Source organism: Staphylococcus sp. TCBT05, assembly GCF_055179755.1.
The window spans coordinates 1-93382 of sequence record NZ_JBUQDQ010000040.1; the positions used below are offsets into that span (position 1 = coordinate 1).

97 protein-coding genes, 8 tRNA genes and 1 riboswitch are annotated in these 93382 nt (G+C 33.4%); of the genes, 90 read left to right on the forward strand and 15 right to left on the reverse strand.

Annotated features, from left to right (window positions below; genetic code table 11):
• Nucleotide 1: 1 nt before the first annotated feature.
• The 10 genes from ACY191_RS13695 to glmM all read left to right on the forward strand — a co-directional run bounded on the left by ACY191_RS13695 (nucleotide 2) and on the right by glmM (nucleotide 4907).
• A tRNA-Asn gene (locus ACY191_RS13695) sits at nucleotides 2-76 on the forward strand.
• 3 nt (nucleotides 77-79) lie between these two features.
• A tRNA-Glu gene (locus ACY191_RS13700) sits at nucleotides 80-151 on the forward strand.
• A gap of 8 nt (nucleotides 152-159) precedes the next feature.
• A tRNA-Val gene (locus ACY191_RS13705) sits at nucleotides 160-235 on the forward strand.
• A 15-nt stretch (nucleotides 236-250) separates the two neighbouring features.
• Nucleotides 251-334: transfer RNA gene (locus ACY191_RS13710), tRNA-Tyr, on the forward strand.
• 4 nt (nucleotides 335-338) lie between these two features.
• A tRNA-Gln gene (locus tag ACY191_RS13715) sits at nucleotides 339-413 on the forward strand.
• 3 nt (nucleotides 414-416) lie between these two features.
• Nucleotides 417-489 (forward strand) — tRNA-Lys (locus ACY191_RS13720).
• 259 nt (nucleotides 490-748) lie between these two features.
• A complete protein-coding gene (rocF, locus tag ACY191_RS13725) occupies nucleotides 749-1657 on the forward strand; it encodes an arginase (RefSeq protein ID WP_229366908.1) in 909 nt (302 codons plus the stop codon).
• Nucleotides 1658-1788: 131 nt separating this feature from the next.
• On the forward strand, nucleotides 1789-2595 hold the full coding sequence (cdaA, locus tag ACY191_RS13730) for a diadenylate cyclase CdaA (RefSeq protein ID WP_042739451.1): 807 nt from the start codon (nucleotides 1789-1791) through the stop codon (nucleotides 2593-2595).
• Nucleotides 2596-3528, forward strand: coding sequence for a CdaR family protein (locus ACY191_RS13735; RefSeq protein WP_042739452.1), 933 nt, complete (start codon nucleotides 2596-2598; stop codon nucleotides 3526-3528).
• A gap of 26 nt (nucleotides 3529-3554) precedes the next feature.
• Nucleotides 3555-4907, forward strand: a complete 1353-nt coding sequence (gene glmM / locus ACY191_RS13740; protein ID WP_229366907.1) for a phosphoglucosamine mutase — start codon at nucleotides 3555-3557, stop codon at nucleotides 4905-4907.
• 104 nt (nucleotides 4908-5011) lie between these two features.
• On the opposite strand, the gene ACY191_RS13745 is transcribed toward glmM, so the two are convergent.
• The 4 genes from ACY191_RS13745 to ACY191_RS13760 are packed head-to-tail and all read right to left on the reverse strand — an operon-like array spanning nucleotide 5012 to nucleotide 10171.
• Nucleotides 5012-6115 (reverse strand): mannitol-1-phosphate 5-dehydrogenase, encoded by a 1104-nt coding sequence (locus ACY191_RS13745; RefSeq protein WP_229366906.1) that lies wholly within the window; start codon nucleotides 6113-6115, stop codon nucleotides 5012-5014.
• Nucleotides 6115-6549, reverse strand: a complete 435-nt coding sequence (locus ACY191_RS13750) for a PTS sugar transporter subunit IIA (RefSeq protein WP_042739455.1) — start codon at nucleotides 6547-6549, stop codon at nucleotides 6115-6117. The genes ACY191_RS13745 and ACY191_RS13750 overlap by 1 nt, the downstream gene beginning before the upstream one ends.
• A 12-nt stretch (nucleotides 6550-6561) precedes the next feature.
• Nucleotides 6562-8589, reverse strand: coding sequence for a BglG family transcription antiterminator (locus ACY191_RS13755; protein WP_042739456.1), 2028 nt, complete (start codon nucleotides 8587-8589; stop codon nucleotides 6562-6564).
• Nucleotides 8590-8629: 40 nt separating this feature from the next.
• Entirely contained in the window at nucleotides 8630-10171 is a 1542-nt protein-coding gene (locus tag ACY191_RS13760; RefSeq protein WP_229366905.1) for a PTS mannitol transporter subunit IICB, read from the reverse strand.
• A 654-nt stretch (nucleotides 10172-10825) separates the two neighbouring features.
• Between ACY191_RS13760 and glmS the strand changes: the two genes are divergently transcribed.
• From glmS to ACY191_RS13780, 4 genes are all read left to right on the forward strand, one after another.
• Nucleotides 10826-12631 carry a glutamine--fructose-6-phosphate transaminase (isomerizing) gene (gene glmS, locus ACY191_RS13765; protein WP_229366904.1) on the forward strand — a complete coding sequence of 602 codons (1806 nt, stop codon included), beginning with the start codon at nucleotides 10826-10828 and terminating at the stop codon, nucleotides 12629-12631.
• A 160-nt stretch (nucleotides 12632-12791) separates the two neighbouring features.
• Nucleotides 12792-13148 carry a DUF2200 domain-containing protein gene (locus tag ACY191_RS13770; protein ID WP_107512925.1) on the forward strand — a complete coding sequence of 119 codons (357 nt, stop codon included), beginning with the start codon at nucleotides 12792-12794 and terminating at the stop codon, nucleotides 13146-13148.
• Between the two features lie 58 nt (nucleotides 13149-13206).
• Nucleotides 13207-14016: an ABC transporter ATP-binding protein gene (locus ACY191_RS13775; protein ID WP_232165302.1), complete on the forward strand. Its 810-nt coding sequence runs from the start codon at nucleotides 13207-13209 to the stop codon at nucleotides 14014-14016.
• A 41-nt stretch (nucleotides 14017-14057) separates the two neighbouring features.
• A complete protein-coding gene (locus ACY191_RS13780) occupies nucleotides 14058-14912 on the forward strand; it encodes an HAD family hydrolase (RefSeq protein ID WP_229366902.1) in 855 nt (284 codons plus the stop codon).
• A gap of 726 nt (nucleotides 14913-15638) precedes the next feature.
• Here ACY191_RS13780 and ACY191_RS13785 read toward each other — a convergent pair.
• Nucleotides 15639-16742 (reverse strand): hypothetical protein, encoded by a 1104-nt coding sequence (locus ACY191_RS13785; protein WP_229366901.1) that lies wholly within the window; start codon nucleotides 16740-16742, stop codon nucleotides 15639-15641.
• Between the two features lie 130 nt (nucleotides 16743-16872).
• Between ACY191_RS13785 and ACY191_RS13790 the strand changes: the two genes are divergently transcribed.
• Nucleotides 16873-17604, forward strand: a complete 732-nt coding sequence (locus tag ACY191_RS13790; protein WP_042739463.1) for a metallophosphoesterase family protein — start codon at nucleotides 16873-16875, stop codon at nucleotides 17602-17604.
• A gap of 237 nt (nucleotides 17605-17841) precedes the next feature.
• On the opposite strand, the gene czrB is transcribed toward ACY191_RS13790, so the two are convergent.
• Both czrB and ACY191_RS13800 read right to left on the reverse strand, forming a co-directional pair.
• A complete protein-coding gene (gene czrB / locus ACY191_RS13795) occupies nucleotides 17842-18810 on the reverse strand; it encodes a CDF family zinc efflux transporter CzrB (protein WP_042739464.1) in 969 nt (322 codons plus the stop codon).
• A gap of 19 nt (nucleotides 18811-18829) precedes the next feature.
• The gene (locus tag ACY191_RS13800) at nucleotides 18830-19129 is read right to left on the reverse strand and encodes an ArsR/SmtB family transcription factor (RefSeq protein ID WP_042739465.1); all 300 of its coding nucleotides are present in this window, start codon (nucleotides 19127-19129) and stop codon (nucleotides 18830-18832) included.
• Between the two features lie 154 nt (nucleotides 19130-19283).
• On the opposite strand from ACY191_RS13800, the gene ACY191_RS13805 reads away from it, so the two are divergent.
• The 9 genes from ACY191_RS13805 (at nucleotide 19284) to ACY191_RS13845 (ending at nucleotide 27479) form a co-directional block, all read left to right on the forward strand.
• Nucleotides 19284-19940 carry an SDR family oxidoreductase gene (locus ACY191_RS13805; RefSeq protein ID WP_042739466.1) on the forward strand — a complete coding sequence of 219 codons (657 nt, stop codon included), beginning with the start codon at nucleotides 19284-19286 and terminating at the stop codon, nucleotides 19938-19940.
• 217 nt (nucleotides 19941-20157) lie between these two features.
• Nucleotides 20158-20856, forward strand: coding sequence for a FadR/GntR family transcriptional regulator (locus tag ACY191_RS13810; RefSeq protein ID WP_042739467.1), 699 nt, complete (start codon nucleotides 20158-20160; stop codon nucleotides 20854-20856).
• A 647-nt stretch (nucleotides 20857-21503) separates the two neighbouring features.
• The gene (locus tag ACY191_RS13815) at nucleotides 21504-22439 is read left to right on the forward strand and encodes a type I phosphomannose isomerase catalytic subunit (RefSeq protein ID WP_042739468.1); all 936 of its coding nucleotides are present in this window, start codon (nucleotides 21504-21506) and stop codon (nucleotides 22437-22439) included.
• Between the two features lie 28 nt (nucleotides 22440-22467).
• A complete protein-coding gene (locus ACY191_RS13820) occupies nucleotides 22468-22698 on the forward strand; it encodes a hypothetical protein (protein ID WP_042739469.1) in 231 nt (76 codons plus the stop codon).
• Between the two features lie 208 nt (nucleotides 22699-22906).
• Nucleotides 22907-23887 carry a YeiH family protein gene (locus ACY191_RS13825; protein WP_229366900.1) on the forward strand — a complete coding sequence of 327 codons (981 nt, stop codon included), beginning with the start codon at nucleotides 22907-22909 and terminating at the stop codon, nucleotides 23885-23887.
• A gap of 73 nt (nucleotides 23888-23960) precedes the next feature.
• Nucleotides 23961-25331 carry an EVE domain-containing protein gene (locus tag ACY191_RS13830; protein WP_042739471.1) on the forward strand — a complete coding sequence of 457 codons (1371 nt, stop codon included), beginning with the start codon at nucleotides 23961-23963 and terminating at the stop codon, nucleotides 25329-25331.
• Between the two features lie 243 nt (nucleotides 25332-25574).
• The gene (locus ACY191_RS13835) at nucleotides 25575-25958 is read left to right on the forward strand and encodes a thiol-disulfide oxidoreductase DCC family protein (RefSeq protein ID WP_042739472.1); all 384 of its coding nucleotides are present in this window, start codon (nucleotides 25575-25577) and stop codon (nucleotides 25956-25958) included.
• Nucleotides 25959-25985: 27 nt separating this feature from the next.
• Nucleotides 25986-26849 (forward strand): ribokinase, encoded by an 864-nt coding sequence (rbsK, locus tag ACY191_RS13840; protein ID WP_042739473.1) that lies wholly within the window; start codon nucleotides 25986-25988, stop codon nucleotides 26847-26849.
• Nucleotides 26850-27032: 183 nt separating this feature from the next.
• Entirely contained in the window at nucleotides 27033-27479 is a 447-nt protein-coding gene (locus ACY191_RS13845; RefSeq protein WP_107512398.1) for a Dps family protein, read from the forward strand.
• A 188-nt stretch (nucleotides 27480-27667) separates the two neighbouring features.
• On the opposite strand, the gene deoD is transcribed toward ACY191_RS13845, so the two are convergent.
• Complete coding sequence (gene deoD / locus ACY191_RS13850; protein ID WP_042739475.1) at nucleotides 27668-28378, reverse strand: purine-nucleoside phosphorylase; 711 nt, start codon at nucleotides 28376-28378, stop codon at nucleotides 27668-27670.
• Between the two features lie 174 nt (nucleotides 28379-28552).
• Here deoD and deoC point away from each other — a divergent pair, with 174 nt between their 5' ends.
• The 4 genes from deoC to ACY191_RS13870 are packed head-to-tail and all read left to right on the forward strand — an operon-like array spanning nucleotide 28553 to nucleotide 32110.
• Nucleotides 28553-29215: a deoxyribose-phosphate aldolase gene (deoC, locus tag ACY191_RS13855; RefSeq protein ID WP_107512397.1), complete on the forward strand. Its 663-nt coding sequence runs from the start codon at nucleotides 28553-28555 to the stop codon at nucleotides 29213-29215.
• A gap of 43 nt (nucleotides 29216-29258) precedes the next feature.
• Nucleotides 29259-30560, forward strand: a complete 1302-nt coding sequence (locus tag ACY191_RS13860; RefSeq protein WP_107512396.1) for a pyrimidine-nucleoside phosphorylase — start codon at nucleotides 29259-29261, stop codon at nucleotides 30558-30560.
• Nucleotides 30561-30572: 12 nt separating this feature from the next.
• A complete protein-coding gene (gene deoB / locus ACY191_RS13865) occupies nucleotides 30573-31760 on the forward strand; it encodes a phosphopentomutase (RefSeq protein WP_042739478.1) in 1188 nt (395 codons plus the stop codon).
• Nucleotides 31757-32110 (forward strand): DoxX family protein, encoded by a 354-nt coding sequence (locus ACY191_RS13870; protein ID WP_042739479.1) that lies wholly within the window; start codon nucleotides 31757-31759, stop codon nucleotides 32108-32110. Before deoB ends, ACY191_RS13870 begins: the two co-directional genes overlap by 4 nt.
• 501 nt (nucleotides 32111-32611) lie before the next feature.
• Here the strand turns inward: ACY191_RS13870 and ACY191_RS13875 are convergent.
• Nucleotides 32612-33082, reverse strand: a complete 471-nt coding sequence (locus ACY191_RS13875) for an S-ribosylhomocysteine lyase (protein WP_042739480.1) — start codon at nucleotides 33080-33082, stop codon at nucleotides 32612-32614.
• Nucleotides 33083-33355: 273 nt separating this feature from the next.
• Here ACY191_RS13875 and ACY191_RS13880 point away from each other — a divergent pair, with 273 nt between their 5' ends.
• The 3 genes from ACY191_RS13880 (at nucleotide 33356) to ACY191_RS13890 (ending at nucleotide 36541) form a co-directional block, all read left to right on the forward strand.
• On the forward strand, nucleotides 33356-34540 hold the full coding sequence (locus ACY191_RS13880) for a M20 family metallopeptidase (RefSeq protein ID WP_042739481.1): 1185 nt from the start codon (nucleotides 33356-33358) through the stop codon (nucleotides 34538-34540).
• Complete coding sequence (ldmS, locus tag ACY191_RS13885) at nucleotides 34537-35733, forward strand: L-aspartate--L-methionine ligase LdmS (protein ID WP_229366898.1); 1197 nt, start codon at nucleotides 34537-34539, stop codon at nucleotides 35731-35733. The genes ACY191_RS13880 and ldmS overlap by 4 nt, the downstream gene beginning before the upstream one ends.
• A 142-nt stretch (nucleotides 35734-35875) precedes the next feature.
• Nucleotides 35876-36541: a DUF2750 domain-containing protein gene (locus ACY191_RS13890; protein ID WP_463270061.1), complete on the forward strand. Its 666-nt coding sequence runs from the start codon at nucleotides 35876-35878 to the stop codon at nucleotides 36539-36541.
• Nucleotides 36542-36665: 124 nt separating this feature from the next.
• Here ACY191_RS13890 and coaW read toward each other — a convergent pair whose 3' ends face one another.
• Nucleotides 36666-37463, reverse strand: coding sequence for a type II pantothenate kinase (gene coaW / locus ACY191_RS13895; protein ID WP_229366897.1), 798 nt, complete (start codon nucleotides 37461-37463; stop codon nucleotides 36666-36668).
• Between the two features lie 90 nt (nucleotides 37464-37553).
• Here coaW and ACY191_RS13900 point away from each other — a divergent pair, with 90 nt between their 5' ends.
• The 4 genes from ACY191_RS13900 to ACY191_RS13915 all read left to right on the forward strand — a co-directional run bounded on the left by ACY191_RS13900 (nucleotide 37554) and on the right by ACY191_RS13915 (nucleotide 41452).
• Nucleotides 37554-37925 (forward strand): VOC family protein, encoded by a 372-nt coding sequence (locus ACY191_RS13900; protein ID WP_229366896.1) that lies wholly within the window; start codon nucleotides 37554-37556, stop codon nucleotides 37923-37925.
• Between the two features lie 73 nt (nucleotides 37926-37998).
• A complete protein-coding gene (locus tag ACY191_RS13905; protein ID WP_042739486.1) occupies nucleotides 37999-38859 on the forward strand; it encodes a GNAT family N-acetyltransferase in 861 nt (286 codons plus the stop codon).
• 110 nt (nucleotides 38860-38969) lie between these two features.
• Nucleotides 38970-39515, forward strand: a complete 546-nt coding sequence (rpoE, locus tag ACY191_RS13910; RefSeq protein WP_042739487.1) for a DNA-directed RNA polymerase subunit delta — start codon at nucleotides 38970-38972, stop codon at nucleotides 39513-39515.
• A gap of 326 nt (nucleotides 39516-39841) precedes the next feature.
• Nucleotides 39842-41452 carry a CTP synthase gene (locus ACY191_RS13915; RefSeq protein WP_042739488.1) on the forward strand — a complete coding sequence of 537 codons (1611 nt, stop codon included), beginning with the start codon at nucleotides 39842-39844 and terminating at the stop codon, nucleotides 41450-41452.
• Between the two features lie 161 nt (nucleotides 41453-41613).
• Here ACY191_RS13915 and ACY191_RS13920 read toward each other — a convergent pair whose 3' ends face one another.
• Nucleotides 41614-42135, reverse strand: coding sequence for a DUF2529 family protein (locus ACY191_RS13920; RefSeq protein WP_042739489.1), 522 nt, complete (start codon nucleotides 42133-42135; stop codon nucleotides 41614-41616).
• A gap of 218 nt (nucleotides 42136-42353) precedes the next feature.
• Here ACY191_RS13920 and fdaB point away from each other — a divergent pair, with 218 nt between their 5' ends.
• From fdaB to fabZ, 27 genes are all read left to right on the forward strand, one after another.
• Nucleotides 42354-43214 (forward strand): class IIb fructose-bisphosphate aldolase FdaB, encoded by an 861-nt coding sequence (gene fdaB, locus ACY191_RS13925; RefSeq protein WP_042739490.1) that lies wholly within the window; start codon nucleotides 42354-42356, stop codon nucleotides 43212-43214.
• A gap of 328 nt (nucleotides 43215-43542) precedes the next feature.
• Entirely contained in the window at nucleotides 43543-44802 is a 1260-nt protein-coding gene (locus ACY191_RS13930) for a UDP-N-acetylglucosamine 1-carboxyvinyltransferase (protein WP_042739491.1), read from the forward strand.
• A gap of 93 nt (nucleotides 44803-44895) precedes the next feature.
• A complete protein-coding gene (locus ACY191_RS13935; protein WP_042739492.1) occupies nucleotides 44896-45216 on the forward strand; it encodes a winged helix-turn-helix transcriptional regulator in 321 nt (106 codons plus the stop codon).
• A gap of 313 nt (nucleotides 45217-45529) precedes the next feature.
• A complete protein-coding gene (locus tag ACY191_RS13940; RefSeq protein ID WP_229366895.1) occupies nucleotides 45530-46957 on the forward strand; it encodes an aldehyde dehydrogenase family protein in 1428 nt (475 codons plus the stop codon).
• Nucleotides 46958-47246: 289 nt separating this feature from the next.
• The gene (gene rho, locus ACY191_RS13945) at nucleotides 47247-48563 is read left to right on the forward strand and encodes a transcription termination factor Rho (protein WP_042739494.1); all 1317 of its coding nucleotides are present in this window, start codon (nucleotides 47247-47249) and stop codon (nucleotides 48561-48563) included.
• Nucleotides 48564-48706: 143 nt separating this feature from the next.
• Nucleotides 48707-48964, forward strand: coding sequence for a type B 50S ribosomal protein L31 (locus ACY191_RS13950; RefSeq protein ID WP_042739495.1), 258 nt, complete (start codon nucleotides 48707-48709; stop codon nucleotides 48962-48964).
• Between the two features lie 194 nt (nucleotides 48965-49158).
• Complete coding sequence (locus tag ACY191_RS13955; RefSeq protein ID WP_042739496.1) at nucleotides 49159-49758, forward strand: thymidine kinase; 600 nt, start codon at nucleotides 49159-49161, stop codon at nucleotides 49756-49758.
• Entirely contained in the window at nucleotides 49758-50834 is a 1077-nt protein-coding gene (prfA, locus tag ACY191_RS13960; RefSeq protein WP_107512794.1) for a peptide chain release factor 1, read from the forward strand. The genes ACY191_RS13955 and prfA overlap by 1 nt, the downstream gene beginning before the upstream one ends.
• Nucleotides 50821-51663, forward strand: a complete 843-nt coding sequence (gene prmC, locus ACY191_RS13965) for a peptide chain release factor N(5)-glutamine methyltransferase (protein ID WP_042739498.1) — start codon at nucleotides 50821-50823, stop codon at nucleotides 51661-51663. The genes prfA and prmC overlap by 14 nt, the downstream gene beginning before the upstream one ends.
• A gap of 88 nt (nucleotides 51664-51751) precedes the next feature.
• The gene (locus ACY191_RS13970) at nucleotides 51752-52798 is read left to right on the forward strand and encodes an L-threonylcarbamoyladenylate synthase (protein ID WP_229366894.1); all 1047 of its coding nucleotides are present in this window, start codon (nucleotides 51752-51754) and stop codon (nucleotides 52796-52798) included.
• Complete coding sequence (locus ACY191_RS13975; RefSeq protein ID WP_042739500.1) at nucleotides 52795-53220, forward strand: low molecular weight protein arginine phosphatase; 426 nt, start codon at nucleotides 52795-52797, stop codon at nucleotides 53218-53220. Before ACY191_RS13970 ends, ACY191_RS13975 begins: the two co-directional genes overlap by 4 nt.
• Nucleotides 53221-53360: 140 nt before the next feature.
• Nucleotides 53361-53885, forward strand: coding sequence for a TIGR01440 family protein (locus ACY191_RS13980; RefSeq protein ID WP_107512790.1), 525 nt, complete (start codon nucleotides 53361-53363; stop codon nucleotides 53883-53885).
• A 22-nt stretch (nucleotides 53886-53907) separates the two neighbouring features.
• Nucleotides 53908-55146 carry a serine hydroxymethyltransferase gene (glyA, locus tag ACY191_RS13985; RefSeq protein ID WP_107512789.1) on the forward strand — a complete coding sequence of 413 codons (1239 nt, stop codon included), beginning with the start codon at nucleotides 53908-53910 and terminating at the stop codon, nucleotides 55144-55146.
• 18 nt (nucleotides 55147-55164) lie between these two features.
• Complete coding sequence (gene upp / locus ACY191_RS13990) at nucleotides 55165-55794, forward strand: uracil phosphoribosyltransferase (RefSeq protein ID WP_042739544.1); 630 nt, start codon at nucleotides 55165-55167, stop codon at nucleotides 55792-55794.
• A 22-nt stretch (nucleotides 55795-55816) separates the two neighbouring features.
• A complete protein-coding gene (wecB, locus tag ACY191_RS13995) occupies nucleotides 55817-56947 on the forward strand; it encodes a non-hydrolyzing UDP-N-acetylglucosamine 2-epimerase (RefSeq protein WP_042739543.1) in 1131 nt (376 codons plus the stop codon).
• Between the two features lie 156 nt (nucleotides 56948-57103).
• Nucleotides 57104-57454 carry an ATP synthase subunit I gene (locus ACY191_RS14000; protein ID WP_042739542.1) on the forward strand — a complete coding sequence of 117 codons (351 nt, stop codon included), beginning with the start codon at nucleotides 57104-57106 and terminating at the stop codon, nucleotides 57452-57454.
• 28 nt (nucleotides 57455-57482) lie between these two features.
• Nucleotides 57483-58205 carry a F0F1 ATP synthase subunit A gene (gene atpB, locus ACY191_RS14005; protein ID WP_042739541.1) on the forward strand — a complete coding sequence of 241 codons (723 nt, stop codon included), beginning with the start codon at nucleotides 57483-57485 and terminating at the stop codon, nucleotides 58203-58205.
• 50 nt (nucleotides 58206-58255) lie between these two features.
• Nucleotides 58256-58468: a F0F1 ATP synthase subunit C gene (gene atpE, locus ACY191_RS14010; protein WP_002510315.1), complete on the forward strand. Its 213-nt coding sequence runs from the start codon at nucleotides 58256-58258 to the stop codon at nucleotides 58466-58468.
• Between the two features lie 98 nt (nucleotides 58469-58566).
• The gene (locus ACY191_RS14015; protein WP_042739540.1) at nucleotides 58567-59094 is read left to right on the forward strand and encodes a F0F1 ATP synthase subunit B; all 528 of its coding nucleotides are present in this window, start codon (nucleotides 58567-58569) and stop codon (nucleotides 59092-59094) included.
• Complete coding sequence (locus ACY191_RS14020; RefSeq protein WP_042739539.1) at nucleotides 59094-59633, forward strand: F0F1 ATP synthase subunit delta; 540 nt, start codon at nucleotides 59094-59096, stop codon at nucleotides 59631-59633. The genes ACY191_RS14015 and ACY191_RS14020 overlap by 1 nt, the downstream gene beginning before the upstream one ends.
• Before the next feature lie 21 nt (nucleotides 59634-59654).
• A complete protein-coding gene (gene atpA / locus ACY191_RS14025) occupies nucleotides 59655-61166 on the forward strand; it encodes a F0F1 ATP synthase subunit alpha (RefSeq protein WP_042739538.1) in 1512 nt (503 codons plus the stop codon).
• A gap of 31 nt (nucleotides 61167-61197) precedes the next feature.
• A complete protein-coding gene (gene atpG, locus ACY191_RS14030; RefSeq protein WP_042739537.1) occupies nucleotides 61198-62064 on the forward strand; it encodes an ATP synthase F1 subunit gamma in 867 nt (288 codons plus the stop codon).
• A gap of 21 nt (nucleotides 62065-62085) precedes the next feature.
• On the forward strand, nucleotides 62086-63498 hold the full coding sequence (atpD, locus tag ACY191_RS14035; protein ID WP_042739536.1) for a F0F1 ATP synthase subunit beta: 1413 nt from the start codon (nucleotides 62086-62088) through the stop codon (nucleotides 63496-63498).
• Nucleotides 63499-63517: 19 nt separating this feature from the next.
• Nucleotides 63518-63925: a F0F1 ATP synthase subunit epsilon gene (locus tag ACY191_RS14040; RefSeq protein WP_042739535.1), complete on the forward strand. Its 408-nt coding sequence runs from the start codon at nucleotides 63518-63520 to the stop codon at nucleotides 63923-63925.
• Nucleotides 63926-64142: 217 nt separating this feature from the next.
• The gene (locus ACY191_RS14045; RefSeq protein WP_042739534.1) at nucleotides 64143-64376 is read left to right on the forward strand and encodes a DUF1146 family protein; all 234 of its coding nucleotides are present in this window, start codon (nucleotides 64143-64145) and stop codon (nucleotides 64374-64376) included.
• A 111-nt stretch (nucleotides 64377-64487) separates the two neighbouring features.
• Nucleotides 64488-65753 (forward strand): UDP-N-acetylglucosamine 1-carboxyvinyltransferase, encoded by a 1266-nt coding sequence (gene murA, locus ACY191_RS14050; RefSeq protein ID WP_042739533.1) that lies wholly within the window; start codon nucleotides 64488-64490, stop codon nucleotides 65751-65753.
• A gap of 51 nt (nucleotides 65754-65804) precedes the next feature.
• Nucleotides 65805-66245: a 3-hydroxyacyl-ACP dehydratase FabZ gene (gene fabZ / locus ACY191_RS14055; protein ID WP_042739532.1), complete on the forward strand. Its 441-nt coding sequence runs from the start codon at nucleotides 65805-65807 to the stop codon at nucleotides 66243-66245.
• Nucleotides 66246-66306: 61 nt separating this feature from the next.
• Here fabZ and ACY191_RS14060 read toward each other — a convergent pair whose 3' ends face one another.
• Nucleotides 66307-66756, reverse strand: a complete 450-nt coding sequence (locus ACY191_RS14060; protein WP_042739531.1) for a YwpF-like family protein — start codon at nucleotides 66754-66756, stop codon at nucleotides 66307-66309.
• A 190-nt stretch (nucleotides 66757-66946) separates the two neighbouring features.
• Between ACY191_RS14060 and ACY191_RS14065 the strand changes: the two genes are divergently transcribed.
• The 7 genes from ACY191_RS14065 to yidC all read left to right on the forward strand — a co-directional run bounded on the left by ACY191_RS14065 (nucleotide 66947) and on the right by yidC (nucleotide 72693).
• The gene (locus ACY191_RS14065) at nucleotides 66947-67366 is read left to right on the forward strand and encodes a single-stranded DNA-binding protein (RefSeq protein ID WP_229366893.1); all 420 of its coding nucleotides are present in this window, start codon (nucleotides 66947-66949) and stop codon (nucleotides 67364-67366) included.
• Between the two features lie 454 nt (nucleotides 67367-67820).
• Complete coding sequence (locus ACY191_RS14070; protein ID WP_229366892.1) at nucleotides 67821-68504, forward strand: transglycosylase family protein; 684 nt, start codon at nucleotides 67821-67823, stop codon at nucleotides 68502-68504.
• Between the two features lie 120 nt (nucleotides 68505-68624).
• Nucleotides 68625-68723, forward strand: a riboswitch (TPP riboswitch).
• 87 nt (nucleotides 68724-68810) lie between these two features.
• Nucleotides 68811-69500 carry a thiaminase II gene (gene tenA, locus ACY191_RS14075; protein ID WP_229366891.1) on the forward strand — a complete coding sequence of 230 codons (690 nt, stop codon included), beginning with the start codon at nucleotides 68811-68813 and terminating at the stop codon, nucleotides 69498-69500.
• Nucleotides 69493-70314, forward strand: coding sequence for a bifunctional hydroxymethylpyrimidine kinase/phosphomethylpyrimidine kinase (gene thiD, locus ACY191_RS14080; RefSeq protein WP_042739527.1), 822 nt, complete (start codon nucleotides 69493-69495; stop codon nucleotides 70312-70314). The genes tenA and thiD overlap by 8 nt, the downstream gene beginning before the upstream one ends.
• Nucleotides 70307-71095, forward strand: coding sequence for a hydroxyethylthiazole kinase (gene thiM, locus ACY191_RS14085; RefSeq protein ID WP_229366890.1), 789 nt, complete (start codon nucleotides 70307-70309; stop codon nucleotides 71093-71095). Before thiD ends, thiM begins: the two co-directional genes overlap by 8 nt.
• Nucleotides 71096-71097: 2 nt before the next feature.
• Nucleotides 71098-71736 (forward strand): thiamine phosphate synthase, encoded by a 639-nt coding sequence (gene thiE, locus ACY191_RS14090; RefSeq protein WP_107641701.1) that lies wholly within the window; start codon nucleotides 71098-71100, stop codon nucleotides 71734-71736.
• Between the two features lie 87 nt (nucleotides 71737-71823).
• A complete protein-coding gene (gene yidC / locus ACY191_RS14095; protein WP_042739524.1) occupies nucleotides 71824-72693 on the forward strand; it encodes a membrane protein insertase YidC in 870 nt (289 codons plus the stop codon).
• A 222-nt stretch (nucleotides 72694-72915) separates the two neighbouring features.
• Here yidC and ACY191_RS14100 read toward each other — a convergent pair whose 3' ends face one another.
• Entirely contained in the window at nucleotides 72916-73578 is a 663-nt protein-coding gene (locus tag ACY191_RS14100) for an HD domain-containing protein (RefSeq protein WP_042739523.1), read from the reverse strand.
• Nucleotides 73579-73646: 68 nt separating this feature from the next.
• On the reverse strand, nucleotides 73647-75131 hold the full coding sequence (gene cls / locus ACY191_RS14105; protein ID WP_042739522.1) for a cardiolipin synthase: 1485 nt from the start codon (nucleotides 75129-75131) through the stop codon (nucleotides 73647-73649).
• Nucleotides 75132-75274: 143 nt separating this feature from the next.
• Here cls and csoR point away from each other — a divergent pair, with 143 nt between their 5' ends.
• The 3 genes from csoR (at nucleotide 75275) to ACY191_RS14120 (ending at nucleotide 76140) form a co-directional block, all read left to right on the forward strand.
• Nucleotides 75275-75568: a copper-sensing transcriptional repressor CsoR gene (csoR, locus tag ACY191_RS14110; protein WP_229366889.1), complete on the forward strand. Its 294-nt coding sequence runs from the start codon at nucleotides 75275-75277 to the stop codon at nucleotides 75566-75568.
• 13 nt (nucleotides 75569-75581) lie between these two features.
• Nucleotides 75582-75785, forward strand: a complete 204-nt coding sequence (gene csoZ / locus ACY191_RS14115; RefSeq protein WP_229366888.1) for a putative copper chaperone CsoZ — start codon at nucleotides 75582-75584, stop codon at nucleotides 75783-75785.
• Nucleotides 75786-75999: 214 nt separating this feature from the next.
• Nucleotides 76000-76140, forward strand: coding sequence for an Lmo0850 family protein (locus ACY191_RS14120; protein WP_107512514.1), 141 nt, complete (start codon nucleotides 76000-76002; stop codon nucleotides 76138-76140).
• 100 nt (nucleotides 76141-76240) lie between these two features.
• Here ACY191_RS14120 and ACY191_RS14125 read toward each other — a convergent pair whose 3' ends face one another.
• Nucleotides 76241-77458, reverse strand: a complete 1218-nt coding sequence (locus ACY191_RS14125; protein ID WP_229366887.1) for an FtsW/RodA/SpoVE family cell cycle protein — start codon at nucleotides 77456-77458, stop codon at nucleotides 76241-76243.
• Nucleotides 77459-77730: 272 nt separating this feature from the next.
• Between ACY191_RS14125 and ACY191_RS14130 the strand changes: the two genes are divergently transcribed.
• From ACY191_RS14130 to ACY191_RS14215, 18 genes are all read left to right on the forward strand, one after another.
• Nucleotides 77731-78801 (forward strand): D-alanine--D-alanine ligase, encoded by a 1071-nt coding sequence (locus tag ACY191_RS14130; protein ID WP_042739518.1) that lies wholly within the window; start codon nucleotides 77731-77733, stop codon nucleotides 78799-78801.
• Between the two features lie 12 nt (nucleotides 78802-78813).
• Nucleotides 78814-80172: a UDP-N-acetylmuramoyl-tripeptide--D-alanyl-D-alanine ligase gene (locus ACY191_RS14135; RefSeq protein ID WP_229366886.1), complete on the forward strand. Its 1359-nt coding sequence runs from the start codon at nucleotides 78814-78816 to the stop codon at nucleotides 80170-80172.
• A 429-nt stretch (nucleotides 80173-80601) separates the two neighbouring features.
• Entirely contained in the window at nucleotides 80602-82101 is a 1500-nt protein-coding gene (gene cshA / locus ACY191_RS14140) for a degradosome RNA helicase CshA (protein WP_042739516.1), read from the forward strand.
• A 214-nt stretch (nucleotides 82102-82315) separates the two neighbouring features.
• Complete coding sequence (locus ACY191_RS14145; protein ID WP_042739515.1) at nucleotides 82316-82795, forward strand: PH domain-containing protein; 480 nt, start codon at nucleotides 82316-82318, stop codon at nucleotides 82793-82795.
• A complete protein-coding gene (locus tag ACY191_RS14150; RefSeq protein WP_042739514.1) occupies nucleotides 82788-84293 on the forward strand; it encodes a PH domain-containing protein in 1506 nt (501 codons plus the stop codon). Before ACY191_RS14145 ends, ACY191_RS14150 begins: the two co-directional genes overlap by 8 nt.
• A complete protein-coding gene (locus ACY191_RS14155) occupies nucleotides 84280-84771 on the forward strand; it encodes a PH domain-containing protein (protein ID WP_042739513.1) in 492 nt (163 codons plus the stop codon). The genes ACY191_RS14150 and ACY191_RS14155 overlap by 14 nt, the downstream gene beginning before the upstream one ends.
• Nucleotides 84772-84792: 21 nt before the next feature.
• Entirely contained in the window at nucleotides 84793-85146 is a 354-nt protein-coding gene (gene acpS / locus ACY191_RS14160) for a holo-ACP synthase (protein WP_042739512.1), read from the forward strand.
• 102 nt (nucleotides 85147-85248) lie between these two features.
• Nucleotides 85249-86397, forward strand: a complete 1149-nt coding sequence (gene alr / locus ACY191_RS14165; protein WP_229366884.1) for an alanine racemase — start codon at nucleotides 85249-85251, stop codon at nucleotides 86395-86397.
• 88 nt (nucleotides 86398-86485) lie between these two features.
• The gene (mazE, locus tag ACY191_RS14170) at nucleotides 86486-86659 is read left to right on the forward strand and encodes a type II toxin-antitoxin system antitoxin MazE (RefSeq protein WP_042739510.1); all 174 of its coding nucleotides are present in this window, start codon (nucleotides 86486-86488) and stop codon (nucleotides 86657-86659) included.
• Nucleotides 86656-87018 (forward strand): type II toxin-antitoxin system PemK/MazF family toxin, encoded by a 363-nt coding sequence (locus tag ACY191_RS14175; RefSeq protein WP_042739509.1) that lies wholly within the window; start codon nucleotides 86656-86658, stop codon nucleotides 87016-87018. The genes mazE and ACY191_RS14175 overlap by 4 nt, the downstream gene beginning before the upstream one ends.
• Nucleotides 87019-87392: 374 nt before the next feature.
• The gene (locus ACY191_RS14180; protein WP_042739508.1) at nucleotides 87393-88394 is read left to right on the forward strand and encodes a SpoIIE family protein phosphatase; all 1002 of its coding nucleotides are present in this window, start codon (nucleotides 87393-87395) and stop codon (nucleotides 88392-88394) included.
• 78 nt (nucleotides 88395-88472) lie between these two features.
• Nucleotides 88473-88799 (forward strand): anti-sigma factor antagonist, encoded by a 327-nt coding sequence (locus tag ACY191_RS14185; protein WP_042739507.1) that lies wholly within the window; start codon nucleotides 88473-88475, stop codon nucleotides 88797-88799.
• A gap of 1 nt (nucleotide 88800) precedes the next feature.
• On the forward strand, nucleotides 88801-89283 hold the full coding sequence (gene rsbW / locus ACY191_RS14190; protein ID WP_042739506.1) for an anti-sigma B factor RsbW: 483 nt from the start codon (nucleotides 88801-88803) through the stop codon (nucleotides 89281-89283).
• Nucleotides 89258-90028, forward strand: coding sequence for an RNA polymerase sigma factor SigB (gene sigB / locus ACY191_RS14195; RefSeq protein WP_042739505.1), 771 nt, complete (start codon nucleotides 89258-89260; stop codon nucleotides 90026-90028). Before rsbW ends, sigB begins: the two co-directional genes overlap by 26 nt.
• A 157-nt stretch (nucleotides 90029-90185) precedes the next feature.
• Nucleotides 90186-92336 carry a Tex family protein gene (locus ACY191_RS14200; protein ID WP_229366883.1) on the forward strand — a complete coding sequence of 717 codons (2151 nt, stop codon included), beginning with the start codon at nucleotides 90186-90188 and terminating at the stop codon, nucleotides 92334-92336.
• Entirely contained in the window at nucleotides 92329-92775 is a 447-nt protein-coding gene (locus ACY191_RS14205; RefSeq protein ID WP_042739503.1) for a SprT family protein, read from the forward strand. The genes ACY191_RS14200 and ACY191_RS14205 overlap by 8 nt, the downstream gene beginning before the upstream one ends.
• 318 nt (nucleotides 92776-93093) lie before the next feature.
• Nucleotides 93094-93176 (forward strand) — tRNA-Leu (locus ACY191_RS14210).
• Between the two features lie 39 nt (nucleotides 93177-93215).
• Nucleotides 93216-93289, forward strand: a tRNA-Gly gene (locus ACY191_RS14215).
• Nucleotides 93290-93382 lie beyond the last annotated feature (93 nt).

Genomic DNA, 93382 nt, shown 5'->3' on the forward strand with positions numbered 1-93382 from the left:
TTCCACAGTAGCTCAGTGGTAGAGCTATCGGCTGTTAACCGATCGGTCGTAGGTTCGAGTCCTACCTGTGGAGCCATATGGCCCCGTGGTCAAGCGGTTAAGACACCGCCCTTTCACGGCGGTAACACGGGTTCGAGTCCCGTCGGGGTCATTACATACGGAGGATTAGCTCAGTTGGGAGAGCATCTGCCTTACAAGCAGAGGGTCGGCGGTTCGAACCCGTCATCCTCCACCATTTAATTGAATATGCGGAGGGGTAGCGAAGTGGCTAAACGCGGCGGACTGTAAATCCGCTCCTTCGGGTTCGGCAGTTCGAATCTGCCCCCCTCCACCATTAATGGGCTATAGCCAAGCGGTAAGGCAACGGACTTTGACTCCGTCACGCGCTGGTTCGAATCCAGCTAGCCCAGCCATTAGAGCCATTAGCTCAGTTGGTAGAGCATCTGACTTTTAATCAGAGGGTCAGAGGTTCGAATCCTCTATGGCTCACTTAGATAAGCATTTCTCTTCGGAGAAGTGCTTTTTTATTTGTTCTAATAAATTTATTTTTAAAAAACTAATATTTATAATTATGATTTTTAATCCTTAAAGTGGCTGTTTTATTACTATAAAATGTATGATAAACCATTTTTTTGATTGTATATGTAAAATGCTTAATTTATATAAAAAAACCTTTATTATATTGACTTGAAAGTTAATTCTCTTTACCTTATTCTAGTATCACACGATGACAAAGGGGTTTTTATTAATGACAAATCAAGTTATAGATATTATTGGAGCACCATCTACATTTGGACAAAGAAAGTTAGGTGTCGATTTTGGACCTGATGCAATACGTTATGCTGGTTTAGTTGAAAGAATAAAAGCGATAGGTCTAACGGTAAATGACAGAGGTAATATAACTGTTCCAGCTTTGAATTTGGAAAAATTCAATTCTGAACAGAATGGATTGCGTAATTTAGAAGAAATTGAAATTGTTTCACAAAATTTATGTAATGCTGTTTCTAATAGTATTAGTGAAAACCATTTCCCACTTATATTGGGAGGAGACCATTCAATTGCAATTGGCTCAATTTCTGGTGTAAGTCAGCATTATGATAATCTAGGTGTTATTTGGTATGATGCACATGGTGATTTGAATGTACCTGATGAATCACCGTCTGGTAATGTACACGGTATGCCATTACGTATTTTAGCGGGTGATGGTGATAAGTCGTTAGTTGAAGTTGGAGGAAATAAACCTAAAGTTAAACCAGAAAATATTGTGCTAATTGGTATGAGGGATTTAGATATTGGTGAAAGACAATATATTAAAGACAACAATATCCAAACCTATACAATGGCTGATATTGATCGTATTGGTATTAAGCAAGTAATTGACGAATCTATTGCTTATTTAAAAGATAAAACGGATGGTATTCATTTATCTTTAGATGTTGATGGCCTAGATCCAATTGAAACACCGGGTACTGGAACAAGAGTATTAGGTGGTTTAACTTATAGAGAGAGTCATTTTGCATTAGAATTATTACATAATTCCAAATTAATTACATCAATGGATGTTGTAGAAGTTAATCCACTGATAGATCAGAATAATCATACAGCTGAACAAGCAGTGAGTTTACTTGGTAGCTTCTTTGGTGAAACGTTATTATAAATATATTTTAAGCTGATAAAGTGTAAAGCTATATCAGCTTTTTTAATTGTAAAAAATATATACTTCATATGACAGGTTAGCTATAGATTGGTATAATAATACCATGGGAACAGAATACCGGAGGAGATGTTATGGATTTTTCCAATTTTTTTGATAACTGGAGTACAGTAAAAATTATAGCCGGCGTACTCGACTTACTCATCGTTTGGTATGTACTTTATCTTCTCATTACAGTTTTTAAAGGTACTAAAGCCATTCAATTATTGAAAGGTATTGTGGTCATTGTAATTGGCCAACAGTTGAGTAAGATGTTGAATTTAACAGCGACATCTCGTTTGTTTGACTTAGTAATTCAATGGGGTGTTTTAGCGCTAATTGTTATATTCCAACCAGAGATTAGACGTGCATTAGAACAATTAGGACGCGGAAGCTTGTTCAAACGTTATTCTTCAAACTTGAATAATGATGAAGGTAAATTAATTTCCTCTGTATCTAAAGCTGTCCAATATATGGCTAAACGTCGTATTGGGGCGTTAATTGTTTTTGAAAAGGAAACAGGTTTACAAGATTATATTGAAACAGGTATTGCTATGAATTCTGAGATATCACAGGAATTACTCACAAATGTGTTTATTCCTAATACGCCATTACATGATGGAGCTATGATTATACAAGCAAATAAAATAGCAAGTGCAGCAAGTTATTTACCACTTTCTGATAGCGCAAAGATAGCGAAAAGTTTAGGAACCAGACATAGAGCAGCTGTAGGAATATCTGAGGTTTCAGATGCTTTTACTGTTGTTGTATCTGAAGAAACAGGTTCGATATCTGTTACTTTCGACGGTAAATTGCGTAAAGATATTTCGACTGAAGCATTCGAAGAACTATTGGCTGAACATTGGTTTGGCACACACTTTCAACAGAAAGGTGTGAAGTAGATGTTAGAAAGTAAATGGGGGCTTAGATTAATTGCATTAGTTTTAGCGGTTGTTTTTTTCTTATCTGCGAATAACATGTTCGGTAATATTTTTGATGCGGATCATTTTGGACAAAAATCAAATGATACGCTACAAGAGGTACCTGTACAGGTTAAGTATGATAATAAATCATTGTATGCAAGTGATGTACCTGACAAGGTTGATGTTGAAATTTCAGGACCTCAATCACAAGTGCTCAAGGCTGAGAATGCTGAGAATGTTCGTGCAGTCCTAGATTTCACTGGTGAAAAGGCAGGGAAGCATACTGCACAATTTAAAGTGAATGGTTTAAGCGAGGATATCGATTATACTGTTAAACCTAAGGAAGCAACTGTAAGTCTTGAGAAAAAGGTAAGCAAGAACCTAAAGGTTGAGCCAGATGTGAGTAATAGTGATTTAGATTCAGATTATAAGGTGAGCTCGCAAAAGGTATCTCCTGATACTGTCAAGGTTACAGGTGGTCAAGAACAGATCGATAAGATAGCATATTTAAAAGCAACATATAAAAACAAAAGTAAAATTTCAAAAAATTTAACAGATGCAGCGACAATAACTGCATTTGATAGAAATTTAAATAAAGTAAAGGTATCGATTGAACCGAAAGAGGTAAATCTAACGGTAAAGGTAACAGATTATAGCAAGAAGGTTAAAGTAAGACCGCAAACAACTGGTGAGTTACCAGATAATCTAAAGTTAGATGACATCGATTTAGAAGATAAAGAAATAGAAATATATGGTAATAGAGAGGACTTAGATGATATCAATTCTGTAAAGGCAGAAATTAATTTAGATAATATTACTGAGTCTACAAAGAAAAATATTAAATTAAAAATACCGGACAGTGTGACTAAAGCTAGTTCGCAAGAAACAACTGCTGATATTACTGTAAAATAGATTTCTAATATAAAGGAGATATAATGATGGCAAAATATTTTGGTACAGACGGCGTAAGGGGCGTTGCAAATAAAGAATTAACTCCAGAACTTGCGTTTAAATTAGGGCGTTATGGTGGCTATGTATTAGCACATAACAAAGGAGAGAAACACCCTAAAGTACTAGTTGGTAGAGATACTCGAGTTTCAGGTGAAATGTTAGAGTCAGCGCTTATTGCTGGTTTGATTTCAATTGGTGCAGAGGTAATGCGTTTAGGAGTTATCTCAACACCTGGAGTAGCTTATTTAACACGTGAAATGGAAGCAGCATTAGGTGTTATGATATCAGCTTCTCATAATCCTGTAGCAGATAATGGTATTAAATTCTTCGGTTCAGACGGTTTTAAATTATCTGATGATCAAGAACAAGAAATTGAAGTATTATTAGATCAAGAAAATCCGGATTTACCTCGCCCAGTTGGTGAAGATATTGTTCATTATTCAGATTACTTTGAAGGTGCACAAAAGTATATTAGCTATATCAAATCAACAGTAGATGTAGACTTTGATGGAATGAAGATTGCACTTGATGGTGCGAATGGTTCGACATCTTCTTTAGCGCCATATTTATTTGGAGATTTAGAAGCAGATACTGTAACAGTAGGTTGTAACCCTAACGGTTATAATATTAATGACGGTGTAGGTTCTACACACCCTGAAGTCTTGGCTAAGAAAGTAGTAGAAGATGAGTGTGACTTTGGATTAGCTTTTGATGGAGATGGTGACAGATTAATTGCTGTTGATGAAAATGGCGAAATCGTTGATGGCGATCAAATCATGTTTATTATCGGTCAAGAAATGGCGAAAAACCAAGAACTAAATGATAATATGATTGTCTCAACTGTTATGAGTAATCTAGGTTTTTACAAGGCATTAGAGAACGAAGGTATCCAATCAAATAAAACTAAAGTTGGAGACCGTTATGTAGTAGAAGAAATGCGAAGAGGCAATTATAATTTAGGCGGAGAACAATCAGGACATATCGTCATGATGGATTATAATACGACGGGTGATGGCTTGTTAACTGGTGTCCAATTAGCAAGTGTCATTAAACTAACTGGTAAGAGCTTAAGTCAATTAGCTAAGCAAATGAAAAAGTACCCACAATCTTTAGTTAACGTACGTGTAACAGATAAATATCGTGTTGAAGAGAATGTTGATGTACAAGAAGCAATGACTAAGGTAGAAGTAGAAATGAATGGCGATGGCCGAATTTTAGTTAGACCTTCTGGTACAGAGCCATTAGTACGTGTAATGGTTGAAGCGGCCACTGATGAAGATGCACAACGCTATGCACAAACAATTGCAGACGTTGTACAAGAGAAAATGGGTTTAGATTAAATTAATAAACTTTAAATTATAAAAAAGTACTATTAACGATGAGTATAGATTACTCAGGTTAGTAGTACTTTTTTGGTTAAGAGATGGTATAAGTACGCTGCTTATTAAAGTAATTCGTATGCTTTAACAATTTCTTCAGTTAATTGAGCGTCTGTTTTAGCATACTCTTTTAAAAATGCTTCAACACCATATGATTTAATATAGTTATTTTTTTCTACGGTTTCTTTATCGTTACTATCATCATATTTCAATAAGAACGCAGCAGTTTTTACTAAATGATCATGCTTTAATTGATTTTTATATAAATAGTTTAACGGTTTAATTATACGATCTTGTGGTCCTATTTTTCTTAAAGTACCGCGACCTACACGTGTTACTTCATCTGATAGGTGTGGGTTTTCAAATCGTTTAATAATTTTTTCAACATACTGTGCCTGAGCTTCAGGTGTGAAATCAAATTGATGTGTGATATATTGGCTTGTTTCTTCAAGTGTTCCATATAAATCATGTTTGATACCTTGGTCTTTAACTGCATCTAAAACTGTAGGTTTGTTGTGATATTTACCAGCATAAGCTAAGAAGGCATGACCCGTATTAACAGTCAATAATTTTCTTTCAATATATGGTGTTAGTTTATCAACATATTTGATGTGTTCTAATTCTGGACCAAACCAAGTATCCTTTTCTACAACCCATTCGTAAAATGGTTCAACCATAACATCTAAAATGTTGTCATTGCTTTGTAGTGGTACGATTCGATCAACGGCTGAATTTGAGAAATGAATGTGGTCACCTAATGGGCCAGTGATATCAAGGATTGCTTCTTTTAAAGTGTCTGTTGCCATAATTGCATTTTCACATGCAACAATATTTACTGGTGTTTCCTTTTCCTTTAAAAATGAAGCAAATGATTTAGCGATAATTGGTAAAATATTTACACCAACTGCTGTAGTAATAATATCTGCTTCTAATACAGCTTGTTTTAATTTATCACTAGGGGATGCTGAATTAATTGCATCCACATTGTGTACGCGTGTTGTTGTTCGTGCTTCATCTGCTAAGATAACATCATAAGCATGTGCTTTATCTAAGGCGTCTATAATTTCTGTATTTACATCTGCGAAAGTGACTTTGATATTATTATCCGCTAAAATATATCCGATAAATCCTCTGCCTATATTGCCAGCGCCAAAGTGTAATGCTTTCATTATGCGTCAGCCTCCTCGAATACTTGTTTAATTTCTTCAGCTGACTTAGCGTTCACGATACGTTCTACATTTTCTTCTTCACTAAATGTAATTGCAATTTTAGAAAGTAAGTCTAAATGCTCACCGTCTTTTCCAGCGATACCTACAACTACTTTAACTTCTTCTCCGTCCCAATCAATACCTTCAGGAATTTGTAATAGCGTTAGTCCTGATTGTAAAACGCTTGCCTTTGCTTCGTCAGTACCATGTGGTATCGCTAAACCATTACCCATAAATGTTGAAACAACTTGTTCACGGTCTTTCATAGCTTGGATATATGCATCAGTTACAGCACCGCTTGATACTAACGCTTGTCCTGCTTTTTCAATTGCTTCATTTTGGTTGCTTACTGTTGCGTTAATAAAGATATTTTCATTACTAAATAATTCTGTCATAGTTAATCTCTCCTAGTTAAGTAAATTTTTTATTTTTGAAAGGTAGCTTTGCTTTATAATTTCAGTTATTTGTTCAGGTTCTTGCATAAATTCGTCTAAACTGTCTAAATGTTCGACTAACTTACTAGATAAATCACTAATAATTTCAGATAATACTGTGTCATCCGCAGGTAAAAACATATTAATTAAATAGCGAATTTCTATTACAGTATGATTATCTTTTTTAAATAATAGTGGTTTTTCTAATATTGAAATTAAAATAAATGGCTTTTGAATTAAATCACTCTTTAAATGTGGTATTGCAATTGGATAAGGATCTAACGCAAAACTTTGTTCTTCATTACGTTGTTGTAATAACTTAACGAATGCTGATGAATCATTAATTATTTGATGTTTTAAAGTTTGCTCTCTTAAATAGCTTATCCAGTTGTTAATGTTACTATTATCAATATAAACTGAATCTATGAGTTCTAAACCTTTTCTTATAAAGGACAATGTTGAGGTAGAATCGGTAATTTCATTGACTAAACTGGGCTCTGTAGTCATTGGTTTAGTGTTGGCATTTGATTTTAAAAATGCAGCAACGTGATTAATGTCAGCATCCGGTAATAATGGATTAACTGTAATATAAGGTACAGTAATATCTAAATCTACAGTTGAGATAATAGCATCAAAATCACTGGTATTTAAGTGTCTTAAATCACCGACGGATGCCTGTTTTGTTTGGGTGATTTCACTAAATGTTTGTTGTAGTCTCGTCGCTAATAAACGACTCGTACCAATGCCACTACTGCAAACGACTAATATAGATAGTGTATTTGTTTGTTGGCTGTATATCGCACCACCAAAATGTAATACAATAAATGCAATTTCACTGTCTGGAAATTGTAATTCAGGCCAGGTTTGTTGTAATGCTGTGCTAACCCCTTTAAATAGCACAGGATATTTCTGTTTAATCATTTCAGTTAACGGATTATATGTTTCAATATTTGCTTTAAGGCGATTTATTGCAGGTATAATATGCAATTTCAAACCTTCTGTCAAAGTTGTAGCATCTTTAAATGTTACTTTTGATGCTAGTGCAACTCTGTCTACAAAATTGGATATAACCGTTTCATCTTTGACATCATTGAGGTCTTCAGTAGATGCCTTTCGTTTAGCGCCACGTAAATGTATCGTGATAAATGTAATTTCTGCTTGGGTAAACTGAACACCATATATGTGTTCAAGGTGTAATGCCAATGCTTGAGCAACTTCATGTTCAAAGGTATCTTTAACATTGTTGTAAATATCATCACTTAAACCAACATATTCTCCATTTAACATACGATCAATACTTAAGACAACGTGTACAGTAAGTGTTAAGTAACTTGATTCAGTTAATGCGTAGGGAAGTTGCCCCAAGTGGTCCATAAGAATACGTTCAACTTGGAAAATTTTGTCCATATCAACCATAGAAAGTTGTGAAGCATTGAGTGATTGATAAACAAAGTGATTTTCAATTACAGAATAGACACTTGTACTGTTTAAGTTATTAACCATTAATTGGCTTAATAACTCTCTTTTTTTAGATTCAGGACCTTCTAAACGAATACCTTCTCCACGTTTTTTAATTAACTGTAACTGGTATTGTGTTAATTCATGTTCTAATTCATCTAACAGTTTAGCTAATGTTTGAGTAGATACACCAATTTCGTGGGCCAGACTATATTGTTTAATAGGTTCCTTTGCCTGAATAAGCCCATATAAAATAATTACTTTCTGTTCTTCTTGAGATAAGTCAATAGTGTCTTGTTTTAAAATAGTGTTTTTAAGGCGAGTCATTAATTCCTGATTTGCAACTAATTGAATACCTTTTTTATTAACACGCTCAAGTTTAATATCGAATGTGTCGAGAAATATTTCTATAGATTTTAATTCCCGATGAATAGTACGAGAGGATACAGCTAGATGTTGAGCAATGTCATAAATTTTGACATATTGACCGTGATATTTAATTAACATTTCGATAATTTCTTTTTCACGAGTACTTAAAAACATAACTATATCCTCCATTGAATGCCTTTAACAATTAAGGTATTTATTTTTCTTCTTCTTTTAAATTTTCTAATAATTCATCATATCTTGGTGAATTCAAGAAGTTGTCTACAGAAATATGAATTGCACTTGGAACTTGTTTGATTGCTCTATCTGTAAGTTTCTTTTGTGTAATTACAAGTTGTGCATCGCCTGGTAATTGATTTATTGCAGTATTGGTTACGTCAACGTTTTGAATGCCTGCTTTTTTAAATTTATTTCTTAACATACTTGCACCCATAGCACTTGAACCCATACCAGCATCACAAGCAAAGATGACATGGTTTACTTTGCTATAATCATGAGCATCAACATTTTCGGTATCATAATTATCTAGTAAATCCTCTTCCGATTCTTCACGTTCATTGTCACTTGCAGTAGCAGAAGTTGTAGCAGTTTCAGTTGTATTATTATCTTCTTTCCCTGATAATTTAGATGCTACACTTGATTTTTTACCTTTACTTGCTTCCATCTTAGCAGTAGCAGCTTCTAAATCTTGTTCTGGTTCTTTAGTGAATTTCAATATTAATGAAGCAACGATAAATGAAACAAGTGCTGCTAATAATACACCAAGTACCATTTGTAAGAATTCACCTTTAGGTGCATTTAACATATAAACAATAAATGAACCTGGTGAAGCAGGGCTCTTGAATCCGAAATCAACCATAGAATATGTTGCAACACCAGTCATACCGCCTAATATAACTGCGATAAATAATAATGGTCTCATCAATACGTAAGGGAAGTAAATTTCATGAATACCACCTAAGAAATGTATAATTCCAGCTCCGTATGATGTAGCTTTAGCAGTTCCTTTACCAAAAATCATATAAGCAACTAGGATACCTATACCTGGCCCTGGATTTGATTCGATTGTGTATAGAATAGATTGACCTGCTGATGCAGCTTGATCAGCACCAAGTGGTGTAAACACACCATGATTTATTGCATTATTTAAAAATACAATTTTAGCCGGTTCGACAATAATACTTACTAAAGGTAATAAGTGGGCATGTACTAAACTTTCAACAGCTAATGAAAGAATATGCATTATGAATTGCATAATTGGTGCTAATACTTTAAAGCCAATTATTGTCATAATGAAGCCTAAAATACCTGCAGAAAAGTTGTTAAATAACATTTCGAAACCTTGTGGTGTTCTCGGCTGAATGAATTCGTCTGTCTTCTTCATTAACCAACCAACTAAAGGTCCCATTATCATAGCGCCTAATAACATTGGCGTATCTGGTAGTGCAACGATTACTCCCATCGTTGCTACAGCAGCGATAATGCCGCCACGCATTTCGTGAATCAAGCGTCCACCACTATAAGCAATAAGTAATGGAATTAAATAAGTAATCATTGGTCCTGCTAGTTGGCTTAAATCTTTGTTAGGCCACCAGCCTCCATCAATGAATATTGCAGCAATAAACCCCCATGCGATAAAGGCGCCGATATTCGGCATAATCATACTACTTAAAAATGATCCAAATGCTTGAACCTTACGACCGATTCCTTTATTCTCCTCAGTTTGAGCTTGTGCCATATTTTTGCACCCCTTTTTATCTATTTGGTATAGCTTCATTGTAGGGGGAGGAGGTCATATAAACAACTGAAAGTAATTTAAACTTTGTCACAGCTCATGTGACAAATGTATGTGTACAAAGAAAATGATTATTTATTACGGGTTATTTATTTAAAATAATAAAAATTTGATATTTAAATCCAATCTATTTATAAAGTTTATTTAATGTTTGCATTGCATGAGTTAAACATTGTACAATAGGTTGTATTGAAGGAAGGAGGATAGGAAAGTAAGTTGATCAATTTAAAGCGCCTGTGCAAGTGATGAGGTATTGTATCGAAGATTTAAGATTTATATCAGAAATCTTAATAGATAAGGATATCGAAACTTGTAGACGAGGAGGATAGTTATCGAACCATCGGCGGATGCTATCCCGGATGTGGCTCATTCGTGAACTTATTAAGGAAAACATTAGGGTAACCTAGTGCACAAAGTTAATAAGTTAGCCAAATTAAATAAAAACTATAAAAAGGTCATTGGGATAAGTATGTACTTTTTTAGAGTGATTTATAACCATTTAATGAAAATTAGTCTATAGAATTGTATTTATTTATTACGCACCATACTTATATTTAGCGTTTATACCAATGCCTTAATCATTGGAGGAATTATTAAATGTGCGGAATCGTAGGTTATATCGGGCATGATAATGCTAAAGAATTATTATTAAAAGGATTAGAAAAATTAGAATATAGAGGTTATGATTCAGCTGGTGTTGCTGTTGCAAATGACGAAGGTACTTCAGTATTTAAATCAAAAGGTAGAATAGCAGACCTAAGAGAAGTAGCTGACAGTGAATCCACAGATGGAAACGTAGGTATTGGACATACACGTTGGGCAACACACGGTGTACCTAACTATGAAAATTCACATCCACACCGTTCAAGTTCTAACCGTTTTACATTGGTTCATAATGGTGTAATCGAGAACTATGAAGAATTAAAGAACGAATATTTAGCAGATGTATCATTTATATCTGAAACTGATACAGAAGTGATTGTGCAATTGGTTGAACATTTTTCAAATGAAGGCTTAACAACAGAAGCTGCTTTCTCTAAAGTAATCTCATTATTAGAAGGTTCATATGCTTTAGGTTTAATTGACAATGAAGATAAAGAGACTATCTTTGTTGCGAAAAACAAATCTCCATTATTAGTTGGAATAGGTGAAGATTTTAACGTTATTGCATCTGATGCCATTGCTATGTTACAAGTTACAAATCAATATAAAGAGATTCACGATCATGAAATTGTAATTGTTAAACGAGATGAAGTCGTTATCAAAGATCAACAAGGTAATGTCCAAGATAGAGAAGCATATACAGCACAAATTGACGCATCTGACGCTGAAAAGGGTGTATATGATCACTATATGCTTAAGGAAATTCACGAACAACCTGCAGTTATGCGTCGTATTATTCAAGAATATCAAGATGAAGATGGAAACTTGAAAATGGATGCAGAAATTATTAAAGACGTTGCAGAAGCAGACCGTATTTATATTATTGCTGCGGGTACAAGTTACCATGCTGGTTTAGTTGGTAAAGAATTTATCGAAAAATGGGCAGGCGTACCTACTGAAGTGCATGTAGCATCAGAGTTTGTTTACAACATGCCATTATTATCAGAAAAACCATTATTTATCTATATCTCTCAATCAGGTGAAACTGCGGATAGTAGAGCAGTACTTGTTGAAACTAACAAATTAGGACATAAATCATTAACAATCACTAACGTTGTTGGCTCAACACTATCACGTGAAGCTAACCACACATTATTGTTACATGCTGGTCCTGAAATTGCAGTAGCATCAACTAAAGCATACACAGCTCAAATTGCTGTATTATCTATCTTGTCACAAATTGTAGCTAAAGAACATGGACGAGAAGCGGAGATTGATTTATTACGTGAACTTGCTAAAGTTACAACTTCAATTGAAGCAATCGTTGATGACGCAGATATTATGGAACAAATTTCAAAAGATTTCTTAGCGACAACTAGAAATGCATTCTTTATTGGTCGTACAATTGATTATAATGTAAGTCTTGAAGGCGCATTGAAATTGAAAGAAATTTCGTATATTCAAGCTGAAGGCTTTGCAGGTGGAGAGTTAAAACATGGTACTATTGCATTGATCGAAGAGGGAACACCAGTCATTGCATTAGCTACACAAGACAATGTAAACCTTTCAATCCGTGGTAATGTTAAGGAAGTTGTAGCACGTGGTGCACATCCTTGTATCATTTCAATGGACGGTTTAGATAAAGAAGGCGATACTTATGTTATCCCACATGTACATGAATTATTGACACCACTTGTATCAGTAGTTGCATTACAATTAATTTCTTATTATGCAGCACTACACAGAGATTTAGATGTTGATAAACCACGTAACTTAGCAAAATCAGTTACAGTTGAATAATGATAGTAAATAGAAACTGTCGGTAGAGTCTACACTTTATCGACAGTTTTTTTATATGCTTTTATTTCAACTTTTGAAATCAATTCGTTGTTAAAAAGTTGTGCATTTATTATGCTTAGTGTATTGAAATAAATAATTGATTAGTGAAAGGAATTTGATGATGTCTAAACCTAAAGTTTATACAATGGAATTTGGTTTTGTGTATCCTCATTTAATCAATAAAGTTGAAAAAAAGGGCCGAACAAAAGGTGAAGCAGATCAACTTATAAAATGGATGACAGGTTATAGTCAACAAGATCTAGACAACCTTATTGAGGACGGTACAGATTATGAAAATTTTATTTTAAAAGCACCGGAGTTAAATCCTGATAGACGTAACATAACTGGGCGTATTTGTGGAGTGAAAGTCGAGGATATGGAAGAATCTGTAATGAAAGAAATTCGATACTTAGATAAATTGATTGATGAACTTGCAAAAGGGAAATCAATAGAACAAATTACAGAGCGATTAAAGTAAGATGAATAGTTAATTTGTTTGTTATAGCAATGTACTTTAAAAAAAGGGGTTAATCAACGTGCTAATAGACTTAAATGGAATCTCAAGAAGAAAGCAAGGTAAAGAAATAATTCAAGATGTAACTTGGCAAATTCAAAAAGGTGAAAAATGGATGCTCTATGGCTTGAATGGCGCGGGTAAAACAACGCTATTAAATATTTTAAATGCCTACGAACCTATCACATCAGGTGAGATTAGTTTATTTAATATGAAACCTGGTAAACAAGGCTATTCTGCAGATGCTGTTCGTGAAAATATTGGATTTGTATCAAATAGTCTTATGGATCGTTTCCAGGATGGCGAAATAGTATTAGACGTTGTGATTAGTGGTATTTTCAAATCTATAGGCGTCTATCAATCAGTGACAAGTGAACATATTGAAAGAGCTAAACGCAGCTTACAACAACTTGGCATGACTGAATTTGAACATCAGTATTATGGTTATCTTTCTACAGGTGAAAGACAAAAGGTATTAATCGCAAGAGCATTGATGGGAGAACCACAATTGTTAATTCTAGATGAGCCAGCTTCTGGATTAGACTTTATAGCTAGAGAAGATTTGTTATCAACATTAGATGAACTTTATGAACAACATCCAGAATTGGCAGTGATTTATGTCACACATTTCGTTGAAGAAATAACTGAACGGATTCAAAAAGGTTTCTTGTTAAAGAATGGTCAACGCTTTATGCAAGGGGACATAGAAAGTGTGTTAAACAGTGACACATTATCGAACTATTTTAATAGAAATGTAAGTATTATAAAACAAAATCGTCGTTATTCTTTATTTTTAAATGAGGATAAGATTGCGGAAAATCAGAGAAAGTGACATAATTTAGGACGATATTAAATGTTGGAGGCAAACAAATAATGGATAATGTAAAAGCAATATTTTTAGATATGGATGGAACTATTTTACATAAAAATAATAGAGTAGATTCTGAAACAGCAGATGTAATTGCACAATTGAGAAGTAAAGGGTTTAAGGTGTTTTTAGCAACTGGTAGAGCGCATAATGAAATTCATTATTTAGTCCCAGAAACATTTGAAGTTGATGGTATTATAAGTTCAAATGGTACGCTTGGCATGGTAAATGACGAAATTATCTTTAAACACAGTTTGTCGTTTAATGCAGTAAATGAAATTGTTAGCCGTGCACAACAGCAATCAATTTATTATGAGGTATTTCCGTTTGAAGGTAACAGAATTGTGCTTGCAGAAGATGAGGCTTGGGCTAAATCATTATTTGATGCTGAAACGCCACCTGGTAAGGTTGGAGAAAGTGAATGGACATCACGTAAAGAATCTATAGTTGAAAAGGTAGATTGGTCATCTGAATTACCAAGTACTACTTATTCTAAAATATATTTATTCTCAACTGATTTTGATAAAATTACTGCTTATAGAGAGCAATTAAAGAAAGATGCTGTGTCATTGCAAATTAGTGTATCAAATTCTTCTCGCTTTAATGCTGAAACGATGGCTTATCAGACTGATAAAGGTACAGGTATCAAAGAAATGATAGAACATTTTGGGATTGAGCAATCTGAAACGCTAGTCATTGGTGACAGTGATAATGATAGAGCGATGTTTGAGTTTGGTCATTATACTGTAGCAATGAAAAATGCGCGACCTGAAATACAGTCTCTAACAAAAGATGTAACTTCATATACCAATGAGGAAAATGGTGCAGCGCGCTATTTAGCAGAACACTTTTTAAAATAAAGATGTGTAATGATTTATTAATAAGTAAGTTAATGCTATAGTGCATCACAAAAATATTTTTTATTGAGGGATGCTGAAAATATTATATATGACACTTCGTGGATTAACTTTAATAATGTCTATTAAATTGTGCGAAGTGTCTTATTTTTTGTGTTTTGATGCGTAAATACCATAGGGTTAGAATGTTTGATTGTTTGGTATTTGAGTATGTGTAATGCCAATTGAGTTATATTCCTATACAAACGATACATTTAATACGGGCAACCTAAAGTATTTCAATGTAAAAATCATACGTTTTTGTAAAGTATGTTGGCGAGACTCCTGTGGAAACAGGACAAGCTGAAGACTACAGGCTGAAGCTGTCCCCCAGGAAAGCGAGCTAATATTACGAATATATTGTAAATCAAATCGTCAGTAAATGTAAGATTAGACATTTAATGATTAGCATTTAAGTTTATATATTCTGACACAAATTTAAAATGAAGTTCGTAATGTAATTTATTATTAATATGTAAAACAATATTTACTGAAAAGTATTATGGCGAGACTCCTGAGGGAGCAGGACAAGCTGAAGACTACAGGCTGAAGCTGTCCCCTAGGAAAGCGAGCCAATAATACAAAATATAAAAAAAGTAGCACTCAGATAAATTGAATTCAATTATCTGAGTGCTACTTTTCTAGGATTAAAAATCCAGATTTGTTTTAAATTGTTATAAAAACATGTTGTTATTTCTCTGACTGATTAAAATTGTCTTTTAGTTTAGAGCCTTCTGATTTAGCTTTATCTTGTACAGACTCTGTTTGTTCTGAAACATTAGATTTAGCTTTATCTTGTGCTGAATCTGTTTTATCAGAGGCACTTGATTTAGCTTTTTCTGTAGCATTTGTAACGCTCTTATTCGCTTTAGCTTTCTTTTTAGCGTCAGGATCAATATTTTTGCCGTCAAGGTTATAATATTGAATTGTTGCTAAAATATTAATGTAATAGATAAACAATCTTACTAAAATAACAACGATTGTTACGATATAAACAATTACTGTAGCTATATTTTGTGAAATACCGCCTGTACCAATAGAAATTAATTGACTAACCGGATTTGCTAAGATAATTACAATTAGGTTTAATAGTAAGATGCCAAGGAAGAATTTGAACCAAGTTTTTTGGCCGTTTTTAACACCTTTAAAGCCACGTTTAACTGCCTTCCATGCACCATCTTCTGGTGACTTGATAAATGCAACTGTAAAATTGATAATAACAATAGCCATAAACCAAATGATAAATGATTGGATAAATAAAACGATTGTGGCTGCAATAATTTGGAAAGTAAGTGAAATTGCTAATGCATGGTCTGCACCACTAATAGGTCCTTGTAATGCAGTGTATAGACTTACAATTCCTAAATTTAGTAATTTAGCTAGTAATAAATTAATAGCCATAAATACTACCACAGTTAATAAAGTAAATAGAGATAATTTAACTGATTTTAAGTATTTACCCTTTTTAAACATGGCAAAGATATCTTTAAATTTAGCTTGATCTTTATTAATTGCTTTATCGATTGTGTAGATAGTTCCAGCAATAATAGGGTAACCTACAAAGATAACGACAATTAATGGAATTAAAATAGTTAATATGAGCAAGAACAACGGTTTAGCAATTGGTTGTTGCATTGCCATTGACATTACAAAGCTATATATTGATGTTTGCATTGGAATCAAAGTTAAATAAGTCAATGCAAATAGAATTACAAAACTCACTAATGTAAACAATAAAATTTTAGCATTTTGTGGTTTAGCATTTTGTAAAGCTAGTTTATGAAATTTAAACAAAATTTAAGCACTCCTTTTTGATGATAAGAATACGATATCAAAAATTTGAAGATTTTAAAATTAATAGGTAGCAAAATTGAAATAAAATGTTAAAATATCCAATTGAGTATGAAGGAAAGGTGGCAAAATCATGAAATTTGCAATTATAACTGATGTTCATGGAAATTTTGATGCATTAGAAGCAGTTTTAGATGATATTGATCGACGAGGAGATATCACTAAAATTTATAATTTAGGAGACAATATAGGTGTAGGGCATGAAACCAATAAAGTTTTAGATGCTATTTTTGAAAGAGATGACATGGAAATTATTGCTGGTAATCATGATGAAGCGGTCATGTCTTTAGTGAATGATACGCCATATCCAAGTGATTTAAAAGATAAGTTTTATGAACATCATCAATGGATTGAGAATCATCTAGATGAAGATTATTATGATGCATTGAATAACTTGCCGCGTGTTTTAGAGAAAAAAATTAATCATAAGGATGTTTTATTTATCCATTATGAAATTGAGAATGATAAATTACAAACACCAATCGATGGTCAACCGTTTAGTCCAATTGTTGAACCGACTGAGGATAATATCACCCAGTTATTTGAAGATAAAGATGCAGATCTTATTACATTTGGTCATAATCATACAGTTCATTTATTTGATGATAAGTCGACAATTTATTTTAACCCTGGTTCGGTAGGTCTAAATAATGGGGCATATGCAGTTTATGGTATTGTCACAATAGATGATAATGAAATAGCTTGTGATAGAATAAAGGTCCCATATGATAACGAAGAGTTTCTAAAAGGATTTGATGAAAAGCAAGTACCTGGTAAAGCTTTAATTTTTGATAAATTTATTTAATAAGGAATTGTTAAAAAAGTAAAGAATGAAAAGACATAAATGAGATATGACACTGTCATCAAATCGGTAAAAGTTATAAAGTTGATTGACTAAGTAAGTGTCCTAAGCTAAATAAGTTGATAATAAACTAAAAAAGCTGTTCCATTTGAAGTGACTTGATATACACTCCAAATGTTGGATCAGCTTTTTTATATAATATTAATTTATTGCAAGATATGGGGTTACATTAATATATCGTTAATGCGCATGTGAATGATGACTGTGATGGTGTGTATTTAGTACTGCGGAACATAATGTTTTATCATCATGTTTATGTGCACTTGTTTCTAATTGAATCGTCATATGCTGAATATTTAAATGTTCGAGTGTCTGCTCAATACGATGTAATAACTGCTCACCTTCGGCAATGGACATTTCATTATCAACAACGGCATGGCAACTTAATGCATTCATTTCATTGGAAATAGTCCAAATGTGGCAATCATGTACGGCATGTATAGCAGGCTCGCTTTTTATAGATGCAATCACTTGATTGATATCTACATTTGATGGCGTACCTTCCATCAAGATATTGAGTGAAGATTTAGTAATACCCCAACTACTTTTAATTATGAGTAGTGAGACAATAATACTCGCTATTGGGTCAGCTACGTACCAACCAAATGACCATATTAATATAGCTGCAATAATTGCTCCAACTGATCCTAATAAATCTCCTAGCACATGTAAGAAAGCACCACGCATATTTATATTCTCGTGGGTATCTCCACCTTTAAACATAAATGAGGCAACGATGATATTTACAATTAAACCAATGACGCTAATGATAAACATTTCAGTGGATTGGACATTTTCTGGTACAAAGAATCTACGAATGGCCTCAATAATAATGACTACCCCTATAACAAATAATGTCACACCATTAAATAGGGCAGCTAGAATTTCAAACCGTTTGTAGCCAAAGGTTTTGGACTTGGTAGCATTTTTTTCAGCATATATAAAGGCTAATAATGCGACGCCTAGTGAAACTGAATCACTTAACATGTGTAGTCCGTCTGATAAGAGTGCTAAACTATTAGCGAAAAAGCCACCTATAATTTCGATAATCATAAATAAACCGATTATAATAAAACTAATTAATAAGACCTTTTTATTGTTTGTGTGTACATGACCGTGTGCATGATTATGTCCATGATGATCTGACATTTGGATTTCCACCTTTCATCTATGCTTTATGTGTTGCGTGATGTATTGCTTGATCTAGTAATGTAGTGACATGTGTATCGTCTAAGGCATAAATCATAGATTGACCCGAACGATTTGATTTAACGAGATGTGCTTGCTTTAATGTGCGTAATTGGTGTGAAACATTAGATTGACTTAAATTCAAAGTGTGTGCGATATGGCCAACACTACAATCACCTTGAGATAATAAGTGCATAATCCTAATTCGGTTTGCATCACTTAAAGCTTTAAATATTTCTGTTACATGTTCTAAAGTTGATTCATCAAATGATTCTGTCATACTTTCACCTCACCATATTAATATATGAACATTTATTCATATATTAATATATATTTGTCTTTTTGTCAAAATGATGGGATGAGTCGTTTTAGTTTTAAATTCTTATAAAAGTGGTAGACTTTTATTATGAAATCAATAAGGAGGTAACGAATATATGAGTATTTTACTTATTGGAGCAAATGGTGGCGTAGGTAAACACTTAGTAAATCAATTTAAAGATAGTGATGAAGCATTTACAGCTGGTGTAAGAAAAGAAGACCAGGTAGAATCATTAAAAGCAGAAGGCGTAGATAGTTTATTAATCGATGTAGAAGCAGATGATATTGATACGCTCAAAGAAAAAATTAAAGGATTTGATAAAGTTATTTTTTCTGTTGGTTCTGGTGGAAGCACTGGTGCAGATAAAACAATAAGTGTTGATTTAGACGGTGCAATTAAATCAATCAAAGCAAGTGAAGCTAATAATGTAAAACAATATGTAATGGTATCAACATATGATTCTCGTCGTGAGGCATTTGATGCAAGTGGTAGCTTGAAACCATATACGATTGCAAAGCATTATGCTGATGAATATTTAAAGCAAGCCTCAGTGCCATATACAATCGTACATCCTGGTGGTTTATTGGACGAAGCAGGTAATAACAAAATAGAAGTAGGCGCATTCTTTGAAGGACGTGGATCAATACCACGTGAGGATGTTGCAACAGTATTAAAAGAAGTTGTGTCATCTGATGATTATATTAATACTGAATTCCAAATCATTAGTGGTGAAAAAGATATTAAATCAGCTTTAGCTGAATTTGTTAAATAAACAAATGGTTGAACGCATAAAGTGCTAAGTCAAATGTGATTATATTGGTGTATATCATAATAAATCATATGTTAGTAGGAGTTTAGCATTATGAGCTGTTCTTCTTGAGAGTTAATCCGTTTATGGATTAACTCTTTTTTTATTGAGAAAGTTATTCAATTTTGAGCTCACAAGTATTAAAATTTGATACAATAATACATATCGTGTGGAGGTTATTATGAAGATTTCAAACACAAAAATATACGAACAAGTTGCAGATATCATATTAGAAAGCATTAAATCAGGTGAATATAAAGTTGGAGATCGTTTACCCTCAATACAACAGTTGGCTCAAATATACGGTGTTAGTGTTGCGTCTATACGAGAAGCTTTAAATGCTTTACGAACAATTGGTGTAATCGAATTAAAACAAGGTTATGGGACATTTATTAAGCAAGTAAAGCCTACATTTTTTGAATTAGGTGACAAGTTTACATCGATCGAGCAAATTAAAGAACTATTAGAATTGAGAGAAATAGTTGAGAGTGCTACAGTGGAAAAGGCTGCTTTAAATCGTAATGACAGTGACTTGGCTCAGTTAAAGCAATCACTAGATGACATGGGAAAGGCAGTTACAGATGGAACTTCAGGAGAAAAAGCGGATCTTCAATTTCATTTGGCGATTGCTAAAGCTGCGAAAAATACTTTGCTAGTAGAGTTACTTAATAATATTTCAGGTTTAATTCAAGATTCCATGGAAGAAACACGTAAAATATTTATATATAGTGCTCAAAAAACAATGCATCGTTTACATGAAGAACATGTACGCATATACAATGCTATCAAATCACAAGATTCCAGTGAAGCAGTCATGGCGATGGAGGCACACCTGACAGAAGTAAGGGATACAATATTAACAAACTTTAAGCAATATTAATTAGTTATATCTATGAGTATCGAAGTTAGACGTTGCTCATAGATTTTTAAGATTGTGATGACAATATGTGACTCAAAGCTAGTTTTTAGACTGGCTGCATTTATGTGATTAACCATTATTAATAGGATATAAACTGAAAATTTTACATAAAAAAGAAGCCCAAACTTTCCATGTTTGGACTCCCTAGCAAATTTTATATTGTTGAAGGGGTTAAAACCCATTCAAGTGCATAATTAATCTTTAACTACCTTATACGCAGAATGCGCATGGGATACATTTTGTAACCCGAAGATTATTATACTATCACTAAGTTTGAGAAAGCAAGTGTAAAATTAATTTAATTTTAACAAATTTAATATATTATATAATCGGTGGTGTGAAACCGTTTGAATAAATAGCAATTCTTCTGTTGTTACGTCACAACAAAGCTTGGGTTATGATTTAACTTGATAATTCAAATTTAAAAGATTAATGACTACAAACATAGAAGTAAAAATTAAACGTTTTTAATAACTTGAGCAAAATTATGATACAATAATAATCGTGTAAGCAATATAATGAAAGCTTTATTAATCCATAGATAGATAAATAATTTTAAAAATTTCGATAGATAAATAAACAAATTGAACAATTTGGAGGTGTAAGTCATGGCATTATTTCTCAAGCCTATTTTCCATGAAAAAATATGGGGAGGCACAAAATTAAGAGACTTAGGATATGATATTCCAAGTGATAAGACAGGAGAAGCCTGGGGCATAGCTGCACATCCCAACGGTAACTGTGAAATTTTAAATGGACCATACAAGGGCCAAACATTAGCAAATCTGTGGAATGAACATAGAGAATTATTTGGAGACTTTCCAAGTAAAGACTTTCCATTAATGACCAAGATTGTTGATGCTACAGAATCGTTATCGGTTCATGTACATCCAGATGATGCTTATGCATTTGAGATGGAAGCAGGCCAATACGGTAAATCAGAATGTTGGTATATTATTGCTGCAGAAGAAGGCGCAGAAATTGTATATGGATTAAATGTTGATCATAAAGAAGAAGCGATTGATGTGATTGATGACGCTGCATTTGATTCAGCATTTAACAAAGTTAAGGTTAAACCTGGCGAATTTTATTTTATTCCAGCTGGGACAGTGCATTCCATTGGTGCAGGTGTATTAGTATATGAAACAATGCAATCTTCGGATGTTACATATAGAATATATGATTATGATAGAACAGAAAATGACACAAAACGCACATTAGACCATGACAAAGCAAAAGATGTGATTGAGATATCGACTGAAAATATCAATATTGCGACAGATACAGAAATAATAGAGAATCATAGACGTACACAGTTGGTTTCTAATGATTTCTTTACTATGGTTAAGTGGGAAATTTCTGGAACTTTAAATTATATGAAACCAAGAGAATTTGTCTTAGTATCGGTTATTGGTGGCGAAGGACAAGTGATAGTAGATGGAACTGTTTTTGATGTGACACAAGGTCAGAATTTCATTTTAACTTCAGATGACTTAGATACAATATTTGAAGGAGACTTTGAATTAATCATAAGTTACTTATAGTACTTTATTGTGAAAGGAGAGATGTGTGATGTATAAATATCTATATATTTCGTTAATATGTGGCATTATTTCTGGTGCAGGTATTTTCTTAAAAATACCACAATATCCTAGTCTCTTCATTCCTATGGCTATCAGTTTAATTGGTATGATTGCTGCAATAGTGACAATTCGAGATAAACAGGTTAGTAGCATGTTGCGTTTAGGTGGTATTTTAATTAATTTAATGCCATTGTTAGGTGCGTTTACAGTGACACAATAGTTTAATAGATAAGTATCTTTGCATTTATTAATGTAGGAGATACTTTTTTTGTGAAACTGTATAATATTTATTCAATATATTAAAAATCTAAAGCATTAATTACTTTTTGCGTTGAAATTTATTTAATTGAAATAATAGAAGTAGACATGATGATTAATTTTGATGCTGTGATAATCGCTTTGAAAAGTTTTTAGAAGGAATGGTGACAGTGGAAAAGGTTAGAGGTATTATTATGACCTTAGTGATTGCGATGGTAGCAACGATATTAGGTAGTAAGTTTCCTGTTATAGGAAGTGCAATTTTTGCAATTATTATTGGTATAATAATTAACAATATATTTTGGATTGCTCCAAAATATCGAGCAGGGATACAATTTAGTAGTAAAAAAATACTGCATTATAGCATTATAGTATTAGGGTTTAGTCTTAGTTTTCAGTCAATAGGTAGCGTTGGTTGGAAATCATTACCAATTATAGTTGTCACATTATTTGCAGCTTTTTTCACTGTATTTCTATTTATGAAATTATTCAAAATCAATGAAAACTTAGGTATATTAATAGGTGTTGGCACATCTATTTGTGGTGGTTCGGCAATTGCAGCAACAAGTCCTGTTATCAAAGCGAAAGAGAGTGAAGTAGCATTTGCGATAACGACAATTTTTCTATTTAATATCATTGCTGTCTTTATATTTCCTCCATTAGGCCACATATTCCAGATGAATCAAGTTACGTTTGGTTATTTTGGAGGTACAGCAATTAATGATACATCTAGCGTTATAGCGGCAACTTCGAGTTATGGTGATCAAGCACTAGCAACAGGTGCTATAGTAAAACTTACACGAACGTTAATGATAATTCCGGTCGTTTTATACTTTACCTATCGCACGATTAAAAAAGAAAAAGAGCAACATACAAACGTTGCCATAAAAAATATATTTCCATGGTTTATCCTTTGGTTTGTTATCGCATCAATCATTAGTACTGTATGTCATTTTCCATCACAATTGATTCAAATATTCCAACAGTTGTCAGTATTTTTAATAACAATGGCTATGGCTGGAATCGGCTTAACAGTTAACTTAAAACAATTTAAATCAGCAGGTATTAAACCGATTTTGTTAGGCTTAATTACATGGCTCATTGTCATAGTAACTAGTATCATTACAATGAAGCTAATTAACTTAATGTAATGTTTGTTCAATAAGCAGTTTTTGCATATAATAGGTAAGATAGAATTTATAAATTAAGATAAGGAGCATCTAAATGGCAGAGGAAACGAGTTATTTTTGGTTGAATTGCGGATACAATCGCTGGAATCATAACGAACCATTAGTAGGGCAAACCACATTATTTGAATCAGGTGCACAATTTAGTCCTTCACAAGGTTTCCGATCATTCAAACAAGCAAAAATAGGTGACTATGTTATATTTTATCAAGTTCAGATGGATACTGGTTTATTAGGCTTTGGTCAAATTACTAGTGTGCAGACTGGCGCGCAAAACAAAATTAGAGTGCATTTTCAATTACAAGAGCAACTTAAACCATTGACTGCAGACTATTTAAAGCGTAGTGAGCAATTGGAATTTAGAATGAGCAATATGAAAGAAACATTGTTTAATCAAATTACTAAAGATGAATTTGATTTGATTGTTAGTCTTGGAAAAGGTGAAACAAAAGTGCCTAGATACTTTTTTGTTTCCGAAGAAGAAGAATACGAACCTGAGTCTACACACACAATTTTCACTCATACATATAATGGCATTAAACGTAATGGCTATCATTTTTACACACAATTAGAAATTGGAGATCAGTTAGTTTTTTATAATAGAAAAAAAGATCAATCTGTAATAGGCGTTGGTGAAGTAAGTCGACATATTCATGAAAAACCGCCAATTCCGGGTAGAACGAATAGCACGGCAATTGAAATTTATTTCGACAAGGCAATTGAACCTGTTTCATTGGGCACGTTAAATAAACATCCAAAATTAAAAAATCTATATTTCTTACAAGAAAATGCCAAACAAGCTATTGCCAGTATGTCAAAAACACAATTTGAAGCAATCATAGAAATGAGTGAGAATGACGGCTTAAAATCACAATTTGAAATGGTTAAAAATGAACAGGTTATTGATACACAAAGTGAGGATTTGAAACCATTTATACTATTGGTTGCCGATAAAGGGGAAGGTTTACAAGCAGCGGAAGATTTATTACAAAAGACAAATGCTAATCCGGTATTGGTTGCTGGACATCCGGACTTTTCAGAGGATATGTTGTATGGTAAATATTTACCTAATGAATCGGGTGCACTATATTATCGTGAGGGCTTTATTACTAATTTAATGCCGAGAAAAGATAAAAGTTATTTAGTGATTGATAACTTTAATCGTGTGGATCCAGATATTTTTCAGACATACATTAATGTGTTAGAAGGTTATGAAATGACAATGCCTAGATATAATAAAGAAGGTAATATGATTAAATGGTCGAGACAGAAAGACTCATATTATCACTTTAATCCGAATTGGCATATTGTAGGTATCACATATGATGACTTAAACGAAATTAAACATAAGTATACTGAGCAATTCTTGAAATATACAAGGATTGTAAAAGTTAAGCAAGACGATTAAATTAAATAGAATGATTTAAATTGAACTTACCACTGTCCTAATTTGGCTTGTTTTAAATAGAGCTAATCACATTATGGCGACGTGGTAAGTTTTTTTATTGTGTCGGAGCTAATCAAAATGAAAGATTAACACTTAGAAAATCATATTATGATTTATTATTATAGTTTTAGGATATAATAGAGGTATGAAGAAATAATATTCAAGTGGTATTGAAATTTCAAATTTCAAATAGGGGTGAAATAGATGCCAATAATTTATTATGATGGAACGTGTGTATATTGTTATAATTATGCGATTTGGTTAATACAAAACGGTCTGTCGAAACGCTATGAATTTGCGCAATTACAAGGAGAAACGGCGCAACATTTATTTGAGAATTATCCAGAAGCTGATGTGAAAAATAGTGTGATTTTGCAAAATGGTGATCAATTTGAATTTAAATCAGATGCGATTGCAACATTAATTACTTCACTGACAGGATATAAATGGTTGGGCATATTACTCAGATTAACACCCAAATTTTTAAGAGAGTTCGGTTATAATACGTTTGCAAACAATAGAAATCGTATGTGGAAGACACATTGGCATAAACCAAATAAATATGAACAATCATTTTTTATTGACTAATGAGTAATGACAACGGAGGAAAGACAAATGGGAAATATAATTGTAATAGGAAGTGCATCGATTGATTTAGTTGTAAAGACAGATATTATTCCAGAAGCTGGAGAGACAGTTATGGGGTCATCATTTTTTACAACGCCAGGAGGGAAAGGTGCGAACCAAGCGGTGGCAGCAGCTCGTCTAAGCGATCAAGTTTATATGATTGGTGCAGTAGGCGATGATGACTATGGACAACAAATACTAAGCAACTTAAAAGAAAATAATGTAGATACACAATTTATGGACGTCATAGATAATGAAAGTTCTGGTACTGCACATATCACATTATACGATAATGATAATAGAATTATTGTCGTACCTGCGGCGAATCAATATGTTACTGCAGAGCGAGTGTTACCAAAATTAGCACAATTCCAAGCAGGTGATATTATACTCATGCAACATGAGATACCTGAGGAAACAATCGAAGCGGTCGTAGATTACGCAGTACAGCATCAAATAAAGGTGATGCTTAATCCAGCACCATATCGTAAATTGCAGCAAGACATTTTAGATAAGGTGACTTGGTTAACCCCGAACGAAACAGAGAGTGAATTACTGTTTGATAATCAAGTAGACAGTGCTTTGCAATCATATCCAAGGAAGTTGATAGTTACAAAGGGTGCTGACGGTGCCGTCTTTTTTGATGGATCTTTACAAAAAGTACCAGGATTCAAAAAAGAAGTAATTGATACAACTGGTGCAGGCGATACATTTAATGGTGCATTAGCAGTTGCGCTAAATGATAATAAGACATTAGAAAAAGCCGTAGATTTTGCGAATTTAGCAGGCAGTTTTTCAGTGACTGGTTTGGGTGCTCAAGGTGCAATGCCATACAGAAAAGACTTAGATTAACAACTCAATTTTAGGGTAAATGACTATTGTGTGACAACCACACATTCAGATTATAATAATTCTAATTTAAGTAGGTCAAACACTTTACAGATTATAATTATTATAATATAATAGTTAATGTAATCAATAGAGAGATAAGCCTATTAGAAAGGCAAAGTAATAATATTAAGGAGAGGTTATATAATGGCAAATAATCAAGAAGTAGTAACAGTATTAAATCAACAAGTGGCAAACTGGACTGTAGCATTTACTAAATTACACAACTTCCATTGGTATGTTAAAGGACCAAACTTCTTTTCATTACACACTAAATTTGAAGAGTTATATGATGAAGCAAGTGGATATGTAGATGATTTAGCTGAACGTATTTTAGCTGTTGGAGGAAATCCAGTTGCAACATTAAAAGAAAGTTTAGAACTTTCAATTATTGATGAAGCAGGTAAAGGCTATAAAGCAGAAGAAATGGTAGAAGAATTATCTAAAGACTTTACTAATGTATCAAAACAATTAGAAGAAGCAATTGAAGTTGCGTCTAAAGCAGAAGATGATGTGACTGAAGATATGTTTATCGGTATGCAAACAAACATTGAAAAACATAACTGGATGTTAAAATCATACCTAGGTCAATAATAGATAGAATATTATATAATGTATTGCAAAAGCCTTATGAATGGTGCTATTTAGCCTATTCATAAGGCTTTTTTCTACAAATAAAAAACTATGAAGAAATCTAACGGTATAGATTTCTTCATAGTTTAACTGTTTATTAAATATGGTTAGGTATTAATATCCTAAGCACATAATGATTGGAATGCGAATTATTCAGCTATCTCTAAAGCAATTTCCATCATTTGAGTAAATGAATTTTGACGTTCTTCGGCAGTTGTCGCTTCATCTCTTAATATATGATCACTTACTGTAAAGACGCCTAGTGCTTTTTTGTTAGCGTAAGTAGCATTTAGATACAATGCAGCTGATTCCATTTCAATTCCTAAGATACCCATACGTTGCCATCTTTCATTAAATGTTGAATCTGCATTGTAGAATGTATCAGAAGATAAGATATTACCTACATGTGACTTTGCACCAATTTCATCTGCTTTTTGTTTTGCTTTTAAAATTAAATCAAAGTCTGCTAATGGCGCATAATGTCCAGGAATATTGTATTGATCTACATAGCTTGAGTTTGTTGAAGCACCTTGAGCTATAATGATGTCATAAAGATTGACATTTTCTTGTAATGCGCCACAAGAACCAATTCGAATAATCGTGTCTACATCAAAGAAATTATATAATTCATAAGAATAGATACCGATACTAGGAATACCCATTCCAGATCCCATAACTGATACTTCTTTACCCTTATATGTACCTGTGTATCCAAACATATTTCTTACTTCGTTGAATTGCTCTACATTTTCTAAATAATTGTCGGCAATGTATTTTGCACGTAATGGATCCCCTGGCATTAATACTGTTTTAGCTATTTTAGTCCCATTAGGTTGAATATGAGGTGTACCTTTTGTCATAATCATCTTCTCCTTTAAATTCTTTATCAAAATAAAGATAACATTTGTTTATTATTTTTGCGAATTTTTGTAGTATAGAGGTAAAGGGAAAGGCAATAAATCAAGTGAAAATTTACTTTTAACAATTTAAGTGAAGATAAATATTACTTTAAACAAAATTTAGGAGGATTCTAAATGAATTACGCAAAATATATAGACCACACATTATTAAAACCTGAGGCGACAAAGGATCAAATTGATAAATTAATTTCAGAAGCAAAAGAATATAATTTCAAATCAATTTGTATCAATCCAACACATGTGCAATATGCTGCAGAACAATTAACTGACAGTGATGTCTTAGTTTGTACTGTAATTGGTTTCCCATTAGGAGCAACAACAACAGAAACTAAAATCTTTGAAACTGAAGATGTCATCAAAAAAGGTGCTTCTGAAGTAGATATGGTAATTAATATTGGCGCATTAAAAGATGGGAATTATGATTTAGTTCAAAAGGATATTGAAGGCGTAGTAGGCGCTGCTAACGGAAAAACTGTCAAAGTGATTATTGAAACTTGTTTATTAACTGATGAAGAAAAAGTAAAAGCATCTGAATTAAGTAAAGCAGCTGGTGCTGATTTTGTTAAGACATCTACTGGTTTTGCAGGAGGAGGCGCTACACCTGAAGATGTTAAATTAATGAAAGATACTGTTGGAGATGCACTCGAAGTTAAAGCATCAGGAGGCGTTAGAAATCTTGAAGACTTTAATAAAATGATTGAAGCTGGAGCGACACGCATTGGTGCAAGCGCAGGTATCCAAATCATCCAAGGTCTAGAAAGTGATTCTGATTACTAATTATATTTTCAATTTATTGTTGAAATAAGGGAGGTCTACACATATGAGAATGGTAGATTTAATTGAAAAGAAACGTGATGGCCAAGCGCTAACAGAAGAAGAAATTAATTTCTTTATTGAAGGTTATACTAAAGGGGATATACCAGATTATCAAGCTTCTAGTTTAGCCATGGCAGTGTATTTTCAAGATATGAATGAAGCAGAAAGAGCAGCGTTAACAATGGCGATGGTTAATTCAGGAGATGTTATTGATTTATCCAATATTAATGGTGTGAAAGTGGATAAACATTCTACTGGTGGTGTCGGTGATACGACTACGCTTGTACTTGCACCATTGGTTGCTGCAGTAGGTGTACCAGTTGCAAAAATGAGTGGTAGAGGATTAGGGCATACAGGCGGTACCATTGATAAATTAGAGTCAATTGAGGGCTTTCATGTTGAAATTTCGGAAGAGAAATTTGTAAAGTTAGTAAATGAAGATAAAGTGGCAGTAATTGGTCAAACTGGGAACTTAACACCCGCTGATAAAAAATTGTATGGCTTACGTGATGTAACAGGTACAGTGAATTCTATACCATTAATTGCATCATCTATCATGAGTAAAAAAATAGCAGCCGGTGCTGACGCGATTGTCCTCGATGTCAAAACAGGTAACGGTGCATTTATGAAGACATTAGAAGATGCAGAATCTTTAGCACGTGCGATGGTGAATATTGGCAATAATGTAGGTAGAAATACGATGGCCATTATATCAGACATGGGTCAACCCCTAGGTAATGCGATTGGCAATGCATTAGAAGTCAAAGAAGCAATTGAAACATTACAAGGTCAAGGACCAAAAGACCTAACTGATTTAGTATTAACGTTAGGTTCGCAAATGGTAGTTGTTGGAGGAAAAGCACAAGACTTAGCAGAAGCGCGTACTTTACTTGAAAATGCAATTGCTGACGGATCGGCACTAGCACGCTTTAAAACATTTATTGAAAATCAAGACGGTGATGGATCAGTAGTAGATGATGTATCAAAATTACCGCAAGCACAATATCAAATTGACTACCCAGCTACAAAGTCAGGGGTCGTAACGGAAATTGTAGCAAACGAAGTAGGTGTGGCATCAATGATGCTCGGAGCAGGTCGTCAAACGAAAGAGGACGATATTGATTTGAGTGTAGGCATTGTCTTGAATAAAAAAGTTGGAGATAAGGTAAAAGCTGGTGAATCATTATTAACAATACACAGTAATCGCGAACAAGTAGATGATGTTATTGAGAAGTTAAACGCGAGCATTACCATAAGTGATAGCGGTAAAGCACCAACATTAATTCACAAAGTAATTACTGAATAGGAGTGAAACACAATGACGACACCTTTTAACAGAGTACATTTAATAGTTATGGATTCGGTTGGTATAGGCGAAGGTCCGGATGCTAAAGCATTTAATGATGAGGGAAGCCATACTTTAAAGCATACACTTGAAGGATTTGATCAAACATTACCTAATTTACAACAATTAGGATTAGGAAATATCGAAGCTTTGCCAGTCGTTGACAAAGTTGATAAACCACTAGCTTTTTACACAAAAATGAGTGAAGCATCAGTAGGTAAGGATACAATGACAGGCCATTGGGAAATAATGGGCTTAAATATTATGCAACCATTTAAAGTTTATCCAGAAGGCTTTCCAGAGGAACTCGTTTCAGAAATTGAACGGTTAACTGGACGTAAAGTCGTTGCGAATAAACCAGCTTCAGGTACTCAAATCATTGATGAGTGGGGAGAACATCAAATGAAGACAGGCGATTTAATCGTTTATACTTCAGCTGACCCTGTATTGCAAATCGCTGCTCATGAAGAAGTTATTCCATTAGAAGAACTTTATGACATATGTGAAAAAGTGCGTGAATTAACTAAAGATCCTAAATATTTGATTGGTAGAATTATTGCTCGTCCATATGTCGGAGAGCCAGGCGCGTTTAAACGTACATCAAACCGACATGATTATGCTTTAAAACCATTCGGTCGTACAGTGATGAATGAATTAAGTGATAGTGGTTATGATGTTATTGCACTGGGTAAAATCAATGATATTTATGACGGCGAAGGTGTGACCGAAGCGGTTCGTACTAAAGATAATATGGATGGTATGGATAAATTAATTGAAACAGTTCAAAAAGACTTTACAGGATTGAGTTTCTTAAACTTAGTAGACTTTGATGCACTGTATGGCCACAGACGCGATAAGCCAGGCTATGCACAAGCGATTAAAGACTTCGATGAGCGTTTACCTGAACTAATGAAATATTTACGAGAAGATGATTTAGTGATTATTACAGCAGATCATGGTAATGATCCGACTGCGGATGGTACGGATCATACAAGGGAATATATTCCAGTCTTGATGTATAGTCCTAAATTCCAACAAGGTCATGAATTGTCTGTAGACGATACATTTAGTTCAATAGGCGCGACAATCGCTGATAACTTTGGGGTAGCACTTCCTAAGTTTGGTAAAAGCTATTTAAAAGAAATGGGCGTTGAAAAATGAAGCGACTTTTAAGTATCGTGTTCGGTTTAGCTTTTTCATTTGTAGGCGTATTACATTTTAAAAATGAGGCTAATTTCACACGAATTGTACCAGCATATTTACCATTTAAACGAACAGCTGTTATAGTAACAGGGATAATAGAGTGTATTTTTGGTATATTATTATTGATTAAACAACCAACTACACGTTTGAAAAATGCAATTTCCGCATTCTTATTGGCAGTATTCCCTGCAAATATTTATATGGCGCGTAAACAATTGCCTTTAGGGGATAAGACGCTTTCGCCTTGGGCATTATATCTACGTTTACCAATGCAGTTTCTATTCATTGGCATAATTCGTAAATTATAGAAACGAATGTATTAAATAATAAAGAAAGGTATGCAAAGACTTAATTAAGTCACGCATACCTTTCTTTGTGTTTTTCTAAAATAATCAAAATTTACGAGTAGAAATGAGATTATGTCACTTATTTCAACAGCATAGAGACATTAATGTACAATAAGACGAGATAATTGATGAAAGTATATGATAAGAAAAAATTTGTAGTTGAGTTTATTAAGGTGATGGTAATTTAAAAGTCACAAATGTTTTCAATGTATTTTGGCGAGACTCCTGTGGGGGATAGGACGAGCTGAAGACTACAGGCTGAAACTGTCCCCTAGGAAAGCGAGCCAACAATACGAATAGGATGAATAAAAATAAGCACTCAGATAAATTAAATTATCTGAGTGCTATTTTTCTGGAATTTATGTTCCAGGGTGGTCTTAGTAATGCTTAGAGCAGTCTCACGATCAAGATGTATATGACTCGGTAATTATTTGGAGTTATATACTTTATAGCGTGAAATGATTATTTATTTTCACCATAAACATCGTTCCATTCTGAACGTTTGTCTAAAAAGGCTTGCGCTATTTCTTTGGCACCTTCTAATGAATGACTCGCTGCCCATCCACATTGGACCTCATTACAAGCAGGTACTTCTGTAGCTGCTAATACATCTTTAATTGTTAATTCGATGATATTTAACACATCATTATAATCATCATGGTTAATGAATGAAACATAAAATCCAGTTTGACAACCCATTGGACTTAGATCGACAACTTTATCAGAATGATTTCTAATATTTTCAGCCATTAGATGTTCTAATGAGTGAAGGCCAGGCATCTCCATATGCTCTTTGTTTGGTTGTTTGAAACGAATATCATACTTATGAATGACATCGCCATTGGCACCTTCCATTTTTCCTGCAAGTCTTACAAAAGGCGCATCAACAATTGTATGATCTAAATTAAAACTTTCAACGTTCATTTTTGGCATTATGCTTCCTCCTAAAATCTTAATAAAGTTATTGTAACAAGATGAACCTGCTTTTACAATTTGTTAAATGTGGTATAGAGACTAATACAAAAGTAAAAATGTTTTAAATTTCAGAAAATTAATGACAGAATACAACAAAGCCGATAGAATAAGTAATAATTAAAAGTGTTTTGTACACTTGATTAGATTATTAAATGAATTGGTATTGCATATAATTTCTTAAAATTTAAGTAATAACTAGCTCGTAGTAATGTGGAAAGTAGGGTTTCAGCAATGGAAAATAAACAAAATATTTTAGATTATATAGAAAATGAAAAGAATAAATATATAGAATTAAGCCATCAAATACATCAAAGACCAGAACTTGGTAATGAAGAAATTTTTGCATCTCGAACATTAATTGAGCAATTAAATCGCCATAATTTTGAGGTAGAGACTGATATTGCAGGTCATGCTACAGGGTTTATAGCTAAATATGATTCATCGAAACCCGGTCCGACAATTGGTTATCTAGCGGAATATGATGCTTTGCCGGGGCTAGGCCATGCATGTGGACACAATATAATTGGAACAGCAAGCGTATTAGCTGGGATAGCCTTAAAGCAAGTGATAGATAAAGTTGGGGGACAAGTGATTGTCTTGGGCTGTCCTGCCGAAGAAGGTGGAGAGAATGGTAGTGCCAAAGCATCATATGTTAAGGAGGGCATTATTGATGAATTAGATATCGCATTAATGGTGCATCCAGGTAATGAAACGTATCGTACGATAAATACTCTAGCAGTAGATGTGCTAGATATTAAGTTCTATGGTAAGAGTACACATGCATCTGAAAATGCACATGAAGCAAGAAATGCTTTAGATGCAATGATTTCTTATTTTAATGGTGTGGCGCAATTGAGACAACACATTAAAAAGAGTCAACGTGTACATGGAGTAATTTTAGATGGAGGAAAGGCAGCAAATATTATTCCAGATTTCACACATGCAAGATTTTATACTAGAGCAACAACTAGAAAAGATTTAGACGTCTTAACTGAAAGAGTTGGTCAAATTGCGAGAGGTGCAGCGATTCAAACGGGTTGTGACTATGAATTTGGCCCAATTCAAAATGGTGTGAATGAATTTGTAAAAACTTCAAAGTTAGACGATTTATTCGCAAAATATGCGACTGAAATGGGTGAAGCCGTTATTGATGATGATTTCGGATATGGTTCAACAGATACAGGAAATGTGAGTCATGTTGTACCAACGATTCATCCCCATATTAAAATAGGTTCTCGAAATCTAGTTGGTCACACACACCGCTTTAGAGAAGCAGCAGGTAGTACACACGGTGATCAAGCATTAATTCGAGGCGCAAAAATATTATCCTTAATGGGCTTAGAATTAATAGAAGATAGCGCACTATTTAAAGAAATTGTTGAACAACATCAATTTATAAAGGAGCACAAAAAATGACAAAACAAAGTTCTCTAAGACCTAAAATAACACTTAGTGATCTTTATGATTCAAATATAGTATATACGTCTCGTCCATCATATATTTCAAATCCGTGGTTAGAGCCAGAAGAACACCAATCTAATTTTTTAACTGGTAGAGAATTATTGATTGCTAATCAAATGCCTGTGATTGTACATGAAGCGAGTGTTACAGAAAATTTAGCACAATTATTTCAATTAATTGGTCAAGATATGCCTAGTAATATTTATAAATTTAACGATAAATCTAGTTATGAACAATTACTAGCTACGTTAGCGCAAAGTCTTGATAAAAAAATTTATTTTCAATATATACATGATGAAGCGATATTGAAAAAACACTACTATGCATTGAATAAAGATATATTTGTTGCTTTAAATAATAAATCTCGTATACCAGAGTGGACGAATAATAAATATTTGCCAAAACGAGAAGTAGTGAATATAGAGGACTTTGAACAAGCAATCAAGCATTGGGAGTTTCCATTTGTTTTAAAACCAGGTGATGATCTACCTACAGCTGGTGGTTATGGTGTAATGATTTGTTATAATCAAACAGATTTAGATAAGGCATCCAAACGAATCGAGAAGGCTAAAAGCGAAACAGACACAATCATAATTGAACAGAAAATTGAAGCAGTTGCAAACTATTGTGTGCAATTTGCATATACACCGAAACTCGGTGTGCAATATATTGGAACATCACAACAACTGACTGACAAATACGGTCATTATAATGGTAATTTGAATGTTCAAGATGTACCAAAGAAAGTGATACAAGCTGGTAAAGAAATTATGGAAATCGGTGTTGCTCAAGGATATTATGGTGTTGCAGGCTTTGACTTATTAGAGGATGCACAGGGTGATATTTTTGCGATTGATTTGAATTTCAGACAAAATGGTTCTACAAGTATGTTATTACTCGAACCGATTTTAACCCAAGGATTCCATAAGTTTTATAGTTATATTTCACCGGGGGATAATAAACAATTTTTTAATACGATTGTAAAGTATATTAAAAAAGGCGTGTTATTTCCGTTATCATACTATGATGGTGATTGGTACACAGAAGAGCAAGTGAGTTCAAGATTTGGTTGTATTTGGCACGGTGAATCACAAAGTCAAATAGAAAAATTAGAATTACAGTTCCTTGAAGATTTAAAAAAAGGATAAATATGAGATAATGTATTTTAATGTGAATCAAAACATTTGCTATGTCATGTTTATAAATACTAATTGAGGTGTTTGACTGTATTATATATGTCATTTATATTTTGATTAGATTAAAAATATAAAATGAAATGAAGGTGTTAGGATGTCCTATAAAGAAAATTCATTTTATCAAGATATTTTGGTAAGTGAGTGCTTTTATGTTGCAACGGAAGCAAAGCAATTAGTCAGTTATGAAATACTAGGTGAGTCACGCGTGTGTTTGTGGAGTGACAAGTCATTAGCTCAACCATTCCTTGATGCTAAAGATATTGCGTTTGATAAAGTAAAGAAAATTGATGTGGATCGATTTGTTACTTATGAATTAGATGATATATTTAACGAAGGAGATCAAGTGTTGGTCAATCCAACTTCGAAATCAGATGGTGATTTAGTAGATGTCGTGAAAGTTAGTGATGAATTAATGTTTGATTTAGATAGTATACGTTTGAAGGAATTTGCTAAAGATGTAGCAAAAGAGGATGCAGTTTTTGGATTATCTGAAAAGGGTGCAAAGCAATTTGCATTAATTAGTGACGATGAACATCAAAGGCCACATATTATGCCCGTATGGAGTATAAAAAGTAGAGCGGAAAAAGTCCGTCGAGAAGACTTTGACAATCTTGAATTAGTTGAGATTGAAGGCGCTGTTTTTGATGAGTGGTTAGATACGTTAAGAGATGATGATAAAGCTGTAGCTATTGATTTGAAACCTGGTGTAGTGGGTACCGTTGTTTCAGCGCAAAAAGTGATTGATCAACTTGCGCTATAGAACGAGTAATTACGAAATTGAAATATGATGATTTGAATGATGTCTTATATAATTTATTTATAAAAAATTAAGGTCAACAAACGTATCTGGAATGTCTCAGATACGTTTGTTGACCTGTTTCGTTTTATAGATGAAGTGCACCAAGAGCACCAGAAAAAGCACCATGTTCAATGTAATAAGGTTTGAATCCTCGTAATACAGTATAATCTTCAATAACGTGTCGTAATAGTTGATTATTGATAAACGTTGAGCCAATATAAGCGACATTTTCGGTTTTGTGTTCTCGTGCTACTGTAATAGCCATCGTTGTAATTGCTTCACCCACTACACCAATTACAGAAGAAAGTTTATCGGCATCGGTAAATGATTTATCCAAATTATGTAAGACATTACCGAAATTAGCTGCCGTTAAATCTCCTGGAATAGGAGGTTGAGTGTTTTTATAGATATGTTTTACCTTTAAATCGATGATATCTCTATTGCCATCTTGAGCAGTATCCGTCAATAACTGATAATCTTGAATGCCAGTTAATAAATATCCTAAACCTTGAATCATTCCGCCACCAGTACCTACACCACCAACACGTTTTTGAGCTTTACCGTTATAATAATGAATTGACGTACCAGTCCCAACGTTAGCAAATATGTAATCATCTAGTTGATGGCCTTGTTCAGTTAATAATATATTTAATCCGACAGCCGAAGCATCGAATTCAACAAATATATTAGATTCGCATTTAAGTTGTTGTTGTATTGTAGCAGCCTGACCACCAGTTAAACTGATACGCTCTGCATCAATTGAATTTAACCATTCTATAACTTGATCAATCTCAGTCGTTAGCTTTGTATTATATGAACGTTTGCCATTCTCGTCTTGAACTATTTTTATTAATGTGCCCCCAGCATCAATGCCTATTTTCATAATGGTATTCCCCCAAATATTTTCATTCTTACTTATAGTATAATAAAATATAAGAAAATCAAATATGAAAGTAAAGGGAGCGATTGATTTATGATGCAATTAAGTCCTTACATTATTGTTGATGATGTAGAAGAAGCGTTAGATTTCTATAAAACGGCATTTAGTGGAGAAATAAAGATATTAAATGAAACGAATGGACGTTTATTACATGCTGAATTACATGTAAGTGATGATGTAGTATTACATATTTCTAGCAGTTATGGTCGACCAACGTCTAATGATAATACCAACATTATTTTGACTTTCGATTGTTTGGAAGAACAACGTCAAGTTTACGAGGCACTCAGTGTGGAAGGGGATCCGCATATGCCATTAGATAAAACTTTCTTTAATGCCATGCATGGACAAGTCAAAGATAAATACCAAGTGAATTGGCTGATGAATTGTTTTTTAACTTCATAAAAACGGTTAGTAAGTTCATATAAGTGGTATGTTTTTGATAGATATATAAAACAGTTTAAATAGGGGATTAAATATGTTTACAAAAGAACAATTTGAAGATATTACAGTGCAGGTGTATGAAGATAAATACAAAGAAGCACTTTATGATTTTGAATTAAGTGAGCGCCAGCAAATTTATTCATCTCTGCCAAAGGATGTATTAGATGAAGCGTTAGAGGATGATGATAGAATAGCGAACATTGCATTAAACAGTGATGGAGAAGTGGTAGGTTTCTTTGTACTACACCAATATTATCAACATGAAGGTTACGATACACCGAATCAAGTTGTATATGTTCGCTCATTATCCATTAATGAAAAATATCAAGGCTGTGGGTACGGAACTAAAATGATGATGTATTTACCGCAATATGTGCAAATCTTATTTCCGAACTTTAATCATTTGTATTTAGTGGTTGACGCAGAAAATAAAGGTGCTTGGAATGTGTACGAGCGCGCAGGATTTATGCATGCTGCAACGAAAGAAGAAGGTCCGATTGGTAAAGAAAGATTGTATTATTTAGATTTAGACTCTAAATATGTTTCATCTTTAAAATTACAAAAGAGTACAGATGAAACACCATATAATATTCATATGATAGATTTACTAAAAGATGGACAGAAAGTCGGCTTTATAGCGATTGAAAAGCATGAAAATCGTATGAATATTTCATCTATTGAAGTGAATGAAGATGAAAGACATCACGGTATTGCTGAAAGTGCATTACGCCAATTATCAACGTATATTAGAAAGCATTTTAATGATGTGGCTGTGCTGACAATCACCTTATATGGGGAACATAATGAATTAAAGCCTTTATGTATAAATAGTAATTTTGTTGAAATTGAAAGTGCTGATGATTTTATCACTTTTGAAAAATATATAAATTATTAATAGCGATTGCGAAATCAAGCATTGTCATTTATAATTTACATTTGTTATTATTACTTAAGAAAACATAGTACTGATTTGGATAAATGCCTTTGAAAGGAAGAATATATAATATGAGAATTCAAGATTATACAAAAGAAATGGTTGATGAGAAATCATTTATTGACATGGCTTATACGTTATTACACGAAAAAGGCGATACAATGAATCTGTATGATATCATTGATGAATTTAAAGCGATTGGACATTATGAAGATCACGAAATTGAAGATAGAATTGTGCAATTCTATACAGACTTAAACACTGATGGACGTTTCTTAAATATTGGTGAAAATATTTGGGGCTTACGTGACTGGTATTCAGTTGATGATATTGAAGAGAAAATTGCGCCAACTATTCAAAAATTTGATATTTTAGATGACGATGATGAAGAAGATAAAACATTGAAATTACTTGGTGAAGATGAAGCGGATGACGATGATGATATCCCTACAGTAACGGATGACCAAGAGACACTAAACGATCCTGAAGATCCAGAAGATGAAGAAGTGGACGAAGAGATTGAAGAGTCTGATATTGTAATTGATGAAGAAGATGAAGACTTAGAAGACGAAGAAGAAGAAGATGAGTACGAGGAAGATGAATTCACAGAAAATTAATTCTGCGATATTTAATTGACTTTTTTCGTGAACATGATAAAATTTTATTCGGGCTCCTTTAATTAGGACGACGTGTATAAATCATATACGCTCCCCCTTACAAATTTGTGAGAGGGAGCGATTTTTTTATTTTATAAACTAGTTAACTTATTATTTTTAATATCGTTACTTGTGTATTGGCGCTATTGTTAACGCTAAACCAATCTCCCATTAAAAATAATTTAAAAATGTAAAACATTAGATTAAAGTTTAACAATTCAATTGAAGTTAAGCATGTCAATTGCTGGTATTAATTTCTATACCATTATATTTATAGGAGGCAGAACATGACAAAATTTATTTTTGTAACTGGTGGAGTAGTTTCTTCATTAGGTAAAGGTATTACAGCAGCATCTTTAGGAAGATTGTTAAAAGATAGAGGATTGAAGGTTACAATTCAAAAATTTGATCCTTATTTAAATGTTGACCCAGGTACAATGAGTCCGTATCAACATGGTGAAGTATTTGTAACTGATGACGGTGCTGAAACAGATTTAGATTTAGGACACTATGAAAGATTTATCGATATCAACTTAAATAAATATTCAAATGTTACAGCTGGTAAAGTATATTCTCACGTATTGAAAAAAGAACGCCGTGGTGATTATTTAGGTGGTACAGTCCAAGTTATTCCACATATCACAAATGAAATTAAAGAACGCTTATTATTAGCTGGCGAAAGTACCAATGCGGATGTAGTCATTACTGAGATTGGTGGAACGACTGGTGATATTGAATCATTACCATTTATTGAAGCAATTCGTCAGATTAGAAGTGATTTAGGTAGAGAAAATGTGATGTATGTACACTGTACATTACTACCGTATATTAAAGCTGCAGGCGAAATGAAAACAAAACCAACACAACACAGTGTTAAAGAATTACGTGGTTTAGGTATTCAACCAGATTTAATTGTTGTACGTACTGAGTATGAATTAACACAAGACTTAAAAGATAAAATTGCATTATTCTGTGACATTAATAAAGCAAGTGTTATCGAATGTCGTGATGCAGATTCTTTATATGAAATTCCTTTACAATTAAGTAAACAAAATATGGATGACATCGTAATTGATCGTTTAGAGTTAGATGCAAAATATGATACACAATTAGATGAATGGCAGTACTTGTTAGATACAGTGAATAACTTAGATGGCAAAGTAACTATTGGCTTAGTAGGTAAATATGTAAGCTTGCAAGATGCTTACTTATCAGTAGTTGAATCCTTGAAACATGCAGGTTATCCATTCAAGAAAGATGTAGAGGTAAAATGGATTGACTCAAGTGAAGTGACAGATGACAATGTTGCACAATATTTAGCTGATGTTGATGGTATCCTTGTACCAGGTGGTTTTGGGTTCCGTGCAAGTGAAGGAAAAATTTCAGCAATCAAATATGCTCGTGAAAATAATGTACCATACTTTGGTATCTGCTTAGGTATGCAATTAGCTACTGTAGAATTTGCAAGAAATGTTATCGGTTTAGAAGGTGCACATTCAGCAGAATTAGATCCAAATACACCTTATCCAATCATTGATTTACTTCCAGAACAAAAGGATATAGAAGATTTAGGTGGTACATTACGCTTAGGTTTATATCCTTGTACGATTAAAGAAGGTACATTAGCACATAAAATTTATGATGCACAAAATATTGAAGAACGTCATCGTCATCGTTATGAATTTAACAATGAATATAGAGAGCAATTAGAAGAAAATGGAATGGTCTTCTCTGGTACTAGTCCAGATGGTCGATTAGTCGAAATGGTAGAAATACCAGAAAATGATTTCTTTGTGGCTTGTCAGTTCCATCCTGAGTTTTTATCAAGACCTAACCGTCCACAACAAATTTTCAGAGCATTTGTTGAAGCTTCATTGAAACATCAAAATAACAAATAACTATAATATATAGTTGAATATCTTTTGACTGTCGACCGTGTATCGGTCGGCAGTTTTTTTATAAAAATGAAGTAAGAAATATAAAAAGGTTGGAACATGGAATTTGTCCCAACCAGAATAATGCGATTGATATTGAAGTATTGATTTAAATTTAACATAATTTATAAATCTAAATCATTTATCATTTCAACCATTTGTGTATAAATATCATAATAGATGTAATTAAAAGCGATAGGGTGAGGCGTGACAACTTTGTCATAGTCCTCTGTATAGACAATGGGTCTAGGCGTGCTTAAATTAACAAAGTGAAATAAATGATCAGAAAAATCTACATCCTTTGGCTTATTACAAATCAACACAAAGTCTACATCTGCAGCTATTAATGCATCTACATCCTTTGCGACTGTAGAAGTATAATTAGGAGCGAACAAGCATACTCTATCTGTTGTATCTAATTGATCGATAGATGATAAATCAGTTAAACGTTTGCTTGATTTCAATCGCTCTTCACTTTCTAAAATATATGACTCATAAAACTTTAAATCATCGTAGCCCTTTATATAGACATGACCTTCACCGCCAATTGCTTGAATCAAACATTGGCTAGCCATTTGTATATCAAGTTCTTGGGTTTCAATGCGATTAAAAATTCCGTTAAGTTGCGTATTCAATATTTTTGACATACAACGTACCTCCATTCTACTCATTTAACTATTGTAAATAAGCTTTTAAGATATTGCAATTTTATAAAAATAGGTGCAAAAATACGAAGTTTGCAGAAATTAAAAATAAAAGTTTAAATAAAAACGCTTACAATTGTATAGAATAATGCAAAAAGTTTATGGTTTTGATATAATTAGATTGTAAAAATATGTGCTTAAAGCACCAAGGAGGAACTTTCATGCCTTTAGTTTCAATGAAAGAAATGTTAATCGATGCAAAAGAAAACGGTTATGCGGTTGGTCAATACAACTTAAATAACTTAGAATTTACACAAGCTATTTTAGAAGCTTCTCAAGAAGAGAACGCACCTGTAATCTTAGGTGTTTCTGAAGGTGCTGCTCGTTACATGGGTGGTTTCTACACAGTCGTTAAAATGGTTGAAGGTTTAATGCACGATAAAGAAATCACTATTCCAGTAGCGATTCATTTAGACCACGGTTCAAGCTTTGAAAAATGTAAAGAAGCAATCGACGCTGGTTTCACATCAGTAATGATTGATGCTTCACATGACCCATTCGAAGAAAATGTTGCAACTACTGCTAAAGTAGTTGAGTATGCTCACGAACACGGTGTTTCTGTTGAAGCAGAATTAGGAACTGTTGGTGGACAAGAAGATGACGTTGTTGCTGAAGGTGTTATCTATGCAGATCCTAAAGAGTGTCAAGAACTAGTTGAAAGAACTGGTATTGATACACTTGCACCAGCATTAGGTTCAGTACACGGACCTTATAAAGGTGAACCAAAATTAGGATTTAAAGAAATGGAAGAAATCGGTGCTTCAACTGGTTTACCATTAGTATTACACGGTGGTACTGGTATCCCAACTAAAGATATCCAAAAAGCAATCCCATTTGGAACTGCTAAAATCAATGTAAATACTGAAAACCAAATTGCATCAGCACAAGCTGTTCGTGACGTATTAAACAATGATCAAGAAGTTTATGATCCACGTAAATATTTAGGTCCAGCTCGCGAAGCAATCAAAGCAACTGTAATCGGTAAAATTAAAGAATTTGGTACTTCAAACCGTGCTAAATAATTTTAATCGTAAAAATAACTATTATACTTCGGTATAATAGTTATTTTTTTTAACATCAAAATCAAATAAAACTAAAAATAAACAGTTAATGGAATTAAAATTTACATAAAATTTATAAGAAAAAACCTTTGTTTATGATTTGAGTTGTGAAACATTGGGAAATAAAAGGTATAACAATTAATTTTTACATACTGTATATGTACTTAATATCATTTTTAATAGGTTTTGTTAGATTAATGTATTTTGCAAACACTAATGTTTTCATAGTATAATGCTAATGATGTTAAGAAAAAGAACGATTGAAAGTATGGTAAAGGAGAACGGATAAATGGGTCAAGAAGTGATAAAAATTAGAGGTGGTCAAACACTTAAAGGTGAAGTAAATATCAATGGTGCAAAAAATAGTGCAGTTGCTATTATTCCGGCAGCTATATTGGCCGAAGATAATGTAACAATTAAAGGTTTGCCACAAATTTCAGATGTTGAAACATTGGTGAGCTTATTAGGTGATTTGAATATTAAAACAAATTTAACAGGTACGACACTCGAAGTGGATCCTGAAGAAATAATAAATGCCCCATTACCAAATCAAAAGGTAGAATCATTACGTGCTTCTTACTATATGATGGGAGCAATGCTTGGAAGATTTAATAAATGTGTTATCGGTTTACCGGGAGGATGTCCATTAGGACCAAGACCCATAGATCAACATATTAAAGGTTTTAAAGCTTTGGGTGCGACAATCGATGAATCTAGTGAAACTTCTATGAAAATTGAAGCGGATAAATTAGTCGGTGCCAATATCTTTTTAGATATCGTAAGTGTGGGCGCAACAATCAATATTATGCTCGCTGCAGTTCGTGCTGAGGGTCAAACTGTAATTGAAAATGCAGCAAAGGAACCAGAAGTAGTAGATGTTGCAAGATTCTTAATTAGCTTAGGTGCTGATATTAAAGGTGCAGGTACAAGTACATTAAAGATTAATGGTGTAAAACATTTACATGGCTCAGAACATCAAGTTATTCCTGATAGAATAGAAGCTGGCACTTATATGTGTATCGCAGCTGCTTGTGGTGAAGAAATAAAAATAAATAACATTATACCTACACACGTTGAACCATTGATCGTAAAATTAAAAGAATTAGGTTTAGATATTAATGTTGGTGAAGATCATACTCAGATTAAACGTGGAAACAAATATACTAGTGTTGATATTAAGACGCTTGTTTATCCAGGATTTGCAACAGATTTACAACAACCGATTACACCGTTGTTATTTATGGCTGATGGTGTATCATTTGTAACTGAGACGATTTATCCAGCACGCTTTAAGCATGTAGACGAATTGAAAAATATGGGTGCGGATATTGTAGCTGACAATGGTACTGCAACGATCAAACCATCTAAATTAAAAGGTGCTAAGGTTTATGCGAGTGATTTACGTGCGGGTGCAAGTCTAATTGTTGCCGGATTAATTGCTGAAGGCGTAACAACTATTTATAATGTGAAACATATTCATAGAGGTTATACAAATATTGTGAATACATTGAAATCACTTGGTGCAGACATTTGGACTGAAGAAGTTTAGGATTTGTGGTATAATAAATATACTACATAATTGAAGCGCACTATCCTAACTTTAATCTTCAATTATAATATTAAGTGATATGAGGTGATGACCATGGAGGTTTGCCCTTATCTTGAAGAAACCTTTAAAATAGTAGGTAGAAGTTGGAATGGTTTAATCATTAATTATTTGTCTCGGTGTACTGAAAAATCAGCACATTTTTCAGATATGAAACGTGATTTGAAAACAATCACGCCACGTGCACTAAGCATTAAATTAACTGATTTAATGGAATGGGGACTAGTTGAAAAGAATGTTGTTTCTACTAGCCCAGTCAATATCATATACCAACTTACAGATAAAGGTAATGCACTAGCGGCAGCATTAGTACCAATGGAAAAGTGGGCCCAAGAATATATTGAGCTCGAAAGTTAATGTATTGAAAAAAGTATTTAATAAATAAAATAGCATTCGACTTCTATTTAAACTGTAAACAACTATTGTGTTGTTTACAGTTTTTATTTTATTGCAAATTCATACATACTCTCATGAACCTTCAATAATAGTTTGAAATTTGGTATTAAATAACATAACACAGGGAATAAAAGAATGTGCACATATGCAAAGTGTAATTATAATCGAAAACGTTTTATTCATAAAATTATATATCTTTGTGAGCAGTTTAGTTTAATTTTAAAATATCTAGGTTAAAATATGATTAGTAATTTACTTAAGGAGTGAATAATTAATGAGAAATTTCACTAAACAATTTATCAATGGAGAATGGGTAGAAAGCGCTAGTGGAGAGACTATAGAAGTAATCAATCCTGCAACTGAAGAGGTTGCTGGCACTGTAGCTAAAGGGAACAAAGAAGATGTGGATAAAGCAGTTGATGCTGCAGAAAGTGTATATTTAAAATTTAGACATACTTCTGTTAAAGAAAGACAACAATTATTAGATAATATCGTTAAAGAATATGAAAATAGAAAAGATGACATAGTTGATACTATCATCGATGAATTAGGTTCACCTGCATCAGTAGCGGAAAGTGTTCATTATCAAATGGGCTTAGATCATTTCACTGCAGCACGTGATGCATTAAATGACTTTGAATTTGAAGAACGACGTGGAGATAACTTGGTTGTAAAAGAAGCGATTGGCGTTGCAGGACTAGTAACACCATGGAACTTCCCAATGAATCAAACGTCATTAAAATTAGCAGCAGCATTTGCGGCAGGTAGCCCAGTGGTCCTTAAACCATCTGAAGAAACACCATTTGCGGCAGTTATTTTGGCTGAAATCTTTGAAAAAGCTGGCCTACCAAAAGGTGTGTTTAACTTGGTTAATGGTGACGGACAAGGTGTCGGACGTCCATTAAGTGCACATCCAAAAGTAAGAATGATGTCATTCACAGGTTCAGGTCCAACTGGATCAAGCATTATGAAAGAAGCGGCTGAAGATTTCAAAAAAGTATCACTTGAATTAGGTGGTAAATCACCATTTATCGTATTAGAAGATGCTGATATCAAAGAAGCTGCTAAAGCAGCAACGAATAAAGTTGTTCATAATACTGGTCAGGTTTGTGCTGCCGGTACAAGAACACTCGTACCAGCAAGTATTAAAGAGGAATTCCTAACTGCAGTTAAAGAAGAATTTAGCAATGTTAAGGTTGGAAATCCAAGAGAAGAAGGCACGCGTGTCGGACCAATTATCAGTAAAAAACAATTTGACCAAGTTCAATCTTATATCGATAAAGGCATTGCAGAAGGTGCTGAATTATTATTCGGTGGCCCTGGCAAACCTGAAGGCCTAGAGACTGGATATTTTGCAAGACCAACTATTTTCAATAATGTGAATAATGACATGGTTATTGCTCGTGAAGAGATATTTGGGCCGGTAATGTCAATTATTACGTATAATGATTTAGATGAAGCAATTGAAATTGCAAATGATACAGAATATGGCTTAGCAGGTTATGTATTTGGTACTGATAAGGACACATTATTAAAAGTTGCTCGTTCAGTTGAAGCGGGTACAATACAAATTAATGAAGCACCACGTCGTCCAGACCTACCATTTGGCGGTTATAAAAAATCTGGAATTGGTCGCGAATGGGGAGACTTCGGTATCGAAGAATTCTTAGAAGTTAAAGCTATCGCTGGTTACTTCAATTAATTTAAATAATATTATAATATGTCAATGTCTGAGACTTAAATTGAATCTTAGATGACCTTAATAGCGACAACTTCTATTGTGTAATGAAATAGAAGTTGTCGCTTTCTTTTTTTATTGAAGTAATGTATACGCATGGTGTGGTGGTTTTTAAGTTATGTAATCATTTTTAAATTTGAGAAAATGAAATACATTTTGTAATTAAAAAGAAAATTTGCTATAGTTAAAAAAGTAAATAGCGTAGTATTTATTACGTTGTTTAAAAACTTATTTATGAAATGGGTGCAAGATAATGCCTGAAAAAGAACGTACATCACCTCAGTATGAATCGTTCCACGAATTATACAAAAATTACACTACTAAAGATCTCACTCAAAAAGCAAAATCTCTTAAATTGATAAATTATAGTAAATTAAATAAAAAAGAATTGGTGCTTGCAATTATGGAAGCACAAATGGAAAAAGATGGAAACTATTATATGGAAGGTATCTTAGATGATATCCAACAAGATGGTTATGGTTTCCTTCGAACTGTAAATTATTCAAAAGGTGAAAAAGATATCTATATTTCAGCTAGTCAAATACGTCGTTTCGAAATTAAACGTGGCGATAAAGTGACTGGTAAAGTTAGAAAGCCTAAGGATAATGAAAAATACTATGGTTTATTACAAGTTGACTTTGTTAATGATGAGAATGCAGAGGAAGTAAAGAAACGACCGCATTTCCAAGCGTTGACACCTTTATATCCAGAAGAACGCATAATGTTAGAAACAACACAGCAAAATTATTCTACACGAATTATGGATTTGATCACGCCGATTGGACTTGGTCAACGTGGACTTATCGTTGCACCACCAAAAGCAGGTAAGACCTCATTACTAAAGGAAATTGCCAATGCGATTGCTACGAATAAACCAGAAGCAGAATTATTTGTCCTACTTGTTGGAGAAAGACCGGAAGAGGTTACAGATATTGAAAGATCTGTTGAAACTGCAGAAGTAGTTCATTCTACATTTGATGAACCGCCTCAACACCATGTAAAAGTAGCAGAATTATTATTAGAACGTGCAAAGAGACTCGTGGAAATTGGTAAGGACGTTATTATCTTAATGGATTCAATTACACGACTGGCACGTGCATACAACTTAGTAATCCCACCTAGTGGTCGAACATTATCAGGTGGTCTAGACCCAGCATCATTACACAAACCTAAAGCATTCTTTGGTGCGGCAAGAAATATTGAAGCTGGTGGAAGTATGACTATTTTAGCGACTGCTTTAGTTGATACTGGATCACGTATGGATGACATGATTTATGAGGAGTTTAAAGGTACGGGTAATATGGAATTACATCTTGATCGTAAACTTGCAGAACGTCGTGTATTCCCTGCTATTGATATTGGTAGAAGTTCAACACGTAAAGAAGAATTACTAATTTCACCAAAAGAATTAGAATCTTTATGGCAATTGCGTAATATGTTTACAGATTCACTCGATTTTACAGAACGTTTTGTACGTAAATTAAAACGTACAACTGATAATAAAGAATTCTTTGAACAGTTACAAAAAGCTGCAGAAGAAAGCACAAAGACAGGAAAGCCAATTATTTAATAGAAGAAACATATTTGTTTAAGCTGTAATCTTAGATTTAGGGTTGCGTTTTACATGTATAGCTATTATAATTACGTAGTATTGGGTAAAAAACTCACAAACAACTCTGTTCCGGATGGTTCAGGGCAAAGGAGCTGAAAGTAATGAGACAAAATATTCATCCTGAATACCACAAAGTTATCTTTTTAGATACAACTACAGATTTTAAATTCTTAAGTGGTTCAACAAAATCATCATCTGAAACAATGGTATGGGAAGATGGAAATGAATACCCAGTTATTCGTTTAGATATTTCATCTGACTCACATCCATTCTACACAGGTCGCCAAAAATTCGCTGCTGCGGATGGTCGTGTGGAACGTTTCAACAAGAAATTCGGATACAAATCAAGCAACGAATAATCGTTGGTTTAAGGCATTCTCATTTTATGAGGATGCTTTTTTCGTTTAAAATAGTCATATGCTATTAAATAGAAGTATATTGATGAATAAAGCTGATACATAAAATAGTAAATATCTTTCAAAAATTGCACATTTCAAATAAAAAAATATGATATAATGAGACGATTATGTTTTGAAAAAAGGTGGAACGAATCATGTATGAAACTTATCATTCCGGGTGGATTGAATGTATTACTGGAAGCATGTTTAGTGGTAAATCGGAAGAATTAATACGTCGGTTAAGACGTGGTCTTTATGCTAAACAAAAAGTAGTCGTATTTAAACCGGCTATCGATGACCGCTATCATAAAGATAAGATTGTTTCTCATAATGGTAATGCAATCGAAGCGATTAATATTTCGACTGCTGCTGAAATACTTAAACACGATTTATCAGATGTCGATGTTATTGGCATTGACGAAGTACAATTCTTTGAATCTAAAGTTGTAAATATAGTTGAGCAATTAGCAGAAAGAGGCCATAGAGTAATCACTGCAGGATTAGATATGGATTTTAGAGGGGAGCCTTTTGAACCAATACCGCATTTACTTGCAGTTAGCGAAGATGTAACGAAATTACAAGCAGTATGTGCTGTCTGTGGTTCTTCTTCTAGTCGTACCCAAAGATTGATTGATGGAAAACCAGCTAAGGTAGATGATCCAGTTATATTGGTGGGCGCAAACGAAAGTTATGAACCTAGATGTAGAGCGCATCATATTGTTGCACCTAGTGATAATGAGAAGGAGGAAATGTAGTGTTTGATCAATTAGATATTGTAGAAGAAAGATATGAACAATTAAATGAACTATTAAGTGATCCCGACGTTGTAAATGATCCTGATAATTTAAGAAAGTATTCAAAAGAGCAAGCAGATTTACAAAAAACTGTTGAAGTTTATCGCGAATATAAACAGGTTAAAGAGGATATTTCTGAAATCGAAGAAATGTTGAATGATACCAAAGATAAAGATGAAATCGAAATGCTAAAAGAAGAAAGCCAAGGTTTAGCGAGTCGTGTACCAGAATTAGAAGAATCATTGAAATTATTATTAATTCCAAAGGACCCTAATGATGACAAAAACGTAATTGTTGAAATTCGAGCGGCTGCAGGTGGCGATGAAGCTGCAATTTTTGCTGGTGACTTATTTAGAATGTATTCTAAATATGCGGAAGCACATAATTATAAGACAGATATAGTAGAAGCTGCTGAAAGTGATCATGGTGGTTACAAAGAAATTAGTTTCTCAGTTTCTGGAGCAGATGCTTATAGTAAATTGAAATTTGAAAATGGTGCACACCGAGTTCAACGTGTACCCGAAACTGAATCGGGTGGCCGTATTCACACTTCTACAGCAACAGTTGCAGTATTGCCAGAAGTAGAAGATGTTGAAATAGAGATAAGAAATGAAGATATTAAAGTCGATACGTATCGTTCAAGTGGTGCAGGTGGACAACACGTAAATACGACAGATTCTGCAGTTCGTATTACCCATTTACCAACAGGTATTATTGCAACATCTTCAGAGAAATCCCAAATTCAAAACCGTGAAAAGGCAATGAAAGTATTGAAAGCACGTTTGTTTGATATGAAATTGCAAGAAGAACAACAAAAATACGCAGCGCAACGTAAATCGGCTGTTGGTTCAGGAGATCGTTCTGAACGTATTAGAACATATAATTATCCGCAGAGTCGTGTGACCGATCACCGTATTGGATTAACTTTACAAAAGTTAGATCAAATTATGGAAGGTAAGTTAGATGAAGTGATTGACGCACTAACAGTATCAGAACAAACTGAGAAATTGAAAGAATTAAATAATGGTGAGCTTTAAATCAGTACTTGATCGTGCGAAGTTAGAATGTAGCGAACAGAATATTGAAACGACGAGAGTAGAATGGTTAATGATGGATATGTTTCAATGGTCTAGAGCAGCGTTGATCGTACACTTGAATGATGAAATGACTACTGAACAATTACAACGGTTTGATATTGCCAAAGCGCGAATGTTGAAAGGTGAGCCTATTCAATATATTGTCGGCTATCAATCCTTTTATGGTGAAAATTTCAAAGTTAACCGTCATTGCCTGATTCCACGCCCAGAAACAGAAGAAGTTATGTTGCATTTTTCTCAAAGCCTCAAGCATGGCGATACGATCGTCGATATTGGTACAGGTAGTGGAAATATTCCAATCATGTTGAAGAAAATAGACACTTCATTGATTGTGTATGCGACAGATATTAGTGAAGAAGCACTGACAGTAGCTAAAGAAAACGCACAACAGCATCAAGTCGATATAGAATTTCTAAAGGGTGATGCATTGAAACCTTTAATTGCACAAGGCGTTAAAGTGAATGGTCTGATTTCGAATCCACCGTATATAGACCAAGCAGATGCAACATTTATGGAGGATACTGTTTTATCATATGAACCACATTCAGCACTATTTGCTAATGATCAAGGATATCGTGTTTATAATGATATTTTAGCTGATTTACCAAAAGTATTATTGCCTGGCGCGCAAGTTGTCTTTGAAATAGGTTATAACCAAGGACCAACGTTAAAAGATAAAATTCAAACAATGTATCCAGAGCTAATGGTATCGATTGTTCAAGATATTAACCATAATGATAGAATTATCAGTTTTAAATGGCATGACTAAGTTATGTATGTCTCATGTTTCACCATGAGCGTGCATAACTTTTTATTTTGCTTTAAAATTAAAAAAGTACAGGAAAGGATGTGTTTAAGTGGACACAAAAATATGGGACTTTAGTAATCAAAATGATATCAATAACAATGTAAATGTAGCTCATATCAACGAAATAGCTTCCATATATAATGAAGGTGGATTAATTGCTTTACCAACAGAAACTGTATATGGGTTGGGAGCAGACGCTAGAAATGATGTAGCAATAAAAAAAATTTATGAAGCAAAAGGCAGACCATCTGACAATCCGTTAATCGTACATATTTATGATATGGATCAAATGAAACAATTTACTACAAACTTAACGGAGAATGTAAAAATATTAATGAAACATTTTTGGCCTGGTCCAATTTCATTTATTCTTCCATTAAAGGAAGGCTATTTATGTGATAGAGTGAGTGGAGGTTTAGGTTCAATTGCCGTCAGAATGCCAAGTCATCCGGTTGGTCGAGCTATTCTTAAACAGGTCTATATACCGATAGCTGCTCCAAGTGCTAATTTGAGTGGCAGACCATCACCCACAACATTTGACCATGTCTTCAATGATTTGAATGGCAGAATTGATGGGATCATCAAGGCCGAGCAAAGTGAAGAAGGATTGGAAAGTACAGTATTAGATTGTACACAGTATCCTTATAGAATTGCACGACCTGGCTCTGTAACTAAGCAAATGATTGAACAAATTTTGCCAGGCAGTATAGAAGATAAAGCATTGAACACTGAAAAGCCTATTGCACCAGGAATGAAATATAAGCATTATTCACCAGACACGCCTTTAACCATAGTTCGACATTTAGAACGTCAACCAAATACTGAAAAAGATTGGACTCGAACAGCCTTTATTTTACCGAAGGATCATGAAACATGTGTGCCTAATCAAGCAAAATTCATTCCATTATGTAATAATAAAAACGATATAAAGGGTGCAAATCACAATTTATATCAAATATTGCATGAATTGGATAAAAATGAAGATATTCAGAATGCATATATATATGGTTTTGACATAAATGATCAGACTACAGCAATTATGAATCGTATTATGAAAGCTGCAAATCAAACTATTGTTGAAGGTGAAACACTATGAAAGTAATCTTTGTATGTACTGGCAATACTTGTAGAAGTCCATTGGCTGAAGGTATAGCTAAACAGAAAATACCAAATATTGAATTCGCATCAAGAGGTATATACGCAATGGATGGACATCCTATTTCAAATAATTCACATCAAATTGGTTTAACTGAAAGTTTGGCAATGCCATCGCATTCGACAAAATTTGTTGCAAGTGATCTATCAGCAGATTTAATACTTACTATGTCAAATTCTCATAAATTGGCATTGTGTCAAATGTATAATAATACAGAAAATGTATTTACCATAAATGAGTATGTCGGGACAACTGGAGAAGTTTCAGACCCGTTTGGTGGCACAATAGAAGACTATAGAGAAATATTTAATGAATTAAATTGTTTAATTGACAGATTAAAAAATAAAATATTAAAGCAATAAATTTATGAAATTGGTATAAGTGAGTTACTAAATAAGTTATAATGATTACGTGTAGCAAATTTGCTATCAATCATTTTCGTATGTTTTTTTTATTAGGATTTGCATATTACTTTTTTTATTTAGTTAAAAGGGGTGGGAAAATGGAAGGTTTAAAGTTATTACTCGATGAATTAAAGTCAAAGTCATTCTTTAAGGCAGATGAATTATGTATCATTGGCTGCTCTACGTCAGAAGTTATTGGAGAACGAATTGGTTCTGTAGGTTCAATGGACGTCGCCCGTGAAATATTCACGGCACTGAAGGAAATTGAACGTGAGACAGGCGTATCATTTGTCTTCCAAGGTTGTGAACACATCAATCGAGCGGTCACAATCGAGCGTTCTCATTTTAACCCTTTAACAATGGAAGAAGTTACTGTAGTTCCAGATGTACATGCTGGTGGTAGTCTAGCCACATATGCATACCAGCATATGGAGGATCCAATGGTCGTTGAACACATTACTGTGCCAAAAGGTATAGATATTGGTCAAACGTTAATAGGCATGCACATCAAGCATGTTGCAATTCCAGAACGTACAAGTGTAAAGCAAATTGGTGAAGCGGTTGTTACAATAGCTTCTTCAAGACCAAAAAAAATTGGTGGCGAAAGAGCAAAATATAACTAATACAGAAAAGAGGAATATATCCATGTCATTTATTCAAGAGCAAGATAAAGAAATCTATGAAGTGATTCAAAATGAGTTCAATCGTCAAAACAATAACATCGAACTTATCGCTTCAGAAAACTTTGTTTCAGAAGCTGTTATGGAAGCACAAGGTTCAGTATTAACTAACAAATATGCTGAAGGTTATCCAAACAGAAGATATTATGGCGGTTGTGAATATGTAGATGTATCAGAAACGTTAGCGATTGAACGCGCGAAACAAATCTTTGGTGCAGAACATGTAAACGTGCAACCTCACTCTGGTTCACAAGCCAATATGGCGGTTTATCTCGTAGCATTGGAGCACGGTGATACTGTATTAGGAATGAACTTAAGTCATGGTGGGCATTTAACACACGGTGCACCTGTTAACTTTAGTGGTCAATTTTACAACTTCGTAGAGTATGGAGTTGATAAAGAAAACGAACAAATCAATTATGACGAAGTATTAAAAGCAGCAAAAGAACACCAACCAAAATTAATTGTAGCTGGTGCTTCTGCTTATTCACGTACAATTGATTTTAAACGCTTCAAGGAAATTGCTGATGAAGTCGGCGCGAAATTGATGGTAGATATGGCTCATATCGCAGGATTAGTTGCTGCTGGATTGCATCCTAACCCAGTTGAATATGCAGACTTTGTTACTACAACAACTCACAAAACTTTACGTGGACCACGTGGTGGTATGATTTTATGTAAAGAAGAATACAAAAAGCAAATTGATAAAACAATCTTCCCTGGTATCCAAGGTGGACCTTTAGAGCATGTGATTGCAGCAAAAGCAATTGCATTTGGTGAAGCATTACAAGATGATTTCAAGACTTATCAACAACAAGTTGTTAAGAATGCTAAAACTTTAGCAGAAACTTTAATTAATGAAGGTTTCAAAGTGGTATCAGGTGGAACAGATAACCATCTTGTTTCTTTAAATGTTAAAGATTCAGTAGGTATTACAGGTAAAGTTGCTGAAGAAACGTTAGATGCTATTGGTATTACTTGTAATAAAAATACAATCCCATTTGATCAAGAAAAACCATTCGTTACAAGTGGTGTGCGTTTAGGTACGCCTGCAGCAACAACTCGTGGTTTTGACGAAGCAGCATTTGAAGAAGTTGCTAAAATTATTAGCTTAGTATTAAAAAATCCAGAAGATGAAAAAGCATTAGAAGAAGGAAAAGAAAGAGTTAAGGCATTAACAACAAAACATCCTTTATATAATTAAAATTGGAGGAAGTAAATTATGGGCAAAGTACATGTTTTTGATCACCCACTTATTCAACACAAATTAAGTTATATTCGTGATGTACATACAGGGACAAAAGAATTTAGAGAATTAGTAGATGAAGTCGGTATGTTAATGGCATACGAAGTGACGAGAGATTTAGAATTACAGGATGTTGAAATTGAAACGCCTGTAACCAAAATGGTTGCCAAACGTTTAACAGGTAAAAAATTAGCTTTCGTACCAATTTTACGTGCAGGACTAGGCATGACTCAAGGTATTTTAAATCTGGTACCGGCAGCAAGAATTGGTCATGTTGGTTTATATCGAGATCCAGAAACATTAGAAGCGGTAGAATATTTTGTTAAATTACCTCAAGATATTGAAGAACGTGAAATTGTTGTAGTGGATCCAATGTTAGCGACTGGTGCATCAGCAATTGAAGCAATTAACTCACTTAAAAAACGTGGCGCGAAACACATTCGTTTTATGTGCTTGATTGCTGCTCCAGAAGGTGTAGAAAAATTACAAGAAGCGCATGAAGATGTTGATATCTTTATCGCAGCATTAGATGAAAAGCTAGACGACCATGCATATATTACACCTGGCTTAGGTGATGCTGGAGATCGTCTGTTTGGTACAAAATAGTTTCTCCTAGGAGTGGAGTTGTATGAAGAAAATAATGACTGTATTCGGTACAAGACCGGAAGCAGTGAAAATGGCACCACTTATTTTAGCATTGCAAGAAGACCCTGATCTACAACCAATTGTTGTCGTGACGGCACAACATAGAGAAATGTTAGATTCTGTGTTAGCTAGTTTTGATATCAAACCAGATTATGATTTGGATATCATGAAACAAGGACAAACACTTTCTGACATTACTTCACGCATACTTACTAGAATAGAGGATGTTATCAAAGAGGAACGACCAGACATGATACTTGTTCACGGTGATACCATGACAACCTTTGCTGGTAGTTTAGCGGCATTATATAATCAAATACCTATCGGTCATGTAGAAGCAGGATTGAGAACATTTGATAAATATGCTCCATTTCCAGAAGAAATGAATAGACAGATGGTAGGGGTAATGGCAGATTTACACTTTGCTCCTACCAATAATGCTGCAACAAATTTATTAAATGAAAATAAACCATCTGAAACCATTGTAGTTACAGGAAATACAGCAATAGATGCAATGAACACGACCATACATGAATCATATGAATCAACTATTATAAATAAACATAAAGATAAACGAATTATCTTACTCACTGCTCATAGAAGAGAAAACATTGGTGAACCAATGACACATATCTTTAAGGCAGTACGAGATATAGTTGATAGGTATGAAGATGTTGTCGTTGTTTATCCTGTACATAAAAACCCAAAGGTTAGAGAAATTGCAGACAAATATTTGTCTGATCATTCACGCATTGAATTAATTGAACCGTTAGAAGTGGTTGATTTTCATAATTTTGCTCATCAAGCGTATTTAATATTAACGGATTCTGGTGGTGTACAAGAAGAAGCACCTTCACTGGGAAAACCAGTATTAGTGCTACGAGATACAACAGAACGACCAGAAGGTGTCGAAGCTGGCACATTAAGAATTGTTGGCACTAATGAAGAAAATATCTTTGAAGCGACGCAACAACTATTAGATAATGCTACTTTATATGAGCAGATGAGTCATGCACGCAATCCATATGGTGATGGCTTAGCGTCTAAAAGAATTTGCGAGAATATCAAATATTATTTTCAGTTAATTTCTGAAAAACCGGAATCATTTAAATAAATAAAGGTGGTTAATGTGTCGAAAATGTGACAAGTTTGTAAAAATTTTAACTACAATTTGAATAGAATTGACACGTTAACCGCCCTATATTATTATTAAAACTATATGAATGGAACGGTTTTCATAAATGAACTACAAAATGAAATGAGGCACAAAATGAAACGTTTCAGCATCATTTTTAAACAGTACTTACAATACTATTTATATGGTATAATTGTGCTCTTTATTGTGTTTATTTTCACAAGGTCACCAGTTGTATTAGGACTTATTTTAGGACTTACAGGTTCTTTATGTATTACATATACATTTGAATATTACCTTGCAAAAGCTAAAGATAAGGATAATATACATATTTCAACGGGCAACGTTTGGAGATATTTAACTGTGATTATAGCTTGTTGTATTTGGGTTCTATATAAGGAATATATCAATATTTTTGGTGTCATTGTTGGTTTATCAGTTTCTTATGTTTTAATTATTTTAAAACCTTTGATTCAAAAGAATTAAATATTAATCGTGAAAGAGGTGAGAACAGATGCAACATGAAGATCCTCTAGTTGGTTGGAAATTGTTTGGTATAGACATCGTGTTTAATCTTTCATCTATTATGATGTTGATTATTACAGCGGTTATTGTTTTTGTCATAGCTATTATTTGTACACGAAACCTCAAAAAACGTCCTTCCGGCAAGCAAAACTTCATAGAATGGGTTTTTGATTTTGTAAGAGGCATTATTGAAAGTAACTTATCATGGTCTAAGGGTGGACAATTCCATTTCCTTGCAGTGACATTGATATTGTTTTTATTTGTCAGTAATATGCTAGGTTTACCTTTTTCAATTGTTTCAGGGCATACCCTATGGTGGAAATCACCAACGGCTGATGCCACTGTAACCTTAACGTTATCAACGTTAATTATTCTACTAACACATTATTATGGTATTAAGATGCGTGGTACTAAGAAGTACTTTGGCAATTACACGAAACCAATTTTCTTGATGCCAATTAATTTGTTCGAAGAATTTACTTCAACGTTAACGTTAGGTCTTCGACTTTATGGTAATATCTATGCAGGTGAATTATTACTAACATTACTTTCAGGTTTAGTTGTTAATCACTTGGCATGGGGTTGGATTATCGGTGTGCCAGGATTAATTGTTTGGCAAGCATTCTCGATATTTATCGGTGCAATCCAAGCATATATTTTCATCATGTTATCAATGGTTTACATGTCCCACAAAGTATCGGACAGCCATTAATAATATAATTTAAAAAATAAAAAAAGAGAAAAATTAGGAGGATTTTATAAATGAATTTAATCGCAGCAGCAATCGCAATTGGTTTATCAGCACTTGGTGCAGGTATTGGTAACGGTCTTATTGTATCTAGAACAGTAGAAGGTGTAGCACGTCAACCAGAAGCACGTGGACAATTGATGTCAATTATGTTCATCGGTATCGGTTTAGTTGAGGCATTACCAATCCTTGGTCTTGTTATTTCATTCATCGTAATGTTCATGTAATTACAATTTTAGTTAAAGGCGAAGTCGATTCCGACTTTCGCCGTTCGTTTTATCTTAAAGAATTACGATTAATTTGAATGAAAGGAGTGTCTATGTAAGTGACTGCTACGACAAACATGTTTGTGCTTGGTGCAACCGAAGCTACAGGCGTTCAGTGGGGAACAATAATCGTTACAGCTATAACATTTTTAGTCTTACTAGCTTTATTGAAAAAGTTCGCATGGGGTCCTTTAAAAGAAGTTATGGATCAACGTGAACGTGATATTAATAAAGATATTGACGATGCTGAACAAGCAAAATTAAATGCACAAAAATTAGAAGCACAAAACAAACAAACGCTAAAAGAAACACAAGAAGAGGTTCATAAAATTCTAGAAGAATCTAAAATTCAAGCGCGCAAACAACATGAAGAAATTATTCACGAAGCTAATATTAGAGCTAACGGCATGATCGAAACTGCACAAAATGAAATCAATAGTCAAAAAGAACGTGCTATCGCTGATATTAATAATCAAGTTTCTGAGCTTTCAGTATTAATCGCATCTAAAGTCTTACAAAAAGAAATTTCAGAGCAAGATCAAAAAGCATTAGTTGAAAAGTACATAAAAGAGGCAGGCGATAAATAATGGCTAAGATAGCAAAAAAATATGCCAAAGCATTATTTGATACCGCTGTTGATCATAATGAACTAGAGACAATGTATGAATCATTTTCAACAATAGATAGCGCTGTAGAACCAGAAACTACAAAATTAAAAGAATTAGATGAGGACCCACAAAAGGATGCTGAACAACGCATCCGTTTTGTGACGTTAGTCTTTGGCGAAACGAATCAGTATTTACTTAATATGTTGAAAATATTAGCTAAAAATCGCCATCTTTCGTATATTCATGAAATATTTAAGGCTTTTGAAGCATTATATAATCTACATCATAAGCAAGATTTTGCAGTTGTCGAATCTGTTTATGCTTTATCTGAAGATGATTTAACCCAAATCGAGACAATTATCAAAAAGCGTACTAACTTAGAAAAAGTGATGTTAACGAATCATATTAACCCAGAGTTAATCGGTGGCGTTCGAATTAAAGTTGGTACAAAAGTAATGGATGCAAGCGTTCAGAATGACCTTGCTCAATTAGAAAAGCAATTTATACGAGTGAAATAAAAAATTGGAGGAGTGACATAGATGGCCATTAAAGCTGAAGAAATCAGTGCATTACTTCGCTCTCAAATAGAAAACTATGAGTCAGAAACTTCTGTTACCGATGTAGGTACGGTCTTACAAATCGGTGATGGTATTGCATTAATCCACGGATTAAATGATGTTATGGCTGGAGAGCTAGTAGAATTTAAAAGCGGCGTTCTAGGTTTAGCTCAAAACTTAGAAGAATCAAATGTTGGTGTCGTGATTTTAGGACCATACGCAGACATCAAAGAAGGGGACGAAGTAAAACGTACTGGACGTATTATGGAAGTGCCTGTTGGTGAAGAGCTAGTAGGTCGCGTAGTGAATCCACTAGGACAACCAATTGATGGACAAGGTCCAATCAATACTACAAAGACACGCCCAATCGAAAAGAAAGCAACTGGAGTTATGGATCGTAAATCAGTTGACGAGCCATTACAAACAGGTATTAAAGCCATCGATGCGTTAGTACCTATCGGTAGAGGTCAACGTGAGTTAATCATTGGTGACCGTCAAACTGGTAAAACAACAGTTGCTATAGATACAATACTTAATCAACATGATCAAGATACAATTTGTATTTATGTTGCCATTGGTCAAAAGGATTCAACAGTTCGAGCTAACGTTGAAAAATTACGACAAGAAGGCGCGTTAGATTATACAATTATCGTTTCAGCGTCTGCAGCTGATCCAGCCCCAATGTTGTATATTGCACCTTATGCTGGTGTGACAATGGGTGAAGAATTTATGTTTGCTGGTAAAGATGTACTAATTGTTTATGATGATTTAACAAAACAAGCATCAGCTTACCGTGAACTTTCATTATTACTTCGTAGACCACCAGGTCGTGAAGCATACCCAGGTGATGTCTTCTACTTACATAGTAGATTATTAGAAAGAGCTGCAAAGTTAAATGATGAATTAGGTGGCGGTTCAATCACTGCGTTACCAATCATCGAAACACAAGCTGGAGATATTTCAGCTTATGTACCTACAAACGTAATTTCTATTACAGATGGTCAGATCTTCTTACAATCTGATTTATTCTTCTCAGGTGTTCGCCCTGCGATTAATGCAGGACAATCTGTATCACGTGTAGGTGGTTCTGCACAAATTAAAGCTATGAAAAAGGTAGCAGGTACGTTACGTTTAGATTTAGCGTCATATCGTGAATTAGAATCATTTGCTCAATTTGGTTCTGATTTAGATGAATTTACAGCTCAAAAATTAGAACGTGGTAAACGTACTGTTGAAGTGTTGAAACAAGATCAAAACAAACCACTACCTGTAGAGAACCAAGTGTTAATCATTTATGCATTAACTAAAGGATACTTAGACGATATTCCAGTTGTTGATATTACTCGTTTTGAAGAGGAATTCAACCAATGGGCTAAATCAAATGCATCAGAGTTATTAAATGAAATTAAAACTTCAGGTGGCTTACCAAGCGACGAAACTTTTGAAACTGCAATTCAAGACTTTAAAAAGAGTTTCAGTAAAACAGAAGCATAATATCGTAAAGTAAAATAAAGGTGGTGAGATAATGGCCTCTCTTAAAGAGATAGATACACGTATAAAATCAACAAAAAAGATGAAACAAATTACGAAGGCAATGAACATGGTATCGAGTTCGAAATTGCGTCGTGCTGAGAAAAACACGAAACAATTTAGACCATACATGGAAAAAATGCAAGATGCGATAACAGCAGTAGCTGGTGCGAATAAACATACACATCATCCTATGTTAAAGCAACGTGAAGTAAAGAAAAGTGGATATTTAGTAATTACCAGTGATAAAGGTCTTGCTGGCGCTTATAATGCGAACGTGTTAAAACGTCTACTCAAAGATATCGAACAGAAACATAACAGCAAAGATGAGTATACTATTTTGGTCTTAGGCCAAGTTGGTGTAGATTTTCTAAAGAATAAAGGATATGACATCAAAGAATCATTAGTTGATGTTCCTGATCAACCTTCTTTTAAAGAAATACAAGCGATTGCTAAAAAAGCAATTGATTTATATAGCGATGAAGAAGTAGATGAAGTTAAAATTTACTTCAGTCATTTCGTCAGTGTATTAGAACATAAACCATCAATGAAGACCGTACTTCCATTATCTCCAGAAGATTCAAGTTTAGGTCATGGTCAAATGTCATCTTATGAATTTGAACCAGACAAAGAATCAATATTGAGTGTCATACTACCTCAATATGTTGAGAGTTTAATATACGGAACAATATTAGATGCAAAAGCGAGTGAACATGCAACACGTATGACAGCTATGAAAAATGCATCAGATAATGCGACAGAACTTATTGATGATTTATCACTAGAATATAACAGAGCGAGACAAGCAGCAATTACACAGCAAATCACTGAAATTGTTGGTGGTTCAGCTGCACTTGAATAATAATTAAAGGAGGAAAATAGCATGGGATTAGGCCGTGTAACACAAGTTATGGGTCCAGTAATTGATGTTCGTTTTGAACACAATGAAGTTCCGGAAATTAATAATGCTTTAGAAGTTGAAGTTGTAAAAGACGATGAAACAGTTTCTTTAACATTAGAAGTAGCATTACAACTTGGTGATGACGTAGTTCGTACGATCGCTATGGATTCGACTGATGGCGTAAAGCGTGGTACAGAAGTTAAAGATACCGGTAAAAGTATTAGCGTTCCTGTAGGTGACGCAACATTAGGTAGAGTGTTTAACGTTCTTGGAGATACAATTGATTTAGAAGAAAAAATTGATGACTCTGTCAGACGTGACCCTATCCATAGAGAGTCTCCTGCATTTGATCAATTATCAACAAAAGTTGAAATTTTAGAAACAGGAATTAAAGTTGTTGATTTGTTAGCACCATATATTAAAGGTGGTAAAATCGGATTATTCGGTGGTGCCGGTGTAGGTAAAACCGTTTTAATTCAAGAATTAATCAACAATATCGCACAAGAACACGGTGGTATTTCCGTTTTTGCCGGTGTAGGAGAGCGTACACGTGAAGGTAATGATTTATACTTCGAGATGAGCGATAGTGGTGTTATTAAGAAGACAGCGATGGTCTTTGGTCAAATGAACGAACCACCTGGTGCTCGTATGCGAGTAGCACTTTCTGGTTTAACTATGGCTGAGTATTTCCGTGATGAAGAAGGGCAAGATGTTTTACTATTTATCGATAATATCTTCAGATTCACACAAGCTGGTTCTGAGGTTTCAGCATTATTAGGCCGTATGCCTTCAGCAGTAGGTTACCAACCTACACTTGCTACTGAAATGGGTCAATTACAAGAACGTATTACGTCAACGAATAAAGGTTCTGTAACGTCAATCCAAGCGGTATTCGTACCTGCCGATGACTATACTGACCCTGCACCAGCAACGGCATTTGCTCACTTAGATGCTACAACAAACTTAGAGCGTAAGTTAACTGAAATGGGTATTTACCCAGCAGTTGACCCACTGGCTTCAACTTCAAGAGCACTTGAGCCTACAATTGTTGGACAAGAACATTATGAAATTGCACGTAATGTCCAAGCTACTTTACAAAAGTATAGAGAGCTACAAGATATCATAGCTATTTTAGGTATGGATGAGTTATCTGAAGAAGATAAACAAACAGTTGAACGCGCACGTCGTATTCAATTCTTCTTATCACAAAACTTCCATGTAGCTGAACAATTTACTGGTCAAAAGGGATCTTATGTACCAGTGAAGAAAACTGTAGAAGACTTCAAAGCAATCCTTGATGGTAAATACGATCATATTCCTGAAGATGCGTTCCGTTTAGTCGGTGGCATGGAAGATGTAATCGCAAAAGCAAAAGATATGGGTGTTGAAGTTTAAAAATTAGGAGGTATGGATAGTGAGTAATACATTAAGCCTTAATATTGTCACTCCTAATGGTTCTGTTTACGACCGAGACGATGTAACGCTAGCAGTTTTGCAAACAACTGCTGGTGACATCGGGGTTATGTATGGACATATACCTACAGTTGCAGCGCTAGAAATTGGCTATGCCAAAATTAACTTTGATGGCGGTTCAGAATATATTGCAGTGAGTGAAGGTTTTGTCGAGGTTAGACAAGATAAGTTATCTATTATTGTTCAAACTGCAGAACCTGCAAATGATATAGATGTATCAAGAGCTGAACAAGCTAAATCTAAAGCAGAGTCGCATTTAAACGATAGCAATGGTAATAGTGACATTAATAGAGCCAAACGTGCACTAGAACGCGCAAATAACCGTATTCGTGTTGCTAATTTACAATAGATTTATGAAATTGAAGTTCCTTAATTTTAAGGAGCTTCATTTTTTTTGGTGAAATTGTATACGTTAATCTATTTTAAAATGAGTAAACTACTTTAAATTCGGGAAAAATAATATAGTGTAATTTAATCGTGTATCTAATTTACTGCTTAAGTATCTTTTCAAGCTTATTTCATGTAAAATAAGTAGATAGTGAATTGAATAGTGAGGTGCAGAAATTATGGAATACATGGCACAATTTTCAATAGTTCACCTAATCTTGCATGTTATTTGTATTTGTATTGCTTATTGGGCTTTAAACGCAGTGAGATTAGATCAGTTTTTTAAAAAGGGGTATCCCTTACAAATTCAAATCTGTATGATATTTTTAGCTATTTTATTAGGTACTGCTGTAAGTAATTTTCTTGTAGATTTATTACAATTTTCAACACAAATAAAATATTTGGCACAATAGTTCAAATGCTTGTACCTTTTTTAAAATACTAGATATAATGATTTGGAAGAATCATGAATTAAATAAAATTAGATGAAAATATTTATAAGTAGTAAAGTGGAGGATTTTAAGATGGATAAGATAGAAATTAAAGGTGGAAATAGATTAACAGGGGAAGTTAAGGTATCTGGTGCAAAAAACGCGGTATTACCTATACTAACTGCATCATTACTAGCATCTGATGGTGAAAGTAAATTATTAAATGTTCCAGCATTGAGTGACGTTGAAACAATTAATAACGTACTTTCAACATTAAATGCTGAAGTATCTTATAATAAAGAAGAAGATGCTGTAACAGTTGATGCAACGAAACAGTTAAATGAAGAAGCGCCATATGAATACGTAAGTAAGATGCGTGCAAGCATCTTAGTAATGGGACCATTATTAGCGAGATTAGGACATGCTAAAGTAGCACTTCCTGGTGGCTGTGCAATTGGTTCAAGACCTATTGAGCAACATATCAAGGGCTTTGAAGAACTAGGTGCAGAAATTCATATGGATGGTGGTTTCATTTATGCGACTACTAAAGATGGTTTGAAAGGTACAACAATCCATTTAGATTTTCCTAGTGTAGGTGCTACTCAAAATATTATTATGGCTGCATCACTTGCAGAAGGTAAGACTGTGCTTGAAAATGTTGCACGTGAACCTGAAATCGTCGATCTTGCTAATTACATTAATGAAATGGGAGGAAATGTAATTGGCGCAGGAACTGACACGATTACGATTCACGGCGTTGAGAAATTACATGGAGTAGAACATTCAATTATTCCAGATAGAATCGAAGCAGGTACATTGATTATTGCTGGTGCAATTACACGTGGTGACATTATTGTTCATGGTGCAATTAAAGAACATATGACAAGCTTACTATATAAGTTAGAAGAAATGGGTGTGGAATTAGAATACAACGGTGATTCTATACATGTTAAAGCAGAAGGTGAGTTAAAACCTGTAGATATTAAGACACTTCCGCATCCAGGATTCCCTACTGATATGCAATCACAAATGATGGCATTACTGTTGACTGCTGAAGGTCATAAAGTAGTTACAGAAACAGTATTTGAAAACAGATTTATGCATGTTGCAGAATTTAAACGTATGAATGCACGTATTACTGTAGAAGGTAGAAGTGCTAAAATAGAAGGTAAGAGTCAACTTCAAGGTGCTCAAGTTAAAGCAACAGACTTACGTGCAGCTGCAGCACTTATCTTAGCTGGATTAGTTGCAGATGGTGTAACACAAGTTACAGAATTAAAGCACTTAGATAGAGGATATGTTGATTTACATGGTAAACTTAATGGATTAGGTGCAGATATTAAACGTACTCAAGACTAATCATAGTACGATATGAAACAGCAATGAATATTGAGTTGGAGGAAACAAGTCATGGAAACAATTTTTGATTACAATCAAATTAAGGAAATCATCCCACATAGACAACCATTTTTATTGATTGATCGTGTTGTCGAATATGAAGAAGGGCAACGTTGCGTAGCGATAAAGCAAGTTTCAGGAAACGAACCATTTTTCCAAGGACATTTTCCAGAATATGCGGTAATGCCTGGTGTATTGATAACTGAGGCTTTGGCTCAAACAGGTGCAGTCGCAATGTTAAACAATGAAGCCAATAAAGGAAAGTTAGCTTTGTTTGCAGGTATCGATAAATGCAGATTTAAAAAGCAAGTAACTCCTGGAGACACTTTAAGATTAGAAGTGGAAATTACGAAGATGAAAGGGCCAATTGGTAAAGGTAATGCTAAAGCAACTGTAGATGGACAAGTTGCATGTAGCTGTGAACTAACATTTGCCCTACAAGATAGTAAATAATAAAAATAACCGTAAAAGTTTTATGTATGTAAATACTATAACTTTTACGGTTATTTTATTTTTATTCTTTTTCAAACTTTTCATCTTTTAATCGAGGTTTAGATTGCATCATTCTATTAAATGATTTCTTGAGTTCTTCTCCAGATAATCCTTCATCGATTAATTGTTCTAATAAGCTTTCAGCATAAACTTGTCTCAATGTATAAATATGACATTCAAAAACTACCGAAATCGACTGTGCTTGTTCCAATTTACTAATATGTTTTATCGTGGCATCAAACAATGCAGGATCATTGGCTGGACGTGTAATAACTACACGGATATCTAGTAGTGTTTCATCGTCCATATATTTTTTCATTGTTTCATAATGAAAATCTGAAATGACGATTTCAAGCAACCAGCCAGTGCCACTACTCTCTTTATTGATAATGACACCATCATCTAATTCGTATTCAGTTACACCACCATTTTCTGATACAATTTGAAATCGAACGGCTTTAAAGGTCTTCATCGTCTTCACATCCAATTATAATTTTTAAAATCTACGATATTTCTATTTATAGTAGTATTATAACGTAATTTTAATTGAGAAAGGTAATATTTATAAAAATGTGATGAATCTACTCTTAATATATTTATATAATTGTGTTTTGACTATAAAGACAGCTTTGCATATGATAAGGCTATGAAGGAGGTGACACATGATTAATAACATTGTCATTGTCGGTAGACTGACAAAGGACCCACAAATATATGAGAAGGAGGGAAAGAAATTAGCTACGTTCTGTGTAGCTGTTAATCGGAGTTACAAAGACAAAGATCAGAATACCATTTGTGATTATTTATATTGTAAAGCATTCGGTAAACTAGCTCATAATATTGAACACTATATCAACCAAGGTTCACTAGTCGGCGTTACTGGTAAGTTACAATCTAGTAAATATGAGAAAGAAGGTCAGACACATTTTGTATCTGAAATATTTGTCGAATCAATTAAGTTCATGTCTAAACGTGCTACGAAAGAAAGTACATCACTTTATGAAACTATCCCACTAGATGCGCAACAACATTTAACCGAACAATCTGAAATAGCAAACAATAAATTATTTGAAATTGTTTAATACATCCACTTTATAACAAATAATCCCTTTTATAATCCATTCAAATTAATATACATTTAATCCTACTATTCATTATACTTTTCAGGCTATTCTTCTCTAATGATTGAAATTGAGAAGGATAGCTTTTGTCATGTTGAAAATAAAGATAATCACATTCAAATAGAGTGTAATAACACACCAAAAAACACTGTTGTGACAGTTTTTATTGACTGAATAGTCAGATAAATTACAATAATATTACGCAGTTAATAACAATCACAAACGCTTAAAAGCTTTCATAGCAATCTAAAACAGTTTAAATTCAAAAAATATATAATTTTTTTGATGTAACTAGGATGTAAAAAAGACTGTTGTTTTTTTATTTCTCTGTAACCTACAGGTATGTTTTGAATGTTATAGTTGCTTTAGCAAATTAATCATAAAACTAATTACCTTATAGGAGGAATTTTTAGAAATGAAAAAGACAGTAATTGCATCAACATTAGCAGTAGGTTTAGGAGTAACAGGCGTTGCAGCAGGAAATTCAGCAGACGCTTCAGAACAAGGAGTTAATAAAGCTGAGTTAGCGCAATTAGCTCAATCAAATCCACAACAATTAAATGAATCTCCAGTACATGAAGGTTCATATAACTATAACTTTAACTTAAACGGTGTCAACTATAACTTTGAATCAAATGGTGAAACATGGTCATGGAGTTATGGCGAAGGCGCTTCAAATAATAATTCTGGTTCAACTGAAGTTGAACAACCACAACAACAAACAACTACACAAACTGAACAACCAGCTCAAGAAGCAGCACCACAAACTGAACAAACACAACAACCACAACAAGAAGCAACAACACAACAAGCTTCAACACAACAAAGTTCAAGTAGTGAAGAATCAACTGGTTCTTCAGTAAATGTAAATAGTCATTTACAACAAATCGCTCAACGTGAATCAGGCGGAGATTTAAAAGCTGTTAATCCTTCAACAGGTGCAGCAGGTAAATATCAATTCTTACAAAGCACTTGGGATTCAGTAGCTCCTGATGAGTACAAAGGCGTATCTCCAACAGAAGCTCCAGAATCAGTTCAAGACGCAGCAGCAGTTAAATTATATAATACAGCTGGTGCTTCACAATGGGTAACTGCATAATATATATGAAATAAGTTATTTTAAGCTCACTCCAGACTAGGGGTGAGCTTATTTTGTGAATTGGACTTTATTGCAATGTTATAAACATTTTGTTATGTTTAAATAAATATAAAGATTAAAAAATACTACTAGGGGAGCCAAATGGCTGAGATGAATAAATTCAGACCCTTACAACCTGATTTGGTTAGTACCAACGTAGGAAAGTAGTGCAATTTATAGTAGGTCATGTTTTGTTACGACTTCTATAGATTTACTACATTCCTATTGTTGGAATGTAGTTTTTTTTATTATAGGAGGACTTTGATTTTGTTATTTTCAGAAGAATTAAAAAAAGCAGCAGCACCTATTTTAAATGACATATATGATGAACCATTTATCCAAGACATGCTCCATGGAGAGTTGTCGTACGAGGCGACAAAATTTTATTTAAGAGCAGATGCGTCTTATTTGAAGGAATTTGCGAATATATATGCATTGTTGATACCAAAAATGCCTGAATTGACAGATGTTAAGTTCTTAGTTGAACAAATTCAATTTATAGTAGATGGTGAAGTTGAAGCACACGAAATTCTTGCGGATTATGTGCAAGCTCCATATGATGAAATCGTTAAAGAAAAGGTTTGGCCCCCAAGTGGAGACCATTATATAAAACATATGTATTATTATGCCTTTGCTAAAGAAAATGCAGCATATACAATAGCTGCTATGGCACCTTGCCCATATGTATATCAAGTGATTGCTAATAGAGCACTTCAAGATCCAGAATTAAATACAGATTCAATTTTAAAACAATGGTTTGACTTTTACAGTACTGAAATGGATGAATTGGTTAAAGTCTTTGATGATTTAATGAATAAATTAACAGCACATGTTAGTAAAGAAGAACGAAATGAAATTAAAGAATCATTTTTACAAAGTACGATACATGAAAAAAACTTTTTTGCAATGTCTTATAATCAAGAGGCATGGTCATTTGGAGGAGATAAAGATGAATAAACCTAAAATAGCTTTGACAATAGCAGGTACTGATCCTACAGGCGGAGCAGGTGTTATGGCTGACTTGAAATCATTTCATGCATGTGGTGTTTATGGTATGGCGACAATAACAAGTATTGTTGCTCAAAATACAAAGGGCGTACAACATATTCATAATTTAGAAACAGAATGGTTAAAAGAACAATTAGAAAGTGTCTTTGATGATGAATTGCCTCAAGCTATAAAGACAGGGATGATTGCATCTAAAGAAATGATGGAGTTAATTGCACAATATTTACAAGCATATCCAGAAATTCCATATGTCATAGATCCAGTGATGCTTGCAAAAAGTGGAGATGCCTTAATGGATGACGAAGCAAAAGCAGATTTACAGAATATCTTATTACCATATGCCACTGTTGCAACGCCAAATATCCCGGAAGCAGAGGAAATTGTTGGATTTAAGATTAATTCTGAAGCAGATATATATAAAGCAGGAAAGTTATTTATCGAAGAAATTGGAAGTAAAGGTGTTGTGATAAAAGGTGGACATTCTACAGATTTAACGACTGCTAAAGATTACTTGTTTACCACGGAAGACGTTTTTACGTTCGATTCACCTCGTTATGAAACAAAGCATACACATGGTACAGGTTGTACATTTTCAGCAGTTATTACAGCAGAATTAGCCAAAGGCAAATCAATTTATGCTGCTGTGCAAAAAGCTAAAAACTTTATAGCGTTAAGTATTAAACATACACCAGAAATCGGACAAGGTAGAGGACCAGTAAATCACTTTGCATATATGAAAGAAGTGGGGTTAGATGATGAATAATTTAGATAAGATAAAAACCATGCAGCCATTAATTATTTGTTATACCAATGACGTTGTTAAGCATTTTACTGCAAATGGCTTACTGAGTTTAGGGGCAAGTCCGGCAATGAGTGAAGCACCTGAAGAAGCGACAGAAATGTTATCCGTTGCACAAGCATTATTAATCAATATTGGCACAATTACTAAAGATAGAGCGAAAGATATGTTAGAAATTGCTAAAATTGCAAATAAAGTTGGTACACCTGTGATATTTGATCCAGTTGCAGTTGGTGCATCTGATTTTAGAAAACAGTTCTGTAAGCAATTTATAGAGGAAATTGATATCGCAGTCATTAAAGGTAATGCTTCTGAAGTACTAACACTAATCGATGATGAAACAACGATGAAAGGTACAGATAGTGATGTGAATTTAGATGCAATAGATATCGCACGTAAAGCACTTGATCAATTACAAACAGCGATTGTAATTACAGGTAAAGAAGATATTATAGCGCAGGATAACAAAGTGATTCAATTGTCAAATGGTTCTTCATTACTGACACGTATAACTGGTGCGGGTTGTTTATTAGGTGCTATTGTAGGGGCCTTTTTAACTGAAAAGGGAAAGGTACAAATACAGCAATTAGAAGAAGCGGTTGCTATTTATAATATTGCAGCTGAAGCAGCGGAACAACTGGCAGGTCATCAAGGACCGGCATCATTTATGACAGCATTACTAGACGCGTTATATCATATTTCATATGATGATTATTTAAAATCAAATCGTAGAACAGAGGTATAAGGATGTTTGATAAACAACAATTAAAATTATATTTTATATGTGGGACACAAGATATTCCGGAAGCAACTACGATTCAACATGTATTAAAAGAAGCTTTAAGTGCCGGTATAACGATGTTCCAATTTAGAGAAAAGGGTGCTACAGCTTTAAGAGGGAATGATAAAGAAAAACTTGCAATAGAGTTATTAGAATTATGTCGTGCTTACAATGTACCATTTATAGTTAATGATGATATTGAACTAGCTCGTAAAATCGATGCGGATGGTGTACATGTTGGACAAGATGATCAGTCAGTTAATGTATTTGCAACTCAGTTTCAAGATAAAATTATTGGTTTGAGCATAAGTGATGAAGATGAGTATCAACAATCTGACCTTACACATGTTGATTATATTGGTGTTGGTCCGATGTATCAAACTTCATCTAAAAAGGATGCTAATGCACCGGTAGGTCCTTCAATGATACCAACTTTACGTGCACATGTTGGAGATTTACCAATTGTGGCAATAGGTGGTATACAAATAGATAATACAAATACAATTATGCAGCATGGCGCAGATGGCGTTTCAGTGATTTCTGCTATTGCTCAAAGTAGTTCAGTTTCAAATACTGTTCGACAATTTTTACAAACTGTTGAATAATATATAAAATTCACTGTTTTTGATTTCTACTTCTCTTTGAGTATGATAAAATAAATTCTATGTGAATAAATCATTAGAGGTGGAAAAATGAAGAAGAAAGCACTACTACCTTTGCTTTTAGGTGTAATGGTCTTTTTAGCAGGCTGTGACTATTCAAAACCTGAAAACAGAGACGGATTTTTCTTTAATACATTTGTAGAACCAATGGATAAACTTATTCATTGGCTAGGATCAAGTTTTAACAATGACTACGGTCTAGCAATCATTGTACTTGTATTAGCAATCCGTGTCGTATTATTACCATTCATGCTATCAAACTATAAAAATAGTCATATGATGCGTGAAAAAATGAAAGTTGCAAAGCCAGATATCGACGCAATTCAAGAAAAAGTTAAACGCTCACGCACACAAGAAGAAAAAATGGCAGCAAACCAAGAAATGATGGAAGTTTATAAGAAATATGATATGAATCCAATGAAGAGTATGTTAGGTTGTTTACCGATGTTAATTCAAATGCCTATCATCATGGGATTATTCTTCGTATTAAAATATCCTTCTAAGGGTGGATTTACTGAGCATCCTAATTTCTTATGGTTTAACTTATCACATCCAGATATTTGGATTACGATAATTGCCGGAATATTATACTTCTTACAAGCATTTGTTTCTAGTAAGAGTATGCCAAATGAACAAAGACAAATGGGTTATATGATGATGATCATTTCACCAATTATGATCGTTTGGATTTCATTAAGTTCAGCATCAGCATTAGGATTATATTGGTCAGTCAGTGCGGCATTCTTAATTGTACAAACACAATTGGCTAATATGTACTACTCTAAACTCGCTAAAAAAGAAGTTGCACCAATGATTGAAGCAATGAGTAAAAACAAAGAAACTTCTGGTAAAAAAGCAGGGAACACACAAGTAGTATCAAAGAAAAATAAAAAGAAATAAAATATAATAAATGTGAAGTATTAGAAATTTATATCTATTGATTAATTAACAAATTCAAGGATATAAATCCTAAAATATAGCCAGTAAATGAGTGTATCCATTCATTTACTGGCTTTTATTTTTTTACAATATAATATTTTGTAACTTCATATATTTAATTATATAAAAAAAGTGTGTCGAAGCATGATGTATATATTAATTTTGAATGTATTTATAAATGAGTTAGAAATACCATTCTTGAAAAAATTGTTTAACAAAATTTTCCATATAAATATGTCTTTCTTCTGCTAGTTTCTTTGCGGTCGTCGTATGCATTAAATCCTTTAATTTGAATAGTTTGTCATAAAAATGCTTAATAGCAGATGGAGGACTATGCATAATATCATTGGTATGTGGTATTTGCTGTGCTTTTTCGACATTTGTGTCTATTGTGGATGTTTGCCACATAGGTTCTCCAAAGTGTCCAGCAAATTGGAATGTACGTGCGATACCGATAGCGCCGAGAGCATCTAATCGATCAGCATCTCTGACAATTTGTCCTTCAATTGATAATTGAACTGCATTATTTTTGCCATCTTTATAACTTATATGTTTGATGATATGTAATATGTGTTGTTGTTGATGAGAAGTGAGTTGTAATTGTTGCAGAAAATTAGTTAATGCTACTAACCCCTCAGATTGATTGGTAAGTTTGTCATCTACAGTATCATGTAACAAGCTAGCTAACTCGATAATGATTTTGCTTCCGATTTGTTCCGAGTCAGAAATATACCTTGCTAAATGTAAGACACGTTCGACATGTGCTACATCATGACCAGTGGTATCATTTTTATGAAACTGATACATATAAGCTTTAGCATGTTTGATTTGTTCTAAATAATCCATTTAAACGCACTCCTTAAAATAATAAATCTAAAGTAATGATTCAATCACTACTTTAGATTATCAGATTTCTATAAAATGGGGGACAATAATTGAGAAATGCTCTCTTTAAATTTAACCCATAATCCACGTTTATCATAAATAGATTGAGTCAATTTGGTAGATACCTTTAAATCATGTTCAAATGCATCTTTTAGTAATTGTGCAATTTCAGTATCATAGATAAATGCATTTACTTCAAAGTTTAAAGTGAAGCTACGATGATCCATATTAGCTGTACCTACACTGGCTACTTCTTCATCTATAATTAATGTCTTAGAATGTAAAAAACCATGTTGATACTGATAAATATTTACCCCAGCATCCAGTAAAGATGCTACATTATTATAAGTTGCCCAATAGACAAATGGATGATCTGGCTTATTCGGTATCATTACATTAACATCAACGCCACCTAAAGATGCAATTTTGATAGCATCTAGGAATGCTTGATCGGGAATGAAGTATGGTGATTGTATATAGATTGATTTTTTTGCTGACGAAATCATTTTTAAATAGCCATATTTAATCTGTTCCCATGTCTCATCTGGGCCACTAGAAGCTATTTGAATCCCTTTACTACCACCAGAATCGACATCTGGAAAATATTTCTCAGCATACTTCAAATTATCCCTAGTAGATTGTGCGTTCCAGTCCAACATAAATCTTAATTGCAATGCATTAACTGCATCTCCAACAATTTTTAAGTGTGTGTCTCTCCAATAACCGAATTTCTTTTTTAAACCAAGATACTCATCACCAACATTAAAGCCTCCCACATAGCCAATGTGACCATCAATTATTACAATTTTACGGTGATTTCTATTATTCATTCGGAGATTAATTAAAGGTAATTTTGAAGGGAAAAATGCTTCGACATGGCCACCTTTTTTGCGAAATGCTTTAAAGTCTTTGATAGATAATCGTCTAGATCCCATATCATCATATAGCATTTTCACTTCAAGACCTTCATCTAGTTTATGCTCTAGTGCTGTCAGTATACGCTTTCCTAAGTCGTCATTTCTGAAGATGTAATATTGGATATGTATATAATCCTTCGCATTATATATATCGTTAATTAAACTATCAAATTTTTCTTTACCATCAGTAAATACTTGAATATCATTGTCAGTCGTCAAAAAGGCTGCATTGTTATAGAGGAGCATTTGTACCATATCTTTAAACTTAACAATTTGATGATTACCTTTTGAAAATTCATCATTTTTCAAAGCTTCTAATTGTTCATTTACAATCATTTCTATACCGACTTTGTCTTCTTCATCTAAAGAGAAAATACGTTCTCTTTGTATTTGACGTCCAAATAGTAAATAAATAATGAAACCGAGTATAGGCAAGAGCAGTAATACTAAAATCCATGCCCATATGGAACCTGCAGAGCGACGTTCCATAAAAATGATTGTGAAAGCAAAGATAAGGTTTAATATAAATGCACTAATTAAAATAACATTAATGACTACATTTGTATGGTAAAAAGTTAAAGAAAATATATCTATCATATTAAACCTCCACACTAACTCAATATTTATTGAAAATTATAAAAGTCTTAATTATTGTAACATGCTCAGTTAGGTTTATCACTTGACTTATACCTATTAGGGGTATAATATATTTTTGAATTGAAAAATGGAGGCGTATATTTATGAAAGAGACAGAAACTGCGCATCATTCAGAGCAAACAAAATCTAATTTGAAATCACGATTAAACCGAATTGAAGGACAAGTGCGCGCAATTAATAGAATGATTGATGAAGATGTGTATTGTGATGATGTATTAACTCAGATTAGAGCAACGCGTTCTGCCTTAAATAGTGTCGCGACGAAATTATTAGACCATCATATGAAGAGTTGTATTATGGATAAGGTCAATCATGGACAACAAGAAGAAGCGATGGAAGAATTATTAGTTACATTTCAAAAGTTAATGAAAGATTAGAGAGGGAATAGCAGTGCAAACACAAACCATACAAGTTAGTGAATTAAATGATCAAACTAAATTAGAATTATTAAATCAGACTTTGACTGAAATTGATGGTGTCAAGTCAGTCCAAATGGATACCGATGATCATGTCATTACAATAAAATTTGAAACACCTGCAAGTTTAAATAATTTAGAAAAAGCAGTTTACGATTTAGGATATACTGTATTGTAAACTATTAACAATAAATAGTAGTTAACAATCATAATAAAATTGTTTTGGATAAAGTTTATGAGGTTATTTTTTACAACTTAACTTTAAAGCTAATTAATTATGTCTATTTTTATACTAATCACAATATTTAATTAAAAAAATTTGAATATAATGTGGTAATTGTTATATAAATCGGGTAATATGAAGTAGAAGCTTGAAAGTTAGGGGTGATGATATGAATAAGGATAACCAAAAAATTCAAAATGTAGTTAAACTATTATCATCATTAGGGGTAAACATTAAGAAGACCAAATCAAGATTTGAAGTGATGCATACTTTACCAGCTACTGTTAAAACCGCTAACGAATTGAAATAGTCACCTATTAAAACGATTGGAGCAACGCTCTCGTCGTTTTTTTTATAGAAATAGCCATGAGATAATCAATACATTATCTCATGGCTATTTTCATGTTTGTTTACGTGCGCGCTAATGATTGTTGTTCAGTACTTGTACTTGGTGCGTATTGCTTTGGCTGATGATATGTGATTGATAGCAAGACACCAACGCCACACATGAGACTCCATAATGAACTACCACCGTAACTAATAAATGGTAAAGGAATACCAGTAATTGGTAATAATTGAATTGTCATGCCTATATTTTGTAAGACATGGAATAAGATTAATGCTACATATCCGATAATAAATAGTTTACTAAATGGCATTTCAATTTTACTAGCTAATCGGATAAGGTGGAAAATAAGTGCTAAATATACAAGCAATAATATCACCGAACCAATAAAGCCAAATTCTTCACCAATAACTGAAAAAATAAAGTCTGTATGGTTCTCTGGTATATATACTTCGCCGTGATTGAAGCCCTTTCCAAAAAGTTGACCCGAACCAATAGCTTTCAACGACTCTGTTAAATGATAGCCATCACCACTGCTATAAGTGTAAGGATCTAACCATGAACTAATTCTACCCAATTGATAAGTCTTAATGCCGAGTACATTTTCTATCAATGAAGGTTTATAAATAATAGAAAGTATTATCGAAGAGCCTAGTACAAACATTGCTATAAACAAGGGTGCTAATATTCTCCAAGAAATACCACTTACGATAATTAGACCTACAATTATGGCGCAAATGACTAATGTTGTTCCTAAGTCATTTTGTAATAATATTAAGCCCATTGGAATAATAGAAACACCAATAATTTTAAATAATAATTTAAAGTCTGTTTCTATCGTGCGATTAAATGTAAATTGGTTGTGTTTAGAAATTAATTTGGCTAAAACTAATATCAACACGACTTTCATAAATTCTGAAGGTTGGATGCTGATTGGTCCAAATTTATACCAACTTTTTGCACCATTGATGATTGGGGTAAACGGTGTCTCTGGAATAATAATGAGAATAAATAGACCAATACAAAGTATGAAATATAATAAGTATGTATATTTCATCAACTTCTTAGGCGATATTAGCATAATTAAGCCAGCAATTATCCCACCGAATACGTAATACAAAATTTGTCTGATACTGAAATTGGCGCTATATTGCCCGCCGCCCATAGCAGAGTGTATGATTGATACACTTATGATTGCTAATAGAGCGAGAATTGCGACGAGTTTCCAGTCTATACGACGTATCCAATGATTCTTTTTTAATTGACGTGAAGTACTACTCATTTCCTACTCCTTTAAAAAGCTAAATTTCTCTATCTATGTATCATATGTCGATTTTACCGAATTTTAAAATATTTTGCTAGAAGTAGGGGTCTCAAAATATAATTATTATAGATTTAAGCCACATAAAACGGTAAAATATGGTGAGCAATACATTTAATGAAGTTCTATTTAATAAAATGAAAAATAATCTATTGTTATACCACTTAACAAATGCAAAAGACTATTAAGTCGTGATATGATGTAGTTTAAGAATTGTATATGGAGGCAAAATTATGGCTAAGGAAAATGTGTGTATCGTATACGGAGGGAAAAGTGCAGAACATGATGTTTCAATTTTGACAGCACAAAATGTCTTGAACGCAATTGATAAAGAGCAGTATCAAGTAGACATTATATACATTACTAATGATGGTGACTGGAAAAAGAAAGAAAACATTGTAGATTCAATTACTGACATAGACACTTTACGTTTATCTGATATATCTGCAGGCGAAATTTCTCAATTATTAGGTGTTGGAAGTTCTGGAGAAAAATATAGCGCAGTATTTCCATTATTACATGGACCAAATGGAGAAGATGGAACGATACAAGGTTTATTTGAAGTATTAGACCTACCATATGTAGGAAATGGTGTACTTGCAGCGTCTAGTTCAATGGATAAGCTTGTAATGAAGCAGTTATTCGAACATAGAGGCTTACCACAATTACCGTATGTGAGCTTTTTAAGAAGTGAATATAATAAGTATCAACACAATATTTTAAAACTTGTGCATGATAAATTAGAATTCCCAGTGTTTGTTAAACCAGCAAACCTAGGATCAAGTGTAGGTATCAGTAAATGTAATAATGAAGCTGAATTAAAGCAAGGTATTGAAGAAGCCTTCCAATTTGACCGTAAATTGGTGATTGAACAAGGTATCGAAGCTAGAGAAATCGAAGTAGCAGTATTAGGTAATGACTACCCTGAAACAACATGGCCAGGTGAAGTAATTAAAGATGTAGCATTTTACGATTATAAAGCGAAATATAAAGATGGTAAGATCAAACTAGATATTCCTGCAGATTTAGATGAAGAAGTTCAAATGACATTGAGAAACATGGCAGTTGAAGCCTTTAAAGCAACTGACTGTTCTGGGTTATTACGTGCAGATTTCTTTGTGACAGAGGATAACCAAATCTTTATAAATGAAACGAATGCTATGCCAGGATTTACAGCATACAGTATGTACCCAAGTCTATGGGAAAATATGGGGCTGTCATATTCTGACTTAATTAAGAAATTGATAGAATTAGCTAAAGAAAAGCATGCAGACAAACAACAAAATAAATATAACATTGATTGAGGCGAATAAATCATGATTGAAGTAACTTTAGAACAAGTCCAAGATTGGATTCCTTGTGAAATTGATAATGAATACCTAGATTATACGATTCGTGGTGTTAGTATTGATTCACGTATAATCAATGAACAAAATTTATTTATTCCTTTTAAAGGTGAACATGTAGATGGTCATAAATTTGTACCGCAAGCCTTAAAGGATGGTGCAGGTGCTGCCTTTTATCAGAAGGGTGTACCATTAGACAATAATGATGTTGATGGTCCAATCATTTGGGTTGAAGATACATTAGTTGCATTACAACAGTTAGCAAAAGCGTATTTGGATTTTGTGAATCCAAAAGTTATTGCAGTAACTGGATCTAATGGTAAGACGACAACTAAAGATATGATTGAAAGTGTATTAAAACCTCAATTTAAAGTAAAAAAAACACAAGGAAATTATAATAATGAAATTGGCTTGCCATTGACGATACTGGAATTAGATATTGATACAGAAATTTCAATTTTAGAAATGGGCATGTCAGGTTTCCATGAAATTGAAAGCTTATCACTTTTAGCAACGCCAGATATTGCTATAATCACTAATATTGGTGAGTCTCACATGCAAGATTTAGGATCACGCGAAGGTATTGCGCAAGCTAAATCAGAAATAGCTATCGGTTTAGAGTCAGGAGGACTCTTCATATATGATGGAGATGAACCTCTACTTGTTCCTCATGTGAAAACACTGACTGATTGTGAGCAAATCAGTATTGGTAAAGGTAATGACAACAAATTAACTTGCCAAATTAAAGAAGTGAAAGATAGTGGTATTACCTTTGAAATTAATGGTTCTGAAAGTTATGAGTTACCTATTTTAGGTGAACATAATATGAAAAATGCGAGCATAGCTATTGCAGTTGGTAAGCATTTGAATTTAAGTTATGATCAAATCTATAATAATTTAAAGGCAGTCCAATTAACGGGTATGAGAATGGAACAACATCATTTAACAGATGGAACATTGTTAATCAATGATGCATATAACGCTAGTCCAACAAGTATGAAAGCAGCTATTGATACGTTGTCTGGAATGGATGGTAGAAAAATGCTTGTTCTTGCAGATGTCTTAGAGTTAGGTGCAGACAGTAAATTAATGCATGAAGCGGTTGGACAATATCTAGCTGACAAAGGGATAACTGCATTGTTTACATTTGGAACAGAAGCCAATTATATTCATGATAGTGGTAAAGGCTTTGTTCAAGAAGCACAACACTTCGATGATAAGCAAGCGTTGATTAATGAACTTAAAGCTTATAAAGAACCAGCAGATAAAATTTTAGTCAAAGGTTCAAGAGGAATGAAATTAGAAGAGGTTGTTGAAGCCTTAAAATAGTTTTAATTTAATATCAATTTAAGTCTTTCTTGCTATTTTATAATGATAAGCTAATCGACACGTATAAAGTCGGTTAGCTTTTTTGTTGTAAAAATAGTATGTGATACTTCGATAATAGGATATTCTTATTAGACTTTTAAAAAATAGAGGTAATAAAACTATTGTATGTAGCAGTTATTTGGTAAATCATCTTTAGTAACAACTTTTTTTCAAAAGATAATCTTCTTCGATAAAATATTAATCAAACGCTTACAACCTATATCTTACAACATTTTTAAAATTGTATTATTTATTTTTATGAGTTATTTACGTTCTATTATGAAATTTGGTTTATTGCGATTATACACTTGAGGTGGTACTATTAAGAAGTTGAAGAAACTTAAGTGAACATATATGTATTGAAATACAGATAAATAAAGGAGAATTATATTGCAAAATTTTAAAGAATTAGGGATCTCGGATAAGGTAGTTGAAACCCTAGAATCTATTGGGTTTACTGAGGCCACACCTATACAAAAAGATAGTATCCCTCTTGCCTTAGAAGGTAAAGACGTTCTTGGCCAAGCACAAACAGGTACAGGGAAAACTGGTGCGTTTGGTATTCCATTAATCGAAAAAGTAATGGGTAAAGAAGGCGTCCAAGCTTTAATCTTAGCTCCTACAAGAGAGTTAGCGATGCAAGTAGCCGAATCAATTAAAGAATTTAGTAAAGGACTTAACGTTCAAGTCGTTACTGTATTTGGTGGTATGCCGATCGACCGTCAAATCAAAGCACTTAAAAAAGGCCCTCAAATCGTGGTTGGTACACCAGGACGAGTGATTGACCATTTAAATCGTCGTACATTAAAAACAAACGATATTCACACATTAATCTTAGATGAAGCAGATGAAATGATGAACATGGGCTTTATCGATGATATGAAATTTATCATGGATAAGATTCCTGCTTCACAACGTCAAACAATGCTATTCTCAGCAACGATGCCTAAAGCAATTCAAACGTTAGTTCAACAATTTATGAAATCACCATCAATTGTTAAAACGATGAATAATGAAAATTCAAATCCTCAAATTGAAGAGTTCTATACTATTGTAAAAGAATTAGAAAAATTTGATACATTTACGAATTTCTTAGATGTCCATCAACCAGAGCTTGCTATTGTATTCGGCCGTACGAAACGCCGTGTAGATGAATTGACAAGTGCATTGATTTCTAAAGGTTATAAAGCTGAAGGATTACATGGTGATATTACACAAGCTAAACGTTTAGAAGTACTTAAAAAATTCAAAAACGATCAATTAGACATTTTAGTTGCAACAGATGTAGCTGCAAGAGGATTAGATATTTCTGGTGTAAGTCATGTATATAACTTTGATATTCCTCAAGATACAGAAAGTTATACACATAGAATAGGACGTACTGGTCGTGCAGGTAAAGAAGGTATTGCGATTACATTTGTTAATCCAATTGAGATGGATTATATCCGTCAAATTGAACAAACAAATAAACGTCAAATGCAAGCGTTAAGACCACCACATCGTAAAGAAGTATTAAAAGCGCGTGAAAGTGATATTAAAGGTAAAGTCCAAAAATGGATGTCACGTGATAGTGAACCACGATTACAACGTATTGCTTCAGAATTAATTGAAGAATATAGTGACGTTAACTTAGTAGCTGCGTTATTACAAGAATTAGTGGAATCAAATGATGATGTAGATGTACAATTAACATTTGAAAAACCACTTTCTCGTAAAAACAGACAAAGTAAAGGTCCAAAACGTGGTAACAATAAACGCGGTAATAAATTCGATAACAAAAATCGTCGTTCAAAAGGCGGTTATAATAAGAAGAAAAACGATCGCTCAAACGACCGAAATAATAATAAAAAGTCAATGAAAGGTCGAACTTTCGCTGACCACAAGAAATAAAACGAACATGACCATATATGAACTTTAGGTTTAATCATCCCATTAATAATGGGATGATTTTTTTGTTTTTACCTTAAAAAACATGAAGTAAATTCGCTATTAATAAGCAATATTATTAAATTGTTTTAGCATTAATTTAAAAAATGATTGTTTACTAAGATGATTAAAGTTGCTATGTTATAATAAATTGAAAACAATATAAAGGAGTGTAACAATGGCAGAGTTATCTGAATTTGTACGTAGTCCTAAGCGTGCAAAAACATATTTATATATATGCGAAGGGCTCTCGTTTCTTATAGGTTTAGTTGTCATATTGGCGTTGATTTATTTATGGCAACACTTTAACTGGTGGCATTTTTTAATTTATGTATTTATTGGTTTAATCGTTATCAGTTTTATTTATATGCTCACTATACCTTGGATAAAATATAAATACATGTTCTATAGTATTAATGAATGTTATGTACAAGTTAATCAATCATTTTATTTTAAATCAGCTAAATATGTTAAGTTAGAGCGAATTCAATTTCTGGAAATTGCGAGTAACCCACTTTTAAAGCGCTGGGGAATAGCTAAGTTGACAATAGTAACTGCTGGTCATGAAATAGTGTTTCCTTTAATGAACGTCAGCGATGCTTTGGCTTTTGAAGCGTTAGCTATGAATTATTTAGAAGGAGTGGATTCAGATGTATAAACCGCAAAAACTTCATCCCATTTCTTATTTAACAGGTGTAATACAGGCAATAAAAGAAAATATTATTTTAGTCATTATTTTCTTAATTTTTAATTTGAAAAATTTTGATTTTACGGATTTTAAGTCATACATATATCCAGGTATTGTTGCGCTTATATTTATAATTTCATTCTTATTTCGTGCGGTAAAGGTATATAACACACGATATTGGATCGAGGACGATCACTTTATATTGGATACCGGCGTGTTTACTAAGGAAAGAAAAGAATTAAATATCAGAAGAATCCAATCAATGGATACATCCCAAAGTTTGATTAATCAAATCGTAGGCGGAGTCAAAATTCAAATCAAAACGCCAAGTGACGGTATTGATTTAGAAACAGTGTCGAAGCAACAAAGTACTTTAATACAAAGTGAGTTACGACAAGCACAACAAAACTTACTGGCAAATCATCAAGAAATAGAGCAAAATGAACCGACACAACAACATGTCTCTGATTCAAAGCAACAAACATCACATCAACAATTATATAAATTATCATTTAAAGAGTTACTGTTAATGGCTCTGACAAGTGGTGCAATTGGCGTAGCATTTGCAACATTATCTCCAATCATTGGCTCACTTTCTGATAAATTACCATGGGAATGGCTAAACAGTGAATTATCTCATATAAGCCAAGCTATCTTTGTAATTGTTTTAATTATTGTTGGTATTATTTTATTGTTGAGTTACATAGTAGGAACTATAATTGTGATATTTAAAAACTTTAATTACACTGTCACGGAAAGTGATCAACAATTAAACATTTCATATGGCTTATTTAATGTTAAAAACATTACAGTACCAATTAATCGAGTGCAAGCCGTAGTAGAAAAACAATCATTTTTAAGAAAGATGTTTGGCTATACCTCTATACATTTTACGATTACAAGCGATATGGATGACTTTGATAAAGATGATGTGACATTAAATGGAAATGTGACAGTGTTACCCTTTATAAAACAACAAAAAGCATATGAAATTATTAAGCCGTTAATGCCTAATATGAAATTTCAGTCTGTTCAACAAGGGATGCCGTGGAGTGGTTATCATAGATACTTCTGGATTCAATCTCTAATTCTATTAATCAGTAGTATAATTGTGGCATATTTTTGGCAAGTATGGCCAGTTTATTTAGCACTATTTATTATTGCTATATTGGCGTTGCATAGTATTATTGTAATAAAAAAATCAGGTTATACGCTTGATGGAGATGAGTTAGTTATAAAAAATACAAAGCTATTCGGTTTTAAAACAACTTACTTTAAGCACGATAAATTATTGGGTATGGAATTAAAGCGTAATCCGTTTCTAGCAAGGAAGCAATTGATGAATTTTGTTTTTATTATTGCAAAAGCAAGCGGTAAGCAGGAGATAGGTTTGAAATATAATAAACAAGGACATGTAGAGGCATTAAAAGAATGGTACTTAAGGAGGGAAGAGCATGAATCAATATAAACATATGGCCGAAGCAAGTAAACAGGCGATTCGCTTGAACTTTGGTATATGGTTTTGTATATTTATTGTTATTTCCATTGCACTTTTTATTGTAAATAAATGGTGGTTATCATGGGTTACAGTCAAAGTGAGTATTATTATTTTAGTGTTCATGTTAATTATATCTGTTCTATTTTTCATTTATGGTGTGGTGTTTCTACCATTGATTTACTATAAAATTTTTGAATATAAAATCGATAATGAGACAGTAACTATAAAAAAAGGGTTATGGTTTAAAAAAAGATATGCAATACCTTTATTTAGAATACAAAACGTAGATACTCATAGAGGTATGATTATGAGAAAATATAATTTAGCAACGTTAACGTTATCAACTGCAGGTGGAAATAAAGAAATTAAATTAATTGATATTCAAGAAGCAGACAAAATTAAAGCAATGATAAAGCAACAACATAACATGAATTCAGAAATACAATAAAATATTATAGGTGATGTGAAAATGATATATGGTATTGGTGTCGATTTGATTGAGATTGATAGAATCACTCAACTTTATCACCATCAGAAGAAGCTTATTGAGCGTGTATTGACTATAAATGAACAAGCAACGTTTCATAGTTTTAGTCATGAACCGAGAAAGATGGAGTTTTTAGCAGGGCGGTTTGCATGTAAAGAAGCCTTTAGTAAAGCGTTGGGTACTGGACTCGGTAAAACCATCGCTCTAAATGATATTGACTGTGTTAACGATGAATTTGGGAAACCAACCATTGCATATGACGGTTTTCATGTTCATGTTAGTATAACGCATACAGAGCATTATGCTATGAGCCAAGTGATACTCGAAAAAAAATAAAAAGTTAGTATTTTTAATTTGGATATCTCATCAAGCTTGTTATAAAATTGATTTAATATATGTAGGAAATTTTATTTTATCAAAACAGGAGGTTAATGCTTTATGTCCGATAAGTATTATAGATCAACCTATGTGAATGTTGATTTAAATGCAATTGTTTCGAATTTTCAAGTGTTTCAAAAATTACATCCAACTAAAACGGTTATCCCAGTAGTTAAAGCAAATGGCTATGGATTAGGGAGTTTACCGATTGCACGTCAACTAATGAAAAATGGTGCGGAATTTTTTGCAGTAGCTACATTAGATGAAGCAATTGAATTACGTATGCATGGTATCAATGCTAAATTACTCGTGCTTGGCGTTATTCCGACTGCGGATATTAATAAAGCATTACAACATCGAATTGCTGTAACAGTGCCTTCAAAATCATGGCTAGATGAAGTCATAACAAACCTTCCAGAAGAAAATGAAAAGGATCAATGGTTCCATGTTAAGCTTGATACAGGTATGGGCAGATTAGGTGTGAAAGACGTATCAGAATATAAGGAGATTATTGAAACGATTGATGCCCATGAACACTTAATTTTTGAAGGGGTATTTACTCATTTTGCTTGTGCAGATGAACCAGGAGACTCTATGAATCAACAACAAAATCTGTTTGAGGAAATGGTTAACCAAGCCCGTAAACCAGAATTTATTCACTCTCAAAATTCAGCAGGTGCATTAATGAAAGACACCCAATTTTGTAATGCGGTTAGAATTGGTATATCACTATATGGTTATTATCCATCTCATTATGTCAAAGATAATGTTAAAGTACATTTGAAACCGAGTGCGCAATGGATTAGTGAGGTAGTACAGCGAAAAGTATTGCAACCAGGAGAATCGGTGAGTTATGGCAGTATATATACTGCTACAGAACCTACTGAAATTGGAATTATCCCTGTAGGATATGCAGATGGTTATCCAAGGTTAATGTCTGGGGCATATGTCAATGTAAATGGTCATCAGTGTGAAGTTATTGGAAAAGTTTGCATGGATCAAATTATCATTAAAGTGCCAGCCGAAATTAAAGTAGGAGATAAGGTGATTTTAATGGATCATCATGTAGATACACCACAATCAGCTGAAGCATTGGCACGACAACAACATACAATTAATTATGAGGTGCTTTGTAACTTAAATAGAAGATTGCCACGAATATATCATGGGACTGAAGTCGTAGAAATAAATAATGAATTACTAAAATAGTATAGTCACTGTATTTAAAATTTGTTATTATATATCTAACAAGTAAACATAATATATTCTATTTTTAGTCACATGGAGGTCTTTATTCATGGTAAGTATCACGCAAAGCAGAAATCATAATAGCATAGAACAACTACTAAAAGAAGGTTATTCTCAGATGGCCGATTTAAACCTCTCCCTTGCAGCAGAAGCTTTTCCATTTGAATGTGAAGCTTGTGATTGCAATGAAATTTATATCAGCTCTAAGAATAACAATGAATGATGAGAAGAGGAGACGTCTATTTAGCTGATTTATCACCAGTTCAAGGGTCTGAACAAGGGGGAATTAGACCTGTAGTTATCATACAGAATGATACTGGAAATAAATATAGTCCTACCGTAATTGTTGCGGCAATTACAGGTAGGATAAATAAAGCTAAAATACCTACACATGTAGAAATAGAAAAAAGTAAATATAAACTTGATAAAGATTCGGTGATTTTGCTTGAGCAAATAAGAACTTTAGACAAGAAAAGGTTAAAGGAAAAGTTAACATATCTATCTGAAGAGAAGATGAAAGAAGTTAATTATGCCATTGACATTAGCTTAGGCCTACATAATGTAAGAAACCACAAGCCTTAGTTATAATAAGTTTATTAAATAAGTCAACAAAATAATGAAGTATAGACATCTAGTCTCTATAGAATGCAATAAACACTTAATTGTAAGAATAAATGTAATCTTTCAGATTGCATATTTAAATTATTGTAGATATGACTTATGAAAGGATGTCAAAGTTTAAAAGCTTTAGGTTATCCTAAAGCTTTTTTATTACTTATTTATAAATAAAATATTAAAAAAATAAACTGATATGTTTGTGATAATATATTCGGATGATTTATAATAAATAATTAAATATCGATGTATTTAAGAGTTATACATACATAATTACTTTTTAGATATGTTAAAAGGCGATGTATGCGATTTATATTTGCATTTTGAGGAGGAATTACCACGTGGAAGAATTCAAAAATCAATATAAAGCGCTAATTGATGAGAGTTTACATACAACAGATAGTACTGAATTACTAAAAAAGACGGAAGTCTTCACAAATGAAATCATAAAAAAAGATCTTTTGCCTGAAGACATCGTACAAATTCATAAAGACTATGTTAAAAAGTTGGAATTAAGTGAAACTCAAATTTTAGAAACATTCAATGTGCTTAAAGAAGTTGTTAGAGGCTTCGGATATAATTATAGAGATTATCAAAGACTCGTTGATCGATTACAATATCATGATAAAGAAATTGATTTAGCTTCAAGACTTCAACAAACCATGTTAAAGACGGATATACCTCAGTTTGATAGCATACAAATTGGGGTCATTTCAGTAGCTGCTCAAAAAGTAAGTGGCGATTATTTTAACTTGATTGATCATAAAGATGGTACGATGAGTTTTGCTGTTGCCGATGTTATCGGTAAAGGTATACCTGCAGCGCTAGCGATGAGTATGATTAAATTTGGTATGGACTCATATGGTCATTCACAATTACCAAGTGATGGTTTAAAGAGATTGAACCGTGTTGTCGAAAAAAATGTAAATCAAAATATGTTTGTGACGATGTTTTATGGCTTATATGAAGAATTAAATCATTTATTATATTGCAGTTCGGCAGGACATGAACCTGGCTACATATATCGAGCGGAAACTGAAGAATTTGAAGAAATAAGTGTGCGTGGTCGCGTGCTAGGTGTTAATCAACAAACGAGATATAAACAACAAGAAATACCTATTTATTTGGATGACCTTGTAATCATCTTTACCGATGGCGTCACCGAGGTGCGAAATGAATCAGGAGATTTTGTGGATACAGAAATTCTTTTAAATATGATTCATAAATACAAACATATGCATCCACAGGATATCGTACAGTTATTATATGAAGCGATTTTAAAAGTTCAAAAACCAGAGAAGCGAGACGATTTAACGATATTAATTATAAAAAGAGTGAATTAGTTTTTAATAGACTAGGTTAGTTTTGCGTTTAAAGGGTATAAAAATTAGGAATTAGACTATAATTAGGAGTGTAATGTTATGAATCTTAATATTGAAACAGTAACTCATGATACATATTATGAGGTAAAAGTTGGAGGAGAACTAGACGTTTATACTGTTCCAGAATTAGAAGAAGTCTTAGTGCCGATGCGACAAGAAGGAACTCATGATATACATGTAAATTTAGAAAATGTGAGTTATATGGATTCAACAGGATTAGGATTATTTGTTGGAACGCTAAAAGCGTTAAACCAACACGATAAAGAACTATATATATTAGGTGTTTCAGATCGTATAAGTCGACTTTTTGATATAACTGGTTTGAAAGATTTGATGCATGTTAATGAAGGAACGGAGGTTGAATAACGTGCAACAAAAACAAGATTATATTGAAATGCGCTTGCCAGCATCTGCAGAGTATGTCAGTTTAATTCGACTAACATTGTCTGGAGTGTTTTCAAGAGCTGGCGCATCATATGACGATATTGAAGATGCAAAAATTGCCGTAAGTGAAGCTGTAACTAATGCAGTTAAACATGCATATAAAGACAACCCAGATAACGTAGGCATGATTAACCTATGTTTTGAAATCTTTGACGACAAAATTAAAATTGTTATATCTGATCAAGGTGATAGCTTTGATTATGAAGAAACAAAAGAAAAATTGGGACCATATAAGGAAGATGAGAATATTGATTTCTTAAGAGAAGGTGGTCTGGGTCTATTTTTAATTGAATCTTTAATGGATGAAGTTACAGTCGATAAACAATCAGGTGTAACAATCAGTATGATAAAGTATATTAAAAAAGAGCAGGTGCGAAATAATGGCGAAAGAGTCGAAATCAGTTAATGATGTATCACCTGAACAAATAAACCAATGGATTAAAGAACAACAAAATAATGAACACACTGATGCGCAAGATAAATTAGTCAAGCATTATAGAAAGTTGATTGAATCATTGGCATATAAATATTCTAAAGGTCAATCTCATCACGAAGACCTTGTTCAGGTTGGTATGGTTGGATTAATAGGAGCTATCAATCGATTTGACCTGTCATTTGACAGGAAATTTGAAGCTTTTTTAGTACCGACAGTTATTGGTGAGATCAAGCGTTATTTACGTGATAAAACATGGAGTGTACATGTGCCTAGAAGAATAAAAGAAATAGGGCCGCGTATAAAAAAAGTGAGCGATGAACTAACAAATGAGTTAGAACGTTCACCTTCAATTGAAGAAATAGCAGATCGATTGGAAGTAAATGAAGAAGAAGTATTGGAAGCTATGGAAATGGGACAAAGCTATAACGCTTTAAGTGTTGACCATTCAATAGAAGCTGACAAAGATGGTTCTACTGTCACATTACTCGATATTATGGGTCAACAAGATGATAATTATGATCTAACAGAAAAACGCATGATATTAGAAAAAATACTTCCTATTCTTTCTGAACGTGAAAGACAAATCATTCAATGTACATTTATTGAAGGACTGAGTCAAAAGGAAACAGGTGAGAGAATTGGTTTGAGCCAAATGCATGTTTCTAGACTACAGCGTACAGCAATTAAAAAGTTACAAGATGCTGCAAATAAATGATAATTAAAAGAGACAGTAACCTTTATCTAGGGAATCACTGTCTCTTTTTTATGTAAAATACATCTAAAGTATTTTGGTTTATAGTTAACAAACTTAGTAGTATACAGTATGTGTTAAAATAAAGATAAGCGTAAAAATGTAACAATTGGAGGACACTATGGATAGCAACTTAATACAATCTATTAGAGAAAAATATAATTTTACAACACAACAAATTAATGCGGTGTTGTCATTATTAGAAGATAAAAATACGGTGCCTTTTATTGCACGTTACCGTAAAGAACAAACTGGCGGTTTAGATGAAGTAGAAATTAAACAAATTGATGATGAATATCAATATATGGTTAATCTTCAGAAAAGAAAAGAAGAAGTAATTAATAATATTAATGAACAAGGTTTACTTACAAACGAATTAAAGCAAGATATTTTAAAACAAACGAAATTACAACGTGTTGAAGATTTGTATAGACCTTTTAAACAAAAGAAAAAAACAAGAGCTACTGAAGCTAAAAGAAAAGGTTTAGAACCATTAGCGATTTGGTTAAAGCAACCAAAATTGACTGAATCGATTGAGAGTAAAGCACAACAATTTATAAATGAGGAAGTTAAAGATACTAGCGCAGCGATACAAGGTGCTCAAGATATTATCGCTGAGCATATATCGGATGAACCTAAATATAGAAAGAAAATCTTAAAAGATACATATATGTATGGTCAATTGGTAACTCAGAAAAAGAAAAATGCTGAAGATGAAAAAGAAATTTTTAGTATGTACTATGATTATTCAGAACCGATTAAAAAAATAGCGAATCATCGTGTGTTAGCAATTAATCGAGGAGAAAAAGAGAAAGTAATTTCCGTTAAACTAGAAATGGATATAACTGGAATTGAAAACTATATCCGTAAATATGAAGTGACAGCAGAGCATGAAGGTACAGAATTTATTGTAGATGCTGTTAAAGATAGTTTGAAGAGATTGATAATGCCTTCAATTGAAAGAGAAATTAGAGGTGATTTGACAGAGAAAGCAGAAGCGCATGCAATAGACGTCTTCAGCGAAAACTTAAGAAACTTGTTATTACAACCACCGATGAAAGGTAAGCAAATTCTTGGTGTAGATCCAGCATTTAGAACAGGTTGTAAACTTGCTGTGATTAATCCTTTCGGAACATTTATTGCTAAAGGCGTAATGTATCCTCATCCGCCAGTAAATAAAGTAGAAGCTGCAGAGAAAACATTTTTAAAATATATAAAAGACTATGATGTAGAATTAATCGCAATTGGTAATGGGACAGCTAGTCGTGAAACAGAACAGTTTGTTGCCAACATGATTCAAACACACAACTTAAATGTACAATTTATCATTGTTAATGAAGCGGGTGCATCAGTATATTCAGCATCAGAAATTGCTAGATCTGAGTTTCCTGACTTTCAGGTTGAAGAAAGAAGTGCTGTATCAATCGGTAGACGTGTGCAAGATCCATTAAGCGAATTAGTTAAAATTGATCCAAAGTCAATTGGTGTAGGTCAATATCAACATGATGTAAACCAAAAACAATTAGAAGGTGCTTTAACATTTGTAGTAGAAACAGCAGTTAACCAAGTTGGGGTTGATGTTAATACAGCTTCAAAATCATTATTACAATATGTTTCTGGATTGTCTGCTTCAATCGCACAAAATATTATAGACTATCGCGAAGAAAATGGAGCTATCAAACATAATAAAGAAATAGCTAAAGTTAAAAGATTAGGTGCTAAAACATTTGAACAAAGTATTGGTTTTTTAAGAATAGTCGATGGTCAAGAGCCACTTGATAATACATCTATACATCCAGAGAGTTATGAAGTGACTTATCAACTTTTAAATGAACTAAATTTATCAACAGATGATTTAGGAACAGATAATTTGAAAGAAGCAATAAATAAAATTGATATTGCAGAAATTGCTACTCGGCTAAACATTGGAGAACCAACATTAGAAGACATAACTAAATCACTTATTGCACCTAACAGAGATCCACGTGATGCTTATGAAACACCAATTCTAAAATCTGATGTGCTTTCTATCGAGGACTTATCCAAAAATATGAAATTAAGTGGTACAGTGAGAAATGTTGTGGACTTTGGGGCGTTTGTTGATATAGGAGTCAAACAAGATGGCTTAGTACATGTATCTAAACTATCGAAGAAATTTGTTAAAAATCCAATGGATATAGTGAGTGTTGGTGATATTGTAGATGTATGGATATTAGATATTGATGAGAAGAAAGGAAAAGTTTCATTAACGATGATTGATCCAGTTGAATAATAAAGAATTGCAAAGGTTAACTGAAAGCATTTCTGAGAATTTGTTCAATAAAAAATTTAAGCATAAAGCCTATTTTAATAATCGATTGCGAACAACGGGCGGTCGTTATTTACTTAAGTCACATAATATAGAAGTCAATAATAAGCAATTTGAAACGTATGGTACTAAGGCAGTGATTGATATTATCAAACATGAATTATGTCATTATCATTTGCACCTTGAAGGTAAAGGTTATCAACACAGAGATAAAGATTTTAAAGAATTGAGTAGGATAACTGGCGCACCAAGATATTGTTCTGCAATTACAAATTATGAAGATCGTGTAAAGCATGTTTATCAATGTAATCATTGCGGCACAGAGTTTAAAAGGATTCGCAAAGTAAATACTCAAAAGATGGTTTGTGGCGTTTGTAGTGGAAAATTAATTGAAATATGTTAAATAACAAATAGTGTATTATAAGAACACCATTATCGGAATATCGATAATGGTGTTTTTTAGTATTATTAGGCAAGTTATTATAGATAATAGTAATAAATAGAGAAAATATTTTGAGTTAGTGTCAAATTTCAATATTTTCTTCGGTGGAAATGTTGACGATAGTTTGTATATGTTATAAGATATTAAACGTTGCGAAAATAATAAGTAACAACATTAATAAATCTTAAACATTGTTAAAGCAAATTTAAAAAGTTGTTGACAAAGCATTACAAATAGATTACAATAATATTTGTAACTTTAAGAGAACCGTTTTGCCAAGCGGTCGTGGCGGAATGGCAGACGCGCTAGGTTGAGGGCCTAGTGGGAGTAATCCCGTGGAGGTTCAAATCCTCTCGGCCGCATCAAATAACTTCTTAATAATATATTAACACTATAAATTTGCGGGTGTAGTTTAATGGCAAAACCTCAGCCTTCCAAGCTGATGTTGTGGGTTCGATTCCCATCACCCGCTCCATATATACATTAATGAACATTGAAAACTGAATTGCAATATGTCAACGTTAATTCCGAACACAACGATAATCGTTGGTTCAAAAAAACGTGTTAA

Excerpts from the sequence above, each read along its gene's own strand:
- rocF (WP_229366908.1), top strand. The coding sequence starts at position 749 with ATGACAAATCAAGTTATAGATATTATTGGAGCACCATCTACATTTGGA.
- cdaA (WP_042739451.1), top strand. The coding sequence starts at position 1,789 with ATGGATTTTTCCAATTTTTTTGATAACTGGAGTACAGTAAAAATTATA.
- ACY191_RS13735 (WP_042739452.1), top strand. The coding sequence starts at position 2,596 with ATGTTAGAAAGTAAATGGGGGCTTAGATTAATTGCATTAGTTTTAGCG.
- glmM (WP_229366907.1), top strand. The coding sequence starts at position 3,555 with ATGGCAAAATATTTTGGTACAGACGGCGTAAGGGGCGTTGCAAATAAA.
- ACY191_RS13745 (WP_229366906.1), bottom strand. The coding sequence starts at position 6,115 with ATGAAAGCATTACACTTTGGCGCTGGCAATATAGGCAGAGGATTTATC.
- ACY191_RS13750 (WP_042739455.1), bottom strand. The coding sequence starts at position 6,549 with ATGACAGAATTATTTAGTAATGAAAATATCTTTATTAACGCAACAGTA.
- ACY191_RS13755 (WP_042739456.1), bottom strand. The coding sequence starts at position 8,589 with ATGTTTTTAAGTACTCGTGAAAAAGAAATTATCGAAATGTTAATTAAA.
- ACY191_RS13760 (WP_229366905.1), bottom strand. The coding sequence starts at position 10,171 with ATGGCACAAGCTCAAACTGAGGAGAATAAAGGAATCGGTCGTAAGGTT.
- glmS (WP_229366904.1), top strand. The coding sequence starts at position 10,826 with ATGTGCGGAATCGTAGGTTATATCGGGCATGATAATGCTAAAGAATTA.
- ACY191_RS13770 (WP_107512925.1), top strand. The coding sequence starts at position 12,792 with ATGTCTAAACCTAAAGTTTATACAATGGAATTTGGTTTTGTGTATCCT.
- ACY191_RS13780 (WP_229366902.1), top strand. The coding sequence starts at position 14,058 with ATGGATAATGTAAAAGCAATATTTTTAGATATGGATGGAACTATTTTA.
- ACY191_RS13790 (WP_042739463.1), top strand. The coding sequence starts at position 16,873 with ATGAAATTTGCAATTATAACTGATGTTCATGGAAATTTTGATGCATTA.
- czrB (WP_042739464.1), bottom strand. The coding sequence starts at position 18,810 with ATGTCAGATCATCATGGACATAATCATGCACACGGTCATGTACACACA.
- ACY191_RS13800 (WP_042739465.1), bottom strand. The coding sequence starts at position 19,129 with ATGACAGAATCATTTGATGAATCAACTTTAGAACATGTAACAGAAATA.
- ACY191_RS13805 (WP_042739466.1), top strand. The coding sequence starts at position 19,284 with ATGAGTATTTTACTTATTGGAGCAAATGGTGGCGTAGGTAAACACTTA.
- ACY191_RS13810 (WP_042739467.1), top strand. The coding sequence starts at position 20,158 with ATGAAGATTTCAAACACAAAAATATACGAACAAGTTGCAGATATCATA.
- ACY191_RS13815 (WP_042739468.1), top strand. The coding sequence starts at position 21,504 with ATGGCATTATTTCTCAAGCCTATTTTCCATGAAAAAATATGGGGAGGC.
- ACY191_RS13820 (WP_042739469.1), top strand. The coding sequence starts at position 22,468 with ATGTATAAATATCTATATATTTCGTTAATATGTGGCATTATTTCTGGT.
- ACY191_RS13830 (WP_042739471.1), top strand. The coding sequence starts at position 23,961 with ATGGCAGAGGAAACGAGTTATTTTTGGTTGAATTGCGGATACAATCGC.
- ACY191_RS13835 (WP_042739472.1), top strand. The coding sequence starts at position 25,575 with ATGCCAATAATTTATTATGATGGAACGTGTGTATATTGTTATAATTAT.
- rbsK (WP_042739473.1), top strand. The coding sequence starts at position 25,986 with ATGGGAAATATAATTGTAATAGGAAGTGCATCGATTGATTTAGTTGTA.
- ACY191_RS13845 (WP_107512398.1), top strand. The coding sequence starts at position 27,033 with ATGGCAAATAATCAAGAAGTAGTAACAGTATTAAATCAACAAGTGGCA.
- deoD (WP_042739475.1), bottom strand. The coding sequence starts at position 28,378 with ATGACAAAAGGTACACCTCATATTCAACCTAATGGGACTAAAATAGCT.
- deoC (WP_107512397.1), top strand. The coding sequence starts at position 28,553 with ATGAATTACGCAAAATATATAGACCACACATTATTAAAACCTGAGGCG.
- ACY191_RS13860 (WP_107512396.1), top strand. The coding sequence starts at position 29,259 with ATGAGAATGGTAGATTTAATTGAAAAGAAACGTGATGGCCAAGCGCTA.
- deoB (WP_042739478.1), top strand. The coding sequence starts at position 30,573 with ATGACGACACCTTTTAACAGAGTACATTTAATAGTTATGGATTCGGTT.
- ACY191_RS13870 (WP_042739479.1), top strand. The coding sequence starts at position 31,757 with ATGAAGCGACTTTTAAGTATCGTGTTCGGTTTAGCTTTTTCATTTGTA.
- ACY191_RS13875 (WP_042739480.1), bottom strand. The coding sequence starts at position 33,082 with ATGCCAAAAATGAACGTTGAAAGTTTTAATTTAGATCATACAATTGTT.
- ACY191_RS13880 (WP_042739481.1), top strand. The coding sequence starts at position 33,356 with ATGGAAAATAAACAAAATATTTTAGATTATATAGAAAATGAAAAGAAT.
- ldmS (WP_229366898.1), top strand. The coding sequence starts at position 34,537 with ATGACAAAACAAAGTTCTCTAAGACCTAAAATAACACTTAGTGATCTT.
- ACY191_RS13890 (WP_463270061.1), top strand. The coding sequence starts at position 35,876 with ATGTCCTATAAAGAAAATTCATTTTATCAAGATATTTTGGTAAGTGAG.
- coaW (WP_229366897.1), bottom strand. The coding sequence starts at position 37,463 with ATGAAAATAGGCATTGATGCTGGGGGCACATTAATAAAAATAGTTCAA.
- ACY191_RS13900 (WP_229366896.1), top strand. The coding sequence starts at position 37,554 with ATGATGCAATTAAGTCCTTACATTATTGTTGATGATGTAGAAGAAGCG.
- ACY191_RS13905 (WP_042739486.1), top strand. The coding sequence starts at position 37,999 with ATGTTTACAAAAGAACAATTTGAAGATATTACAGTGCAGGTGTATGAA.
- rpoE (WP_042739487.1), top strand. The coding sequence starts at position 38,970 with ATGAGAATTCAAGATTATACAAAAGAAATGGTTGATGAGAAATCATTT.
- ACY191_RS13915 (WP_042739488.1), top strand. The coding sequence starts at position 39,842 with ATGACAAAATTTATTTTTGTAACTGGTGGAGTAGTTTCTTCATTAGGT.
- ACY191_RS13920 (WP_042739489.1), bottom strand. The coding sequence starts at position 42,135 with ATGTCAAAAATATTGAATACGCAACTTAACGGAATTTTTAATCGCATT.
- fdaB (WP_042739490.1), top strand. The coding sequence starts at position 42,354 with ATGCCTTTAGTTTCAATGAAAGAAATGTTAATCGATGCAAAAGAAAAC.
- ACY191_RS13930 (WP_042739491.1), top strand. The coding sequence starts at position 43,543 with ATGGGTCAAGAAGTGATAAAAATTAGAGGTGGTCAAACACTTAAAGGT.
- ACY191_RS13935 (WP_042739492.1), top strand. The coding sequence starts at position 44,896 with ATGGAGGTTTGCCCTTATCTTGAAGAAACCTTTAAAATAGTAGGTAGA.
- ACY191_RS13940 (WP_229366895.1), top strand. The coding sequence starts at position 45,530 with ATGAGAAATTTCACTAAACAATTTATCAATGGAGAATGGGTAGAAAGC.
- rho (WP_042739494.1), top strand. The coding sequence starts at position 47,247 with ATGCCTGAAAAAGAACGTACATCACCTCAGTATGAATCGTTCCACGAA.
- ACY191_RS13950 (WP_042739495.1), top strand. The coding sequence starts at position 48,707 with ATGAGACAAAATATTCATCCTGAATACCACAAAGTTATCTTTTTAGAT.
- ACY191_RS13955 (WP_042739496.1), top strand. The coding sequence starts at position 49,159 with ATGTATGAAACTTATCATTCCGGGTGGATTGAATGTATTACTGGAAGC.
- prmC (WP_042739498.1), top strand. The coding sequence starts at position 50,821 with ATGGTGAGCTTTAAATCAGTACTTGATCGTGCGAAGTTAGAATGTAGC.
- ACY191_RS13975 (WP_042739500.1), top strand. The coding sequence starts at position 52,795 with ATGAAAGTAATCTTTGTATGTACTGGCAATACTTGTAGAAGTCCATTG.
- ACY191_RS13980 (WP_107512790.1), top strand. The coding sequence starts at position 53,361 with ATGGAAGGTTTAAAGTTATTACTCGATGAATTAAAGTCAAAGTCATTC.
- glyA (WP_107512789.1), top strand. The coding sequence starts at position 53,908 with ATGTCATTTATTCAAGAGCAAGATAAAGAAATCTATGAAGTGATTCAA.
- upp (WP_042739544.1), top strand. The coding sequence starts at position 55,165 with ATGGGCAAAGTACATGTTTTTGATCACCCACTTATTCAACACAAATTA.
- wecB (WP_042739543.1), top strand. The coding sequence starts at position 55,817 with ATGAAGAAAATAATGACTGTATTCGGTACAAGACCGGAAGCAGTGAAA.
- ACY191_RS14000 (WP_042739542.1), top strand. The coding sequence starts at position 57,104 with ATGAAACGTTTCAGCATCATTTTTAAACAGTACTTACAATACTATTTA.
- atpB (WP_042739541.1), top strand. The coding sequence starts at position 57,483 with ATGCAACATGAAGATCCTCTAGTTGGTTGGAAATTGTTTGGTATAGAC.
- atpE (WP_002510315.1), top strand. The coding sequence starts at position 58,256 with ATGAATTTAATCGCAGCAGCAATCGCAATTGGTTTATCAGCACTTGGT.
- ACY191_RS14020 (WP_042739539.1), top strand. The coding sequence starts at position 59,094 with ATGGCTAAGATAGCAAAAAAATATGCCAAAGCATTATTTGATACCGCT.
- atpA (WP_042739538.1), top strand. The coding sequence starts at position 59,655 with ATGGCCATTAAAGCTGAAGAAATCAGTGCATTACTTCGCTCTCAAATA.
- atpG (WP_042739537.1), top strand. The coding sequence starts at position 61,198 with ATGGCCTCTCTTAAAGAGATAGATACACGTATAAAATCAACAAAAAAG.
- atpD (WP_042739536.1), top strand. The coding sequence starts at position 62,086 with ATGGGATTAGGCCGTGTAACACAAGTTATGGGTCCAGTAATTGATGTT.
- ACY191_RS14045 (WP_042739534.1), top strand. The coding sequence starts at position 64,143 with ATGGAATACATGGCACAATTTTCAATAGTTCACCTAATCTTGCATGTT.
- murA (WP_042739533.1), top strand. The coding sequence starts at position 64,488 with ATGGATAAGATAGAAATTAAAGGTGGAAATAGATTAACAGGGGAAGTT.
- fabZ (WP_042739532.1), top strand. The coding sequence starts at position 65,805 with ATGGAAACAATTTTTGATTACAATCAAATTAAGGAAATCATCCCACAT.
- ACY191_RS14060 (WP_042739531.1), bottom strand. The coding sequence starts at position 66,756 with ATGAAGACCTTTAAAGCCGTTCGATTTCAAATTGTATCAGAAAATGGT.
- ACY191_RS14065 (WP_229366893.1), top strand. The coding sequence starts at position 66,947 with ATGATTAATAACATTGTCATTGTCGGTAGACTGACAAAGGACCCACAA.
- ACY191_RS14070 (WP_229366892.1), top strand. The coding sequence starts at position 67,821 with ATGAAAAAGACAGTAATTGCATCAACATTAGCAGTAGGTTTAGGAGTA.
- thiD (WP_042739527.1), top strand. The coding sequence starts at position 69,493 with ATGAATAAACCTAAAATAGCTTTGACAATAGCAGGTACTGATCCTACA.
- thiM (WP_229366890.1), top strand. The coding sequence starts at position 70,307 with ATGAATAATTTAGATAAGATAAAAACCATGCAGCCATTAATTATTTGT.
- thiE (WP_107641701.1), top strand. The coding sequence starts at position 71,098 with ATGTTTGATAAACAACAATTAAAATTATATTTTATATGTGGGACACAA.
- yidC (WP_042739524.1), top strand. The coding sequence starts at position 71,824 with ATGAAGAAGAAAGCACTACTACCTTTGCTTTTAGGTGTAATGGTCTTT.
- ACY191_RS14100 (WP_042739523.1), bottom strand. The coding sequence starts at position 73,578 with ATGGATTATTTAGAACAAATCAAACATGCTAAAGCTTATATGTATCAG.
- cls (WP_042739522.1), bottom strand. The coding sequence starts at position 75,131 with ATGATAGATATATTTTCTTTAACTTTTTACCATACAAATGTAGTCATT.
- csoR (WP_229366889.1), top strand. The coding sequence starts at position 75,275 with ATGAAAGAGACAGAAACTGCGCATCATTCAGAGCAAACAAAATCTAAT.
- ACY191_RS14120 (WP_107512514.1), top strand. The coding sequence starts at position 76,000 with ATGAATAAGGATAACCAAAAAATTCAAAATGTAGTTAAACTATTATCA.
- ACY191_RS14125 (WP_229366887.1), bottom strand. The coding sequence starts at position 77,458 with ATGAGTAGTACTTCACGTCAATTAAAAAAGAATCATTGGATACGTCGT.
- ACY191_RS14130 (WP_042739518.1), top strand. The coding sequence starts at position 77,731 with ATGGCTAAGGAAAATGTGTGTATCGTATACGGAGGGAAAAGTGCAGAA.
- ACY191_RS14135 (WP_229366886.1), top strand. The coding sequence starts at position 78,814 with ATGATTGAAGTAACTTTAGAACAAGTCCAAGATTGGATTCCTTGTGAA.
- ACY191_RS14145 (WP_042739515.1), top strand. The coding sequence starts at position 82,316 with ATGGCAGAGTTATCTGAATTTGTACGTAGTCCTAAGCGTGCAAAAACA.
- ACY191_RS14150 (WP_042739514.1), top strand. The coding sequence starts at position 82,788 with ATGTATAAACCGCAAAAACTTCATCCCATTTCTTATTTAACAGGTGTA.
- ACY191_RS14155 (WP_042739513.1), top strand. The coding sequence starts at position 84,280 with ATGAATCAATATAAACATATGGCCGAAGCAAGTAAACAGGCGATTCGC.
- acpS (WP_042739512.1), top strand. The coding sequence starts at position 84,793 with ATGATATATGGTATTGGTGTCGATTTGATTGAGATTGATAGAATCACT.
- alr (WP_229366884.1), top strand. The coding sequence starts at position 85,249 with ATGTCCGATAAGTATTATAGATCAACCTATGTGAATGTTGATTTAAAT.
- mazE (WP_042739510.1), top strand. The coding sequence starts at position 86,486 with ATGGTAAGTATCACGCAAAGCAGAAATCATAATAGCATAGAACAACTA.
- ACY191_RS14175 (WP_042739509.1), top strand. The coding sequence starts at position 86,656 with ATGATGAGAAGAGGAGACGTCTATTTAGCTGATTTATCACCAGTTCAA.
- ACY191_RS14185 (WP_042739507.1), top strand. The coding sequence starts at position 88,473 with ATGAATCTTAATATTGAAACAGTAACTCATGATACATATTATGAGGTA.
- sigB (WP_042739505.1), top strand. The coding sequence starts at position 89,258 with ATGGCGAAAGAGTCGAAATCAGTTAATGATGTATCACCTGAACAAATA.
- ACY191_RS14200 (WP_229366883.1), top strand. The coding sequence starts at position 90,186 with ATGGATAGCAACTTAATACAATCTATTAGAGAAAAATATAATTTTACA.